The following is a 112264-nucleotide window of genomic DNA, read 5'->3' as shown; positions in this document are numbered from 1 at the left end:
ACCGCAATCCCATAGTCCGCGCCAAGGTTATTGCCGTTGCAATTCATGCTGGTGTTCGAAAAAACGCTGCACCCGGCCATGTTGGCAAAGGGCACGCCATTCGCCTGGATCGCTGGCGTCGTGCCGCTTGATGCCAGCGCAGTCAGGCACAGCGATGCCGGCCCTCCCGAGCCGCTCAACCGCGCGATTGCGACCGCGGAAAGCCCCTGCTTTCCGTTGGCATTGCCAACAAACCGAACGACGCTTGAGAAAATCAGGCCGGCCTGATTGCCTATCGTGACCTTGGTGCAAATGCCGGTTACGCCGGTCGGGCACAAGGTATTGCCATTGCGCTCCGGGGTCACCGTCACGTCACCCGCGCCATCGGTGTAGCCAAGCCTCGCCGTGGTGCCCTTGGCAACGCCGGCATAGTTCGTATCGTCGGAAAAGGCCGCCGCCAGCGCCGCGGAGTCCGCCGCGCTCTGCATCGAACGCTGGGTCTTGTACCAATAGCCCACGTCCACGGCGAGGGCCATGGTCCCGAGGATCGGCAGCAGCAAGATCGCCGTCAGCGGCGCAATGGCGCCAGCTTCATTCCTCGCCAGCCGGGCAAAGAACGAAAGTCTGCGAATGAGGCTTGTAAATAGGGCGAACATGTCACGAGTCCCCGCAGGCGGAAATTCACAGTAAATGGCGCGACACGAAGTGCTTTCTATTTACCGCATTTCACCCCACGGGTCGATGGAAAACTGCCCTGCCGTACCTATCCGGGACGGCTCAGAACTGCGCCTCCTCCAGCGCCATCATCGATGCCTTGCCCGCCTTGATCGCCAGGAAGCAGGCGGTCGCCTGCGGCAGGACCCGGTCGAAGAAGAACCGCGCGGTCTTGAGCTTGGCATCGTAGAATGACGCCTCCTCGCTTCCCGCCGCCAGTTGGGCCACGGAAATCCGCGCCGCCTTGGCAAAGCAGTAGCCCATGGCGACCAACCCCATCAGCCGGAGGTAATCGGTCGAGGCGGCGCCCGCCTCCTCCGGGTCCTTCAGCCCGCGCTCGGCCACGGTCGCCGTCGCCAGTTGCAGTGCGCCGAATGCCTTTTCCAGCCCCTGGACCATCGGCTGCAGCGGACCTTCCCCGCCGTTCTCCTCGATGAATGCCGCGACCGGATGAAACAGGCTCCGCAGCGAACGCCCGTTGTGCGCGGGCAACTTGCGCCCGACGAGGTCCAGCGCCTGAACCCCGTTCGTCCCTTCATAGATCATCGCGATCCGGGCATCGCGGGCAAACTGCTCCACCCCGCTCTCGCGGATATAGCCATGCCCGCCATAGACCTGCATCGCCAGTTGCGCAGTCTCGTGGCCAAGGTCGGTGAACAGCGCCTTCACCACCGGCGTCATCAGCGCCACGAAATCGCCCGCCCGCTGCTTCACTTCGGCCTCGGTCGCATGATGCTCGGCATCCAGCGCCCGCGCCACCCAGGCGGCCAACGCCCGGCAGCCTTCGTTATAGGCCCGCATGGTCATGAGCATGCGCCGCACGTCGGGATGAACGATGATCGGGTCCGCCGCCTTCGCCGGCTGCTGGGCTCCCGAGAGCGCCCGGCCCTGGATGCGGTCCTTGGCATACCACACGGCCGACTGGTAAGCCGCCTCGCCCACCCCCAGCCCCTGCATGCCGACCGAGACCCGCTCGGTATTCATCATCGCGAACATGGCCTCGAGCCCCCGGTTCGCCTCCCCGACCAGCCAGCCCACGGATTCGTCGAATTCAAGCTGGCAAGTGGGCGAACCGTGAATGCCCATCTTGTGTTCCAGCGCCCGGCAATGCACCCCGTTCGATGGCCCCGGATTGCCGGCCGCATCGGGCAGCAGCTTGGGCACGAGGAACAGGCTGATCCCCTTCACCCCCTCCGGCGCGTCGGGCAGCCGCGCCAGCACGAGGTGAATGATGTTCGGCGTCATGTCGTGCTCGCCGAACGTAATGAAGATCTTGGAACCCGAAATCTTGAACGAACCGTCGCCCTGCGGCACGGCCTTGCTGCGCAGCATGCCAAGGTCCGTCCCGCAATGGGCCTCGGTCAGGCACATGGTCCCGGCCCATTCACCGCTGATCATCTTGGGCAGATAGGCCTGCTTCAGCTCGTCGGTGGCATAGGTGACCATCGCTTTTGCCCCGCCATGCGTTAGGCCCGGGCAAAGGCTGAAGGCCACGTTGGTCGCACAGATCATTTCCTCGACCAGCTTGGCCACGCTCTCCGGCAGGCCTTGCCCGCCCCACTCCACCGGCTCGGCCAGCGAGGCCCAGCCGCCCTCGGTGAACTGGCGATAGGCCTCGATGAACCCCGGCGGGGTGCGGACCACCCCGTTCTCCAGAACGCAGCCGACCTCGTCCCCGACCCGGTTGAGCGGCAACAGCACGTCGCGGCAAACCTTTGCCGCCTCCTCCAGCACGGCGCTCACCAAGTCGGGCGTGAACTCCTCGAGCGCGGCGATCCCGCCGAACCCATCGTCAGCATGGAGCTCCTCGTGAACGAAGCGCATGTCGCGCAGCGGGGCTTCATACACCTGCATCGTCGGTTCCTCGCCTCAGTTGCGGAGCGGCTTGCCCGTCTCCAGCATATGTTCCACCCGCGCCAGACTGCGCGGATCGCGCACCAGTGCCATGAAGGCCCGGTGCTCCAGCCCCAGCATGTCTTCCTCGCTCACCACGTCGACGGGATCGGCCTCGCCGCCGGTCAACACGTCGGCGAGCCGCGCAGCCACGACCTCGTCATAGGGCGTCGCCAGCCCCCGGGCCCGAAACCCTTCGACCGCCATCATCAGCGCCGCCTTGCCGGATGGGCCCGGCAAACGAAATTGCGGCGGCTCGGGCGGCACGTAACCCTCGGCAAGCTGAAGCGCCCTCGCCTTGGCATCGGCCAGCAGCCGGTCGCGGTTCATCGTCACCCCGTCCGTCGGCCTGAGAAAGCCAAGCTCCTTCGCCTCGGCCGCCGATTTCGCCACTGTCGCGGTCGAGATCGTCTCGAACACCTTGGATACTGCCGGCATCGGCCCCTTGGGCATGGCCGGGTTCTTGCGCCAGCGGTCTATCATCTCGCCGCAGCCGCCCCAGCCGGGCACGAGGCCCACCCCGCATTCGACCAGCCCGATATAGCTTTCCGCATGGGCCTGGATGGCATCGGAATGCAGCAGGATCTCGCACCCCCCGCCCAGCGCCAGGCCGGATGGCGCGCTGACCACCGGAAACGGCGCATATTTCAGCGCCTTGTAGGCCTGCTGACCAGCCACGACCAGCTTCTCGACCTCACCCCAGGCCGCGATGTTGAGCGCGAACAGGGCAAGGCCGAGATTGGCCCCGGCCGAGAAATTGCTGCCCTCGTTATAGACCACCAGCGCCTTGTGCCGCGCCGCCACCAGCGGGATCGCCTTGCCGATCAGCGCCATGACCTCGCCGTCGAGTGCGTTCATCTTGCCGGTGAATTCCAGCACCAGAACCCCGTCGCCGGCGTCCCACAGCACAGCCGAACCGCTCTTCATCACCGGCGCCCCCGCCAGTTTGATATCGTCCAGCAGCAGGACGCCCTCGGGGCGGACCAGATCGTGATAGTCGCCATCAAGGCCAAGGAACTGCCGCTTCCAGCCCTCGACCCGCCAAAAGGTTCGTCCGCCGGCCAGTCGCAGCAGGTCGGGCACCGCCTTGCCCTCACCCTCAAGCCGCGCCGCCAGCCGGTCCGCGCCGATCCGGTCGATCAGCTCGAACGGGCCCCACTTCCAGTTGTAGCCAAGCTTCATCGCCGCATCGACCGCGGCAATATCATCGGCAATCGCGGGAACCAGGCTCGCCGCATAGGCCAGTGTCGGCCCGAGCACGGCCCAGGCATAGGCCCCGGCCTTGCCCGGCAGGGCGAGCAAGGCGGCAAGATCGCCCGATCCTGCCTTGCCCGGCAGCGAGGGCGCCTTGGCCGCCGCGCGATATTCACCGCTGGCAAGGTCGAGCACTTCCTTGCGGCGCTGACCGTCAGCGCTCAGCCGGTAGAACCCGCCCTTGCCCTTCCGCCCGGTGAAGCCATCGGCGATCATCCTGCCGATCAGCCCCTCGTCCCGCGCGATCGCGCGATAGGGATCGTCCTCCGGCAGTGTCGCCAGGAGGCTCGCCTTGAGATGCGGCAGAAGGTCGATGCCGACCAGATCGGCAAGGCCGAACACACCGGTCTTGGGCACGCCCATCGGCCGCCCCGCGATGGCGTCGGCCTCTTCCACGCTCACGCCAAGATCAAAGGCCGCATTCATCGCCGCCTGTATCCAGAAAGTCCCGATGCGGTTGGCGATGAAGCCGGGCGTATCCTTGGCCCGGACCACGCTCTTGCCCAGCGCACGATCGGCAAAGTCCGCGATCCGCGCCACCTGCGCCGGATCGCTGCCTGTCCCGCTAACCAGTTCGATCAGCCGCATGTAGCGCGGCGGATTGAAGAAATGGGTGATCAGGAAATTGCGCCGGAAACCCTCCGAGCGCCCCTCGACCAACCGGTCCAGCGGGATCGACGAGGTATTGGAGCTGACGATCGCGCCCTCATGCCGATGGTCCTCGATCTTCGCGTAAAGCGCCTGCTTGAGATCGAGCCGTTCGACGATCGCCTCGATGATCCAGTCGCAGTCCGCTACCTTGGCGAGATCGTCCTCGATATTACCGGTCTCAACCAGCCGTGCCGCCGCCTTGCTCATGAACGGAGCGGGATCGGTCTTGAGCATCCGCTCCACCGCCCCGCGCGCCACGGCGCTCCGGTCGGCCGGATCGCGCACCACGTCGAGCAGCAGCACCGGCACCCCGGCATTGGCGACCTGGGCGGCAATCCCCGCGCCCATGACGCCCGCGCCGATCACGCAAACACGGGAAATGGTCGCCGCGCCGCTCACCGCACTGCCTCCAGCACCGTGGCAATGCCCTGCCCGCCGCCGATGCACTGGGTGGCCAGCGCATATTTCCCGCCGTCGCGCTGCAGGATCTGCGCCGCCTTGCCCACGATCCGTGCGCCGGTCGCACCCAACGGATGCCCGATCGCGATCGCCCCGCCATCGATATTCACCGTCGCGGGATTGAGCCCGAGCTGTTCGATGCAGGCGATGGCCTGGCTGGCGAAGGCCTCGTTCAGTTCCACAACGTCCAGCTGGTCGGGCTCGATCCCCGCGCGGGCCATGGCTTTGCGGCTGGCCTCGACCGGACCGATCCCCATGATCTCCGGTGCGCAGCCCGAAATCGCCACGCCCACGACCCGCGCCATGATCGGCAGGCCATGCGACCGGGCAAAATCCTCGCTCGTCACCAGCACGCAGGATGCGCCATCCGTCAGCGGCGAAGACGTCCCCGCCGTAACTGAGCCCTCCGCGCTGAACGCGGGCTTGAGCGAGGCCAGCGCCTCGGCCGTCGTGTCGGGCCGCAGCGTCCCGTCTGCCTCGATCAGTCCGCCCTTGGTCGGGATCGGCACGATCTCGTCCTTCAACTTGCCCGCCGCCTGCGCCGCCCCCGCCTTTTGCTGGCTCGCCACGGCAAAGGCCTCCTGCGCCGCCCGGTCGATCCCGAATTTGCCCGCGACGTTCTCCGCCGTGTCCCCCATCGCGATATAGGCCGGGCTCCGCGCAGCGAGCGCGGGATTGGGCATCGGGTTGAAGCCGGTCATCGGCACCCGGCTCATCGATTCCACGCCCGCGCACAGGAATGCCTCGCCCGCCCCCAGCTGGATCTGGCCCGCCGCATAGTGCACCCCGCTCATCGACGAGCCGCAAAACCGGTTCACCGTCATCCCGCCCACCGAAAGCGGCAGCCCGGCAATGAGGCCGATCAGCCGCGCCACGTTGAAGCCCTGCTCGGCTTCGGGAAAGGCGCAGCCCACTATCAGGTCCTCGATCAGGGCCGGTTCAAGCCCGCTGCGCTCAACCAGCGCGCGCACCACTTCCGCGGCAAGATCGTCGGGCCGAACCCGCGCCAGGGCGCCCTTGTGAGCCAGATGAAACGGAGACCGGGCATAGCCGGCGATCACGACGCTCTTCATCAAGGCCTCTCCACCTTCTTTTCGCGCCGGCGGGCAAGGAATCACCTGCCAGCACCACTTTCCCCATAGGTGGTTTGATTTCCCTATACGTCAAGTGAATTTTGCGGCATGACCATGCAGGTTCAACCGGTTCGGACAAGGAACGGGCAATGCAAAACCCCGGGGAAGAATCGACCAGCCTCAAGGGCATCCAGGATGTAGCCGCCGAACTCGGCGTCACGCACCGAACCTTGCGCTTTTACGAGGATCAGGGCCTGATCCAGCCGCGCCGGGTCGGCCAGACCCGGATCTATTCGCGCCGCGAAGTGGGCCGGATGCAACTGATCCTGCGCGGCAAGCGCCTCGGCTTCTCGATCAGAGACATCAGGGAATTCCTAGATCTCTACGATACCGAACCGGGCCATGAAGGGCAGACCGCCCACCTGCTCGCACGGGTCCGTGAACGCCTCGAAGATCTCGCGCAACAACGCCGCGCGCTTGACGAAACCATCGCCGAACTGCGCCAGATCGAACAGGAAGCCGCAACCCACCTCGCACGGGGTTGATCCGCCAAACCGATCGGCACTTCCGGCAATTCGATGGAATGCGGCGCCCACGTCAGGCTAGATCGCGGCAAACATCAGATCTGGGGGACAGGCATGAACCGGCAAGCCATCAGCATTTTCGCATTGGGCGCAATCAGCAGCCTCGCCGCCTCCTGCGCGGTGATCCCTCCGGCATCGCCGCCCGCCCCCGTCCGCTATATCGATGCCCATTCGCACATCCTCGCCCAGATGACCCCGGCCGAGGAAGTGTCCCTGCTGCGCGCCTCGGGCATTTCCGCCGCCGTGATCATGCACCCCGACATCGCTGCGATAGACGCCATGCGCGCGGGCAATGCCGGTTTCATCGTTCCCGCAATCAGTCTCGCCCGCCTGCCGCAAATGCCGGGCCTGCACCTCGGTCCGGATGCCGCGCCCGCGATGGCGCGCCTTGCCGATGCCGGCGAGGCTTGCGGCTTCGGCGAGATCCCCACCCGCATCGTTCCCCGCACCGAGCCGACGGACGACCTCTCGCTTCTTGGCCCTGACCGCGTCGCAATCTACGCCGCAGCCGATGCCCGCGGCCTCGTCGTCTCAATGCATGTCGATATCGCCGACCCCAAGGTCGAAGCCTCGATCGCCCGCATCGCGCGTGACTATCCCCGTGCGAAAGTGGTCCTCGCCCATTCCGGGTGGAGCGCGGCGCCCGAAGTCATCGCCCGGCTGATGGATGCCTACCCCAATGTCCACGGCGACCTCTCGGTCCGGCTCGACCCGGCCGGCGGCCTGCCCATGAGCGTCCAGCCCGCCAACAGCCTGCCGCCCGGCGCCACCAACGTGATCTCGATCCTCCAGCCCGATGGCACGATCCAGCCGGCCTGGCGCGACCTCCTGCTCCGCCATGCCGACCGTTTCCTGTTCGCGATGGACATCACCGACGAGCAGCGCCCGAAATTCGCGCAGCTCCTCGTTGCCACCGCGCGCAAGGCGCTCGGTACGCTTGGCCCGGCAGCCGAAAACGCCATCGCCCACGGCAACGCTGAGCGACTCTACGCAGGTTGCGCGCGCGGGTTCGCCGCGCGCGACTGATCACCCTCAGGGCAGCGTCAAGCGGCTCGCCCGCCGCACCCCGTCCGGGCTCGCCCGGGTCACCCCGGTCACGGCCACGCCCTGTCCTGCCGCACTGCGCGGCAGCAGGTCGGAAATGGTAACCGCCATCCCGTCCGGCACGAGGATCGTCCGCTTGCCGTCAGGATAGGCCACGGTCAGCTCGGTTCCACCGGCCGCCTTGGCGATCCCGAAAACGAACCCGTGCGTCATCGAGGTTTCCGGTTGCCCCATGGCATGGGTGCCATATTCGGGCCGATAGCCGGGTTCCATCACCCGCACCTCGTTAGCCACGCCCCTGCCCGCCCCGGCATCCTTGCTGGCCGAGGCAACGAAATCGCCGATGTGTACATCGCCGATCCCGCCCTTGCGCGGGCGGCTCACCGTCCAGCCCGGGGTCATCGCCACGGTCTGCTCGGTCCCATCCTTCTGCCGCAGCACCACTGCGGCATCACCCGCCGAAACAACCGTCCCGCCAATTCCGCGGGGCGGTTCCTGCGCCACCCGCGCCGGCGCGGCCGGCTGGGCCATCGCGGGCGCGGCGGCGCTCACCAAGAGCGCTGCAATCAGATAACGCATCGAACTCTCCCTCAGAACTTGAGCCGCGCACCGGCCGAGAAATAGCGCCCGACCGGATCATCGCCGATCGGGAACCCGCCGAACAGCCCCGGGCTTCCCTGGGTCCCGCCGAAGTTGGCCCCCGGCGCCAGATTATCGAACAGGTTCTGCACGTTGACGTAGAACTCGAACTCCTTCCCGCCGCTCGGCACCTTCCACGCCACGGTCAGGTTGGTCGTCGCATAGGATGGCACGTTTGGCCCTGCGGCGAACTGCGTCGGATCGGCGGTCAAGCCGAGGCCGCTGCGCCAACGCTCCAGCACGGTCACCGCCAGATGCTCTGTCGGCGCAAAGTTGACGATCCCCGTCACGCGCCACTGCGGGCTCGCCTGAAGCCCGTTCTGGCCATAGGCAACACCGCCCATCTCGAAGGTCGGCAGGCCCGGCTGGACATAACGGATATGCGGCTGCCACGTCACCAACCCGCGCAGCGAGATGGGCATGGCGCCCAGCCTTGCGGCATAGTTGGTTTCGAAATCGAAGCCCCAGGTCTTGATGTCGGCAACATTCACCGTCTGCGTGCGCCACAGCGTCGCCGCATTGGCCGCGGTATTGTTGACATAGCCCAGCGGCCGGTCCTGCAGCGCGCAATAGGGCGAAGCCCCCTGGCTCTGGTAGCAGACCTGCTGGAACGTCTGGTTGGTCCCGTTGATGGTCAGGATCGCGTTCTTCACCCGGATGCCGAAATAGTCGAGCGACATCGACAGGCCGGGCGCGAATACCGGCTTCCACACCATGCCCACGGTCGTCGTCTCGCCCACTTCGGCGGTCAGCGAAGGATTGCCCTGGCTCACGGTCGCCGCGGTCGAGGTGATGTTGGGAACGACCAGCAGGTCGGTCGTCCCACCCGCGGGAGTGGTCACCGCCGGGGCGAACAGGTCTTCCAGCGTGGGCGCGCGAATATCGCGCGACCGGGTGGCGCGGAAGCGCAGGGCATCGGTCAGGTGCCAGTCGAGCCCGAGCTTCCAGGTCCAGTACTTCCCGCTGGTATTGTAATGGGTGTAGCGCGCCGCACCATTGAGGCTGAGCGAGTCCGCGAACGGCGAATCCTTGAGCAGCGGCACTTCCACTTCCACCGCCCCTTCTTCCACCGTCTGCGATACCCGCGAACGGTTGGCGAAGGTCTGGAACCACTGCACCGTGTTGGCATTGCAGTTGAACCTGAGGCCGGTGCAATTGCCGGTATCCGAGGGCAGCGCGTCGCTCACCGCCTTGTAAGCCTGGCGCCGCCATTCGCCCGAAAGCGCGACCTTGACCGGCCCGGCGCCGGTCTCGAACAGATTGCCAGAAACACTTCCGGAAACGTCGGTCTGGTCGGTCCAGGCGGTGAAATGGGTATCGCCCAGGATATAGGCGATCGCCGCCGCGCTTTCCGAGCCCTGCCCGAACGGATTGAGCGCCACGCACCCCGGATAGAGGCCGGGATTGGTCAGCGTCACGTTGCAAACGGTGTTGCCGCTGCCGTCCTTGACCGCGTCGAGCGCGGCCAGCAGCCGCCGGGTGTTGAGATTGGCCCCCTCGGTATTGGACAGCTTGGCATTGCTGTAAACGAAGCCCAGCCCCCAGTTCCAGTTCTGCCCCAGCTTGCCGTCCAGCCCGGCGTTGACGAAGATCTGCCGCTCGTCGATCGCCGAGGTCAGGCGCGGCGCCTGGCCGATGAATTTGCTCATGCTGAACTGGGTGTCCGCGCCCATCGCGGTTTTCACCGCATCGGAAAGGAACGCATTCCCCTTGCTGATGGTCAGGTTGGTGATCTGCTGCCACGACGAATAATAGACGTTGCGCTTGAAGTTCGCCGCGCCCTCCACGTAGAAATGGACCGCATCGCTCACCTCGTAGTCGAGGCGCGCGAAGATCTGGTGCGAGCGCAGCGGGGCTTTCAGCGAACCGTCATAGGCCGCCCCGTCACCACCCAGCTGCAGCGCGGGCGCGCTGGTCGTCGTCCCCGGCACGAAGGGTATCAGCACGCCGCCGGCGGTGAACTGCTTTCCAACCAGCGAATTGTTGGCCGTGCCGGTGAACGGCCTGATCACGCCGCCAAAGGTGTAATCGGCCCGCACCCCGTTCGATGCCACGAAGAACGGCGCCCCCGCGCTGCCATTGCCGGCCAGCACGGTCTGCCAGGTCTTCGGCCGCGACGAACGGTAGAGAATCCCCTCGTCGTCGCGATATTCGTAGCTCGCGATCAAATGTGCCCGGTCGCCCAGATCCCCGCCCCAGGCCAGGCCCGCCTCGACCTGCCGCCCGTCGCCCCGGCTGGAAATCCCAGCCTGGACATTGGCCCGAACACCCGAAAAATCCTTGTCGGTGACGAAGTTGACGACACCCGAAACCGCGTCGGAGCCATAGACCGCCGAGACACCGCCGGTCACCACGTCAACCCGCTTCAGGATGAACTGCGGCACGGTATCGACATCGACGATCCCGTTCGAGGTGGTCGGCGCCACCCGCTTGCCGTCAAGCAGGATCAAGGTGCGCTGGGCGCCAAGGTTGCGCAGGTTCAGCTGGTTGGCCACGGCATTGCCGCCGCCGCCCGCACCAATCCCGGCATTCGGATTGGAAACCTGCGTGCGCGGGCCGGAAAAGACCGGCAAGGTATTGAGCGCATCGGAGATGGTAGTCGGCTGGGTCGCCAGAACGTCCTGCGCGCTCACCACGGTCAGGGGCGTCGGGCTGTTGTTGCCGTTGCTGATCACGCGTGAGCCGGTCACGACGATGTCCTCGCCACCGTTGCCGCCCGTCGGTGCCGATGTCTGCGCCAGTGCCGGCACTGCCATTACCAGCGCCGATGCGCCGACGAGCCAGGCCGCGGCCCGCGATTGCCCCCTGTTCATCCCCATACCCCCCATTTGCGTGACGGACTTTTTGTCCTGCGCAGCCGAAAGGTTCTTCCAATTCGGTTCCAGTGCAGCAATAAATTTGCAACACTGCCCCATTCAATTGATTAATTGTTCCGCAAATCATCTATTTACCGGCTCATCGCCCAACCGAGCATAGGTATGCGCTGAAAGCGCCGAGCAACACGCTCCAGCCTGGCGCCCGCGCGGCACGCCAAAGACGCCGGGATTTGACGCCGGGCCAGCCGCCTGCGATCACCGCGACCATGACCGAACAGCGCATCGAATTCTCCGCCACCGGCTGCCCCGAAGTCCTCCGCCTGGTCCCGATCGACCTGCCGCCGCCCGCCGCGGGCGAGGTCCGCCTGCGCATCCGCGCGATCGGGGTCAACTATATCGACACCTATCACCGCGGCGGGCTCTATCCCCTGCCCCTGCCAAGCGGGCTCGGGGTCGAGGCTGCCGGAGTGGTCGAAGCCGTTGGGGCGGGCGTCACCGCGCTCGTCCCCGGCCAGCGCGTCGGCCTCTCCGGCGGCGGCCCCGGCTCCTATGCCACGGCCCGCAACGTCCCGGCCGACCTGCTCGTCCCCCTGCCGGACGATATCGCCGACGAGACCGCCGCCGCCCTGATGCTCAAGGGCAGCACGGTCGAGGCGCTCGTCGAACGCTGCGCGAAAGTTCAGCCCGGCTCGACAGTGCTGGTCCATGCCGCCGCAGGCGGGGTCGGCCTGCTCATGGTCCAGTGGCTGAAGGCGCTGGGCTGCACCGTGATCGGCACTGCTGGCGGCGAGGCCAAGCTGGCGCTCGCCCGCCAGGCCGGGGCAGACCACCTGATCGACTACAACCATGAGGACATCGCCGCCCGCGTGCGCGAGATCACCGGCGGTGAAGGCGTCCCGGTCGTGTTCGACGGCGTCGGCAAGGACACGTGGGAAGCCTCGCTGGCCGCCACGGCCGTGCGCGGCTTGATCGTCAGCTTCGGCAATGCCAGCGGCCCGGTCACCGGCGTCGGCCTCGGCGCCCTCGCCGCCGCCGGGTCGCTGTTTGTCACCCGGCCGACCGTGTTCCATTACCAGCGCGACGCCGCCGAACGGGCCGCCGCTTTCGCCCGCGTCTTTGCCATGGTCCAGTCCGGCGCGCTCGACGTGCGCATCGGCCAGCGCTTCGCCCTCGCCGATGCGGCCGAGGCACACCGGGCGCTGGAAAGCCGCGCCACCACCGGCTCGACGATCCTCATGCCCTGAACGTGGAAGGGGCCCGCCTTGCAGCGAGCCCCTTCTCCTCCCCCTGTTATTCCTTGAGCTGCGATTCAGCGCAGCGAAACAACATTATCCGAACTGCGCGGATCGCGCCGGTCGCCGCGATACTGCGTCGCCATCGGCTCGTCGGTCACCTCGACCACCGCGCCCGTGCCAAACCCGTTGAACCGGGTCCGCATCGCCGCGCCATAGGCCCCGAGCATACCGATCTCGATATAGTCGCCGGCCTTGATGTCGGCGGGCAGCATGAAGGGCCCCTTCATGAAGTCCGCGTCATCGCAGGTTGGGCCGTAAAACGCGAATTCTTCGCTGGGGCCCTCGCGATCGGCCGAAACGCACCGCACCGGGAAACGCCAGTCGATATGCGCCGCGTCGAACAGAGCGCCATAGGCGCCGTCGTTGATGAACAGCTCGTCGCCCCGGCGCTTTTCGACCTTGACGATCATCGAGTTGTACTCGGCCGACAGGGCCCGGCCAGGCTCGCACCACAGCTCCGACGAATAGGATACGGGCAGCGATTCTGCGGCGCGGTGGATCGAGGCGAAATAGTCCTCCAGCGGCGGCGGCTCCATGCCCGGGTAGATCGACGGAAACCCGCCGCCCACGTCGACGATGTCCACCGTTACCGAGGCATCGACGATGGCCACGCGCACGCGCTCAAGCGCCTGGACATAGGCGAACGGGCTCATCGCCTGGCTGCCCACGTGGAAACAGATGCCAAGGCTGTCCGCCACTTGGCGGGTCGCCTGCAGCAGCGGCGCCGCATCGGCAAGATCGATGCCAAACTTGGAAGCCAGGCTCAGCTCGGAATATTCCGAAGACACGCGCAGGCGCACGCAGAGCGAGAGGTCCTCGGCCTCATCCGTCGCCGCAACGATCTTTTCCAGCTCGTCCTGGGTGTCGAGGCTGAAGGTGCGCACGCCGTGAGCCTTGTAGGCCTCGGCGATCGCGCTGGCGGTCTTGACCGGGTGCATGAAGCACAGGACCGCTTCGGGCAGCAGCGAACGCACCAGACGAACCTCGGCGATCGAGGCGACGTCGAAGTGAGTCACGCCCGCTTCCCACAGCGCCACGATCAGATCGGGCGAAGGATTGGCCTTGACCGCATAGAGCGACTTGCCCGGAAACTTCTCGACGAAGAAACGAGCAGCGCGCGCAGCGGCAGCCTTGCGGTTCAGAATAACGGGTTCGTCGGGCGAAAGGTCGCGGACTACAGCCGATGCGTCGGGATAGCTGTGCAACTCAAGGGACCCCCAATAGGCCTTGCGGCCAGATTACAACACAAAGCTGCCTTGCGGTTTGGAAGTCCCCATGGGGCAGCGAGAGGGGGCGATATACGGCCTGTCGCCTTAATCGCAAATGAAAAATGCCCCCCTGCGCCCTACCCGCGAAACACCCCCGGATTTTGCATCATAACATGCTGTTTTCAGAGCGAAATTTGAGAGAAGTTCGAGGGCGGGAATTTGGCGCATTGCAGCGCGGCCATCGCTCGCCGCGCATCGACTCGATTGCCCGGGGGATTCGGCCGAAATCAGCTCAGCCGGTCGCGGAAATCTTCCCAGCCAAACCGCTTCACGCATTCAAGCGCATCGGTTTCGCTATCCCACAACCAGATCGAAGGCAGCGGCACGCCGTTGAACGTCGTGGTCTTGACCATCGAATAGTGCGCCTGATCAAGGAAAGCGAACCGCGTGCCCGGCTCCGGCAAGACCGGCAGGACATAGTCCCCGATCACGTCCCCCGCGAGGCACGAAGGCCCGCCCAGCCGCACCGCCTCATCACCGTCCGGCTCTGCCTCGCGCTCGCCCAGCATGGCCGGGCGATAGGGCGCCTCGATCACGTCGGGCATATGGCAGGTCGCCGAAATGTCGGTGATCGCGATCGGCATCCCGTTCCACTGCGTATCGAGCACCGTGCCCACAAGAATGCCGGCATCCAGCGCCACGGCCTCGCCCGGCTCGAGGTACAGTTCGCAGCCCGTCTCTGCCTTCACTTCGCGCAGGAACTCCACCAGTTCGTCGCGCTGGTAATCGGCCCGCGTAACATGATGCCCTCCGCCAAAATTCAGCCACTTGAGCTGGCCGAAATAAGGCGCGATCCGGGGCTTCAAGGCCTCCCAGGTCCGCTTGAGCGGCTCGAAGTCCTGCTCGCACAGGGTATGGAAATGCAGCCCCGAAACACCGTCCAGATGCTCCGCCCGCAACTGGTCGACCGGGAACCCAAGCCGCGAATGCGGCGCGCAAGGATCATAGCGCGGCACCTCGCCCTCGGCATGGAGCGGATTGATCCGCAGGCCCACATCAAAGTCCCGCTCGAGCTTCGCCAAAACCGGCGTGAACCGCGCGATCTGGCCCGGCGAATTGAAGATCACATGGTCGGAAATCCGGCAGATCTCCGGCAGGTCCTCGGCCTTGTAGGCGGCGCAATAGGTCGCGATCTCGCCGCGATAGTTTTCCGCCGCCAGCAGCGCTTCCCACAGCCCCGAAGTGCAGACCCCGTCGAGGTACTCCGAGACGACCGGCGCCACCTTCCACATCGAAAAGGCCTTGAGCGCGGCCAGCACCTTCACCCCGGCGCGGTCGCGGATATCCGCCAGCACGGCAAGGTTCGCCCGCAGCTTCGCCGCATCGACGACAAACGCCGGGCTATCCACCCGCGACAGGTCGAAATGGGCAAAGGCGCCCGGATCACCGGCTCTGGTTTCCATTTTACTTGCGCCCTCTGGCTACCGGGCACCGCGGCAACCCGCGGCTTGTGGGGGAAGGATCCGTGAAAATCATTTGCCCGTCGCGGGACAGGCGCAAGTATGTGACGGGCGCAATGTCTGCGTCGGCTATACTCCTTACCTTCAGGCGCAACACGTTGCTGCGCTCCCGCGCTTCAACGACATCATAGTGATTGTCGTAGTAGCCTAAAGCGTGAGCGCCCACCCAAAGGCTACTATCTTCATCCCAGCCGTCGGCGCCACAATATTTCTGCCGCAGGGTCCATTGGCCCTGATATCTCGCAGGTATGGCCGTCAGCTTTCTGGCCGTCGGGGAAACTGACGCTGCATCAACAGAACTATGACTGCCGACCATTACCAAGGCAGCCATTGCGCTGACGATACCCGAACCACGCATCAGAACTGCAGCGGCCCCGCCAGTTCCTTCACCTGCCACGGCAGCCCTTGCGTGTTCAGCATGGCCATGAACGGGTCGGGATCGAGCTGCTCGATGTTGAACACGCCCTCGCCCGCCCAGGCGCCGGTCAGCATCATCGCCGCGCCGATCATCGCCGGAACGCCGGTGGTATAGCTGATCGCCTGGTTGCCGGTCTCGTGGAAGGCTTCCTCGTGATCGCAGATGTTGTAAATGTAGAACGTCCGCTCGCCCGAGCCGTCCAGCGCCTCGCCGGTGGCGATGTCGCCGATGTTGGTCTTGCCCTTGGTCGTCGCGCCCAGCGTTTCCGGCTTGGGCAGCACGGCGGCGAGGAACTGCAGCGGGATGATTTCCTGCCCGTTGTAGACCACCGGGTCGATCCGGGTCATGCCCACGTTCTGCAGCACGGTGAGGTGATTGATGTATGCATCACCGAAGGTCATCCAGAACCGTCCGCGCTCCAGCTCGGGCACGAACCGGGCGAGGCTTTCCAGCTCCTCGTGGTACATCAGGTACATGTTCTTGGGCCCCACGCCCTCGAAATCGAAGTTCTCGCGGATGGTCATTGCCGGGGTCTCGACCCACTGGCCGTCCCGCCAGTGCCGCGCCGGGGCGGTCACTTCGCGGATGTTGATCTCAGGGTTGAAATTGGTGGCGAAGTGCTGGCCATGATCGCCGCCGTTGCAATCAAGAATGTCGAGCAGGCGGATGGTCTTCAGCTTGTGCTTCTTCAACCACATCGCGAAAACGCTGGTCACGCCCGGATCGAAGCCTGACCCCAACAGGGCCATCAGCCCCTTCTCGGCAAAGCGCTCCTGATAGGCCCACTGCCACTTGTACTCGAACTTGGCCTCGTCCTTCGGCTCGTAGTTCGCCGTATCAAGGTAGTTCACCCCCGCCTCAAGGCAGGCGTCCATGATCGGCAGGTCCTGATAGGGCAGCGCGAGGTTGACCACCAGCTTCGGGGCGATCTGCCGGATCAGCGCAGTCAGCGCGGGCACATCTTCGGCATCGATCGCATAGGTGGCAATGTCCACCCCGGTCCGCTGCTTGACCGAGTCGGCGATCGCATCACACTTGGAAAGGGTCCGGCTGGCGAGGTGGATCTCGCCGAAGATGCCCGCGTTCATCGCCATCTTGTGCACGCAGACCGAGCTGACCCCGCCCGCGCCGATCACCAGAACCTTGCTCACGTCTCGTCTCCTTTGCCGCGCCGCCAAGCGGGCCGAAGGGCGCCATATAGGGCCCCTGCGTTACATCTCAACTCTCAGGCGCGCCTGACGAACAGGCTGACCAGCTCGACATGGGTCGACCAACGAAACTGGCCGACCGGGCGCAGCTCCTGCAGCACCCAGCCCGCCTCGATCAGCCGCGCCGCATCGCGCGCCCAGCTCGAAGGATTGCAGCTGACATAGACGATCCGCCCCACCGTGCTGTCGGCCAGCCGCTCCACCTGCTCGCGCGCACCGGCCCGAGGCGGATCGAGCACGACGGCGGCAAAGCGGTTGAGTTCGTCCGACAGCAGCGGATTGCGGAACAGGTCGCGGTGCAGCGCATGAACCGGCCGCAGCGAGCGCGCCGCAGCCGCCTTACAGGCCAGATGCGCATCGCGCGCCGCTTCCACGGCCAGAACCTTGGTTCCCGGCCCCGCCAGCCCGAAGGCAAACGTGCCCAACCCCGCGAACAGGTCGGCCACCGTCGCGCAGCCCTCCAGCCACTCCCGTGCCGCACCAACCAGCGCCGCCTCGCCGTCCACCGTCGCCTGCAGAAACGCGCCCGGCGGGAGCGAGACCGGCACGCCCGACAGCGTGATCGTCACCGGCTCCGGCTCCCAAACCGTCTCCGGCCCATACCCCTGATCCAGCGTCAGCCGCGCCAGCCCATGGTCCCGCGCGAAATCGAGCATCCGCTCGGTAATCGCCAGCCCCTCGGCCGTCAGCCCCTTGATGCCAAGGTCGATCCCCTGATCGGCCAGCGTCAATTCCACGTCGGCCGCCATCTTGCCCGGCCCGCTAGGCTTCTTGCCCTTCTTGCCCCCGGCAGCTGCCGCCTGCCCGATCTGGATCAGCAGCTTGCGCAGGTCCGGCAAGAGGGCCACGAATTCCGGCACCAGCACCGGGCACTCGGCCAGTTCCACCAAGCGGTGAGAGCCCGCCTCGCGGTAGCCGATCACCACCCTTCCGCCCGTGCTTTCCGCGCGCAGCGAGGCCCGGCGGCGCGAGCCCGGCGGCGAAACATGCGGCGGCGCGACCCGCTGCGCGCCCAGCTCCTGCGAGGCCGAGGCATTGGTCACCCGCTTCTCGACGAAGTCGCGCAGGCTCCCCTCGTCCAGCTGCTGCAACTGGCAGCCACCGCACCGGCCGAAATGGCGGCAAGCGGGCTGCGCATGGTGCGGCCCCCATTCCAGCGTTCCGTCAGCCAGCAGGGTGTCGCCCGGCGCCGCGCCCCAGGCATAGCGGCCCGATGCGGTTACACCGTCGCCCTTGGCGGCGATGCGCAGGATCTCTTCAGGGCCGATTTCAGGTTCGATGTCGCTCACAATGCGGCCGCGTAAGCCGCGCCGACCTTTCCGGCAAGGGCAGCGGCGGAAAAAGCGGGTCCGGCCAGCCGCGCCGCCTCGCCATGCAGCCAGACACCCTGGCAAGCCGCCGCGAACGGCTCCACGCCCGTCGCCAGCCTGCTCGCCGCGATCCCGGCAAGCACGTCACCCGTCCCCGCTGTCGACAACCATGCCGAGGCGCGGTGTGCGAAAGCGGCCCGCCCATCGGGCGCGGCCACCACGTTGTCCGGCCCCTTGGCGATCACCACGGCCCCGCTCGCCCGCGCCAGCGCCAGCGCGCGGTCAAGTTTCGAGCCCTCGCCCGAAATAGCAAAGGTCCGCTCCAGCACGGCCAGTTCGCCCTCATGCGGCGTCAGCACCGCCTTGCCGCCAACCTCGCCGCGCTTCAGAAGCACCAGCGCATCGGCATCCAGCACCAGCGGATGGCCAGAAGCCAGCGCCGCCTCCAGCCGAACGCGGGCATGATCGCTCCGCCCCAGCCCCGGCCCGACCAGCACGGCGCCGATCCGCTCGTCACCCAGCGCCTCGGCCGGGCGGCGATGGTCGGCCACCAGATCGGGCGCCGCCCCGCCAGCCTCGGCCAGCAGGCGGACATAGCCCGCCCCGGCGCCCTGCGCCGCCACGCAGGCCAATTGTGCCGCCCCCGGCATGGCCCCGCCAATCACGGCGAGCAGTCCGCGGCGATACTTGTGCGCATCAGCCGCCGGGGCGGTCAGGGCGGGCCGCCCGATCACCCCCGGCGCGCCGTCCATTGCGGCGCAGCCGATCCCGACCAGTCTGAGTTCGCCCATGTCGGCGCTCGCGGGCATCAGGAAATGCGCCTGCTTCCACGCCCCCAGCGCAACGGTCAGGAGATTTCGCGGCAGGCCCCGGTTCAGCGCCGTGCCGCCGTCGCTCTCGATCCCGCTCGGCAGGTCCACCGCTATGATCCGGTGATGCGCGGCCGCCAGCCGCTGTAACAAGGCCAGATGATCCGCAGAAAGTGGCCGCACCAGCCCGGAGCCGAACAGGCAATCGACCAGCACATCGCCATGTGCCTCGGCCTCCGGCCCGAAGATCTTGCCGCCGAACAGCGCCCGCGCATTCTTCGCCGCATCGGTCTTCGGCTCGCAGGCGGCGATCACCTTCACCCGCCCGCCACGCTCGCGCAGGGCCTCGGCGATAACATAGCCGTCACCGCCGTTGTTGCCGGGGCCGCACAGCACGGTAACCAGATGGTGCCCGGCAATCCGCCAGACCCATTCCGCAGCCCCGCGCCCGGCCACCTGCATGAGTTGGTCGACCGAAGTCCCGCTCGCGATCAGGGCCTCCTCGGCACTGCGCATCCGCGCCACGGTCAGGACCTGCTCAACGGGCCCCATCGGACTTCACCGCAAAGGGGATTCGATAGCGGTCATGTTCCACGCTGACGTCGAGCAGGCCGCCCACTGCCGCAACCTTGGCTACGCCCGCTCCATCAGCAAGCGCCAGCCCATCCGGCTCGACGATGAAGCGCCGGAAGCCGCCATCGGGATGGCGCACCACCAGCACCGCCTTGCCGTCCTGCACCGTGCGCTCGACCGCGCAGGCCTCGGCAAATTGCGCGCCATCGCCGATCGCGCAGGCCACGTGCTCGCCGCCATCCGCCACTTCCGGCGCCCCGCCGCCGCGCGAACAGGCCGCGAGCGCGAGCAGGGCTCCAAGAGCGAGCGGGCGGCGGCGCATCAGCCCCGCTTCAGCTGGGAAATATCGCGCACCGCGCCGCGCGCCGCGCTGGTCGTCATCGCGGCATAGGCCTCAAGCGCCACCGACACCTTGCGCGGGCGGTCCTTGGCCGGACGCCAGCCCGCCTCGTCCATCATCATCCGGCGGTGCGAAAGCACCTCGTCGGTCACGGCAAGGTGGATCGTGCGGTTGGGGATGTCGATTTCGATCATGTCCCCGTTCTCGACCAGCCCGATCTCGCCGCCCTCGGCCGCTTCCGGCGAACAATGCCCGATCGACAGGCCCGAAGTGCCCCCCGAAAAGCGCCCATCGGTCAGCAGGGCACAGGCCGCGCCCAGCCCCTTCGACTTGAGGTAGCTCGTGGGATAGAGCATTTCCTGCATGCCCGGCCCGCCGCGCGGCCCTTCATAGCGGATCACCACAACGTCGCCCGCCTTGACCTGCCCGGTCAGGATGCCGGTCACGGCCGCTTCCTGGCTCTCGAACACCACGGCGGTCCCGGTGAACTTGAGGATGCTCTCGTCCACGCCCGCGGTTTTCACGATGCAGCCGTCACGCGCGATATTGCCGTAAAGCACGGCCAGCCCGCCATCCTTGGAAAATGCATGCTCTGGCGAGCGGATCACCCCGCCCTCGCGGTCGAGATCGAGCTCTGCCCAGCGCCGGTCCTGGCTGAAGGCGGTCTGGGTCGGCACGCCGCCCGGGGCGGCCTTGAAGAACTTCTGCACTTCGGGATCGTTGGTCCGCGAGATGTCCCACTGGTTGAGCGCATGGCCCAGCGTCGGGCTGTGCACGGTCGGCTGCTCGGTGTTGAGCAGGTTCGCCCGCTCCAGCTGGCCGAGGATCGCCATGATCCCGCCCGCGCGGTGAACGTCCTCCATGTGGACGTCCTGCTTGGCCGGCGCCACCTTGGACAGGCACGGCACCCGGCGAGAAAGCCGGTCAATGTCGGCCATGGTGAAGTTCACGCCCGCCTCGTGCGCGGCGGCCAGCAGGTGCAGCACGGTGTTGGTCGAACCGCCCATCGCGATATCAAGACTCATCGCGTTTTCGAAAGCCTCGAAGCTGGCGATCGAACGCGGCAGGACGCTCTCGTCTTCCTGCTCGTAGTAGCGGCGGCACAGTTCCACCACCAGTTCGCCCGCGCGCAGGAACAGCGCCTTGCGGTCGGCATGGGTCGCCAGCGTCGAACCGTTGCCCGGCAGCGAAAGGCCCAGAGCCTCGGTCAGGCAGTTCATCGAGTTGGCGGTAAACATGCCGGAGCACGATCCGCAGGTCGGGCACGCCGAACGCTCGATCGCGGTGACTTCCTCGTCGGTATATTTCTCGTCGGCGGCGGCAACCATGGCATCTACCAGGTCGAGCGCAACTTCCTTGCCCTTGAGGACCACCTTGCCCGCTTCCATCGGCCCGCCCGAGACGAAGACCACCGGGATGTTGATCCGCAGCGCCGCCATCAGCATGCCCGGCGTGATCTTGTCGCAGTTGGAGATGCAGACCATGGCATCGGCGCAATGCGCGTTGACCATGTATTCCACGCTGTCGGCGATCAGGTCGCGGCTTGGCAGCGAATAGAGCATGCCGTCGTGGCCCATGGCGATCCCGTCATCGACCGCGATGGTGTTGAACTCCTTGGCCACGCCGCCGGCCGCCTCGATTTCCCGCGCCACCATCTGGCCGAGGTCCTTGAGGTGGACGTGGCCCGGCACGAACTGGGTGAAGGAATTGACCACCGCGATGATCGGCTTGCCGAAATCGTCGTCCTTCATCCCCGTCGCGCGCCACAGTCCGCGCGCGCCTGCCATGTTGCGGCCATGAGTGCTGGTGCGGGAACGATAGGCGGGCATGACGGGACTCCGGAAAAAAGACTGCCTCGGGGATATGGGTATGCCCCCTAGAACAGGCCAGAGGCGATCAAAACCTAAAAATCACCCCAACTCCAGTGCAACCCGGTTGCAGAGCCGATGCAAAATCCCTGCCCAGCGCTCCTGCCCGGCCGCATCGGCGATCTGGTCCTGCCGGATCTCGATGCCGAGATAGGGCCGCCCCTCGGCCTCGGCATGGCGGTTCATCGTGTAGTTGAGCAGCCGTCCCGAATAGGGTTGCTGGTCGCCCACCACCAGTCCCTCGCCCTCCAGCAGCGGAATGGCGATCCGCGCCGCGCGCTCGTCCTCTTTGTAGAGCACGCCAACCTGCCACGGCCGCTCCTCCGTGCTGGTGGCAAGGCGCGGCGTGAACGAATGCAGCGAGAGGATCAGCGCCTGGGGCACCCGGTCCAGCAGATCCGCCAGCGCCGCATGATAAGGCGCATGAAACCGCGCGATCCGCGCCGCGCGGGCCTCGTCGTCCAGCATGTTGCCCGGCACGGCATGGCCATCGCTCGCCGCCGGAACCGCTCCGGGTGCATCGGCCTCGCGGTTGACGTCGCAGACAAGCCGGCTGAAGGCGCACTGGAAGGCGGCAAACCCCGCCCGTGCGGCTAGCAGGGCGCCAACCGACCCCACCCCGATGTCGATCCCCATGTGCTCGTCCAGCAGATGTTCGGCGATGCCAAGGTGAATGCCATCCGGCACAGCATTGCTGGCATGGTCCGACACCACGAGGATTCCGCCAAACCTTGGCTCACCGAGCAATTGGTAAACCACACTCATCGCAGCGCCCCCGCCATGGTCCACCAACTTGCCCGCATGGCCTCGCGCGCCGCGTCCCGAGCGCCCGCGCTGTCATAGAGCGCAAAACAGGTCGCGCCCGAGCCCGACATGCGCACCAGCCAGGCGCCGGTTTCGCGCAAGGCCGCCAGCACCTCGCCGATCGCCGGACACAGCGATAGCGCCGGAGCCTCCAGGTCATTGCGCCCGGCCAGCGCGATGTCGCGCACCGAGCCATCCGGCAAGGCCCCGCGATCCACCCCGTCCCAAGCCTTGAACACCGGCCCCGTCGCCAGCGGCACACGCGGATTGACCAGCAGGACGGGGCAGCCGGCAAGATCGCTTGCAACCGGCTCAAGCTCGGTCCCGGTCCCGCGCCCGATGCATGTCTCGCTGCGCACGCAGGCCGGAACGTCCGCACCCAATGCCGCCGCCCGCGCCGCCCAGTCCTCCGGCAAGCCGGCAAGCCGCTCGACCATCCGGAACACAGCCCCAGCATCGGCCGACCCGCCCCCCAGCCCGGCGGCCACCGGCAGGTTCTTTTCCAAAATCAGTGCCAGCCCCTGCGCGCGCGGCAGGCCAGCCAGCGCCTTGGCCGCAATATTGCCGAAAGGTTCGCCAAGCGCTCCGCCGAACTCGCCCATTACCCGCAATTCATCTCGCGCCGCCGGGGAGCCACTCAGCTCGTCCCCGGCATCGACGAAGGCAAACAGCGTCTCCAGTTCGTGATAGCCGTCCTCGCGCCGCCGCCGCACATGCAGCGCCAGATTGAGCTTGGCATAGGCAGTTTCGCGCATCGTCACTCCACTTCGCTCCACCAACCCGTGGCGGGAAGCAACCGCTCCGTCGAATTCGCGCTTGATTGCCCGCGCCGCCTCGGTCAAGCCCATCCGCGATGGAGGGACCCACACCCCAGCTGACCCCGCAGGACGTCGCCGCCGCTTTCGGCTGGTGGCGCGATGCCGGCGTGGACCTTGATTTCTCTGACGAAGTCCTGCCCTGGCTCACCGCCGACAAGGACGACGACGCGCCCGCCCCGCTCCCCGCCGCTTTCACCGCGCCGCGCGCCCAGATCGAAGCACAGGCCCCATCCGAACAGAAAATCGGCGGAGACCGCGCCGCCTGGCCAACCGCGCTCGAGCACTTTGCCGACTGGTGGCTGACCGAACCCTCGCTCGATGCCGGGCAGGTCCGCGGCCGCGTGCCGCCGCGCGGCCCGGCACGGGCGCCATTGATGGTGCTCGTCGCCCAGCCCGAGCCGACCGACGGGGAAAGCCTGCTCTCCGGCCCCGAGGGCGTATTCCTGACCGCCATGCTCGCTGCGATGGGCCACGCGCCCGAACAGGTCTACCTCGCCGCCGCCCTTCCCCGCCACACGCCGCTGCCGGACTGGGACCGCCTCGGCGCCCAAGGCCTCGGCGGCGTGCTCTGCCACCACGTCCGCCTTGCTGCACCGCAACGGCTTCTGGTGCTCGGATCCGGCATTCTACCGCTGCTGGGCCACGATCCGGCGCAAAACGCTCAAATTTCACCCCTATTTAATCATGAAGGTTGGACAATACCGATGATGCCGGCTTTCGAGCTGCCTGCCATCGCCGCAAGACCCGCGCGCAAGGCAGGTTTCTGGAACCGGTGGCTGGAATTTTCGGGGTCTGGACTGAACGGGGACCTTTAACGCGTGACGAATTCCAGGGCTGCACTGATGGCGGGCTTCGCCACGGCCGCGCTCGCGCTCGCGCCTTCACCGGCCAGCGCGAACAGCGCCGCGGTTGACTATTTCCGCAACCGGGCTGACCGCACCGCCGTCCCCGCCCTGCTCTCGCAGGAGGAGCGCGCGTACTACAAGGACCTCTTCGCCGCGATCGAGCATCAGGACTGGGCCAAGGTCCAGGCCCTGTTCCAGCAGAAGGCCGACGGCCCGCTCCACCAGGTCGCCCGCGCCGAATATTTCCTCGATGCGAAAAGCCCGAAGATCGAGCTTGCCGCCCTCAGCCAGTGGCTGTCGCAGGATACCAACCTGCCCGAGGCCGAACAGGTCGCCGCCCTTGCGATGAAACGCGGGGCCACGGCTCTTCCCCCCCTGCCCACGGCCCAGCCGCTCGTCTCGCTGCCCAGCAGCCCCAAGCGCATCCGCCCGCGCGACACGGCCGACGGCACGATGCCCGCGCTGATCGCCAGCGCCATCCAGGACAAGATCAAGGCCGACGATCCGGCCGCAGCCAAGCTCCTGCTCGACGGGATCGACTCCGGCCTCAGCCTGCCCAGCCGCGCCGAATGGCGCGCCAAGATCGCCTGGTCGTTCTATATCGAGAATGACGACGCCTCGGCCTATGCCCTCGCCCAGACCGCGGCCGACGGCTACGGCCCGTGGGTCGCCGAAGGCTGGTGGACCGCCGGCCTCGCCGCCTGGCGGCTCGACGATTGCCAGGGCGCGGCCGAAAGTTTCACCCGCGCCGCCGCCGCGGCTGACAATGCCGAACTGAAAAGCGCCGCCTACTACTGGCAGAGCCGCGCTCTCGTGCGCTGCCGCCAGCCGGAAAAGTCCACCGCCCCGCTACGCCTTGCCGCCGCGCGCGACGAGACGTTCTACGGGATGCTCGCCGCCGAGCAGCTCGGCCTGCGCCTGCCCGAAACCCACGCCGGAGCCGATTTCACCCAGACCGACTGGCAGCAACTGCGTGACAATCAGCCGGTCCGCACCGCCGTCGAACTGGCCGAGATTGGCGAAGACGGCCTTGCCGACGAAGTCCTGCGCTATCAGGCCCGCGTCGGCAGTCCTTCGCTGTACCAGCCGCTTTCCCGCCTCGCCCGCGATCTCGGCCTGCCCTCGACCCAGCTGTGGATGGCCTACAACGCGCCGATCGGCGCCGCGCCCATGCCCGCCGCCCGCTTCCCCACGCCGAAGTGGACCCCGTCCACCGGGTGGAAGGTCGATCCGGCGCTGGTCTACGCTCACACCCTGCAGGAATCGGTGTTCCGCACGGCCGTCACCAGCCCGGCCGGCGCACGCGGCCTGATGCAGATCATGCCCGCCACGGCGCGCGACCGCGCCGCCGAACTCGGCGTTTCGGCGGGTGACGTGACCCGGCCCGAAGTCAATCTCGCCTTCGGCCAGCAACACCTCCAGCTGCTGCGCGACAGCGCGGGAACCCAGGGCCTGCTGCCCAAGGTAATCGCGGCCTACAATGCCGGGCTCCTGCCGATCACCCGCTGGAACACCGAGATCAAGGACAAGGGCGATCCGCTGCTGTGGATCGAATCCGTGCCCTATTGGGAAACCCGCGGCTACGTGAACATCGTGCTCAAGAACTACTGGATGTACGAGCGTCAAGCCGGCGGCCCCTCGGAAAGCCGCATCGCCTTGGCCCAGGCCATGTGGCCGACTTTCCCCGATCTTGCCGGCAGCAAGGCCGTGCGCATGGCGGCCGGCGGAGCGATCCTGCGTGGCCATTGATCCTGAGCGGACCTTCAAGCCCATCGGGATTGCCGTCCTCACCGTTTCCGACACCCGCACCGCGGCGAATGACACTTCGGGCGACCTGCTGTGTGAGCGGATCAAGAGCGCCGGCCACCGCCTGATCGGCCGCGCCATCGTGCGCGACGAGGTTCACACCATCGCGAGCCGTCTGCGCAACTGGCTCGACGACCGTGAGGTCGATGCGATCATCACCACCGGCGGCACCGGCCTTACTGGGCGCGACATCACCCCCGAAGCGCTCGACACGATCAAGGACCGCGACATTCCGGGCTTTGGCGAACTGTTCCGCATGGTCTCGTTCAAGACCATCGGCACCTCCACGCTGCAATCGCGCGCCTGCGCGGTGATCGCGCGGGGCAAATATATCTTCGCCCTCCCCGGCTCCAACGGCGCGGTGAAGGACGGCTGGGATCTCATCCTCGCCGAGCAGCTCGACAGCCGCAACCGCCCCTGCAACTTCGTCGAACTGATGCCGAGGTTACGGGAAATCTGACCGTCCGGCGCAAGCCGTGCCCACCTGTGGACAAGTCTGTTCAAACCCTGCGCATAGCCGGTGGAGATTAACCACTGCCACCCGCTCGGGAACCAGCGCGCCGCCATTCAGTTGCATTGTCGAACCTGCTTTCCAAGGAGACCTGCAATGGGTGAAATGATCGACAAGCTGAAGGGCGCCGCCAACACCGCCACCGGCAAGGCCCGGAAGGCCATCGGCGAGAATACCGGCGATGCCAGCCTCGCTGCCGGCGGCCAGGCGCAGGAGGCAAAGGGCCGGGCTCAGAACCTCTCGGGCACCATCAAGGGCGCCTTCGGCAACAAGATCTGACCACGATCCGCGCGTCCGGCAACCTTGCCGGGCGTGCGGTCCATCGCTCGTAACCGGGCGGCGACCGCCCCCATTCATCGCTTGGGCGCCGGGTGCGCCTCGAAAAAGACCCGCGCCTGCCCCAGCATGGTCTGCCACCAGTCCACCACGTCGCCGAAATTGACCTCGGTGAGGCCTCCCACCGTGGTCACGTCGTAAGTGATCGACAGGCTCTTGTCCTGCCCATCGAACGACATGGCGGAAAAGCGCTTGGCCTTGTTCCACTCGTTGGCAAGCTCGGCGGAATTGGTCCCGTCATCGTCGAACGTGATCGAAAAGCCCAGCGAGTTGCAGTCCTCGCCCTTGGTGCAGCCGTAAAAGAAGATCGAGTAGTTATAGCCGGAAGCGGACGTGGATATCTTCGGATTGCCGGAATTCTCCGCCTTGCCCAGGACGGCCTTATATCCCTGCACCTGCAGGCTGTGCACGATCGCCTCGGGCTGGGCCGCGCAAAGCAGGCCCGAAGGACAGGTTGCCGCGAGAGCCGGGGACCCGAAACCCCATCCCGCCGCACCAACGAGGCCGACCACCAAACCCTGCCGCATCGAATGCCTCCCCCACGCCCCTGCGATTCGCTCGCTTCAAGGTTGGCTGCGTTGCCGCTCTTGTCAATTTGTTCCCTTTATGTTCATATCGGGAATGGCCCAATCCCCCCGCCAGCTACCGACCGTCCACGGGCGCGGCGCCCAATCCTCCGCCGCGCCCCAGCGCTTCGGCCTCGCTGCTCGCGAGGTCGACGGAGACTGGCTCGACCAGCTGGAAGAACTCGACGGCAAACAGCCGCTGCGCACCACGGTCACCGACGAACACCCCCGCTCGATCCTAACCTTCAACCAGTCGCCCGACATTCCCTTCGACCGTTCGGTCAACGCTTATCGCGGCTGCGAGCACGGCTGCATCTACTGCTTCGCCCGCCCCACCCACGCTTACCACGACCTCTCACCCGGCCTCGATTTCGAGACCAGGCTTTTCGCCAAGCCCGATGCCGCCCGCCTGCTGCGCGAAACCTTCGCCAAGCCGTCCTACCGCTGCGCGCCGCTCGCCATGGGTACCAACACCGATCCCTACCAGCCGATCGAAGGGCGCTACCGCATCACCCGCGAGCTTCTCGAAGTCTGCCTCGAAACGCGTCACCCGGTCACGATCACCACCAAGAGCGACCGCGTGATCCGGGATCTCGACCTGCTGGCCAAGCTCGCCCGACTCGATCTCGTCGCGGTCGGCGTCTCGGTCACCAGCCTCGATCCGCGCCTGTCGGGCCTGCTCGAACCCCGCGCCGCTGCGCCCGCCAAGCGCCTTGCCGCACTGGGCAAGCTGGTCGAAGCCGGCATTCCCGCGCACGTTTCCATCGCCCCGGTCATCCCGGCGATCACCGACGAATTCATGGAACGCATCCTCGTCGAGGCTGCCGCGCGCGGCGTCCGCTCGGCCAGCTGGATCATGCTGCGCCTGCCCCACGAAGTCGCCCCGCTGTTCCGCGAATGGCTCACCGCTCACTATCCCGACCGGGCCGACAAGGTGATGCACATCGTCCAGTCTGTGCGGAACGGACGGGATAACGACCCGTCGTTCTTCAGCCGGATGAAGCCCTCCGGCACCTGGGCAGATCTCTTCCGCGCCCGCTTCCGCCTTGCCTGCAAGCGCCACGGCTTCAACCCACCCGACCGCGACCTCAAGCTCGACAGCACCCGATTCATCCGCCCCGAAAGCCACGGACAGATGCGCCTGTTCTGACCTTGCGCGCGCGGGGATTATGACAGTTTTATCAACGGAACATGACACGCTTCACCGCGTTGCCATTGTTCGAGGTGCTCCGCCTGCAACGACGGAAGGGGCGCGCAACGGCACCCTTCCCCTTGGGCGAAGCTCTAGACGGGAAAGGACCAAGCCATGCGTATCACCGTCATTGCCGCCTCCATCGCCGCCCTCGCGCTGGCCGCACCGTCAGACACGGCCTTGGCCGAAATCACCGCCGTAGCCCCGCGCGTCTCGGCGCACGCCGTGACCGGCCCCGATGCTCTCGGCCGCTACACCCTGCGCGTCTCCATCGCCGACCTCGATCCGGCGAGCGATGCGGGCTGGCTTACGATGGACCGGCGTGTCACCATGGGCACCGCCCTACTGTGCGACGCGGCCCAGAGCGGCCCGCGCTATCCCGGTTTCCACGACTCGGTGCAGCGAAACTGCCTGGCGGAAACCCGCGCCGCAGCCCAGGCCGAAATGACCCGGGCCCGCGCTCTGGCACGGTCGGGCCAGCCAATGGCCTGGCTCGACCTGCCCTTGCGCTGAGCTTCAGGCGACCAGCCTGAGCTGGCCCACGCCGCGCTTGGCCGAGAGCGACACGGCGCTGATCCCCTCGATCTGCGCCACGCGCTCGGCCAGTTCGCCATCGAGATGAAAGTCCCGGCCCAACCGCACCAGCGGCTCCTTACCCATGCCGCCGCGCAGGCGCACGAACACCTCGCCCTTGCCCGGAGAGCCGGGGCCCAGCAGCAGGGCGAGTTCGCCAATCGCCTCGGCGCTGGCCACGTCCATCCTGAGTTCCATCCGCGCCGCCTCGCGCACTTCGGCCAGTGGCCGCCCACCGCGCACGGTCACCCGCGGCGGCTCCTCCGGGCTCGGACTGTCCAGCTCGACGTTGAGCAGGATGCAGGTCCCGTCCCTGGCCCACTGCACGAAGTTGTCGACCAGCGATTCCTCGAAGCAAGAGGCTGAAAACTGCCCCGAGCTGTCCGAGAAGTCGGCCATGACGAAGTCCTTGCCGCGCTTGGTCTTGCGCTTCTGCACGCCCTCGACCATCGCCGCCATCACCGCCATTTGCCGCCCGCCGCCCGAACCGCCGCCCGCCATCAGGCTGCCGTAGGTCCGCGCGCCGTTGGCGCTGGCGATCGCCCGCCACTGCTCCACCGGGTGCGCCGCGAAATAGAACCCGAAGTTCTCGCGCTCCTTGGCCATCTGCTCGGGCCGCGACCAGGCCGGGGTGTCGCTCAGCCGCAGGACGTGGTGGTCATGATCATCACCGCCGAACAGGCCATGCTGCCCGCTGGTGCGCGTCCGCTCGGCCTCGTCGGCCACGGCCAGCAGCATGTCGGCATTGGCCAGCACCTTGGCCCGGTTCGGCTCAAGGCTGTCCAGCGCGCCCGCCGCCGCCAGCCCTTCCAGCTGACGCCGGTTCATCGAACCCTGCGGCACCCGTTGGAACAGGTCCTCCAGCGTGGTAAACTTGCCATTGGCCTCGCGCTCGGCGACGATCTGCTCCATCGCCTTTTCGCCCACGTTGCGGATACCGGCGAGCGCATAGCGCACGGCATAGCCGCTCTCGGTCTGCTCGACCGTGAACTCGGCTTCGGAATGGTTCATGCAAGGCCCGGCAACCTCGATCCCGTTCCTGCGCATGTCGTCGACGAACACCGCCAGCTTTTCAGACTGGTGCATGTCGAAGCACATCGAGGCGGCGTAGAATTCCTGCGGGTAATGCGCCTTGAACCAGGCCGTCTGATAGGCAAGCAGCGCATAGGCGGCGGCGTGCGACTTGTTGAAGCCGTAGCCGGCGAACTTGTCGATCAAGTCGAACAGCTCGTTGGCCTTCTTGGGATCGATGTCCGAAAGCTGGCCGCAGCCTTCCACGAAGCGCAGCCGCTGCGCGTCCATTTCGGCCTGGACCTTCTTGCCCATGGCGCGGCGCAAGAGGTCGGCGTCGCCAAGCGAATAGCCCGCAAGGATCTGCGCGGCCTGCATCACCTGTTCCTGGTAAACGAAGATCCCGTAGGTCTCCGAGAGAATCCCCTCCAGCTTTTGGTGCGGATACTCGATCGATTCGAGCCCGTTCTTGCGCCGCCCGAACAGCGGGATATTGTCCATCGGCCCCGGCCGGTAGAGCGAGACGAGCGCGATGATGTCGCCGAAATTGGTCGGCTTCACCGCCGCCAGCGTGCGCCGCATTCCTTCCGATTCCAGCTGGAACACGCCCACCGTGTCGCCGCTCTGGAGCAGGCGGTAAACGTCGGCATCGTCCCAGGCCAGGCCACCCAGATCGATCTCGATCCCGCGCTTGCCCAGCAGGTCCACCGCCTTGCGCAGCACCGAGAGCGTCTTCAGCCCCAGGAAGTCGAACTTGATGAGCCCCGTATCCTCGACATATTTCATGTCGAACTGGGTCACCGGCATGTCCGAGCGCGGATCGCGGTAAAGCGGGATCAGCTTTTCCAGCGGCCGGTCGCCGATCACCACGCCGGCGGCGTGTGTGGAGGAATTGCGCGGCAAGCCCTCCAGCTGGCAGGCGAGGTCGATCAGCCGGTGGACCTCGTCGTCATTGTCGTATTCCCGCTTGAATTCCGCCACGCCGTTAAGCGCGCGCGGCAGGGTCCACGGGTCGGTCGGATGGTTGGGCACCATCTTGCACAGGCGGTCGACCTGGCCATAGCTCATCTGCAGGATGCGCCCCGTATCGCGCAGCACGGCGCGGGCTTTCAGCTTACCGAAGGTAATGATCTGCGCCACGTGATCGGCGCCGTACTTCTTCTGGACGTAACGGATCACCTCGCCGCGCCGGGTTTCGCAGAAGTCGATATCGAAGTCCGGCATGGAAACGCGCTCCGGGTTGAGGAAGCGTTCGAACAGCAGGCCCAGCCTGATCGGGTCTAGGTCGGTAATGGTCAAGGCCCAGGCCACGAGCGAGCCCGCGCCAGAACCGCGCCCCGGCCCCACCGGAATGTCGTTGTCCTTGGCCCACTTGATGAAGTCGGCCACGATCAGGAAGTAGCCGCAGAACCCCATCCGGGTGATGATGCCGACCTCGAAATCGAGCCGTTCCCCATATTCAAGGAACTCCGGCCCAACGCCAAGCGGCGTCAGCGTCGCCACGGCCGCCGCCCGGTCCTCGGCCGCCAGCGCCCTGTCGAGCTGCTCGAAGCTCGCTTCCGGGTAATATGGCTCGAGCCGCCGGGCGAGGCCCATCCGCGCGTCGACCGCCATCATCCGCGCTTCGCCTTCCTTGTCGCCGGCAAGGCTGGGCAGCAGCGGCTTGCGCTTGGGCGGGGCATAGGCACAGCGCTGGGCGATCACGAGGGAATTGGCCGTCGCTTCCGGCAGGTCCGCAAACAGCTGCTCCATCTGCTCGACCGGCTTGACCCAGGCCTCGACCGAGGAGCGCGGCCGCTCCGGCGCATCGACGTGGGTGGAATTGGCGATGCACAGCATGGCATCGTGGGCGCCGAAGAAATTGCTCTCGGCGAACATCGCCGGATTGGTGGCGACCAGCGGAAGGTCGCGGGCATAGGCAAGGTCGATCAGCGCATCTTCGGCCGCCTCTTCCTCGGCCCGGTTGCGCCGCGCCACCTCGACATAGCAGCGCCCCGGAAACAGCCCCTCCAGCCGCGCGGCATAGTCGTTCGCCGCCTCGCGCTTGCCCTCGGCCAGCAGCCGCACCAGCGCGCCCTCGCCCGCACCGGTCAGCGCGATCAGGCCGTCGGTATGACCCGCGAGGTCCGCGAACGGCACGTGCGGCTCCAGCTCCAGCGGCCGATCGAGGTGCGCCCGGCTGACCAGGCGGCACAGGTTGAGCCACCCCGCCTCGTTCTGGGCGAACAGGGCCAGCCAGTCGATCGCCTCGCGGCTGTCCGGCCGGGCCACGGCAAGCAGGGTGCCGATGATCGGCTGCACGCCCACGTCCTTGCAGGCCGAGGAAAAGGCCGGCGCGGCATAGAGACCGTTGCGGTCACACAAGGCAATCGCGGGAAATCCGCGCTCCTTGGCCAGCTTGGCAATGGCCTTGGGGTCTATCGCCCCTTCCAGCATCGAGTAGCTGGAAAACACGCGCAGCGGGACGAAAGGAGCAAAACCGGCCATGGCGCCAAGGTAGCGATTGCCACCCGCGCCACCAAGGTTACATGCCGCATCGCTTGGGGAAAAACCGGCTTACAACTGCGCCTCGATATCCGCCGCCAGGCTCTCCGGCTTGTCGGTCGGAGCATAGCGCCGCACCACCTTGCCGTCGCGCCCGATCAGGAACTTGGTGAAGTTCCACTTGATCGCCTCGGTGCCCAGAACGCCCGGCGCCTCAGCCTTGAGCCAGCGCCACAGCGGCGGGGCGCCGGCGCCGTTGACCTCGATCTTGTCCATTACCGGAAAGGTCAGGCCGTAATTGACCTGGCAGAAGCTGGCGATCTCCTCGGCCGTTCCCGGCTCCTGCGCGCCGAACTGGTTGCAGGGGAAGGCGAGGATTTCGAAGCCCTGCGCGCCATACCTGCGCCACAGCGCCTCCAGCCCTTCGTACTGGGGCGTAAAGCCGCACTTGCTCGCCGTGTTGACGATCAGCACCACCTTGCCCAGCCGATCGGCGAGGGCGATCTCCTCGCCGCCGGGCTGCCTTGCGGTGAAATCGGCTATCGTCGCGCCAGTCATACCCCGCTGGCTAGCGGGAAGTCCGAGCGCCTGACAAGCGCCATGATCTCGTGCGCGTGATACTGCCGGTCCCCGGCCTTTTCGATCATGTAGTCCGGGCGCTCCTCCGGCGGGATCTGGGCAAAGGCGCGCACCAGCTGCGCCAGCGTGCCCTTGCGGATGGCCTTGAACCCGTGCAGCAATCCGCCGCCGCCCTGCCGGCGATGCAACGTGGCACAATCGTCCCAGCCTACGCCGTGATCGTCAGGGTTTTCTCCCGCAAAAGTCGTGGGATGTTGGCTCACTTCGGAATCTCCTTGGCTCCCGTGCCCCATACCCCTCAAAACTATCAGGCCATCCTGTAGGTTCCCTGAACCGGGTTCACGACAAGTGCCCGTCGTGCAATCTTACCACCCGGTCCATGGCCAGCGCCAGCCTCTCGTTGTGAGTAGCGATCAGCGCCGCGCTGCCCTCGCCCCTAACCAGTTGGAGGAACTGCTCGAGCACCTTGTCGGCCGTCGCCTCGTCAAGGTTGCCGGTCGGCTCGTCGGCCAGCACCAGCGCCGGCCGATTGGCCAGCGCCCGCGCCACCGCCACGCGCTGCTGCTCGCCGCCCGAAAGCTGACTCGGCCGGTGATCGAGCCGCTTGGCCAGTCCCAGCGCGCCCAGCAGTTCGCCGGCCCGGCCCTCGGCCGCCTCACGCGGCGTTCCCGCGATCAATTGCGGCAGCACCACGTTTTCCAGCGCGTTGAAGTCCGGCAGCAAGTGATGGAACTGGTAGACGAAGCCGATATGCTCGCGCCGCAGCGCCGTGCGCCCGCTCGATGGCTGGTCCGCCGCCTCGACCCCGGCGATCCGGATCGACCCGCCGAAACCACCCTCGAGCAGACCGATCGCCTGCAGCATGGTCGACTTGCCCGAGCCCGAAGGCCCCAGCAGGGCCACGATCTCGCCCGGCATGACTGTGAGGTCGATGCCCCTCAGCACGTCGATCCGCACCCCGCCCTGTTCGAAGCTGCGGGTCACGCCGGCAAGGCTCACCACTGGCTCGTTCATGTCGATGTCATTCATAGCGCAGCACCTGCACGGGGTCCGTGCTCGCAGCCTTCCACGCCGGATAGAGCGTGGCGACGAACGAGAGCACCAGCGACATCACCGTGATCGCGATGATCTCCAGCGGGTCGGACCGGCTCGGCAATTCGGAAAGGAAACGGATCGAAGGGTCCCACAGGTTCTGCCCGGTCACATATTGCACCGCGTTGACCACGTTCTGGCGGAAAAAGAGGAACACGAAGCCAAGCAGGAGGCCCATGCCGGTCCCCAGCGCCCCGATCAGGAAGCCGGCGGTCACGAAGATCCGCAGCAGGCTTTTCCGGGTCGCCCCCATGGTCCGCAGGATCGCGATGTCGCGGGTCTTGGCGCGCACCAGCATGATCAGCGAGGAGAGGATGTTGAACACGGCCACCAGCACGATGATCGAGAGCACGGTGAACATCGCCACCCGCTCGACCGAGAGCGCCTCGAACAGCGCCGCATTGATCGTCTTCCAGTCCGTGATTACGGCCTGCCCGGCCAGCTTGCGGGTCAGCGGGGCGAGGATCTCGCCCACCTTGTCGGGATCGGTAGTCTTGACCTCGATCATCCCGATCTGGTCCCCTGTCAGCAGGAGGGTCTGGGCATCGGCGATCGGCATGACCACGAAGGAATTGTCATAGTCATAGACCCCGATCTCGAAAATCGCGCCAACCGTGTAACCCACCTGCCGGGGCACTGTGCCGAACGGAGTCGGCCGCCCCTGCGGATTGATGATCGTGATCGTGTCGCCCACCCGCGCGCCAAGGTTCTCCGCCAGCCGCGCCCCGATCGCCACCACGCTCGCGCCGGGGCGCAGGGCGGCAAGGTCGCCGTCCTTCACCTGCGGCTTGATCCGGGCGATGTCCTCGGCCGTATTGCCGCGGGCGAGAATGCCCTCGACCCGGCCGTTGAACGTCGCCAGCAAGGGCTGCTCGATCAGCGGCGAGGCCCGCGTCACACCCGGCGTCGCCTTCACCTCGGCCAGCACCTGCTGCCAGTTGTCGAGCCGCCCGCCATAGGCCTGGATGATCGCATGGCCGTTCAGCCCCACGATCTTGTCGAACAGCTCGGCGCGAAAGCCGTTCATCACGCTCATCACGATGACCAGCGCCGCCACGCCGAGGCTGACCGCGACCAGGCTGATCCCCGCGACAAGGGCGATGAACGCCTCGCCGCGCCCGGGAAGCATGTAACGCTTGGCGATGGTCCATTCGAAGGGGGAAAGGATCAAGTTGGCTCTTTTCGTTCTGCCGCGGGCGGCGGATTGCCGGGCGGGTTTAGGCAGCCGAACGCCGCGGCGCAATGGCTGTTCCCCGCCCTGCGCCGCGGCCGGATAGACGCACTTGCAGCATGAGAAATATCGGTTGGCGCGCTTCCCCTTGCCTTTCCGCCCGCTTGGAGCCAAATGCGCCCGCAACAAGGCCCTGAAGCGGCCGCCGGCTGGACGCGATTCATGAACCACAGCGAACCCCTTTTCGATGCCGCCCCGTGGGACGTCGATGCCGACAAGCTGCGCGAGGAATGCGGCATTTTCGGCGTGATCGGCCCGCGCGATGCCGCGGCGATTACCGCGCTCGGCCTCCACGCCCTGCAGCACCGCGGCCAGGAAGCCGTCGGCATTACCAGCTTCGATGGGCATGAGTTCTATTCCCGGCGCGGCATCGGCCACGTCGCCCAGAACTTCTCGAGCGCCGAGGCTCTCGCCGAACTGCCCGGGATCATGGCCGCGGGCCACGTGCGCTATTCCACTACCGGCGGTTCGGGGCTGCGCAACGTCCAGCCGCTCTTCGCCGACCTTGCCACCGGCGGCTTCGCCATCGCGCACAACGGCAACATTTCCAACGCCATGCACCTCAAGCGCGATCTCGTGCAGAAGGGCGCGATCTTCCAGTCGACGTCCGACACCGAGGTGATCATCCACCTCGTCGCCACCAGCCGCTATCCCACCCTGCTCGATCGCTTCATCGATGCGCTGCGGCTGGTCGAAGGCGCCTATTCGCTGATCTGCATGACCCCCGAGGGCATGATCGCCTGCCGCGATCCGCTCGGCATCCGCCCGCTGGTCATGGGCCGCATCGGCGATACCTATGTCTTCGCCAGCGAGACCGTGGCGCTCGACGTGATCGGCGCCGAATTCGTGCGCGAAGTCGAACCGGGTGAACTGATCGAGGTCAGCCTCGACGGCAAGCTGAGCACGACCCGCCCGTTCGGCAATCCGGCGGCCCGCCCCTGCATTTTCGAGCACGTCTATTTCAGCCGTCCCGACTCGGTGATGGGCGGCGAATCCGTTTACGAGGTTCGCAAGGCCATCGGCCGCGAACTCGCGCGCGAGGCCTTGGCCGAAGCCGACATCGTGATCCCCGTGCCTGACAGCGGCGTCCCCGCCGCCCTCGGCTATGCGCAGGAATCGGGCATCCCCTTCGAGCTAGGAATCATCCGCTCGCACTACGTTGGCCGTACCTTCATCCAGCCGTCCGACGGCGCCCGCAATGCCGACGTGAAGCGCAAGCACAATGCCAACCGCGCTATCGTCCAGGGCAAGCGGATCGTGCTGATCGACGATTCGATCGTGCGCGGCACCACCAGCCTCAAGATCGTGCAGATGATGCGCGATGCCGGCGCGGCCGAAGTGCACATGCGCATCGCCTCCCCGCCGACCGAGCATTCCTGCTTCTACGGCGTCGACACGCCCGAGCGGTCCAAGCTCCTCGCCGCGCGGATGGACGTTCAGGCCATGGCCGAATTCATTCAGGCCGACAGTCTCGCCTTCGTCTCGATCGACGGGCTCTACCGCGCGGTCGGCCTCCAAGGCCGCGAAGCCAAGTGCCCCAAGTTCTGCGACGCCTGCTTCACCGGCGAATACCCGACCCGCCTCACCGACCTTGGCGAGCGCGACCAGCCGCAGCTCTCCCTGCCGGTCGAAAAGGTCGCCTGAAGCGATGACCGAGGCGGTTGAGCGGCCCTACGAGGGCCAACTGGCGCTGGTCACCGGCGCCAGCCGCGGGATCGGCGCCGCCACGGCCGAGGCCTTGGCCGCGGCCGGTGCCCACGTGATCCTCACCGCCCGCGACGCCAAGGCGCTCGAGACGGTCGAAGAACGCATCTTCGCCGCCGGCGGCCACGCCACGATCGCCCCGGTCGACCTGTCCGAGCCCGACGGCATCGCCCGCCTCGCCACCGCGATCCGCAGCCGCTGGGAAGCGCTCGACATGATGGTGATCAACGCCGCCCTGCTGCCGCAGCTGTCCGGCGTCGCCGACATCGACCAGCCGAGCTGGAACCGCGCCCTCACGGTCAACCTTCTGGCGACTCAGTCGCTCATCGCCCACTTCGATCCGATGCTCAAGAAGAGCGCCGATGCCCGCGTGGTCGGCCTCACCTCCACCGTCGCCGGCGCCCCGCGCGCCTATTGGGGCGCCTATGCGTCAACCAAGGCGGCCTTCGAGGTGCTGCTTGATTGCTACGCGCAGGAAGTGCGCGCGATCTCCAAGATTCGCGTGGCAATTCTGAACCCTGGCGCCACCCGCACGGCCATGCGCGCCCGCGCCTATCCGGGCGAGGACCCGGCATCTGTAAAGCCGCCGGAAACGGTTGCCGAGCGGATCGTTACGCTGGTTGGTGAACAGTTCGCCAGCCCGCACCGCGAATCCGTTAACCATCCTTCGTAGAACCACCGAAACCAGCACAGGCCATATTTTAACCCGTGTTTACCGGGCAAGGCAGCGCACGCGCCGCCGGGTCCGAGCGGGAAGGAAATAGGTCGATGGTCGAACAGCAGTTCAAGCGATACGAAGTCGCCAGCCAGGAGGACCGCTGCGCCCCGCGCACGCGGATCACCATTCCGGCCACCTTCCGCGCTTCGGGCGGCCGCGCCTTCCAGACCATGGTCCATGATCTGTCGCTCGGCGGTTTTTGCTGTTCGGCGGTCAACCGCCTGCAGCCGGGCACGATCTGCTGGGTCACGCTCCCGGGCCTCGAATCGCTTCAGTCCGAAGTGATCTGGTGGAACAACAGCCTCGTCGGCTGCGCCTTCCAGAACCTGCTCAGCCCGATCGTGCACGACAACATCCTCGTGCGCTGGCAGCCCGAAACGGTCTACCGCTCGACCCTCTGAGCGCTTCCCTACTGGCGGAGCCTCCATTTGCCTCCATTTGGCTCCCCCACGAAGGGGCGCGGATAGCCGGAACGAACCCCGCGGTTCCGGCTTCCCGCGCCCCGCCTCGTTTCAGGCCATCCCGTTACCGGGCCGCGGCATAGGCCGCCAGCGCCCGCTCCCGTGCCGCCCGATGCTCGACGATCGGGCGCGGATAACCCTTTACCGGATGAGGCGGATCGTGGATCTCGCTGTCAGGCAGATCGGCCAGTTCGGGCACCCAGCGCCTGATGTAGCCCGCCGCGTCAAACTTGGCCGACTGGCTGAGCGGCGCCATGATCCGGCTGAACAGGTTGGCGTCCACCCCGGTCCCCGCGCTCCACTGCCAGTTGACCGCGTTCTGCCCATAGTCGGCATCGACCAGCGTATCCCAGAACCACTGCTCGCCCTTGCGCCAGTCGATCAGCAGGTGCTTGATCAGGAACGAGGCCGCGAGCATCCGCACCCGGTTGTGCATCCAGCCCGTGGCCCACAGTTCGCGCATCCCGGCATCGACGATCGGATAACCCGTCCGTCCCTGCCGCCACGCCGCGAAGTCCGCGTCGGCATCCGGCCCGCCGCGCCAGCGCAGGCCGTCATAGCCATCGCGCCCGTTGCGGCTGCCATATTCGGGAAACTGCAGGATCACGTTCTGGGCATAGTCGCGCCAACCCAGCTCGCCGAGGAAGGTCCCGGCCGAGCCGCCCGCTCCTGCCACCCGGTGCCAGCAGGCCGCCGGCGAAATCTCGCCGAAATGGAGATGCGGCGAAAGCCGCGAGGTGCCCTCCATCGAGGGCAGGTTACGTTCCTGCTCGTAGCGCGCCGCATGGTCGGCAAAATCCTCCAGCCGCTCCTGCGCGCCCGCCTCGCCGGGCGTCCACTCCGCCCGCATTCCGCCCGCCCAGTCAGGCTTGGTCGGGAGCAGGCCCCAGTCCACCAGCGGATCGCCGTCCGGCCAGTGCTCCGGAGCCGCGATCCGCTCGGGGGCAGGCGCGGGCCGGTGCGGCGGCATCCGCTCGCTCAGCGCCCGCCAGAACGGCGTGTAGATCCTGTAAAGCCCGCCGCTCCCGGTCGTCACCGATGCCGGCGGCGCGAGGTAATTGCCCTCGTGCAGCGTCAGGTCCAGCCGCCTTGCCACCGCCTTCTCGGCATTGCGCCACCACGGCTCGTAATGCGCCAGCGCATGAACCTCATCCGCTCCGGACTGTTCGGCAAGGTCCGCCAGCACCCGGTCGCACCGCCCCCGCCGCAGGATCAGACGCGAGCCCTTGGCTCGCAGGCTCCCGTCCAGCGCCTTGAGGCTGTGATGCAACCACCAGCGCGAAGCCGCGCCCATCCGCCGATGCGCCGCCGTCTCGTCGTCGAGCACATAGACCGGGATCACCGCCCCCCGCTCCGCCGCCGCGCTCAGTGCGGGTTGATCCGCCAGCCGCAGGTCGCGCCGGAACCATACAATCGTAGCCGTTTTCATCCTTTCGAAGGTTGTGCCCCTTGAACCACGATGCAAACCCCTTTGCCGAAATGATCGAGCATCCTTCCCCAAAGGGCAGGTCGGCGCAGCTGCCCTCCTGGCCGCTCGCACCCACCCATGCCGGCCTCGCCGCCCTCGCCTGCTGGGCCGGCTTCGCGCTGGTCAGCGCCATGGTCCTCGGCGGCTGGTCGGGTTCGATCGACGAAGCCGGGCTCCTGTTCTGGCGCGGCGGCGCCCTGCTCCTGCCGCGCGGCCCCGTCTGGCTGCTCGAAGCGGTGCGAGACGTCACGGCACTGGGCGGCGTAGTCCTGCGCAGCGCCTTCGCCCTCGCCGGAGTGCTCGCCCTCTGGCGCCTTGCCCGCGCTGCAGAAGCCCGCGCCCTCGCGCTCTCAATCATCACCGGCTGGGCGGTCGAGTTTGCCCTCAAGCTCCTCGTTGGGCGTGACCGTCCGGTCATCGTCCCGCACCTTACCGAAGCGGGCGGCGCCTCATTCCCCAGCGGCCACAGCTTCAACGCCGCGCTGGTCTATCTCTCGCTTGCCTTAGCCTTCGCCGCGCTGAGCCCCAGCCGTGCCGCCCGCGCCGCGCTGATCGCGGCCGCACTCGCCCTGTCCTTCGCCATTGCCCTCAGCCGCGTCTGGCTCGGCGTCCATTTCCCGACCGACGCCCTCGCCGGCTGGCTCGGCGGCAGCGCCTGGGCCTTCACCGCCGCAGCCATCGCCCATCGCCGGGCCATGCCCTGAAACGAAAGCGGCGCGGCAACCGCAAGGTCGCCGCGCCGCATTGTCGCGCTACCAAAACGATCGATCAGATCGGATCGGCCGCCGTGCCGCTCACGGTCCAGGTCTGGCCCTTGGCGAGCAGCTTGCCGAGATCGGCCACCTTGCCCTCGCGCGCCTTGGCATCCTGGCCCAGGACCGCGTCCTCGTAGGTCGGGCGGGCATCGTCGAACAGCACGCCCAGCGCCATCGGGAACGGCCCGAAGGGCATTTCCACCAGCATGTGGGCAATCGCCTTGTTCTTGACGTTATGCGTGATCACGCCCGCCGCCTGCCAGTCACCATCGACCACGTCGACCACTTTGAGCGTCAGGGCCTCGCGGTCCAGCGTGATGCCCTTGGTGCCCTTGGCGAACAGCATCGGCTCACCGTCCTTCAGCCAGAGCTGGTGGCTGTCGGCCACGGCCTTCTCGGTGAAGTCGGCGAAACGGTCCTTGTTGTAGACGATGCAGTTCTGGAAGATTTCCACGAACGCCGCGCCGCGGTGATAGTAAGCCGCCTTGAGCACGTCGGGCAATTGCTTGCCGGTGTCATAGGCCCGCGCGATGAACCGCGCGCCCGAACCCAGCGCGAACGCGCAAGGCAGGGCCGGCCGGTCAACCGAGCCGAGCGGCGTGGTCGGGCTCGAAGTGCCCTCGCGGCTGGTCGGCGAGTACTGGCCCTTGGTCAGGCCATAGATCTCGTTGTTGAACAGCATCACCTGGCAGTTCAGGTTGCGCCGCAGCAGGTGCATCGTGTGGTTGCCGCCGATCGACATGCCGTCGCCGTCACCGGTCACCAGCCAGATGTCGAGCTCGGGGTTGGCCAGCTTCACGCCCGTCGCCACCGCCGGCGCGCGGCCGTGGATCGTGTGGAAGCCATAGCTCTCCACGTAATAGGGAAAGCGGCTCGAGCAGCCGATGCCCGAAACGAACACGGTGTTCGCCGGGTCTGCGCCCAGTTCCGGCAGGGTGCGCTGCACCGCCTTGAGGATCGCATAGTCGCCGCAGCCCGGGCACCAGCGAACTTCCTGGTCGCTTTCCCAGTCCTTCAGCGTGGTCTTCACCGCGATAGGGGTCATGTCGTTCATTGTTCTTACCCTTATGCGAGCGCAGCTTCGATCGCGGCTTCGAGTTCCGCGATGGTGAACGGCTGGCCGCTGGTCTTGTTGAGCGGCTTGGCGTCGACGAGATACTGGTCGCGCAGCACGGTCTTGAACTGGCCGGTGTTCATCTCCGGCACGAGCACGCGCTCATAGCCCTTGAGAAGTTCGCCAAGGTTCGCCGGCAGCGGCCAGATGTGGCGCACGTGAACGTGGCTGACGTCCAGCCCCTTGGCCCGCGCCCGGCGCACCGCCTGGATGATCGGGCCATAGGTCGAACCCCAGCCGACCACGACCAGCTTGCCCGTCTCGGTCCCGCAGGTCACTTCCTGGTCCGGAATGCCCTTGGCCACGCCGTCGATCTTGGCCTTGCGCGCATCGGTCTGCGCCTGGTGGACGACCGGGCTGTAATCGAGGTCGCCGGTGTCGATCGCCTTCTCGATCCCGCCGATGCGGTGCATCAGGCCCGGCGTACCCGGCTTGATCCACGGGCGCACGCCGTTTGCATCGCGCTTGTAGGGCAGCACCTTGCCGCCCTCGGCATTGTTGTTCTCGGCCAGGAACTTGGCCGGGAACGGCGCATAGGCCGACGGATCAGGCACGGCCCACGGCTCGGCGGCATTGCCGATATAGCCGTCGGTCAGCAGGATCACCGGGGTCATGTACTGCACCGCGATCCGGCAGGCCTCGATCGCGCATTCAAACGCGTCGGCGGGCGAGCGCGCGGCAATCACCGGCAGCGGCGCGTCGCCGTTGCGGCCATAGACCGCCTGGTAAAGGTCGCTCTGTTCGGTCTTGGTCGGCAGGCCGGTCGAAGGCCCGCCGCGCTGCGAATTGACGATGACCAGCGGCAGCTCGGTCATGATCGCCAGGCCCATCGCCTCGCCCTTGAGCGCAATGCCCGGGCCAGAGGATGAGGTGACGCCCAGCTGCCCGGCATAGCTCGCGCCGATCGCCGAACAGATCGCGGCGATCTCGTCTTCCGCCTGGAAGGTGGTGACCCCGAACTCCTTGAGCTTGGCAAGGTTGTGCAGGATCGCCGAAGCCGGGGTGATCGGATAGCCGCCGAAGAACATCGGCAGCTCGGCCAGCTGCGCGCCCGCGACCAGCCCGAGGCTGACCGCCTCCGCGCCCGTCACCGTGCGGTAAACGCCCGGCGCGGTCGGCACCGGATCAAGGTGCAGCTTCTTGAGCGGCCCGGCCAGCTCGGCCGTCTCGCCATAGGCGTGCCCGGCATTGAGCGCGGCGATATTGGCCTCGGCCAGCACCGGATTCTTGCGGAACTTGTCGTTGAGCCACTGGACGATCGGCGCGCGGTCGCGGTCGAACATCCACAGCGCCAGACCCAGCGTCCACATGTTCTTGCAGCGCAGGGCCTCCTTGTTGCCAAGGCCGAAGGGCTTGACCGATTCGAGCGTCAGCGCCGAAATGTCGAAGGCCAGCACGTCCCACTTGGCGAGGCTGCCGTCGTCGATCGGCGAAACGTCGTACTTCGCCTTCTCAAGGTTGCGCTTGGTGAACTCGCCGGTGTCGGCAATGACCAGACCGCCCGGCTTGAGCGCCGAGAGGTTGGTCTTGAGCGCCGCCGGGTTCATCGCGATCAGCACGTCGGGCGCATCGCCCGCGGTCTCGATCGAGGTCGAGCCGAAGTTGATCTGGAACGCCGAAACGCCAAACAGCGTGCCCTGCGGCGCGCGGATTTCCGCCGGAAAGTCGGGGAAGGTGGCAAGGTCGTTGCCCGCCAGCGCGGTCGACAGGGTGAACTGCCCGCCGGTCAGCTGCATCCCGTCGCCGGAATCGCCGGCAAAGCGGACCACGACTGCTTCGGGAACGGGGGTGCCGCCCGGGACGGCAGTGCTATCGGTATCGGCCAGAACAGTCGCCATTTTCATCCTCTAAGGGAGAGCCCGCGCGCGGGATTTTTGTCCACGCCGCCCAAACCACTCCATCAAGCGCCCGGCAATTCAGAAAAACTGTCAGGCGACAAACATCTGCGGGCAGCCAAACGCCCGTCGGCGCAGCTAGTCAAGCGCCCGCTGCCAGCCTAAGTGAGGATTCGACGGCGAATCCACAAGCGCGAGCGATCGGAAATCATCCGGTCCGCGCGTGATCAGGCTAGTTCCGGGGACACAATGAACGATTTTTCCGCCCTGCCCTACCGGCCCTGCGTCGGGGTCATGCTGGTGAACGGCGATGGCAAGGTCTTCGTCGGCCGCCGGATCGACGCGCGCGAATCCCAGGGCCGCGAAGGCGATGCCTGGCAAATGCCGCAAGGCGGGATCGACGATGGCGAAGACCTCAAGGCCGCTGCCCTGCGCGAACTCTGGGAAGAGACCGGGGTGGCCGAACAGCACGTTGCCCTGATCGCGCAGACCCGCGAGGAGCTGCTCTACGACCTGCCCGACGAGCTGCTCGGCAAGCTCTGGGGCGGCCGCTACCGCGGCCAGCGCCAGTTCTGGCTGCTCGCCCGCTTCCTCGGGCAAGACAGCGACATCAATCTCGAGGCGCACGATCCGCCCGAATTCTACGAATGGAAATGGGTTCAGCCCGCCGAGCTGCCCGACCTCATCGTGCCCTTCAAGAAGCGCGTCTACCGCGCCGTCGTGGAAGAATTCCGCGCCCTGATCTGAGGCGCTGCCCCACCCCTGCGCAGCCGGCGGTGAACCTCAAGCCCTCGTCATTGCGAGGGGCGAAACAACGCCCGCCTTGCCGCGCGACTTACGGCCGCGCGCAGCGATGATGCAGGTTTAACAGATTGCCTTCTGGCACCGCTCCAACGATGCCGCCAAGCAAGCGGAATTGTCCGCTCAGTTCGTCACCACCGGTGCAGGCTTGACCGCCTCGGCCGTCACCACCCGCTCGACCGGCCCGCGTGCCAGCGCCGCGGCCAGTTCCTTGGTTTCCGGGCAGTTCGCCCCGCAGGTCAGCTGCAGCCGCGCGAGGGTACGCTTGGCCTTCTCGACCGCACCCTTCTCGAGCAGGGCTTGCCCTTCGCCGGAAATCGCGGCGAAATTGCGCGGATCACGCTCAATCGCCTCGCGGTAATAGTGCAGCGCCTTGCCCTGCATTCCTTCGCGGCGGGTCGCCTCGGCCAGGGCCAGGCTGATCTGGGCCGCGCCGGGCTGGACCGCGAGGGCAGCCTCGAATGCATCGATCGCACTGTCCGCGTTTCCAGCGGCAAGGGCCGCGCGCCCTTCGCCCATCAACTGCGCCGCGCGCGGGTCGAGCGGCTGCGGCGGTGCGCCCTGCCCGGCACTGGCCGTAAGGACAAATGCCAGCGACAAGGCAAGCGCGGCCGGGGTGAAACGCATCAGCAACTCCCGCAAGATCATCGACTCTCCGCCATCCCTTTCGGATCGCGCCTGATTAATGACACAGAGCTAACACAAGCGTTCCAGCCTTGCGACGAAAAACCCGTCAGTTCCATCGCGATGCGGGGTAAGCCGCAGGCCCGAGCCGCGCGCGGTTCCAGCGCCCAGCACCAGCGGAACGGCCCGCCAGTCGGCATGGCGCGCAAGGAAGGCGGAAACCTGATCGGCCCCTTCGACGTCGAGCAGCGAGCAGACCACGTGGACCAGTCGCCCGCCCGGCTTGACCAGGGCTGCCGCAACATCCAGCAGGCGCGACTGGAGCGCCGTCAGCCGCGCCAGTTCGGCCGGGGTCAGCCGCCAGCGCGCCTCGGGATTGCGCCGCCACGTCCCGGTGCCGGAACAGGGTGCATCGACCAGTACCGCATCGGCCCGCCCTGCCCAGTCGCCCAGCGCCTCCGCTTCCTTGCCCGGATCGAGCAGGCGCGTCTCGGCAATGTGCACCCCCGCGCGCTCAGCCCGCGGCATCAACCGCGAAAGCCGCGCCCGGTCGGCATCGCAGGCGAGCAGGACGCCCCGGTCCTCCATCGCCGCTGCCAGCGCCAGCGTCTTGCCCCCGGCCCCGGCGCAGAGATCAACCACCGCCTCACCCGGCTGCGCGCCCGCCGCCTCGCAGACCAGCTGCGAGCCCGCGTCCTGCACCTCGATCGCGCCGAACCGGTAAGCGTCCCACTGCTCGACCGGGGTGGACGGCGGATAGCGCCGGCCTGTCGCAGCCACGGTCGGCGCGCCGACTTCGGGTAGTTCGGCAAGTTCCGCCTTCAAAGCATTGATTCGAATATCGAGCGGCGCCCGATCCAGCAGGGCTGCCTGCTCCGCGCTATCAAGCCCCAAGGCCGCCAGCGCCCGCTCCAGCCATTCCGGCGCCACCCCGCCCTGCGCCGTAATCTCGCCCGGCGCAATCGCCTCCGGACCATGACGCGAACCATCGAACAGGGCTGCCACAGCCGCATCCTGCCGCGCCAGCAGCACCATGGCCGCGCGCCCGCTAGCCGGCACCTCGCCGCAGCTGCGGATCGCCGCATAGACCAGCTCGCGCACCGCGCGCCGGTCTCCGCTGCCGGCAAAGCGCCGGGTGCGAAACCATTCTGAAATCAGCCGATCGGCCGGCGCACCTTTGGCGCGGGCCGCGGCAATCACCGCGTCAAGAATGTCGATCGCGGCCTGGACGCGGGCCTGCGGAGTCACCCGAAGGTCACCCGACCTTGTAGTTCGGCGCCTCGCGGGTGATCGTCACGTCGTGGACGTGGCTTTCCTTGAGCCCGGCGCCGGTGATCTGGACGAACTTGGCCTTGCGCCGCAGTTCCTCGATAGTGCCGCAGCCGGTATAGCCCATCGCAGCCTTGATCCCGCCGACCAACTGGTGGATCACGTCCTTGGCCGGGCCCTTGTACGGCACCTGGCCCTCGATCCCCTCGGGAACCAGCTTCAACTGATCCTTGATGTCACCCTGGAAATAGCGATCGGCCGAACCGCTGCCCATGGCGCCCACCGACCCCATGCCGCGATAGGCCTTGTAGGCCCGGCCCTGGTACAGGAACGTCTCGCCCGGCGCTTCCTCGGTACCCGCCAGCATCGAGCCGACCATCACCGACGAAGCGCCCGCCGCCAGAGCCTTGGCCGCATCGCCCGAAGTGCGCAGGCCGCCGTCGCCGATCACCGGAACGCCCAGCTTGTCAGCCGCTTCGGCCGCATCCATGATCGCCGTGAGCTGCGGCACGCCGACGCCCGCCACGATCCGGGTGGTGCAGATCGAACCCGGCCCGATCCCCACCTTGACCGCGTCGGCCCCGGCATCGACCAGCGCCCTGGCCGCCTCGGCCGTGGCGACATTGCCCGCCACGACCTGCGCCGCGTTGGAAAGCTTCTTCACCCGCTCCACCGCGCGGGCCACGTCCTTGTTGTGGCCATGCGCGGTATCGATGATCACTACGTCGCACTCGGCCGCCAGCAGCGCCTCGGTCCGGGCAAAGCCCTTGTCGCCCACGGTGGTTGCCGCCGCCACGCGCAGCCGCCCGGCCGCGTCCTTGGTGGCACTCGGATAGTTCACGGCCTTCTCGATGTCCTTCACCGTGATCAGGCCGACGCAATGATAGGCATCGTCAACCACCAGCAGCTTCTCGATCCGGCGCTGGTGCAGCAGCTTGCGCGCCTCTTCCTGGCTCACCCCGGTCTTCACCGTGGCAAGGTTCTGGTGAGTCATCAGCTCGCGCACCGGCTGGGTGGCCTTGTCGGCAAAGCGCACGTCGCGGTTGGTCAGAATGCCGACCAGCTTGCCGCTCGCTTCCACCACGGGAATGCCGCTGATCCGGTTGGCCTGCATCAAGGCGCGCGCCTCGCCCAGGCTGGCCTCGGGCGAAATCGTGATCGGGTTGACCACCATGCCGCTCTCGAAGCGCTTGACCGCGCGGACAGCCGCACACTGTTCCTCGATCGTCAGGTTGCGATGCAGCACCCCGATCCCGCCCAGCTGGGCCATGACGATCGCCATGTCGGCCTCGGTCACTGTGTCCATCGCCGAGGAGACCACCGGGATGTTGAGCGAGATCTCGCGGGTCAGCTTGGTGCGGGTATCGGCCATCGAAGGGACGATGTCGGACTCGGCCGGACGCAGCAGTACGTCGTCGAAGGTGAGGCCAAGGATGATGTCGTTCAGTGCCACTGTGCCGCCTGCAAGCTGGGGAACCCGCGCGAAGGTCCCGGGGGAATCGTGGCGGCCCATGTAACCGCACACCGGGAACTTAACAACCCGCGCATTTCACCCCTGTTTCAACGCACCGCAGGCACCCGCTTGACGTCCGCGAACCAGCGTCCGAGCTGCACCAAAAACGAGACGTCCTCCGCCGCCCCGCCCAGTTCCAGCCCGGGCTTCACCACGTCGCTCGGCCGGTGATAGTCGCTGTCGAAGAAGGCCTCGAGCCGCCCCAGGTCGCCATAGGCCGTGGTCACCATCACCGCCGGCACATCGTGCTGGAGCAGGGCCCAGCCGTCCTGCCGCCTGACGTAGGCATTGGCCTCGTCGCCCTGCACGACCACCCGGCGGTTGGCCCGCGCCGCCGCCGCGATCTGCCCGTCCAGCGCCGTCATCCCCTTGCCCACGACGGCAAAGGGCGTACCCGCCGGCGCGATCGCCACGGAATCTATGTTGAACGCCGCCACCACCTGCTTGAGCGGCAGCGGCGGGTTCTCGGCAAAGGCCTCCGCGCCAAGGAGGCCCAGCTCCTCGGCCGTGGTCGCCACGAAATAGATGTCGCGGTCCATCTGCGGCAGGCGCGACAGGCGCCGTGCCACTTCGGTCAGGGCCGCCACGCCGCTGGCATTGTCGATGGCGCCGTTGCAGATCAGGTGCTCGGCCGGCGCCTCGGCGCAGCGCCCGAAATGGTCCCAGTGCGCCATGAACAGGATCGCCCCGGCCTCGGGCCGCTTGCCCTCCAGCTTGCCGATCAGGTTGTGCGTCCGGATCGTGGTCTCGCGCGTCGTCGCCTCGAGCGTGGCGGCAAGGTCGATCACTTTCGGCACGAAGCCCGGCGCCCGGGCCCCGGCGCGCAGCGCGGCCAGCCCCGTCCCGCTGGTCGAGACCAACCGGTCAAAAGCCTCGGCGGTGATGAACCCTTCCAGGTCACCGCCCAGCACGTCGCTCGCCAGCGCATAGCCCGAACGCCTGCGCCGCGCCGCCACCTGCTCCAGCGTCCGCGTCCCGTCGAGCACGGTCAGCACGGCCGCCACCCCGCCCTTGAGCAAGGCGTTCTGCCGCTCCCCGCCGCGCTGGTCGCCGTCAAGCAGCACGGCCACCCGCCCGGCCAGTTCTGCGCGGGCAAGGCCGTCGATCTGCCGCCCCTCGCCCACGAACAGCAGCGGCGCATCCTCGACCAGCGCGCGCTTGCCCGAGGTCAGCATCAGCACCGCGTCGCGCGGGGCAAACAGCCGCTTTCCCCGGCGCGTGAACACGGCGGCAGACTGCGCGGGCTCGCGCGCCACCAGCGTCACCGGCGCGAACCAGGGATGGCCCGGATCGTTGGTCCCCGAAATCAGTCCAAGGTCGAACCACTGCTTGCCGAGATAGCGCAGCGTCTTCGCCTCGCCCTCGGTCCCCGGCTCGCGCCCCTCGAACTCGTCGCTCGCCAGCACCTTGATGTGGTCGAGCAAGGCCGCTTCCAGCGCGAGGTCACGCTTGGGCGCCGTCACCCGAGCGGCCGGCGCCTTCGGCCGAGCGGGCGCGGCGGCATGAACCGCGGGCGCAAGCACCAGCAGCGCCGCCAGCGCCGCGCAGACCGCCCGGTTCATCGTTGAAAAACCTCGCCTCATCGCCCGATATGTGAACGACAACGCCGCCGCCCACAACAATGTCCCGGGAAATTTTCACCGCTGTTGCAAGCGGGTAACGCGCCCGCGAAAACCCGCCCGAACTGCTCTATTCCGCCGTCCAGCCGCCATCGACCGACAGGTTGGCCCCGGTGATCTGCGAAGCCGCGTCCGAACAGAGGAACACGGCCAGCGCGCCCAGCTGGTCCGGCTGGACGAACTGCTTGGTCGGCTGGGCCTTGAGCAGGACCTCGTTGATCACCTGCTCCTTGGTCATGCCCCGCGCCTTCATCGTGTCGGGGATCTGGTTCTCCACCAGCGGCGTCCAGACATAGCCCGGGCTGATGCAGTTGGAGGTCACTCCGCTCGTCGCCAGTTCCAGCGCCATGGTCTTGGACAGGCCCGCCAGGCCGTGCTTGGCCGCCACATAGGCCGCCTTGAACGGCGAGGCGACCAGCGAGTGAGCGCTGGCAAGATTGATGATCCGGCCCCAGCCCTGCTGCTTCATGTGGGGAATGGCCAGCCGCGAGGCGTCGAAGGCCGCGGTCAGGTTAAGCGAGATGATCAGGTCCCACTTGTCGACCGGGAATTCCTCGACCGGCGAGACGTGCTGGACCCCGGCATTGTTGACGAGGATGTCGACCGGCCCGGCCCCGGCCATCAGCTCCTCCACTCCGGATCGCTTGGAAAGGTCGGCCCCGATGTGAATCGCGCCCAGTTCTTCCTTCAGGGCGTCGATCGTCGCCGCCTCGCCAAAGCCCGAGAGAACGACCTCGGCCCCCTCGGCTTTCAGGGCCCGCGCCATGGCAAGGCCGATGCCCGAGGTTGAACCGGTCACCAGCGCTCGCTTGCCACTAAGAAACATTCTCGACTCCTGATAGTTGGAGGGTAACAATCCGGCCCCGATTGCATCGGGCTATCCAGTGTCATGACGCACCGCAACAGGATTTGTGCCAATGAGGCTCGACGATTTTGACCCCAACTCCATCGATGTCGAGGATCAGCGCGGCAGCGGCGGCAGCGGCGGTGGTTTTGGCCTGCCGGTTGGCCTCGCCGGCGGCCGGGTCGGCTGCGGCACCCTCGTCATCGCCCTGATCGCGGCGGCGGTTTTCGGGGTCAATCCGCTGCAACTGATCGGCAGCCTCGATCAGGGTAGCCAGCAGGTCGGCGGCCCCCTGCCCGGGCAGGAGCCTCGCGGCGGCACCACGGCCAGCGAAAGCTGCACCGTCGATCAGGCGAGCCGCGAAAGCTGCAACGCCCTGTCCTCGCTCAACAAGACCTGGGCCCCCGTCTTCCAGCAGGCCGGCATTTCCTTCCAGCGCCCCAAGCTGGTGTTCTATTCGCAGGAGGGCCGCTCCGGCTGCGGCGAGGCGCAGAGCGCGATGGGTCCGTTCTACTGTCCGTCCGACGGCGGCATCTACCTCGATACCGACTTCTACCGCCAGATGAGCGAACAGCTCGGCGCCACCGGCCAGTTCGCGCGCGACTATGTGATCGCCCATGAATATGGCCACCACATCCAGAACCTCGTGGGCATGTCCGACAAGGTTCACCAGGCCCAGGGTCAGAACCCCTCTCAGGCCAATGCCCTGTCAGTCGCGCTCGAGCTTCAGGCCGATTGCTATGCCGGGGTCTGGGCCGCCAAGAACAAGGACCGGCTGGAGCCCGGCGACATGGAAAGCGGCCTCAACGCCGCGCACCAGATCGGAGACGACACCCTGATGAAAGCAGCCGGCCGCCGCCCGATGGAGGAAGCCTTCACTCACGGCTCCAGCGCCCAGCGCATGAAGTGGCTGCGCACCGGCATGGAAACCGGCAACGAGGACGCCTGCAACACCTTCGGATGATCCGGCGCAGCTGACCGGGTCGGCGGGTCCGCGAGCAGTTTCAGGAACCACCTGCGGATCGGCCCGTAACCCCTTCATGCACAAGGTTCTCTGCGCCATCGCCCTCGCGGCCACGCCCGCCCTTGCCGATCCCCAGCCGGACAAGCCGATCACCCGGCGCGAGCCGAACGCGGTCGACGTGATCGCCACGCCGGCCACCGATCTCAATCTCAAGAAGGACGAGATCCCGCCCGTCCTGCTCGCGGCCGAGGCGGCGCCCTATGCCCTTGCCGGGCTGCGCCGCTGCCCGGAAATCGCCGCCGAGGTGCGCCGAATAGACGCAGTGCTGGGTGATGATTTCGATCTCGGCCAGTCCACGGCCGCCAAGGTCAGCGCCGGCAAGGTCGCGCAATCGGTGGTCGGCTCGTTCATCCCGTTTCGCGGCGTGATCCGCGAACTCAGCGGCGCCAATGCGCAGGAACGCCGCGTCCAGCTCGCCATCTACGCCGGCAGCGCTCGCCGCGCATTCCTCAAGGGCGTGGGCCTGCAGCGCGGCTGTCCATGGCCGGCGCGCCCCGCACCCCCGGGCGTGGTTGAGCGGATCGCCCGTGAAAACAGCGCGAAGGCAGGGCCATCCGCGCCGGATCAACCCGCGCCGCGCAGGTAACGCCCGCTTCAATACTTCTGTGCAGGCCCCCAAACGACCAGCTTGACCTTCCGGCCCGGCGCCAGCCGCGTCGTCCCGGCGGGCAGGCCATTGAGCACGAGGAAGCGCTCGGCCTGGAGGTTGGTGAAGGCCATCCGGGCCGCCATGGTCTGCACCGTGTCGGTCCGGCCCACGGTCACCACGTCGATCACCCTCGGGCGAATGGCTGCCGCTTCGGCGTCGCTCATCCGGCGAAACGAATTGACCAGCCCGGCAAGGTCCCCCAACCCCGCGCCGCGCGGTTGCAGCACGACGAAGCTGTAGGCCGTGGTGGGCGAAGCCGCGATCGCCACCACGGTCGCATCCAGGTTTTGCCCGCCCGAACTGGCGCTTACCGTGGCCGTGCGCGCATCCATGCCGTTCACGCTGGCCCGCGTCGGGGTCACGTTGACCGCGCTTCCCTCCTGCGTCAGCCGGGCAAAGGTCCGGCTCACCACGGCATCGAGGTTGCCGTCGGACCTGCCGCCCGAAAACTGCGCCCGCCCCGCCACGCGCCCGTCGGCGGCGGCCGAAATCGTCACCGCGTCCGATCCGTTCGACATGCCGTAGCCAGCCGGCGCCGTGAACCGGAACCGCCCGGCGGGATAGCGGAATTCCTGCCCCTCGATCACCCCCTGCGCCGGATCATCGCCGTAGATCATGCCCTTCAGCGCCAGCAGAAAGGCATCACCGCCCCGCGTCCCGCCGCGCGCACCCAGTTCCTGCGCCCGCTGGCGGGTGCGGGTCACCCGTATCGCGGGATCGGGGTGCGACATGGCCCAGCTCGGCGTCGTCCGGCTATTGCCGGTGATCTTCGCGTCCAGCGTGGTCTGCGCGGCAAGGCTGCCAAGGATATCGCTGCTGGTCGCCGCGTCGTAACCGGCCTTCATCATGTAGACCACGCCAAGGTCGTCGGCCTGGAACTCGTCCTGCCGCGAATGGCTCATCACGTTGCCGACCACCAGCCGCTGGATGCCGGCCTGCCCGATCTGCCCGCCAATCTGGCCGATCGTCCCATTACCCAGCACCGCCCCCAGCACCGCCTGCCCCAGCGTGCCGAGCAGGACGTTGCGCTGGGTCACCTTCTGGCGGGCATCCGAATGGCGGGCGGCGATGTGCCCCGTCTCATGGCCGAGAACAAAGGCCAGTTCCGCCTCGTTGTTCATGAGCGAGAGCAATCCCCGCGTCGTGTAGACAAAGCCGCCGGGGATGGCGAAAGCGTTGGGCACGCCCGAATTGAGCAGCTTGAACGAGAAGTCGCTGTCAACGGCGGCAATTCCCGATTGCCGGGCCACTTTCAGCCCGACCTGCCGCACCAGCCCCGATTGCGAACCGTCATAGGCGCCGCCGAAGTCCGCGCTCATCTGCGGATCGGCCTTGGCCCCGGTCTGCTTGTCGGTCGCCGAAATCGCCTGCGGACCGGGCAGAGCGACCTGCGCCGAGGCAGGCAAGGACGTCGCCGCCAGCGCCGCTGACGCGATCATGGTGCGCACCAACATCGAGAACTCTCCCCTCCGCGCGGAGCCAGCCCTGCCCCGCCCGCCCAAGAATATCGCGCTTCACCCGCTTGTCGACCGGAGAACGCCCCATGCCGACTGATCCTGATCAAAGACAGCCCGGCCCGGTGCCTCCAAACCAGCCATGCCGATGACCCAGACCACCGCCCTCCTCGCCATGCTCGCCCTGCTGCTCACCCCGGGGCCGACCAACACGCTGCTCGGCCTCGCCGCCGCGCAAGACGGCCCGATGCGCGCCGCCCGCCTGCTGGCGGTCGAAGTCTCGGCCTACATGGTCGCCATTCTCTGCCTTTCGGCGCTCGGCGCAGGCCTTTTCGCGGCCTTCCCCGAAGCGGGCGGCGCGCTCAAGCTGGCCGCCGCGCTATGGCTGCTCCTGCTGGCGACAAGGTTGTGGTCCGGCGCGGGCACCCCCGCCTCGGCACGGCCGATCACCCCCCGGCAACTGGCGCTGACGACCTTGCTCAATCCCAAGGCGCTGGTCATTTCCTTCGCCCTGCTGCCCCGGCCCGGCGAGCCCGGCTTTCCCGCAGCCCTCGCCGGCGCAGCGCTGTGCATCGGCGCGGCCGGAAGCGCATGGATCATCTGCGGCGCGATGGCTGGGCTCGGCGGGCCAGGCAAACACGGCATCCTGCGCCGCCTCGCCTCCGGCTGGCTGGCCCTCGTCGCCACCGGCCTGCTCGCCAGTCTGGCCCCGGCTGCCGCCGCAGTCACCTGACAGCTAGGACGCCCGGCGCACCAGCGCCGCAACTGCCCCGCCCGCGAAGCCAAGCACGAACCCCAGCGGGCCGGTAATAAACAGACCCAGCATCGGCCCCTGGTTGGCGTCAGGCGCAAAGATCACCGGCCCGACAAACCCGCCAAGAAAGCCGATCAGTCCGAGGTTGCGCCCCCACCGCAGGCCCTGCCGCCACACGCCTCAGATCTTGAGCGCGGCCAGCCAGGCGCGGTCGGCGGGCAGCTTCGGGTCGCGCTTGATGTTGACCACGGCGCAATGGTGATAGGAAAATTCGCCGTCCGGATTGAAGCCGTGCTCGCCCATCCACTGCACCACCTGGATCACGCAGTTCGCGCAATCGACATTGGGAATGCGCAGGTCGATTTCCCAGGTCTGCGGCGCGGCCGGCTTGATCATGTGCATGAACAGCCCGTCCGCCAGCAGCGGCGGCAGCACCTGCGGCGCGATCATGGTCGAAGTCGAGATCGGCCCCCGCGTCCCGGGGCGGGTGGTCGTCGTCGGATCGGCCGGCAGCTTCTCGGGCGCCCGGGCCAGCGAAACGCGGTAGTGCCCCGGATGGAACACGGTCTCGGTCAGCTTGAAATGGAGCGGCTGCCCGCCCTTGATGTCAGTCACCGCCCCCGAAGGCTTGCCCGGATTCGCCGTCGTGCCGCCACATGGCGCCTTCTTCTGCGGATCGCCCTTCTCGTCCTGGATTAGTGTCGGGACCGGCGAAATCAGCCGGAAATGCGCCGCCGCCGGCCCCGCCGCCAGTCCGGCCGCCAAAACCAGCCCGCTCATCAACGCCTTGCGCCCCATGCCGTTCATCGCTCTTGTCCCCCGGGGCAAATTGCCCATGCCCGCCCAGAAATGCGGGACTGCCCGCCACCAATCAAGTCGCCAATTGTCGCGCAGTGCGATCAAGTCGGCGCCTGCATCAAAGCCCGCGAACATAGCCCCCGTCGACCCGGATCATCGTCCCGGTCATGTATCCGGCCTGCTCGCCCGCAAGGTAGGCCACCATCGCCCCGAATTCCTCGGCCCGGCCATAGCGTCCCACCGGGATCTGCGCGCGCGACCGCGCCTGCACCTCGGCCACGGCGAGCCCGTCCCGCGCTGCCGCCGCCTCGTCCCCGCCGCGCACCCGGTCGGTGTCGATCCGTCCCGGCAGCACCATGTTGACCGTCACCCCATGCCGGCCAACCTCGCCCGCCAGCGTCTTCGACCACCCCGCCACGGCCCCGCGCACGGCGTTGGATTGGGCAAGATGCGGAATCGGCTGGACGATCCCGCTCGAACCGATCGTTATGATCCGCCCCCAGCCCCGCTCGATCATTCCCGGCAGGACCGCATCGGCGATCCGGAACAAGGACACCGCCAGCCCCTCGAAGGCCGCGCGCCACTGCCCGCTGTCCACGCCCTGCGCCGTTGAACGCGGCGGCCCGCCCGTATTGCCGACGAGGATGTCGACCCGGCCCAGCCGCGCAACCAACTCCAGTACCGCCTCCACGCCCGCGGCCGTGGAAAGGTCCGCGGCCAACCCGGTCAGCCGCGCATCGCTCACCGCGCCGCTGCGCGACACGGCATGAACCAGCGCCCCCTCGTCGGCCAGCGCGGCCGCCGAGGCCGCCCCCAGCCCCTTGCTCGCCCCCAGCACCAGCGCCACCTTGCCTGCGATCTTGAGGTCCATGCCAAAGTCTCCTGTCTCGCCCCGCCATGCCGGGCGCCGGCCCCTTGGTCCAGCCCTCCGCCGATCCGGCAAAACAAATTGCCGCCACGCCCCCAAGCGCGTAGATTGCCGGGCAAGAGGCGCATTTCTGCAGGTTCCTTCTCAGGAGGCATACCTATGGCCCTCACCACCATCGAACAGGCCTCCGGCCAGTGGACGGTCGTGAACACCGACCAGATCACCTACATCCGCGAGGATACCTACGGCACGGCGATCCATTTCTCGTCCGGCGAACACATCATCTGCTCGCTCGAGCTGAATGACCTACTCAGCCGCCTTGCCCCGGCATCGCCCGAAATGATGCTGACCCGGCCAAGTTGAGAGCGCCGATGCAGCCAATAGCGCGCCCGTAATATTGCCACTTCGTCCGGAGCCGGACCTGCGCTATATTACGCCGCGATCTGACTGTGATCGAGGGGCTTGTCCATGGCAACGCAAACCATGCTTCCGCGCAAGACGCGGGAGCTTCACAATCATCATTTCGATTCAACGATCTGGAACGATTTCCAGTTTCGCGGGGACGACATCATCATCGCCACTTACGGCAAGTCCGGTACGACCTGGACCCAGCAGATCGTCGGCCAGATGCTGCTCGGCCCGGACCCCGATCTCGCCGTCGCCGAAATGTCGCCGTGGCTCGACCTGCGGGTGCCCCCGAAAGCGGTGAAGCTGCCGGCCGTGGAAGCGCAGACGCACCGCCGCTTCCTCAAGACCCACCTGCCGGTCGACGCCCTGCGCTTCTCCGACCAGGCCAAGTACATCTACATCGGCCGCGACGGGCGAGACGCCGTCTGGTCGATGCACAACCACCACGCCAACGCCAATGCGCTGTGGTACCAGATGCTCAACGAAACCCCCGGCCTGGTCGGTCCGCCGATCGCGCCGCCTCCGGCCGATCCCGCCGAATACTTCGCCCTGTGGCTGGAGGGGGACGGCTACCCCTTCTGGTCGTTCTGGGACAACATCCGCAGCTGGTGGCAGATCCGTCACCTGCCCAACGTCCACTTCCTCCACTTCGCCGATCTCAAGCGCGACATGCCCGGCCAGATGCGCGCGCTCGCCGATTTCCTCGGGATCGAGGTCAAGGCCGAGGACTGGCCGATGATCGAACTGTTCTGCTCGTTCGACTGGATGAAGGCCAACGCCTCCAAGTCCACCCCGCTCGGCGGCGCCTTCTGGGACGCCGGGGCCCAGACCTTCATCAACAAGGGAACCAACGGCCGCTGGATGGACAGCCTGCCCGCCGCCGTCTCCGAAGCCTACGAGGAACGCGCCCGCGCCGAACTCGGCGAGGAATGCGCCGCCTGGCTCGCCCAGCGCTAGAGCCCGCTCCAGAGGAATTGCCGGGCCGCAGGCGAGGTCAGTCGCAGCGGGGCGGGCTCGGCAACGCCGGACCTGCGGTTCACGAGCCCGAACCCAACGCCTCCAAAGCAAAAGGCCGGGGCATCGCTGCCCCGGCCTCCTGTCTGTCCGGCTGATCCGCCGCCTCAGTACACCCGCTTCTTCGGCTTGATGTACGAAACGTCGTCGGTCAGCGTGAATTCGTGGACCGGGCGATAGTCGATCTTGATCTCGCCGCCCTTGCCGCCCCAGCCTTCGAACCAGGCGGCGGTGTGCTTCATCCACTCGCCGTCGTTGCGATCGGGGAAATCCTCGTGCGCATGGGCGCCGCGGCTTTCCTTGCGGTTGTGCGCGCCGTGGAGCGTGACCGAGGCCTGCGAAATCAGGTTGTCCAGCTCCAGCGTCTCGATCAGGTCCGAGTTCCAGATCAGCGAACGGTCGGTCACGCCAACGTCCTGCATCCGCTCGTATGTCTTGGCGAGCTTGTCCTTGCCCTCGGCCATCAGCTCGTCGGTGCGGAACACGGCGGCGTGAAGGCTCATCGTGCGCTGCATCTCGGTGCGGATTTCCGCCGTCGGCGAAGAGCCCTTCGCATTGCGGAAGTGGTCGAGGCGGGTCAGCGCGAGATCCGCCGAATCCTTCGGCAGCTCGTTGTGAGCCGATCCCGGCTTGACGATTTCCTTGAGGCGATGCCCGGCCGCGCGGCCGAAGACCACGAGGTCGATCAGCGAGTTCGAGCCAAGGCGGTTTGCGCCGTGGACCGAAACACAGGCCGCCTCGCCCACCGCGAACAGGCCGGGGACAACCGTTTCCGGGTTCCCGTCAGCGCCGATCGTGACGACTTCGCCGTGATAGTTGGTCGGAATGCCGCCCATGTTGTAGTGCACGGTCGGCACGACCGGCAGCGGCTGGCGGGTCAGGTCGACACCGGCAAAGATCTTGCCGCTCTCGGTGATCCCCGGGAGGCGCTCGCCCAGCACCTTGGGATCGATGTGATCGAGGTGCAGGTAGATGTGGTCCTTGTGCGGACCCACGCCCCGGCCTTCGCGGATTTCCATGGCCATCGAACGCGAAACGACGTCGCGGCTGGCAAGGTCCTTCGCGGAAGGCGCATAGCGCTCCATGAAGCGCTCACCCTCGGAGTTGGTCAGGTAGCCGCCTTCGCCGCGCGCGCCCTCGGTGATGAGCACGCCCGCGCCGTAGATCCCGGTCGGGTGGAACTGGACGAATTCCATGTCCTGCAGCGGCAGGCCCGCGCGCAGCACCATGCCGCCGCCGTCGCCGGTGCAGGTATGGGCCGAGGTCGCGGTGTAGTAGCAGCGGCCATAGCCGCCGGTCGCCAGAACCACGGCATGGCTCTTGAAGCGGTGGATCGAACCGTCATCGAGGCAGATCGCGATCACGCCGCGGCAAACGCCGTTCTCCATGATCAGGTCGATCGCGAAATATTCGATGAAGAAGTCCGCGTCGTACTTCAGGCTCTGCTGGTAGAGCGCGTGAAGCATGGCGTGGCCGGTACGGTCGGCCGCGGCGCAGGTGCGCTGCACCGGCGGGCCTTCGCCCATGTTCTGCATGTGGCCGCCGAAGGGGCGCTGGTAGATCGTGCCGTCGGCATTGCGGCTGAAGGGCACGCCCGCGTGCTCCAGCTCGTAAACCGCCTGGGGCGCCTCGCGCACCATGTACTCGATCGCGTCCTGGTCGCCCAGCCAGTCCGAACCCTTGACGGTATCGAACATGTGCCAGGTCCAGTGGTCCGGCGTGTTGTTGCACAGCGAAGCGGCAATGCCGCCCTGGGCCGCCACGGTGTGCGAGCGGGTCGGGAAGACCTTGGTGATGCAGGCCGTCTTGAGGCCCGCTTCGGCCGAACCCATGGTCGCGCGCAGGCCCGAGCCGCCGGCGCCGACGACCACGGTATCATAGGTGTGGTCGATGATCTTGTAGGCAGGACCGGTCATGTCAGGCTCCGAGCGCAAGGCGAACCGTGGTCAGGATGCCGAAGGCAGCGCCGCCAAAGGCGACGAAGTTCAGCGCGGCGCGGGCGGCGAATGCGCTGCCCGCCTCGTGGACGTAGTCCTCGATCACCACCAGCAGGCCCGAGCGGGCATGCCAGAAGTTGACGATGACGAAGAGCACCATGGCCGTGGCCGGCAGCGGGTGGACCAGCCAGGCCCGCACGGTCAGGTAATTGATGCTCGGCATCATCAGCAGCGAGAACAGGAGATAGAGCGAGACGACAAGGCTCGCGATGCCGGTGAGGCGTTCCTGCAGCCAGTTCGAGGCGCCGCTGTGCGCCGAACCGAGGCCGCGCACCCGGCCGATCGAGGTTCCGTTACCCATGGGTCTAATCCCTTAGCGAGCGAGGATGCAGGCCCAGACGCCTGCGGTGAGCACGACCGAGATCACGATCGTCAGCACCGACCAGCGGGCGTTCGATTCGAGTTCGTAACCGGCGCCCATGTCGAGCACGAAGTGGCGCAGGCCGGTGCAAAGGTGCTGGAAGAAGGCCCAGGTCAGACCGACCAGCACGACCTTGCCGTACCAGGCGCCCATCACGGCGCTGAACGTCGCATAGGCCGCCGGGCCCGAGGCGAGCGCGCCGAGCCACCACAGCAGAACGGCAAGGCCGACCACCGAAAGCCCGCCGCCGGTCACCCGGTGCAGGATCGAAACCAGCATCGCCGGGCCCCAGCGCCAGATCTGCAGGTGCGGCGAAAGCGGACGGTTGCGGGCGCCAACCTTGTTAGCACTGGCCATCTTCGCGAAAATCCCCATGAAATTGCCCGGCCCAAGCGCCGGAACACGGCGAGCGAAGCCCTCCGCGCGTCTCCCCTTAGTCAAAACGCGCTGTCGTGCAAGCGCGAGCGACGCCGGAATTGATCACATCGCAGGCCATTTCGCCTTTTGCGGTATTGACGCGCCGCCGGACATGACGGCCCGCGGGTCGTCGGCTAGCCTGTTCCCATGATATTGCGCCGCCTTGCCCTGCTCGCCGCCGCCGCGGCCCTCGCCTCGCCCGCGCCGGCCCAGCCATCCTTCGCCGGATTCGGCCCCGGCGGCCCCGACAAGGCCGGATTCCAGCGGATCGCCGCCCAGTGCAAAGGCAAGGAGTCCTTCTCCGACCCTTCCCGGCCCGCGCGGATCTTCGGCAATGTCTGGTATGTCGGCACCTGCACCGTCACCGTCCTGCTCGTCACCTCGCCGCGCGGCCATGTTCTGATAGACGCCGCGACTCACGAGGCCGCCCCCGCGATCCTCGCCAATATCCGCGCCCTCGGCTTCAACCCGCGCGAGGTCCGCTGGATTCTCACCAGTCACGAACACTTCGATCATGTCGGCGGCCTTGCCGACATGGTCCGCGCCACCGGCGCCCGCGTCATCGCCCGCGCCGCCGCCGTCCCGGTCCTGACCAGCGGCAAGGTCGATCCGGCCGACCCGCAGGCCCAGCGGATCGAAGGTTTCGCCCCGGTCCGTGTCGACCGCATCGTGGCCGACGCAGAAACCGTCGCCCTGCCTGGCCTCACCTTCACCGCTTCGGCCACGACCGGACACACGGCGGGCTCGACCAGCTGGACCTGGCGTTCCTGCGCGGGCCCTGTCTGCCGCCGCTTCGACTATGTCGATTCGATCTCCGCGCTGGCGCTGGGCACGTACCGGATGAGCGACCACCCCGCGCTGATCGCCCGTTTCCGCCAGACCTTCGCGCAAGTCGCCGCCCGCCCCTGCGGCGTGCTCCTCACCCCGCATCCCGCCGCCAGCGACATGTTCGCCCGTCTCTCCGGCCTCAAACCGCTGGCCGAACCCGGCGCCTGCCGCGCTTACGCCGCCGCGGCCGAAAAGCGCCTGAACGACCTCCTTGAGAGCGAAACCCGCGCCGGGAAGTAACCCTTCCCCAAAGCCCCGCCCGCGCGTAAGGCCCGGGCCATGTCAGCCAGCTGGAAGATCACCCTCCTCGCCCCGCGCCCCGTGATCGAGGCCGCTCTCATCGCCCATGAGGACGCCTTCGACTGGGACCCGGAGATCGTCATCTCCGGCAGCGAACTGGCCGAACACCGGCCCGACGACTGGCGCCTCGAAGCCTGGTTCCCGCGCAAACCGAGCAAGGCCGACAAGGCTGCCCTCGCCGCGCTCTTCGCCGATGGCGCGCCCGCGATGGAAATTGAGGAGCTGCCCGAAACCGACTGGCTCACCCTCAGCCAGTACAACGTCGCCCCGATCCGCGCCGGCATGTTCCACGTCCACACGCCCGAATATCCGGCGCTCGCCGAACCGGGCCTGCGCGATTTCGTCATTCCCGCCAGCCAAGCCTTCGGCACCGGCCAGCACGCCACCACCGCCGGCTGCCTCGCCATGCTCACCCACATGAAGCGGCAGGGCATCGTCATCCGCAACTACGCCGATATCGGCACCGGCACCGGCCTGCTCGCCTTCGCCGCGCGCGCCCTGTGGCCCCGCGCCCTCGGCACGGCGTCCGATATCGACCGCGTCTGCGCCGGCGTGGTCGAAGATAATGCCGCCCTCAACGCCGTGCCCATCGGCGCGGGCGCGGGCGAGCTGACCATGCTGATCGCGGCGGGCATGGAGCATCCCCTGCTCGAAGCGCGCGGGCCCTACGATCTCGTCATCGCCAACATCCTCGCCGGCCCGCTGATCGACCTTGCCCCCGATTTCGGCGGCTCGCTCGTCCCCGGCGGGCACCTCCTGCTCGCCGGCCTGCTCGAAACCCAGGAAGCTGGCGTGCGCGCCGCCTGTCGCCGCGCCGGGCTGCGCCTCGCCGCGCGCCTCGTGAACGGAGACTGGTCGATCCTCTGGCTGCGCAAGCGATCATCTTTCCGCTCTATGTGATCGGTCCCACTATCAGCCGATTGACACCCCGCCGCCCCTGATCCAGCCCGAGGCAAAGACCACGGGAGAGTTTCAGGATCATGTTCTCGCTGCCCACGCGCATCGCCCTCGCCTCCCTGGCCATGGCGCCGCTGGCCCTCGCGCTCCCGGCCCGGGCCGCCGAATCCGCCCCCCAAAAGGCCGACCTTTCGGCCTTCCTCGGCCGCTGGACGATCGACCCCGCCCGCACAAAGATGGGCCGAAACGGCCCCAATGGCGACAATATCCTGCGCGCCACCACCTTCACCTTTGAATTCCTGCAGGGGCGCAAGGCGATCACGATGAACGTCTATGCCGCCTGGCCGCAAACCGCGCCCACCCGCACCATGCCGCTCATCGCCGATGGGAAGGCCTACCCGTGCCCCGGCCCCAATCCCTGCCTCACCGCGGGCGGCACCGTGGCCGACCAGACCTATTCCTGGCACCAGGTGGACAATCACGCCCTCGCCCGCCTGTTCTACGTCAAGGGCAAGCTGTTCGACATCTCCACCCTCTCCGTCGCCGCCGACGGCCAGACCATGACCCTGATCTCGTGGGACCCGGCCACGCCCGAATACCAGAACATCCAGGTCTTTGGAAAACAGCCGTGATCCGCGCCCTGATCCTCGGCACGGCGCTCACAATCGCCACCCCGGCCCTTGCCGCCCCTGATCTCGGCGCGCTCTACGGCCGCTGGCAGATCGACCTCGCGCGCACCGAGATGAACCGCTTCGGCCCCGGCAAGCCGCAGATCGTCCGCTCGCCCACCTTCACATTCGTCTTCGCCCGCGAAGGCGACCACGCGGTCAACCACGTCTATGCCCAGTGGCCCCAGCCCGCGCCCTCGCGCTCGATGACGATGAAGGCCGACGGCAAGCGCCAGCCCTGCCAGGTTCCCACCGGCTGCCAGACCTGGGGCGGCAACGCGGCCGAGCAGGGGTACGAATACCACGCCCTCGCCCCGCGCCTGCTGATGCGCGTGTTCTACGACAAGGGCGAGCCCGCCGAATACACCACCTATGCCGTCTCGGAAGACGGCCAGACCTTCACCATGATCGCCTGGTCCGCGGCCACGCCATACTGGCAGAACCGCCAGGTCTTCACCCGCCAGAAGTAGCCAGAAGTAGAAAGCCGCCCTTCCCTCTTCCCCGCCCGCAGCGGGAGGGGAGAAGAGGGGTGGCCTTCTTGGCGAAACCTACTTCGGCTTGCGGAACTTGAGCACGAACTGATCCGAATTGTCGTGGATGTCGCGCGGGTTCTTGGTGTGGTCGTCGTCCGTCCGGCGCAGCGCGAGGCTCTCGTCGTCCAGCACGAAGCCGGCCTTCTGCACTTCCACGATCACCGCCGCCTCGTCGATCCGGTGCAGCCGCTCCACGTCGGCCAGCCAGGTGCCCGACGCGGCCCGGTGATCCTCGACAATATAGATCCCGCCGGGCTTCAGCGCGGCGAAGATCTCGGCATTGAGCTTGGCCGGCGAGCCGCCCCGCCCGTGCAGGTCGTGATAGTTCTGGCTGGTCCAGACAAGGTCGAGCGGCGCCGGCGCGGTTAAGGTGTCATACTTCACCATCTCGACATTCTTGTAGGCCGCCAACAGCGGCGCCATCCGCTCGGTCGCCCGCGCTGGGGCCGCTGCCGGCAGATAGGCATAGACCTTGCCCTTCGCCCCCACCGCCTTGGCGAAGATCCGGGTGAAATAGCCCGCTCCGGGCAGCAACTCGCCCACCTTCATCCCCGGGCGGAAGCCGGCGAATTCCAGCATGTCGAGCGGCTTGCGCGCCTCGTCGCGGGCCTTGTCCTCGGCCGGACGGCCGGCATCGGCCACGGCCGCAGTCATGAACGGCGCCGGCTTGGCCAGGGCTGGCGAAACCAGCGCAAGTGAAACGGCGGCGGCGGAAAAATATCGGAACATGCGCATCTCTGGTCTCCCCGGGTGACAGCTGCGGCTGGTCTCGCGCCAAGCTACACACAAGCGCGCCGCGCTGGCGAGGGGCTATTTGGTAATCAATTGTCCGCTGCCCCGGCCAGTCCCGCGAAACGCGCGGCCATCTTGTGCGTTGGCTGTCCAACACCGTCCGTCTCGCGCAAGGAATTCCCGATGATCAAGCTCGTCGCCGCCCTCTCGCTCGCCGCCCTCGTGGCCGGCTGCAGCGGGGTCGATCCCAATTCCCCGGCCGGCAAGCGCCACGCCGCCTATGAAAAGGTCGGCGCCGCCAACAAGGCGCTGGGCAAGGTCTTCGAGGCCCCCACCCCGGATCTCGCCGCCGCCGCCGAACCGATCGCCACGCTCAAGGCCCAGGCCGCCGTCCTGCCCAGCCTGTTCCCGGCCGGCTCCGGCCCCGAATCCGGGCAAAAGACCGAGGCCCTCCCCGCGATCTGGTCCGATCCCGCCGGCTTCTCCACCGCCATGAACAACTTCACCGGCGCCGTAGCGAAGCTCGATGCCGCTCACGCCGCCGGAGACCTCGCCGCCACCAAGGCCGCCGCCGCAGACCTCGGCAAGACCTGCAAGGCCTGCCACACCAAGTACCGCAAGAAAGACTGATCCCGCCTTCCCGGCGCCTCACGTCCCCCTAACTCCCCTCCCGCAGGCGGGAGGGGCCGGGGGTGGGCAAATCAACCCCTAGTTCAATGCGCCACGGTCGGCACCGGCAGGTCGGTCGGAATCTTGTTCGGCGCCATCGGCGGCGGCCCCTTGTCGTTGGGATTGTAACCCTGCGAGGTCTGCCAGAACAGCAACTGCCAGCGCCCGTCCCGCTTGACGTAGGCGGCAAGGTAAGTCCCCGTCATCCGGCGGTCGCCGGTCAGGGTATAGATCGTCGCATGGGTAAAACCGGTATTGCCCGAGACATAGACCGTCCGGCTCTCTGGCTCGATCGAGCGCCACGGCGTATTCCCGGTCGCCAGCTCCTTCATGTAGTCGGCTTTGGTCTGCACTCGTCCCGTCGCATGGGTATAGATCAGCTCGTCCGCCATATAGCTGCCCGCCGTCCTGGCGTCGTGCGCGATCTGCGCCACGAACCGCGCATCCTCGGCGGCCAGCAGCTCGGCCTCCGGCGATCCCGGCAAGACCTTGGTAAGGTTGCGCGGCTCCGCCTCGGCGGCGTGCACCGCCACCGGCGCCGCTGCGAATGTTACGGCCATCACCGCGCTCAAAACGCCCATCAGCTTCATCGAAAATCTCTCCAGCTTGTCTTGGCCAGAGTTCAGCCGCGCGAGGACGTTCACCCCCGCGCCGACAGGCCCGGCAGCATCGACCATGCCGCCGTGACCGGTCACAGGTAAAATGAATTGAAGGAACCCCGCGATAAGGCCCGCTTATCGCCCCGTGCCTTCAACTGCCCACCCAACACCCGCCCTCGGGGTTTTCCCAGGCAAAACGGCCATTCCACACACGCTGAAATAGTCGCCGAATGCCACCAACCCCGCTCAGCCTGAGCCTGTCGAATGCCACGCGCCAAGTTCAGCATGACGATCAATTAACGGTCGGCAGTTCCCCCAACATACCCGCCATCGCGTCTCCGGTTCAGCGATCCGACAGTTGCCGATGGTCCATGTCTGAAACGAAGGGCAGTTTTGTGAAATTTTCCGCAAAAAGCGGACTATCGGCACACGATAACATTACGAACGTCGCTGGGTCCAAAGACGTTGCGGGCACTTCTAATTTTCGCTCTAACTTATGGAATGGAGGCTTTGGAATCACTTTTGCGAAAGTTCGCTCGCCAAACGCGTGCTCGCTGGTGGATCGGCAAGCGGCCGAATGTCCGTGATAGCCAGCTTACAAATGCAATTGCGGGCCAAGTTGGGTTGCCCACTGTGCACCAAGAGTCGTTTTTCAGTGGCAGCCTAATTCAATTGAGCCGAGCCGAGGCGGCGCATGTGCTAGCGGTGGCGGGTACAACGAGTTTAGCCTATGGGCGAGCATCCCCAAGAGGCTCACTTGTCAGTACTGCGCAGGCCGCTCTCGCTGAATTGCGCGAGAATGCGACGTTTCTTGGCAATGGACGATGGAAGGACGCGCCGGCGCTCAGTTGGACGCCCCTTACCTCCGCTACGTTCGAATGTGGCGTCATCGGTTTCGACGACGAAACAGCATTCATTTTCTGGGTCGAAGAAGAAGATTGAGAGCAAGATCGACGGTCCGGTTTCGATGAATGTTTGCCCCAACACCCCCGCCATCCGACGCGCCGCAACAGCTCACCAACAACAGCCCATCGTGCGATCCCCACACACGCGCCCTACCCCGCCGCCTTGACGATCTCCGCCCAGGCCGCCTCGTCGATCACCTCGATCCCGAGCGCCGCCGCCTGCTTGAGCTTCGACCCCGCCCCCGGCCCCGCCACGACCAGATCGGTCTTCGCCGAAACCGAGCCCGCCGCCCGCGCGCCCAGTGCCTCGGCCTGGGCCTTGGCCTCGTCGCGGCTCATCGTCTCCAGCTTGCCGGTAAAGACCACGGTCTTACCCGAAACCGGGCTGTCCCGCGTCTCCACCACATAGGCCGGCGGCGAGACTTCCGAGAGCAGGTCATCCCACACCGCCACATTGTGCGGCTCATGGAAAAAGTCGCCCAGCGCCTCGACCACAACCGGGCCCACGCCCTCGATCCCCAGCAATTCGGCCCGCGCATCCGCCACTTCGGGCAAGTCAGCGGGCGCGGTCAGCAAGTCCGGCGCATTGACCCGGATCGCATTGGCCTTTTCCGCCACCTCGCGCAGCGCAGGAAGGGTCTGGAACCGCTTGAGCAGGTCCCGCGCCGTCACCGCGCCGACGTGGCGCACACCAAGCCCAAACAGCAGCCGCGCCGCATCGGGGCTGCGCTTGGCCTCGATCGCTGCCAACAGGTTATCCACAGACTTGTCCTTCCACCCCTCGCGCCCCACGATCTCGGCGCGGCGCCGGCGCAGGCGGTAGATGTCGGCCGGGCTTTCCAGCCAGCCAAGCCCGAAGAATTCGGCGATGGTCTTCTCCCCCAGCCCTTCGATGTCGAGCGCCGCGCGCGACACGAAGTGCCGCAGCCGTTCGGTCCGCTGCGCCGGGCAGATCAGCCCGCCCGTGCAGCGCACGTCGACCTCGCCCTCCTCGGCCACGGCCTCCGAACCGCACTCCGGGCAATGGTCGGGAAAATGGAACGCCCCCCGCTCGGTCTCACGGCTCAGGTTCTCGACCACCTGCGGGATCACGTCCCCAGCCCGCTGCAAGACGATGCGGTCCCCGATGCGCAGGCCCAGACGGGCAATCTCGTCCCTGTTGTGGAGTGTCACGTTGGCCACGGTCACCCCGCCGACCGAAACCGGCGTCAGCCGCCCGACCGGCGTCAGCTTGCCCGTCCGCCCGACCTGGATGTCGATCGCCTCCAGCGTCGTCTCGGCCTGCTCGGCCGGGAACTTGTGAGCCAGACCCCAGCGCGGAGCCTTGGCGACGAAGCCGAGCCGGGCCTGCCAGTCGAGGCTGTCGACCTTGTAGACCACGCCGTCGATATCATAGGGGAGGTCCGCGCGGCCTGCCTCAATCGTACGATAGCGTTGCAGTGCCGTTGCAGTGTCGTTGCAAATCGCCAGCAAGGGCGAGACCGGAATGCCCCACGAGGCGATCCGGCGCATCATCGCAAACTGGCTCTTTTCCGGCACTTGCGAGGCCGCACCCCAACCATGGGCGAGGAATTTCAAGGGCCTGGCCGCCGTTACCCGCGCATCCTTCTGGCGCAGCGACCCGGCAGCGGCATTACGCGGATTGGCGAAGACCTTCTCGCCTTTCTCCACCTGCGCGGCATTGAGCGCAAGGAAGTCCGCCTTGGCCATATAGACCTCGCCGCGAACCTCGAAAACGTCTGGAAATTCGCAAGCAAGTTTTTGAGGAATATCAGAAATATGCGCGACGTTGGCGGTAACATCCTCGCCCACCTGCCCATCCCCGCGCGTAGCAGCACGCACCAGAACACCCCGCTCATAGCGCAGCGAACAGGACAGACCATCAATCTTGTCCTCCGCCGTCAGCGCCACCTCGGCGTCCTCGGACAGGTTCAAAAAGCGCCGAACTTTGGCAACGAATTCAACAACTTCCTCATCAGAGAAAGCATTGTCGAGGCTCATCATCCGAACCTCGTGCGCCACCTTGGACAGAGGCGATCCGGAAACCTCATGCCCCACGGCCCGCGAAGGACTGTCCTCGCGCACCAGATGCGGAAACTCAGCCTCCAGCGCGGCATTGCGCCTGACCAGCGCGTCGTACTCAGCATCGGAAATTTCCGGTGCATCTTCAGCATGATAGCGCCGATTGTGATAGGCAATAAGCTTGGCCAGCCGCATCAACTCGTTGGCGGCATCAGCCTCCGACAGGGCATCCATCACACCCTCTCCAGCAGCCGGTCAGCCTGGGCCCGCGCCTCGGGCGTGATCTCCGCACCCGACAGCATCCGGGCAATCTCTTCCTGCCGTCCAGCTGCGTCAAGCAGGTGAACAGAGGTTCGCGTCACCGTACCTTCGCTAGACTTTTCAATCATGTAATGCCCATTCCCGCGCGCGGCGACCTGCGGGCTGTGTGTCACGGCAAGCAATTGCCCACCCGTGGCAAGCCGCGCCAGACGCTCACCAATCGCGCTTGCCACAGCCCCGCCGACGCCCCTGTCGATCTCGTCGAAAATGACCGTTGCCGCCCCGCCCTCTTCGGCAAGAGCGACCTTCAAGGCGAGGATAAACCGCGACAATTCACCGCCCGACGCAATCTTGCCCAAAGGCGCAAAGTCGGCTCCCGGATTGGTCGCGATCAGGAATTCGACCGCATCGATTCCGCCCGGTCCCCAACGATCGTCGGGCAAGCGCACCACCGCCGTCCGGAATCGCGCGGCATCAAGCTTGAGCGGCGCCAGTTCCGCCGCCACGGCCGCGTCAAGCCGCTGCGAAGCCTCGAACCGCTGGGCCGAAAGCCCTTCCGCCCGCGCCTGATAGTCCAGCTGAGCCTCATGCGCCGCGCGCTCCAGCCCCGCGATTTCCGCCTCGCCGCCTTCGATCGCGTCAAGCTGCGCGCGCATTGCCACCATGCGGTCCGGAAGGTCATCCACCGCGCAGCCATGCTTGCGCGCCGCTGCCCTGAGCTCGAACAGGCGCGTCTCGATCCGGTCGAGCGCCATCGGATCGTGGGCCAGCGCCTCAGCCGCGCGCGCCAGCCTGTCCTCGGCCTCGCCAGCCTCGATCACCGCCCGGTCGAGCGCCTCCAGCGCCTCAGCCAGCAGTGGATGCTCCCCGGCAATCCGGTCAAGCCGCCGCGCCGCGCCGCGCAGGATTGCCAGCGCGGAGTCCGAGCCCTGCCACAAGTGCTGGAGCGCCGAGAGATCGTCCGCCAGCTTCTCGCCCTTCTGCATCGCCGTCCGCGCGGCAGCGAGCTCTTCCTCCTCCCCCGCTTCCGGAGCCAAGGCCGCCAATTCGGAGACATGGGCCAGCAAGAGGTCCTGATCCGCCGAGGCCTGCGCCACCCGCGCCCGGGCTACGGCCAAGCGGTCCTCGGCAATGCGCCAGGCTTTCCAAGACGCCTCGACGCCGGCCACATCCGCCCGTGCGTAGCGGTCAAGCAAGGCGCGGTGGCCTCTGGGATTTACCAAGCCGCGATCGTCGTGCTGGCCGTGAAGTTCGACCAGATGGGGACCCAGTTCGCGCAGCAGCGCGGCGCCGACTGGCTGATCGTTGATAAAGGCCCTGGAACCGCCGTCAGCCTTGAGCTGGCGGCGGATCAGCAACGGCTCACCCGGCTCAATCTCGACTTCAGCCTCAGCCAGCGCCGTTGCGATCCCGAACGGAAGGGACGCGAATTCAAAGCTGCCGGTAACGCTCGCCTTGTCTTCCCCGGCCCGGACCAACCCTGAATCGGCACGATTGCCCAGAACAAGGCCGAGCGCATCGAGCAGGATCGACTTGCCCGCGCCGGTCTCTCCGGTCAGCACGCCAAGGCCGCCCGCAAAGTCGAGGTCAAGTGCCTCGATGAGCACGATGTTGCGGATCGCGAGTCTGGTCAGCATCGGCGGGCCATGATGTTCGCGGGACGTTCTAGCGACGCTTGAGGCCGAGGTCACGACCCAAGCTGCGCGCAGCTGGGGATTTCTCGCAAACGAGCGGCAGACAAAAGAAAACCCCCGCCAAAGCGGGGGCTTTCCTTGTCCGGTCAGGAGCGCGAGGCTCAGAGCCCAGAAATCGCCTGATCGACCAGGCTCTTGTCGGCGGCCGCGTCGTGCTTGCCCTTGATCAAGGCTCCAGCGGCGGCGGCGGCGGCAGCAGCAGCGCGGTTGCGCAAATCCTGCACGGCGGCGAGTTCGGCGGCGGCGATCTTGTCTCCGGCCATCTTTTCGCGGCGCGCGATCAGGTCGGTCGTATCAACCTCCGCCTTGGCCACGATCGCTTCGGCCTCGTGCTTGGCATGGGCAACCATCTCGGCTGCCTCGCGCTCGGCATTGGCGATCTTGTCGGCATATTCCTTGCGCAGGGCCTCGGCCTCGGCGCGCAGCGCCTTGGCTTCTTCCAGCTGGTGCCTGATCTCCGCGATCGAGTTGTCGAGGCCGGAGGTCACCGCACCCGGTACCTTCTTCCACAGCATGATCGCGATCAGGACAGTCATCGACAGGGCGACGAACCAGCCCGCGCCAAACCCGGCGACGGTCGGTTCGGCAGCCTCATGACCACCGGCATGCTCGGCCGCAGCGGCCAGAACGATCAGCAGGTTAGCCATGGAGCACCTCCTTTACAGCGGCGCGCGCAGTGACGTCGTCCACCGAAAGACCGGCGAGACGCGAGGCGATCTGCCCGGCGGCTTCGGCGGCGACCAGTTCGATCTCGCCCAGCGCACCGGCGCGAGCAGTCTCGATCCGGCCTTCGGCCTCGGCCAAGCGGACATCGATCGTCTTGTTGGCGACGGCAAGCCGCGCCTCGGTTGCCTTGGCCGCATCGAGCTTGGCCGCGGCTACCAGGGCATGGGCCTCGGCCCGCTGCTTGTTGGCCTGGACACGCCAGGCCTCTTCCTCCGCGTCAGCGGCCTTGCGGGCAGCTTCTGCGGCGGCGAGATCGGCCGCGATCTGCTTGTCGCGGGAATCGACGGCCGCCATGACCTTGGGCACGAAGCCCCGGCCGACGACAAGGAAGACTAGGCCAAAGAACACCAGCAGCCAGAAGACCTGGCTGGAATAGGTGGTGGCCAGCTGAGCTATCTGAGGCATTGCTGCATCCCAGGCTGGAACGGCATTAAAGAGGCCGGGACCATATCACGTCCCGGCCCGAAACAGTCAGTCGAACGTCAGGCGACGAAGATCAGGATCATCGCGACGACGAACGAGAGCAGACCGAGAAGTTCGGCGGCGGCGAAGCCGATGAACAGGCGGCCCTGCTGGCCGTCGGCAGCGCCCGGGTTACGCAGCGCGCCTTCGAGGAACTTCGCGAAGACGTTGCCCACACCGAGCGAGGCAAGGCCGGCGCCGATCGCGGCAAGGCCAGCACCGAGAAGCTTTGCGCTCTGAGCGTCCATGTCAAAAACTCCTTAGTTTTCAATTCCGAGTGGAATGGTTTTGAGAAAATTAGTGAAGATTCTCAGCGTCGTTCAGATAGACGCAGGTGAGAAGTGCGAAAACGTAGGCCTGGATGCCGGCAACCAGCAATTCCAGTGCGCAGATGCCGACCATCAGCAGGAAGCTGGGCAGCGCGGCAATGCCGAAGGTCAGAGCACCGGCATTGGTGCCTGAAATCACGAAGCCCGAAAGCACTTCGAGCAGCACGTGACCGGCCATCATGGCGACGAAGAGACGCAGGCCGAGGCTGAACGGGCGGACCATGAACGAGATCAGCTCGATCGGGAAAATGATCGGGATCATCGCCAGCGGGGTGCCGTGCGGCACGAACAGCGAGAAGAAGTGGAAGCCGTGCTTGGTAAACCCGCGGATCAGCACGATCGAGAAGCTGATGATCGCCAGCACGCCGGTCACGGTGAAGTGGCTGGTGGGCGTGAAGGGATGCAGGCCGACGAGCGCCAGCGGCAGCAGGCCGAGCATGTTCGCAAAGAGAATGAACATGAACAGCGAGAAGACATAGGGCAGGTAAGCCCGGCCCGAGGCGCCGATGTTGGCGCGCAGCAGATCGTCAACGAAACCGGTGAAGCTTTCCACCGCCATCTGCCAGCGACCGGGGACTAGAGCCTGCTTCGCACCACCGCCAACGAAGACGATCAGCACGAAGGCCGTGATCGCCATCCACAGCGCCGAATTGGTGAAAGCGATGTTGTAGCCAGCCAGAGACAGGTGATCGGTGCCGAACAACGGCTCGATCGTGAACTGGTGAACCGGATCGACCTTGCCTTCCGCCACTTTGCGTAAACCCCGTATTCGCTGTTCACCCGCACCCGCCGTTGGATGCAGGCCATGGCCGCACGCCTATTGAGGCGGACGGCTGGAAATCCTGATGATGTTCCGGAAGGCCACCACGACCCCCATGAACAACATCACGAGCAGGCCCCAGGGCTTGGTACCGGCGAACTGGTCGATGACCCAGCCGATAAACGCACCACCTACGAGCCCCCCCACCAGTTCACCCAGGATCCGGTTGCCCAAGCGATAGTTCGCATCGGCCTCGGTCTTCACTGGGCGGTTGCGTTCGCCTTCCCGCTCGCGCGCGGCCTTCAGCCGCTGCTCGAGCGCGTCGATCCGCGCATCTTCGCCGATGGGCCCCTCATCGTTGGATTCGCTGGACATGCCATTTTTCCTTGCGGCTAAGCGGCACGCTCAACGGCTCCCCTCCGAGGGCGCCGACCCCTTAGGCGGGAGGGGTATTCAAGTCAACCGCGGCGAAAGACACTATCCCTGCGACCTGTCGCATGAATGCAACGGCCCCGGCGCATTCCCATGCGCCGGGGCCGGAATATCAGACCAAAGTAGGTTGCCGGAGGCTCAGGGGCAGCGAGCGTCGCGCTGCGGCGGGCCGGCCCCGCGGGTCGCCCAAGAACCGTCCGGCGCCTGGTACTTTTCCCCCGAAACGGTCCGCGAAATGGCGAGGCAACCGGCGGTCAGGGCATATTCCTCGACCGTGGCATGCTGGGCCTGCGCCTGTTGGGCGTAGACCGCCTTGCGCTTGATGTTGAGATCCTCGACCAGGCGCTTCACGTCGGCGCTGGGCGGCACGACGAAGCCGAGATAGCCGTCCATCTTCTCGCCGATCTGGCCTGCGGAGCGCGCGGCGGCATAGGCCGGATCGCGCTGCTGGGCGACGGCCAGACTGCCGGCCGTAACCCCGCCGATCAGCAGAGCGGCGGCGAGGCGACCAAGATACCAACGCAAGGACATCAGAAAATCTCCGGGTTCTTGTCGATCGTGTTTCCGGCATCCTCGGCCAGACGGTAGATCACTTCCTGCTTGATGTTGATGTTCAGCTCGATGACGATCGGCTTGTCCGGCGCATTCACAGAAATGCACCCGCCCAGCGCCATCGACCCGCTCATCAGCACCAGCGCGGCTTGCGCCACCTTCCGGCTCCGGCCCGGCCCCACCCTGTTTCGCTCCTGCATCGGCAGGCTTGTCGCAAGGCGGAGGCGATCGGTCAATTCGGGATGATTCATGGCCTTGTCTCGCTGACTGGAGGCTGAATGTCGGCAGGCCGAACGATCGGCTTGCCGTTGGGGCCGAGCAGGCCCAGCGTCCGGGGGTCCTTCACGTAAGCCGGATCGTACATCGCCTTGAACGAGGTGATGAGCTGGTAGAACGGCGCTCGGATGTTGACGTTGAACTGCAGCGGCAGGTTTGCAAAACGCCGGGTGACGATATTGCGCTTGGCCCCGGCGCCCTGCTTGACCCCGTCGAAACGGACGCGAGTGACGATGTTGCCTTCGAGCGCCCCGTCCATTGCGATTCGCATCTGTTTGTAATCAAGCGATTTCAGGGCATCGAAGGCGAAGTTGGCGATCGGCGAGAGGTCCTTGTACGTCAGCGCGCCGACATAGGACAGGTTGCCGCCCGGCGGGCGTGAGGCGAGCAGCCCGCCCTCGATCCGTCCGCCGTTCTCGTCGAACACCAGCGGCAGGCTGCCGTCGAATGCGCCGGTGGCGCTGATGTTGGCCAATTCCATCTGGGCGACGAACTTGGCCGCATCGAGCGCCTCGATATCGAGCACGTAGCGGCGCGTCTCGGCAACGCCGATGTTGAGATCGACCGGGCGCAGGTGAAGCATCCCCCCCAGGAACGGCCATTCTCCGCCCTCGACCGCCAGGACATTGCCCTTTTTCATCTGGAACAGGATCGCCCCGTCGGTCACCTCGATTCCGGGATTGATAGAGGCGATGGCCAGACGCTGGTGCGGGGCCGTGGTGAAATTGACGAGATCGGTAAACTCGACCGTGCCTGAGGCGCTCTTTACCGGGCCAAAGGCGGCGGCAAAATCAAGTGAATCGGTGCTGAACCGGCCCGAACTGGTGACATCGCTCGCCGTCCAGTCGAATTGCCCCCTGCCCTTCACCGTCCCGCGCGCATTGGCGACGACGCCGAGCAACTGGCGGGTGAGCGTATCGGGCTGGAGCCTGTCGTCGAATACGAGGCCATCGACCACGAGATCGGCATGCCCTCGCCCGGAAGCGAGATCGTGGCGGACGGCAATCCCAGCCACTTCACGGCGCGAGGCAGGCTCACGCAGGACTGCATCGGCGGTGATCCGGTTGTCGGCCAGTACCAGCCCCGCCCCTTCCGCAGCCAACGGCTGGAAGCGGTCCACCTGGGCCCGGTCCTCAAGCCGGAAGGCGGCATTGCTGACCGTCAGCCGGCCGTCCACCAAGGTCCACTGCCCCGTCGCATCGAGCAGGTCGAGCGGGACGGAGAACAGCCTTGCGTCGGTCCCCGCGAAAGTGCCGGAGATTTCCTTGCCGACGGTGGCCTTGAGATCGGCCAGCCGCAGCCGCGTCGGACTGTCGGCCGGGCCCAGCGCAACATCGAGTTCCCTGGCAAACAGCGCCCCCGGCTGAGCGTAGCCAACCGGGCCGCTGTTGATGCGGATCGGCGTTTCGCCAAGGCGGCCCGAAAGATCGAGCGAAGGCGTGCCGAAGGCGATGCGCGTGCCGCCCGGCCCGCTCCTCACAATCGATCCCCCCGGCCCGGGGCAGAGCAGCAGCGAGCGGGAATCGAGTGCGAGGTTGGCATAGGCCAGCGCGTCGAACCGCACCGTCTCGCAGCGCGACCACAGCGAAAGGACCCCGCCCGGCGTCCGCCGCCCGTCAATCGGAATCGTGAGGTTCTCGGCCCGTCCGCCGGGCAGCGGGCCCGATGCGATCGCCGTGCCGGAAAAGCCGAGCGCGCCGTTGGTCGTCTGCGCCACGACCAGCCTCGGCAAGGCGATCCGCGCGCCCTCGGCCCGGTATTCAGCCATCGTCAGGGCGACTTGGGTGTCGCCGCGCGGCCCCTTGGTCATCCGTCCGGTAATGCGCGGCAGGCCCGGGCCGCCGGTGGTGAAATTGCCCGCCAGCCGGTCCGCCCTCGCCCCGCCCGAGGCGTACTGGACGCGTGACAGGGCGAGCAGGGTCTGGCCGCTGCCCCCGATGAGTTGACCTTGCGGAACTACGACATTCAGATTGCCATTGGCCCGGCGCAGCACCACGTCGGCGGCGAGGCGACTGGCGCGCCCTTCGCGCACCAGCGCGGCGCGGATCTGGCGCATGACCGGAGCGACGAGACTGTCCGCCCCGGCCTCTTCGATCGCGCCGAGGCTTCGGCTCATGGCCTCGCCCGGCCTCAGGCCGCCGCCGTCAAGCGCTGTGTCCACGTCGAGCCTGGCAAAGCCATCCCGCGCCCGGAGGACGCCCTTGGCCGCGAGGGTTGACGCGCTCGCCCAAGCAGTGGCGAGGCCGCGCCCGAGCAGGTCGTATTTTGCGGTCAGGGCGCCGCTGCGATAGGCAAGGTCCGCGCTGCCGTTGAGCCCGCGGGCCGAACTCGTGCCCAGCGCCAGCCCTCCCGTGGCCACGTCGAGCCGGGCCGTTCCGCTGGTGAAATCCTTGTCGGCCACGGCGTCCACGCCGATCTCCGCCTTGGCGAGGCGCGGACCCGACACCCCGCAATCGACTCTCCCGAGGCGCAGTGGCCCCAGCAGATGCGGCTTCTCGGCCGTCATGGTGAGGCTGCCGTAAAGGCTCGCATCCTTGGCCCGGCAGGAGCCCAGCACCAGTTCCGGGGCAACGGCCGCCACTTCGCCGGCGAAGCCGCTGCGCAAGTTTCCGCGCCCATCGAGCTTGATTCCCACCGGGCCCATCGCTCCGGTCAGCCGCCCTCGCCCGTCAATCACGTTGAGCGCGATATCGGGCAGGCGGAACGGTCCCTTGCCCTTGGGGCCGTAGAGCAGCTTGTCGAGACTGCCGAAGCTGGCCTTGCCATCGACCAGCCGGCCGTAAAGCCGGGGGCGGACGAGGGTAATCGTGCCGATCTCGGGATAGCCGAGCCGGGGCTCGATCTCGATCTCAGCCCGCTCGATGGTCAGGTCCGGGTGCGCCGGATCGCCGATCACGATGTTGGAAATGACCTGCCGGCGCGGCCCGATCGAATCGACCCGGTAGGTTCCGGGCAGGCCGAGCTGGCGCAGTTGGCCGGCAATCACGTTGTCGGCAATGTCGTTACGCGTCACCCAGACCGCGCCGAGCGCCAGGCCCACGACCCCGCCCGCCACGCCCAGCACGCGCAGCCAACGTCGGCGACGTTCACCGCTGCCGAGATCCGGCCCTTCCTGTTCGGGATAGATGGTGGCCGCACCCTGGGGCTCACCGTCCGATGTTTCGTTCATCGCCTTACACTTGCGCCCTCGTCCCCTGAAAGGCAATGCTTGGCGTGGTAACGGCGAGACCGGGGGAAAGTTGCGGGTGGACGGAAAAGGCTTGTTCGGCGAGGCACCGCCCCCGCTCGCCGCAGCGAGCGAACGCGATCCGGCGCACGATTCGTCCGGCCACCGCGCCCGGCTGCGCAAGCGCCTGCTCGAAGGCGGGATCGATGCCCTCGCCGATCATGAGGTCATCGAATACCTGCTGATGACCGCGATCCCGCGCAAGGACGTCAAGCCGCTGGCGCGCAGCCTGATCCAGCGGTTCGGCTCGCTCGCCGCCGTGCTCAACGCCCCGCCCGATACGCTCGCCCTCCATCCCGGCATGGGAGAGAGCAGCGCCGCGGCCATGCGCATCGTCGCTGTGGCCACCCGCCGCCTTGCCCGCCAGCAGGTGCGCGAACAGCCCGTGCTCGCCTCCTGGCAGGCCCTGATCGATTACCTGACGATCGACATGGCCCACCTCACCAAGGAGCGGGTGCGGATTCTCTACCTCAACACCCGCAACATGCTGATTCTCGACGACCATGTCGGCGATGGTTCGCTCGACGAGGCGGCAATCCACCCGCGCGAGGTGATCCGCCGTGCGCTCGACGTCGGCGCCGCGGCCCTGATTCTCGTCCACAACCACCCCTCCGGCTCGCCCGAGCCGAGCCGGGCCGACATCCAGGTCACTCACCGCATTGCCGAGGCCGGGCGCCTGCTCGGGGTGACGGTTCACGATCACGTGATCATCGGCCGCGAGGGTCACGTCTCGCTGCGCGCCCGCGGACTGATCTGAGGGCCGCGTTGCCGCGCCCGCCACATTTTCGCCTCAATCCATGGCCCCTCGCACACGGCCTGCCGCAGCGCACAAGCGGTCCGCTTGCCATCCCGGCCGGTTTGAGCCACCGCCTGCGGCGCAACAGGGATCCTTATCGCAACCGCAATGTCAGTGTTCCAGTCCGCACCGACCAGCAGGCTCGCCCCGCAGGATGAGGGTGTGCGCAGCCTTGCCGCCGATCCCTTCATCACCGCCCCGCTCTCCACCTGCCTCGACCTGATCCGCTTCTTCGCGGCGCTGGTCGTCCTGGTCTGTCACGCCGCGCAGGCCCGGCTGTACGAAGGCTGGTTTCCCGACATTCCGCTTGCCCAGCACTATGCCGTGGTGGTGTTCTTCGTGCTGTCCGGGCTGGTGATCACCGCCTCGGTCCTGCGCGGTCCAGCGTCGTTCTCGCGCTATGCGATCGCCCGCGCCTCGCGGATCCTGCCGGTCTCGCTGACCGCGCTGGCATTCTCGACCCTCGCCTATTTCGTGGTGACGTCGCTTGGCGGCTCGGCCCAGCATACCGACACCTACGGCAAGCTCAGCTGGGCCGGGACGGTACTGCCGCTGATGTTCCTCAGCGAAAGCCCATGGGGCGCGGGGCCGGTCTGGAACCCGCCCTACTGGTCGCTGTGCTACGAGGTCTGGTACTATGCCCTGTTCGGTGCGGCCGTCTTCCTGCGCGGGCCGCAGCGGATTGGAGCGCTCGCTCTATTCGCCCTGTTCGCGGGCCCGCGCATCTTGCTGATGTTCCCGGTCTGGCTGGTCGGCGTCGTCCTCGTACTGACCCCACTTGCTCGGCGCACAGGGCCGCTTGCCGGTGCCATGCTGGTCGCGGCCGGCCTCACCGCGGCCTGGCTGCACACGGAATGGGTTATGCCGGGGCTACACCTGATCCGCGATCTCGCCGGCCCTTACCGCAACGACCTCTCCTTCTCCCGCTTCGCGCTGAGCGACCTGCTTCTGGCCCTCGCCGTGGCGGCGACCTTTGCCGGCCTCAGGCCGATCGCCAATCGCTGGCCCGCGATCTGGCAGATGCTGGATGCGCCCGCGCGCAAGCTTTCCGGGTTCTCCTTCACGCTCTATCTGTTCCACTGGCCCTTGCTGCTGCTGGCCAAGACCCTCGGCCTGACCGCCGGTGACAGCCTGCCAGGCTTCCTCATCGAGGTGCTCAGCCTGCTTGCCGCCTGCTACGCGATCTCCTTCGTCACCGAACGGCAAAGCGGCCGGGTCCGCACCCTGCTGGAGCGCGGCCTTGCCGCCTTGCGCGAAAGGCGCGCGGCCCTCGCCTGAAGGCTACTGCAAGCGCGGCGCCTTCATCCGGCGGATCTGGTCGAGCACGAGCTGCGGATCATAGGGGCGGCCCAGATCCGGGCCCTCTTCGCACAGTTCACCGGCCGCTCGCGCAGCGGCGGCGACATTGCCGGCCAGCACCACCCTCACCTCGGGCCGATGGGCGCGAACCCATACCCGCAGCGCGAATCCGTTGCCGCCGGTCAGGCCAACGTCGCACAGGACGATGTCCGGCAGCACGCCGTCCTCGGGGCGTTCGAGTATGCTGATCACCTCGTCGAAATTGGTCGCCTCGACCACGCGGTAGCCACAGTGGCGCAGATATTCGGCCAAGGCGTGACGTACCAGCGTGTCGCTGTCAGCGATCAGGAGGTTCTTCGGTCCTTCATAGTCTGCCATGCGTTCCCCATCATTTCCTTCACGGCAGATAAAAGCTCGGAGAAGGCATATGGTTTCGCAAGCATGCGATCCGCCCGGGGATCTCCGGCCTCGGGCAGCCGGGCCGATGCCAGCAGGATCGGCAGGCCGGGGCGCAGATCGCGGCACAGCGCGGCCAGTTGCAGACCGTCGAGTTCGCCTGGCATGTTGATGTCGGTGATCAGCGCGTCCAGCACGGCCGCGCTCTCCAGCACCGCCAATCCCTCGGCACCGTTTCCGGCCTCGATCACGCTTATTCCCGCCTCGCGCAGCGATTCGGCATCCGCCATGCGGATCATGATCTCGTCCTCCACCAGGAGGACCACCGGCCTTCGCCGGCTCTGGTCTTGATGCCCCTGTTCGGCGAGGGTCATGCGGTCTTCCAATCGACAAGCCCCGTCCATGGAGTCGGCATCGATCATTGAACCGTAAGCCTAAATCAGGTTCGCTCCAATGCCCGACCGGCGAAAATCAGGGGATCGGGCCGGCGCCTCCGATGCGCCGCGCTCTTGCCTTCCGCGCGGGCGGCCCCTAGCGGCCCTGTCAACCACGAACAAGGAGTCGAACCATGGTCCCCCGCTATGCCCGTCCCGCGATGACCGCGATCTGGGAACCGGAAGCGCGTTACAAGATCTGGTTCGAGATCGAGGCCCATGCCACCGAGAAGCTCGGTGAGCTCGGCGTGGTCCCGCCCAGCGGCGCCAAGGCGCTGTGGGACTGGTGGGCCACCAACCCCACCATCGACGTCGCCGCGATCGACGCTATCGAGGCCGTGACCAAGCATGACGTGATCGCCTTCCTCGACTGGGTGGCCCAGCAGGTTGGCCCGGAAGCGCGCTTCATGCACCAGGGCATGACCAGCTCCGACGTGCTCGACACGACCCTTGCAGTCCAGCTCGCCCGCGCTTCCGACATCCTCCTCGCCGATCTCGATGCCCTGCTCGAGGCGATCAAGCGCCGGGCGCTGGAGCACAAGTACACGCCGACCATCGGTCGCAGCCACGGCATCCACGCCGAGCCGACCACCTTCGGCAAGAAGCTGGCCGAGGCCTATGCCGAGTTTGCCCGCTGCAAGACCCGCCTGATCGCGGCCCGCGCAGAGATCGCCACTTGCGCGATCTCGGGCGCGGTTGGCACTTTCGCCAACATCGATCCCTCGGTCGAGGAATATGTCGCCGAAAAGCTCGGCCTGGCACCCGAGCCGGTATCGACCCAGGTGATCCCGCGCGATCGCCACGCTATGTTCTTCGCCACGCTCGGCGTGATCGCCTCCTCAATCGAGCGCCTCGCAGTCGAAATCCGCCACCTCCAGCGCACCGAGGTGCTGGAAGCGGAGGAATACTTCTCGCCCGGCCAGAAGGGCTCGTCGGCCATGCCGCACAAGCGCAACCCGGTGCTGACCGAGAACCTCACCGGCCTTGCCCGCATGGTCCGCTCGGCGGTCACCCCGGCGCTCGAAAACGTGGCCCTGTGGCATGAGCGCGACATCTCCCACTCCTCGGTCGAGCGTTACATCGGCCCCGACGCCACGATCACGCTGGACTTCGCCCTCGCCCGCCTGACCGGCGTGGTCGACAAGCTGGTGATCTACCCGGCGCGGATGCAGAAGAACCTCGACAAGATGGGCGGCCTCGTCCACTCGCAGCGGGTCCTGCTCGCCCTCACCCAGGCCGGGCTGGAGCGTGACGCTTCCTACCGCCTCGTCCAGCGCAACGCGATGAAGGTGTGGGAATCGGATGGCCAGCTCAACCTGATGGAACTGCTCAAGGCCGACCCGGAAGTCGCCGCCGCGCTTACGCCTGCGCAGATCGAGGAAAAGTTCAACCTCGACTATCACTTCAAGGCGATCGACACGATCTTCGAGCGCGTCTTCGGCGAGTAAGCCAAGCCCGCAAGGCATCAAAAAAGCCCGCCGGAGCGATCCTCCGGCGGGCTTTTTCGTGTCTGCCTTCCGCTCAGAACTCGACCTTGACCGTCCCGCCGAAGGTACGCGGATCGCCAATGTTGGCCACCAGCAAGCCGACGCTGTTCGGTGCAACCTGCAACTGCTCGACGTAACCCTTGTCGAAGGCATTGCGGACCCAGCCGTAAACGTCGATCTTGCGGCCCTTGTCATCCCGGTCCGAGCGCCAACCGAAGCGGAAGTTGACCAGGGTGTAGCCGGGCAACGTCGCCGCCGGCGAAGGCGTGGCGTTCGACGAGAACGAGCTGCGGGTATTGCCGTCAGCGCCGAGGAAGATCTGCCCATCCTTGCCGAAGAACTTGACCGGCAGATTGCCTTCCCCGCCGAGCGAAAGCGAATACTTCGACACGCCGGGCAGCTGCTGGCCGGAAATGTTGCAGCTCACCGGGCTGACGTTGGCCGGCAGCGCGGTCGGGATCGTGCAATTGGTGCCCGAGAAGGTCGACCCGCCCGAGAGCTCGATCGGCGGCGGCGCATTGGTGAACTCGCGGTAGGTCGCATCGGTATAGGCGAAGTTGGCATAGGCGTTGAACCGCTCGCTCGGCCGCACCGAGAAATCTGCCTCGATCCCCTGCGAGCGCACCTTGGGCACGTTGGCGACATAGCCGCGCAGCGTAGAAAGCGAGGCCGCGTTGTTGCTCGAGAACACCGCCTGATAGTTGCTGATGTCGGTGCGGAAGGCCGCGAGATTGAGCGTGACCTTGCGGTCGAAGAACTGCGACTTGATGCCCAACTCGAAGTGATGGACGCCTTCGGGCGCAACCGTCTGGTACTGGGTCTGCGGCAGGCCCGTGGTCGCATCGGCCGGCACGCCATTGAGGTTGATGCCGCCGGTCTGGAAAGTCTTCGAATAGGTCGCATAGGTGTGGACATCGGGGGCGATGTCGTAGCTCAGCGTCAGGTCGTAGGAGAGGTTCCACGCCGAGAAGCTGGGCGCATAGCTCTCCGGCAGCAGCACGCCGATCTGCGCCTTCTGCGTCGGCGTGCCGGTCGAGACCATGCCCGGGGTCAGCAGGTTGCCGGCCGCATCGCGGACCACCGCGTTGTAGGACCCGCTCTTCTTGTCATAGTTGACCCGCGCGCCCGGCTGGATGGTCAGGCCCGGCAGCGGCCGCCAGCTTGCCTGACCGTAAACCGACCAGCTGGTGTTTGCGAGGCGGATCGTGTTCGTCGAATTGAGCCCGTTGAGAACATTCAGGTTGTACACATTGGCCGGGTCGGAGCTGGGCGAAAGCAGCCACTTGGTCGCGGCCGCGCCCTGCTCCTGGTAGCCGTTGGTGTTGACGACCTGATAATAATAGAAAGTGCCGAGCTGGAAATCGAGCGCGTCGCTGTGCTGGTTGTAGCGCAGTTCCTGCGTAAACTGCTGCTGCTTCGACGGGTTCTGGCTCTTGGTCGTGATCCGCAGCGCGGTAAAATCGCGGTCGTTCGACGGGTCCCAGTTCCAGAAGCGCCAGGCGCTGATCGAGGTCAGCGTGCCTGCGCCGAGATCGAGCTTCGCGCGCAGCGAAGCCCCGCCGATCGACTGCTTGGCGCGCAGTTCGCCGTCAACGTCGCTGATCCGGTTGGCGAAGCCCTGATTGGCCGGATTGGTCAGATAGGCGTTAGTACCCGCCGCCTTGCCCGCGGCAACGTCGTAGAGCGCCGGGTATTGGCGATTCAGAACACCGCCGACGAGCACCCCCTTCTGCGTTGGAACATAGGCATAGAACACGGTGGCGCAGCAAAGGGTGTTCTGGTGGCTCCAGTCACCTGCGAGGCTCACCTCAAGATTGCTCGCCGCCTTCCACAGCAACTGGGCGCGCAGGCCGGTGTTCGACTGGTCATTGTTCCACTTGTTGGTGGTCGAATTCCAGATCGTCCCGTTCCGCTTGGTTTCGGAAATCGCGATCCGCGCCGCCAGCGTGTCCGACAGCGGCCCCGATACGGCCGCCTTGGCCTGGACATAGCCGTAGTTGCCGAAAGACACTTCGGCCCGGCCTTCCGGATCGAAAGTCGGCTGGCGCGAGGTGATGTTGATCGCGCCGGCGGTCGTGTTCTTGCCATAGAGCGTGCCCTGCGGCCCGCGCAGGACCTCGATCTGGGCCACGTCAAGGAAGTCGAAGGTCGAGGAAGCGACGCGCGAATAGTAGACGTCGTCGACATAGATGCCGACGCCCTGGTCGATCCCGTCGTTGGTCAGGCCCAGCGGGGCGCCGAAACCGCGGACGTTGACCGAGGTGTTGCGCGGGTTGGACGAATAGAACTGCAAGGTCGGGGTCAACTGCTGCAGGCGGCCGACGTTGAAAGCCCCGGTGTTGTCGATGTGATCGCCGCCGACGACCGCGATGGCCAGCGGAACCGACTGCGAGGTTTCGTTGCGGTGGCGGGCGGTGACGACGATGTCGCCCTGGTCGGTCGCACCAGTACCGGCGGAACTGCGCTGCTCACCGTCAACAGCGGCGGAATCGGCCCCGGCTGCATCGACAGTCGCGGAAACGGTGGCGATAGGCGCGGCAGAAGCAGGAACTTCCTCGGCATGAGCCTGAAGCGGAAGCGCCGAGCCAAGAGCGGTGGCGGCCAGCAGGCCGCTGCGGACGAACGAATGCATGAATCCAATCCTCTGAAGGGAATGGATGCATCCGGCGGTCCGGTCTGCATCAGATGAGAAATGCCGGACAAAGCCCCCGGCGGCAGAAAATCTTTAGTTCGAAAGAGCCCCCTGAAGGGCACGCTCAGGAAAAGCGCTGGCGCTCGGTAACTTCGAGCTGGACCACCCGGCCGTCGTGGACGGTGAGCTCGATCGCGCCGTAGCGCAGGCGTCCGATCGCCGCCGTCACAGCCTCGATCACAGCGCTGCGATCGAACTGGGCGGCCTTGTCAGGGGCGGCGCCATCGCGGTGCCCTGCGTGATTCGTCTGTGCCATGAGTGCCTCCTTGTTGGCGGCATTCATATCTCTACTTTTTCAGTAGACAAGAGGAGAAGCGCTATCGCGCGGCGAAGCGGAACTATTTCGCGCCGTATCGCCGCTCGAGTACGGACCCTAGCCCTCCACGCCGGGGAACGGCGGCTCCAGCTTGATTGGGTCCGCCAGCGTGATCCGGTCCAGCATGTTGGCCGTCTCGTCCCGCAGCGTGAGCATCAGGCCGCGCAGGCGGCATTCGGCCTCGGGCAGGCAATTGGTGCAATGTTCGTGCGCGTTGCGCGCCGCGCAGGGCACCAGGGCCAGGCTCCCCCGCGTCAGGCGGATGATGTCTCCGTAGCGGATGTCGACCGGGGGCAGCGCCAGCTCATAGCCGCCTTCCCGCCCCCTGTGCGATGTCACGACGCCCTCGCGCACCATTTCCGACAGGATTACGGTCAGGAACTTGCGGGGGATGTTCTGCGCCTCGGCAATCGCATCCAGCCGCACTGGCCCCTGCCGCCAGTGATCGGCAAGGTGCTGGAGGGCGCGGATCGAATAGCGCGTCTTTTGCGAAAGCATGGCGCCACAAAGCGCCTGCCGCACGACAATGTCAATCGCGCGGGTAGAGCTTGCCCGGCAGAGAATGCCTCAGGAAGCGGTAACGCTCGGCGCGTGCTTGCCCATCAGACGGAACGCCCGGTCATACCACTCGTTGCCGGGATAATTTGCGCCGAGCACGGCAGCGGCCTTCTGGGCCTCTTCCGGCAGGCCGATCGAAAGATAGCTTTCGGTCAACCGGTAAAGCGCCTCGGGCGTATGGCTGGTGGCCTGGTACTTGTCGACCACGGTGCGGAAGCGGAACGTGGCGGCCAGCCACTTGCCCTGCCGCTGGTAAGCGCGGCCGATGTCCATTTCCTTGCCGGCAAGGTGATCGTTGATCAGGTCGAGCTTGATCCGGGCGTCCGCGGCGAAACGGGTGTCAGGATAGCGGCGGATCAGTTCGTTCATCGCGTCCTGGGCCTGCTTGGTGGCCTTCTGGTCGCGGGTCACGTCGCTGATCTGCTCGTACTGGCTGATCGCGATCAGGTAGTACGCGTAAGGTGCGTCCTTGTTACCCGGGTGGATCGAGAGGAAGCGCTGCGCCGACTGGATGGCCTTGGTGTAGTCCCGGTCTACGTAATAGCTGAACGCGCTCATCAACTGGGCGCGGCGGGCCCAGGGCGAATAGGGATGCTGGCGCTCGACCTCGTCGAACAGGGCCGCGGCCTCCTTGGTCCGTCCGCTGTCGAGGCGGCCCTTGGCCGCGAGATAAAGCGTGTCGACGTCGCGCGCGACATAGGCGGTATCGCGGTTCTTGCCCCCCCGTCCGGCACATCCGGCAACGAGCACGGTAGCCGCGGTGGCAGTGGCAATCAGGGCGAGCTTGAGCGGCGAACGAGACAGCATGGGTGCGGCTATAGCCAGCGTGGTGATGAACGCCAAGTGAAAGCGATGGCGATCTTCACTACCCTGATCGGTCCGCCTTCAACCGGGCGCGGCAACCAGCGGCATGGTCACCGTGGCCCGCGTTCCCAGGCCGCCCGGCGCCAGGGAAAAGGCGCCGCCGCGCCCGGCTGCCAAGCTGTTCGCCAGCCTTAGTCCAAGGCTGTTGAAGGCGGCGGGATCGAAATTGTGAGGCAACGGCTGGCCGTCGTTCTCGATGTGGACAAGGAAATGTCCATTGCCGTGTTCGATCGAAAGCCGGAGCATCCCTTTGCCGACCGGGCCAATGCCGTGCTCGATCGCGTTGGCGATGGCCTCGGCCACGATCAGCGCGAGGGGAATTGCCGAATCGGGATTGATCGCCACCCCTTCCCCGCCCTCAATCACGTATTCGATTCGCGCCTCGCCGGAAGAGGAGACGATGTCGCGCGTGATCTCTCCGAGAAACGGCCCGAGGCCGAGCCGGTTGACCGACGGATCGTAGAGCTGGCGCTGCACCTGCCCGATCAGGCGCAAGCGCCGTCCCGCCTCGTCAAGCGCCGCGCGCCCTTCCTCGTCCGTCACGTGGCGCTTCTGCAGCGACAGCAGCGCGCCGACCATCTGCAGGTTGTTGCCGATCCGGTGCTGCAACTCGCGAAACAGGACCTCGCGGTGATCGGCCAGTTGCCGGCTCGTCTCCCGCTCCAGGTCGAGCTGGCGGAAGGTACGCTGCATCAGGTGGACCAGGGTAATGTCCACCACCACCACGAAGGCATAGAGCGCCATGGCCGCCCCGGCCCCGCCGGCGAGCGAAAGCGAATGGACCGGCGGCACGAACAGGTACCACGACAGCAGTCCGCACAGGACCGCCGAGACGATCCCCGGCCACAGCCCGAAAAAGAACGCCGAGGCGATCACGGCGGGAAAGAAAGTCACGAAAGGGAAGCCGGCCGGCAGGGTCGAATCCAGCTCCCAGCGCAGCAGCAGGGCAATGAGGCTGCACAGGACCGCAAACAAAAAGCCGACCAGTGGCCGCTCCTGCGCCAGCGGCAGGCGCGACAGCCAGTGGATCAGGCGGGTCTGGTCGACCCGCGATTTGCTTTCGATCGACAATGCGCAGCGCCTCCCCTCGGGGGGCTAGCGTAGTTTTCGCTCAATAGCCCAACAATTAACCAACGATATATCCGGCTCGCCCCGCCTGCACGAAAAAGGGGCCGCCGAGGCGACCCCTTCTCCTGTTTCACAAAAGTGCGAAGACTTAGTCGTCGCCCTTGAGGAAGGCCGGCATGTGATCCGGATTGCCACCCTCTTCACGCTCGCGGCGCGGACCACGATCACCATCGCGGCGCGGACCACGGTCGCTCCGGCCGCCACGGTCGTCACGGCGCGGGCCGCGGCGGTCGCCACCGCGGTCGCCCCGATCACCACGCGGCTCGCGCGGTTCGCGCGGCGGACGGGTGTCTTCCAGCTCGCCGCCGGTTTCCTGGTCGACGACGCGCATCGACAGGCGAACCTTGCCGCGCGGATCGATCTCGAGGACCTTGACGTAGACTTCCTGGCCTTCCGACACGACGTCGGTCGGCTTTTCCACGCGCTCGTTCTTCATTTCGGAAACGTGGACGAGACCGTCCTTGCCGCCCATGAAGTTCACGAAAGCGCCGAAGTCGACGATGTTGACGACCTTGCCCTTGTAGACCTTGCCCACCTCGGCTTCCTCGACAATGCCGAGGATCCAGTTCTTGGCGGCTTCGATCTGCGACAGGTCGGACGACGAGATCTTGATGATCCCCTCGTCGTCGATGTCGACCTTGGCGCCGGTGGTGGCGACGATCTCGCGGATCACCTTGCCGCCGGTGCCGATCACGTCACGGATCTTCGACTTGTCGATCGAGATGGTCTCGATGCGCGGAGCGTGCGCCGAAAGCTCGGTGCGGGCTTCGCCCAGGGCCTTGGTCATCTCGCCCAGGATATGGGCGCGACCGGCGTTGGCCTGCTTCAGGGCAACTTCAAAGATCTCGCGCGTGATGCCCGCGACCTTGATGTCCATCTGCATGGTGGTGATGCCCTCGGAGGTGCCGGCCACCTTGAAGTCCATGTCGCCGAGGTGATCCTCGTCGCCCAGGATGTCCGAAAGGACGGCGAACTCGCTGCCTTCCAGGATCAGGCCCATGGCGATGCCCGAAACCGGGCGCTTCACCGGAACGCCGGCATCCATCATCGAAAGGCAGCCGCCGCAGACGGTGGCCATCGACGAGGAACCGTTCGACTCAGTGACGTCCGAGAGAACGCGGATCGTGTAAGGGAACTCTTCCTTGGTCGGCAGGACCGGGTGCAGCGCGCGCCAGGCCAGCTTGCCGTGGCCGACTTCGCGGCGGCCCGGGGCGCCGAAGCGGCCCACTTCACCGACCGAGTAGGGCGGGAAGTTGTAGTGGAGCATGAAGCTCTCGTAACGCAGGCCCTCGAGCCCGTCGATCATCTGCTCGGCATCCTTGGTGCCAAGGGTGGTGGTGCAGATGGTCTGGGTTTCGCCGCGGGTGAACAGCGCCGAACCGTGAGTGCGCGGCAGCAGGCCGACCATCGACTCGATCGGACGAACCTGGGTGGTCGTGCGACCGTCGATGCGCTGGCCATCCTTGAGGATCGCGGTGCGGACGATGTCGGCTTCCACCTTCTTCATCGTCTTGATCGCGACCATCTGGGTCTGCGGGTTCTCATCGGCGAAAGCGGCCTTGGCCTTGGCGCGGGCCTCGTTCAGCGCATTCGAACGCGCCGACTTGTCGGTCAGCTTGTAGGCGGCGGCAACGTCGGCGCCGACGATGTCCTTGAGCTTCTTCTTGATGTCGGCGGTGTTGTCCGACAGGTCGATGTTCCAGGGATCCTTGGCAGCCTTCTCGGCCAGCTGGATGATCGCGCCGATCACCTTGCGGATCTCGTCGTGAGCGAACAGCACGGCGCCGAGCATCTCGTCCTCGGTCAGTTCCTTGGCTTCCGATTCCACCATCATCACGGCGGTGTCGGTCGCGGCAACGACGAGGTCGAGGCGGCCGTCGGCGAGCGCGGCGTCCTGCTTCGGGTTGAGCACGTATTCGCCATCGACATAGCCGACGCGCGCGGCGGCGATCGGGCCCATGAACGGCACGCCCGAGATGGTGAGCGCGGCCGAGGCGGCGATCATCGCAACGATATCGGGCTCGGTCTCGCCGTCATAGGACAGGACCTGCGCGATGCAGTTGATCTCGTTGTAGAAGCCTTCCGGGAACAGCGGACGGACCGGACGGTCGATCAGGCGGGAAACCAGCGTTTCCTTTTCCGTGGCGCCGCGTTCACGCTTGAAGAAGCCGCCCGGGATGCGCCCGGCGGCCGAATACTTTTCCTGGTAGTGAACGGTGAGCGGGAAGAAGTCCTGCCCTTCCTTCACCGACTTGGCGGCCGTGACCGCGCAAAGCACGACAGTTTCGCCATAAGTGGCGAGGACCGCGCCGTCGGCCTGACGGGCAATGCGGCCGGTTTCCAGAGTGAGGGTCTTTCCGCCCCACTCAATCGAAACGGTTTTGACGTCGAACATGGTTATTCCTTCAGCCCGCGGGCCCTATTGCCGGCGGGATTTGCTGCCGGGGATTCCGTCCCGGTCCGGTGCGGGGCTTTTCATTTGCCCCAAAGGCCCCCGCCGAATTGCGGGGTTGCCCCAGGTGATCGCGCTTCGGGAAACCTTGCCCCGATGCGCGAAGCGGCCCGCTAGGGGCCGCTTCCACTCTTGCCTTACTTGCGCAGGCCGAGCTTCTGGATGAGAGCGTTGTACCGCTCGACGTCCTTCTTCTTGAGGTAGTCGAGCAGGCTGCGACGCTTGTTGACCATCATGAGCAGGCCGCGCCGGGAATGGTTATCCTTGTGGTGGGCCTTGAAGTGCTCGGTCAGGGTCTTGATGCGGCTGGTCAGGATCGCGACCTGGACCTCGGGCGAACCCGTGTCATTGGCCTGGCGCGCGTTGTCCTTGATGATTTCCTGCTTCAGCTCAGGGGTAACCGACATATTCATTTACTCCGCGACATCCGAAAGATTGAACCCCCTCGCCACGATCAGGCTTCCGCCTGAAAGCTCCACCAGCGCGACCGGCACAGTGCCGGCCCTCACCCAGTAGAGCCCGTCATCGAAGGGCAGCCCGGCCAGAACGCGGCCCTGACGGACCGCCCTTGCCTGTTCCGGACCGAGGTCAAGAGCCGGGATGTCGACCAGCCCTGCCTCCAGCGGCAAGAGTACGTTCTCAAGCCGCGCGCCCTTACCCACTTCGTTCAGTTTGTCCAGCGAAATCGCCCGGTCGATGCCGAACGGACCCGCCTTGATCCGGTGCAGATAGGTCACGTGGCCCAAGGTTCCCAGCGCCCTTGCGATGTCCCGTGCGAGAGACCGGATGTAGGTGCCCTTCGAGACATGGGCCACGAAAGTCGCGGCCTCGGGCGAGAATGCCAGCACCTCCAACTCGTGGATTGTCACGGCCCGGCTCTTCAGCTCGACCGCTTCGCCCTTGCGGGCCAGGTCGTAAGCCCGCTCGCCGCCCACCATCAGCGCCGAATAGGCCGGCGGCACCTGTTCGATCGGCCCGGTAAAGCGCGGCAAGACCGCGTCGAACGCGGCCCGTTCCGGCCGAGCATCGCTTTCCGCGATAACCTTGCCCTCAAGGTCGAGCGTGTCGGTCTCGGCCCCGAAAGCCACGGTGAACTGATATATCTTGCTGGCGTCGAGCATCCGCCCGGCCAGCTTGGTCGCCTCGCCCAGCGCGATCGGCAGGACCCCGCTGGCAAGCGGATCAAGTGTGCCGCCGTGGCCGACCTTGACCTTCTTGCCGTAGCCCGCCTCGCGCAGGTTGCGCTTCACCGCCGCCACGGCCTGGGTCGAGCCGAGACCGTGGGGCTTGTCGAGAATGATCCAACCGTTGGGCGAAAATCCGGGGGGCAGCGTCATGGCGCGCCCCTAGCGGCAATTGGCGCGCCTGTTTAGTGCTTCTTCGGCTTCTTCGCGAGATCGGGCGGCGGCCCCGCCATCAGGTCGAAGCTGGCGAAGCGATAGGTCTGGCCCTTGACGATCACCCCGCCGAACCGGTCGAGCGTGCCCATCGGCCGCGCGTCGATCCCCACCCCCTCGATGAAGGGCAGGTCAAAGGCCGGCATCATCAGTTCGGCCCGGTACCACTTGTGACTGCGATCCTCGAACCACACCTCCCGGTCGCTCACCGCATGCCACGAATAGACCCCGCCATGATTAGCGAAGGGAATCTCGGCATCGGCCTTGACCACGGCAACCGGCAGCGCCGACGGCGAATTGCCGGCGGCCAGCGCAGGCGCCGCGCCCAGCAGGACCGCCGCGAACGGCGCGAGAACGCTCATCTTGAAGGACATGATCGCACTCCTTGCATGCCCCTGACCCTAAAACGAAACGTTGGCGCTCAGGCTCCCGGCGACAAGGGTCTGTGACAATTTCTTACCGCGATGAACCACCGGAAACCCACCCAGCCAGCGCCATGTAATGGTCGGTCAACCAACCCACCGGCGTACGGATTACCGCGCCAAGCGGATCGAAGCCCGGGATCAGCGTCGGCAAGAGGATCAGCAAGACCAATACCAACGCAAAGCCCAGCCGCCGTACCTTGGCATAGCCCGCGCGCAGTCGCCCCGGCAGCAGGCCCTCGACGATGTGCGACCCGTCGAACGGCGGGATCGGGAGCAGGTTGAAAATGGCAAGGAAGACATTGATCGCAAGGAAATTGACGAGGTTGAGCGCCGCGAACCCGACCAGTGGTGACCCACCCGCATCTCCGGCGAACACGCGAGCCAGCAGGCCCAGCAAAACCGCTCCGATGCCGGCCAACACCAGATTGGATGCCGGCCCTGCCGCCGCCACCAGCATCATGTCGCGCCGCGGGTGATTCAGCCTTTGCGCAATCACCGGCACCGGCTTCGCCCAGCCGAAAACCGGCAGGCTCGCCAGCGCCAGCATCCCCGGCAGGATCACCGTCCCGACCGGATCGACATGGCGCAGCGGATTGAAGGTGAGCCGCCCCATCTCCTGTGCCGTCGGGTCACCCAGCCGCCGGGCCACCAGCCCGTGCGCAACCTCGTGAAAGACAATTGCGATGATCAGCGGCACGATCAGTGCAGCCGCCTGGTAAAAAGGTCCGTCCATCAATTGCCGAGCGCCTCGCTGAAATGCTTGCGGCACAGCGCAACATAGCGCTCGTTGCCGCCGATCGCGGTCTGCTCGCCGTCGGACACCGCACGCCCGCTCTCGTCGACACGCAGGTTCATCGTCGCCTTGCGGCCGCAATGACACACCGCCTTGAGCTCGACCAGGCTGTCGGCAATCCCCAGCAGCACCGCCGAGCCAGGAAACAGCTCGCCGCGAAAATCGGTGCGCAGGCCATAACACAGCACAGGAATCCCGGCTTCGTCCGCCACCCGTGCCAATTGCCAGACCTGCGCGGGAGAAAGGAACTGCGCCTCGTCGACCAGCACGCAGGCCAGCGGCTCGATCCGGTTCGCTCCCGCCACCCGGTCCCACAGATCGGTTTCGGCGTCGAAACGATGGGCATCGGCCTCGAGCCCGATCCGGCTGGCGATCGGCTTGCCCTGGCTGCGGTCGTCCAGCGCCGCGGTCCACAACATGGCCGCCATGCCCCGTTCGCGGTAGTTGAAGGCCGCCTGCAGCAGGTTGGTCGACTTGCCCGCATTCATGCTGGCATAGTAGAAATAGAGCTTGGCCATTGCCTTTTGGCCGCTCAATCCTCGCCGATGTCGCGGCGCACGCGCGGATCGTTCAGCAAGGCATCGATCCGCGTCGCCTCGTCGAAGCTTTCGTCCGGCAGGAACTTGATCTTCGCAGCGTATTTCAGCTTGAGCTTGCCCGCCACTTCCTTCTGGAAATAGGCCGTATGAGTGCGCAGCGCCTTGAGCACTGGCTCCTCGTCCGCCCCCAGCAGCGGCTTCACGAAGACCGTGGCATGGCGCAGGTCCGGGCTCATCCGCACTTCGGTCACGGAAATCGTGTGCCCGGTCAGCACGTCGTCGTGCACCAGCTGGCGGGCAAGCAGTTCGGAAATCACATGACGCACCTGCTCGCCCACCTTGAGCAGGCGAACGGAGCGGGTTTCGGGGGTCGTTTGCTGTCTGGCCAAATCACATCATCCTGAAGTGTGCGCCGATATAGGCACCCCTGCGCGTGCAAGCGAGCCCTTCCGCGCGAGGCATTTTCCGCATTGCGACAATTTTCGACATTTTATGCAGGACCCGTTCACAAAAAGTAGCGTTATGAAACCCGTGTTCGACGCAGCAATGCAAGGAAAAACCATGAATAAGTATTTGACCGCAGCCCTCGCCGCGGCTCTCGTCCTCCCGGCTGCCGCCCCGGCCTTTGCCAAGCCGGACAACCACGGCCAGCATGTCAGCGTCGTCGCCAAGGGCAATCCCTTCCGCAAGGGCCAGCGCTTCGAACCCGCGCGCGCACCGCACTACACCGTGATCAACTACCGCGGCCATCGCGGGCTGAAGGCCCCGCCGCGCGGCTATCACTGGGTTCGTTCGGGCAACGACGCCCTGCTGGTCGCGATCAGCACCGGCGTGATTGCCTCGGTCATCGCCAACAGCTTCTAATCAGTCGGCCCCGGCCGATCAAACAATGGGGCGGTCCTTCGCGGGGCCGCCCCATTTTCATGCCTGCTCGTCCATCTTGGCCAGGATCCGCGCGAGCGAGCGCAAATTGCGCGCCGTGCCCCGCCGGCCCAGCCGCCGCTCGATGAACTGGGTGGTGAGCCGGCTCCGCCCCGCTCCCTCCACGTAGTCGATGTAAAGCGCCCGGTCCCCCAGCGCGAGCCGCTCGGGCCCCCGACCCTCATGATCGGCGAGCAAGACCCGGAACTGCGCCGGATCGGCGTCGCTCTCCAGAAACATGGTGTGGACCATGTTCGGCTCGCCATCCTTGGCAAAAGGATTGTCCGCGATCGCCGCCGCCACCTCGTCGCGGCTGCGAACAGCCGCGATCGAGCGCATGTCGAACCGGTCGCGCAGCACGTATTCGAGCTTCTCCTCAAGCCCGCGCGTCGGCCGCTCGTCGTGGTCGAACAGCACGTTGCCGCTCGCCACCACGGTCTCGACGTTGACGAAGTCCTCCCGCGCCAGCGCCTCACGCAATTCGGCCATGGTCAGCCGGTTGCCGCCCACGTTGATCGATCCCAGGAAGGCAGCATAGCGCGGCATCGGCCCATATCCCCATCATCGCGGCCCGGCAGTTCTGCGCCCGGCGCCTTAAACAGGAAAGCCGGGCCCCGCGGCCCGGCTTTCCGTCATTCTCGCGTTACCGCCAGACCGGCTTTCGCCGCTCAGCCAACGGTGCGCTCGCGCTCCTCGACCTCGAAGACTTCGAGCATGTCGCCCGGCTTGATGTCGTTGGTGTCCTGCAGGACCACACCGCATTCGAGGCCCGTGCGCACTTCCGGCACGTCTTCCTTGAAGCGCCGCAGCGAGGCGATGATCGTCTTGGAAACGATGACGTCGTTGCGGGTAAGACGGGCATTGATGCCCTTCTTGATGTAGCCTTCCAGCACCAGCAGGCCCGCGGCCTTGTCCTTCTTGCCGGCCGGGAACACTTCCTTGACCTGGGCGCGGCCGACAACGTGCTCGATCCGCTCCGGACCCCACTGGCCGGCCATTTCCTTGGCCACGTCCTCGGTCAGGTGATAGATCACGTCGAAGTACTTCATCCGCACCTTCTGGCGCTCGACCATCTCGCGCGCCTTGGCGTTGGGACGGACGTTGAAGCCCACGATGGGCGCGCCCGCGGCACCAGCCAGCGCAACGTCGCTCTCGGTGATCGCGCCCACGCCGGAGGACAGGATGCGCACCTTGATCTCGTCGTTCGACAAGCGATTGAGCGCGTTGACGATGGCTTCGGCCGAACCCTGGACGTCGGCCTTGATGACGATCGGATATTCCAGCACGGTCTGCTTGGCCGCCAGGGCCGAGAACATATTCTCGATGCTGGCAGGAGCCTGCGTGGTGCGCTTGGCCGTCGCCTGTTCCTGGCGGTAAGCCGCAACCTCGCGGGCGCGGGCTTCGCTTTCCACCACGGTCAGGGTGTCGCCGGCCATCGGCACGCCGCCGAGACCCAGCACTTCGACCGGGAGCGACGGCGGAGCTTCCTTCACCTGCCGCCCCTTGTCGTCGAGCATGGCGCGGACGCGGCCCGAATGGGTCCCGACCACGAGGATGTCGCCGACCTTGAGCGTGCCGCGCGTGACCAGGACGGTCGCCAGCGGGCCCTTGCCCTTGTCGAGCTTGGCCTCGATCACGGTCGCTTCGGCGGCGCGGTCCGGATTGGCCTTGAGCTCGAGCAGTTCGGCCTGGAGCAGGATCTTCTCGATCAGCTCGTCCAGTCCCTGCCCGGTCTTGGCCGAAACCTCGACGTCCTGCACATCGCCGCTCATCTGCTCGACCACGATCTCGTGCTCCAGCAGGCGTTCGCGGATCTTCTGCGGGTTCGCCTCGTGCTTGTCGGCCTTGGTGATCGCCACGATCATCGGCACGCCGGCCGCCTTGGTGTGATTGATCGCCTCGATCGTCTGCGGCATGATCCCGTCGTCGGCCGCCACCACCAGGATGACGATGTCGGTGACATTGGCACCGCGCATGCGCATCTCGGTGAAAGCTTCGTGGCCCGGCGTATCAAGGAAGGTGACGAGGTCGCCGCCCTTGGTCTTGATCTGGTAGGCACCGATATGCTGGGTGATGCCGCCGGCTTCGCCGCGCACCACATCGGTGCCGCGCAGCGCGTCGAGCAGGCTGGTCTTGCCGTGGTCGACGTGGCCCATGATGGTCACGACCGGCGGACGGACCTTCAGCGACTCCTCGGCATCGACGTCCGTGCTGGTGTCGATATCCACGTCGCTTTCGCTGACGCGCTGGATGTTATGGCCGAATTCCTCGACCAGCAGCTCCGCCGTATCATGGTCGATCGTCTGGTTGACGGTGACCATCATGCCCAGCTTGAACAGCGCCTTCACGAGGTCGGCGCCCTTCTCGGCCATGCGGTTGGCCAGTTCCTGCACGGTGATCGCGTCAGGCACGACCACGTCGCGGACCTGCTTTTCACGCGGCTGCGACTGCCCGGCGAAGTGCGCGCGGCGCTCCTTCTCGCGGGCGCGCTTGAGCGCGGCGAGGCTGCGGGCGCGCGCGCCCTCATCCTCGTTGAGCGCGCGGCTGACGGTCAGCTTGCCGCCGCGGCGATCTTCGGCCTTGCGATCGCGGGTCGGCGCGGCAGGCTTCTTGGCCGCGGCCGGCTCGGGGCGCTTGACCACGGGTTGCGGGGTCACCGGCGTGAACCGGCGCGGGGCCGGTGCCGGAGCCGCGGTGCTGCCAGCGGCAGGCTGGGCCTCGGGAGCGGAAGCCTTGGCGACCGGCGCCGGAGTGGCCGCAGGAGCGGGGGCGGCAGGCGCCGCAGTCTCGGCTGCGGGCTCGGGCGCAGGCGCCGGTTCGGGCGCGGCGGCCGGTGCCGGCTCGCTTTCCGCCTTGCGGTTTTCCTCGGCGCGGCGGCGCTCTTCCTCAAGGGCGCGGGCGCGCTCGTCCTCTTCGCGGCGGCGCGATTCCTCGGCCATGCGAAGGCGCTGTTCCTCGGCCTCGCGCAGCAGGCGGACCTGCATTTCCTGACGGGTCTCGCGGCTGGCCGACGGCGGCGGCGGCGGCGGAGCCGGACGGACCGGAGCCGCAGCGACGGGCGCGGGCGCCGGAGCCGGCTCCGGCGCCGCCGGGGCAGCTTCGCCGCCCTCGCCCGGCTTGCGGATCAGCTTGCGGCTCTTCACCTCGACCACCACCTTGTTGGTGCGGCCGTGGCTGAAGGTCTGCTTGACCTCGCCCGCTTCGACCGAACGCTTCAGCCCAAGCGGCTTGCGGCCCAGCGTCGGTTTGTTGTCGGTCTCGCTCATAGGTTCCAAACAGTCCTTCGTATCAATGCGTCGTGCCCGAGGAGGCAGCCGCTTCAGGGGCCGCCCGCTCGTTCAGGTCTTCTGTTCCGGTCTCGCGAGGCTGATCCAGATAGTGGACCAGCCGCTCCAGCACCGCATTCAGCCGTTCGGCCGCCGCGGAATCGGTCAGCGCCAGGTGGACGACGTTGTCGCGGCCCAATGCCACAGACAGAGCCGCCCGGTCCAGTGGCAAGCGCACACCGGCCATCCCGCTTCCTTCAGCCTCTTCGCCCACCCGCCACGCCTGGTCGAGCTTGCGCGAACCGTCGTCGCTCGCATCGGCGGCATGGGCCAGCCAAGCGACATTGCCGCCCCGCGCGTTCTCGGCGATCCGGTCCGATCCGGTAAGCAGGCGGCCAGAGCGCTTTTCCAGCCCCAGCCGGTCGGCAAAGGCGCGCAGCAAGGCCGCCTCGATCCGCTCGGGCAGGTCTTCGGGAATGGTGAGTGGCGCGCCCTTGAACGCGCGCGCCAAGGCTCCCTTTAGTTTGCCCTTGGCCAGCGCATTTTCAAGGGCCGCGCGCGAAACGCCGATCCACGCGCCGCGTCCCGGCGCACGCGCCAGGACATCGGGCAGCACCTGTCCGTCCGGCGAGATCGCCAGCCGGATCAGCGCTTCACGCGGAGCCACCTCCCCGGAGAGGATGCATTTCCTCTCCGGACCGTCAGCCGAATTGTCGGAGCTTACGCGCTCATTGCGAGGAATCCGCATTGGCGGCCTCCTCAGTTTCGGGCTCGTCTTCGAACCAGTGCGCGCGGGCGGCCATGATGATCTCGTTGCCCTGCTCTTCCGACAGGCCATATTCGCCAAGGACGCCGCCCTTGTCGTCGGTCCGCTCGCGGCGGGTGCCGTCGCGGCGGCGCTGCTCGGTGCGCTTCTTGGCGATCAGCTCGTCGGTAGCGAGGTCGGCGAGGTCGTCGAGGGTCTTGATCCCGGCCTTGCCGAGGGTGACCAGCATGGCCTCGGTGAGGTGCGGCAGCTCGGCGAGATCGTCCTCCACGCCAAGGGCCCGGCGGGCCTGGCGGTTGGCTTCCTCGCGGCGCTCCAGCGCTTCGAGCGCACGGCTCTGCAGTTCCTCGGCCAGCTCCTCGTCGAAGCCTTCGATCCCGGCCAGTTCGGCCAGTTCGATATAGGCCACTTCTTCCAGCTCGCTGAAGCCTTCGGCCACCAGCAGCTGCGAGAGGGTCTCATCGACGTCGAGCTCTTCCTCGAACATCTTCGAGCGCTCGGCGAATTCCTTCTGACGCTTCTCCGAAGCCTCGGCATCGGTCATGATGTCGATCTGGCGGCCGGTCAGCTGGCTGGCGAGGCGCACGTTCTGGCCCCGTCGGCCGATGGCGAGCGACAGCTGGTCATCGGGCACGACCACCTCGATGCGGCCTTCTTCCTCGTCGATCACCACGCGGCTGACCGTGGCCGGCTGCAGCGCATTGACCACGAAGGTCGCGGTGTCCTCGCTCCAGGGGATGATGTCGATCTTTTCGCCCTGCAGTTCCTGCACGACGGCCTGAACGCGGCTGCCCTTCATGCCGACGCAGGCGCCGACCGGGTCGATGCTCGAATCGCGGCTGATCACGCCGATCTTGGCGCGGCTGCCCGGATCGCGGGCGGCGGCCTTGATCTCGATGATGCTGTCGTAGATTTCCGGCACTTCCTGCGCGAAGAGCTTCTTCATGAAGTCCGGGTGCGCGCGGGAAAGGAAGATCTGCGGCCCGCGGTTCTGGCGCTCGACCTTCATGATCAGGGCGCGCACGCGCTCGCCGACGCGGGCGGCCTCGCGCGGGATCTGCTGGTCGCGGCGGATCACGCCCTCGGCGCGGCCGAGGTTGACGATCACGTGACCGAACTCGACCGACTTGATCACGCCGGTGATCACTTCGCCGGCACGGTCCTTGAACTCGGCATACTGGCGGTCACGCTCGGCATCGCGGACCTTCTGGAAGATCACCTGCTTGGCCGACTGGGCGTCGATGCGGCCAAGGTCGACCGGCGGCAGCGGGTCGACGATGAAGTCGCCCAGCTTGGCATCCTTCTGCAGCTTCTCGGCCTGCTTGAGGTCGACCTGCTTGAAGTAGTCCTCGACCACTTCGACCACTTCCACGACGCGCCACAGGCGCAGGTCGCCGGTGCGCGGATCGAGCTTGGCGCGAATGTCGTTTTCCGCACCGTAACGGTTGCGGGCGCTCTTCTGGATCGCCTCTTCCATCGCCTCGATGACGATCGACTTGTCGATCATCTTCTCGGTGGCGACCGAATTGGCGATCGCCAGCAGCTCGGCGCGGTTCGCGGAAATCGCACTGGCCATAGTCAGTCTTCCTGTTCTTCGAGCCCGTCAGCGGACTCGTCTTCAAAATCGTCGGCGCCGCTCACATCCAGCGGCCGGGCGGCGGCGAGCAGCCTGTCGGTCAGGACCAGCTTCGCCGAATGAATGTCTGCCATCGGGAAGGAAACCTTGCCCGATTTCTTGTCGTCGAGCGTGACGACATCACCCTCGATCCCGACCAGGTCGCCCTGCAGGCTCTTGCGATTGCCCTCGACCGGCACCTTGAGCGCAACCCGCGTCTCGTGCCCGGCCCACTGGACATAGTCCTTGGCCCGGGTCAGCGGACGGTCGATCCCCGGCGAGGAAACCTCGAGCCGGTAGGCCTCCTCGATCAGGATTTCGCCGGCTTCTTCCAGCTCATCGATCCGGTCGGAAATGCGGTGCGACAGGGCCGCGCAGTCATTCAGCACCAGCTGCCCGGTCTCGGGCCGCTCGGCCATGATCTGAAGCGTGTGCTCCTCGTCACCCACCTCCGACTTGCCGAAAAGGATCACGCGCACGAGCTCGAAGCCCAGGGCCTTCACCTCGGGCTCCACGATCTCGGTAATACGCGCGATATCCGCCAATGCAGTCTCCATGCAGCCGGCTTGCAATGCGGTTTGGTGCCGGCCCCTTCCGGCGCCAGCCCCTACGTTGCATCACAATGTCGGGATGGAGGGCGAAATAGGCGCCTATCCCCGAAAAGGCAAGCGCTCAGTTGCCGTTGGCTTGCTTGGCCGCATCGCCGGTTTTTTGCCAGTTATCGACCGTATCCTGGCGCAGCTTGTCGGGCGCGACCCCGCCGATATCGATCCCGGCGTACTGCTTCGCGGCCCCGGCCACCACACCAAAGGCCTTGCCGGTCATCGAGTCGCCCGACGACGACGCCTGCGCAGTCTGGGCGGCATGGTCGCCCCACGGATTGACCGGCTTGTCATCGCTCGCATTGCGGCCGAAAACCATGAAGCCGATGGCCACCGCGCCGATCAACACGAGCTTGTTGCGCACCAGAAATTGGGCGACTTTGAACATCTTGGTTCCCCTGAGCAATCTTGTCCCGCAAACTAGGTAATCATCCTTGGTTGAAGCTTGCTTAACCTTGCCCGCCCGCTTCGAGCCGGTTAGGGCAGCGGCCATGCGCAGCCTTGAAGACATCCGCGACGAGTACGAATTCCTCGATGGCGACGAACGTTACCGCCTGCTGATCGAGCTTGGCCGCGAGCTCGATCCCATGCCCGACGCGCTCAAGACCGAAGCAACCAAGGTGCGCGGCTGCTCGGCCAGCGTCTGGGTCTATCCGACCCAGACCGCTGATCATCGCCTCCATTTCCTTGCCGACAGCAATGCCGCCATCACCAAAGGGATCGTCGCCCTCGTGCTCTCGGCCGTGCAGGACAAGCCGGCCGCAGTAGTGGCCGCGACCGACGTTGCGGCTGCGCTCGCTCCCTTTGACCTGAAGAACCAGCTCTCCTCCAATCGGACGCAGGGCGTGCCCAACATGATCGCGCTGATCCGCGAAACGGCCACCCGGCTGGCCGAGGGAGCGGCCGGGGCTTGAAGAAGCTCACCCGCCCGTTCTGGCTGGCGGCGGGGCTCCTCGCGCTCGGCACCGGCATCGTCGGCATCGTCCTGCCGCTGCTGCCGACCGTGCCGTTCCTTCTCCTCGCGGCCTTCTGCTTCGCCCGCTCGCACCCGGTGTGGGAACAGCGCCTGCTCGATCATCCCACCTATGGCCCGCCGCTGCGGCAGTGGCGCGAGCGCCGCGCGATTCCGCGCCGGGCCAAGCTTGCCGCGCTGACCGCCATGGCCGCCAGCGTGGCACTCAGCGCCGCGCTGGTCGGCCTGCCCTGGGTTCTGGCACCCCTGCTGATCTGCTCGGCCAGCGGCTGGTGGATCTGGACCCGGGCCGAATAGGACTCAATCCGCAACGGCCTCGCGCACGACGGCGATGCCGCGCGCCGACTGGGCCTTGAGCTCCTGCTTGAGCACCGCCGGGTCGCGCGCAAAGACGAAGCCGAAGCTGACCCCGCCTTCCTTGCCGATCGTGGCATGGTGCAACCGGTGCGCCTGGACCAGCCGCTTGGCATAACCCCGGCGCGGGACCCAGCGGAACCAGCGCTGGTGAACCAGCCCGTCGTGGATCAGCGAATAAACCACGCCGTAACACAGGATGCCGAGCCCGATCCACGTTCCGGGCGCCCAGGCATCGGCGCCCAGCACCAATGGGCTGCCCAACGCGAACATGGAAATGCTCATGGCCGCGCCGACGAGGGCAAAGAGGTCGTTCTTCTCCAGCAACCGGTCATGCGGCTCGTGATGATCGCGGTGCCACGCCCAGCCGAAGCCATGCATCACGTACTTGTGACTGGACCAGGCGACGCCTTCCATGACGAGGAAGGTGGCGATCACGATAAGGCAGGCGGCTAGCGTCGACATGGTCCTCCCTTAGCGCGAACCGCGACGAACCGCGACATTTTACGACATCGACAGAGCGCTTTGGTTCTTCTGGCGTTCATATTCAAAGGCATAAACATGAACGCATCGGACGAAACGACACGTCCCCAGAAAGTCGAAGAGCCCAAGAAGGAGCAAACAATGCGCACCCTGACCAAGATCATCGCCCCGGCCCTCGTTGCCATCACCGCGCTGGGCAGCGCCGGCGTGGCTTCGGCCCAGCCTTACCAGGGCCGCGATTTCCGCCAGGAGACCCCGGCCCGCACCGAGGCGATCCGCAGCCAGCTCAACCAGATCGAGCAGCGCGTCAATCGCAACGACAACCGCGACCGCATCTCCGAGCGCGAAGCCGCCGGCCTGCGCCGCGAAGTCCGCGAAATCCGCGACCAGTTCCGCGCTTTCAACCGCAACGGCCTGGACAACCGCGAATTCCGCACGCTGCAGGTCCGGATCGACCGCGTGAAGGCCCGCCTTCAGGTCGAACGCCACGACCGTGACGGCCGCCGCTGGTAACCCTTAACCCCGGGCGGGGAATCGGAAGGGGCGCCCCGAAAGGGGCGCCCCTTTTCCCGTGCGAAAGCCATTTATGGACCCGCCCGCGTCTTGCCCCTTTCCGCCTGCGGGATCGAACTGGCGCACAAGTCCAAGGCAGGGTGACACGAGTGTAACCCTGCGCCTGACATCGCCTGTCGTAATTTCAACGACTTGCGCCAGAATGCATGGGTGACACTTGTCCAACCGCGATCACCATTCCGACGATTTCAAGGAACCGCCCGGCCCAATGGCGGGCGGCAGAGCAAAACATGCCAGCCCGCTGCGATGTAGGAAAGCGGCGACACGGCGCATCGGCGCGATTCTGGCCTGATCGCATCTTGTTTTTCCGCCCCCTCGCGCTTAGTTCGCGCTCATCATGACCAGCACCACAACCAGCACTGGGCGCACGCTCTACGAGAAGATCTGGGACGCCCACGTGGTCGATACCCAGGACGACGGCACCAGCCTGATCTATATCGACCGCCACCTCGTTCACGAGGTGACGAGCCCGCAGGCCTTCGAGGCGCTCCGCGTCTCGGGCCGCAAGGTGCGCCGCCCCGACCTGACGCTGGCCGTGCCGGACCACAACCTGCCGACCACCCCGCGCAAGGACGCCGAGGGGCACAAGCTGCCGATCGCCGACCCGGAGAGCGCGCAGCAGCTTGCCGCGCTGGAAGCGAACGCGCCGGCCTTCGGCATCCGCTATATCGGCTCGACCGACCGCGAGCAGGGCATCGTCCACGTCGTCGGCCCGGAACAGGGCTTTTCCCTGCCCGGCGCGACGATCGTCTGCGGTGACAGCCATACCTCGTGCCACGGCGGCCTCGGCGCCCTGGCCTTCGGCATCGGCACCAGCGAGGTCGAGCACGTGCTCGCCACCCAAACCCTGCTGCTCAAGAAGTCGAAGACGATGGAAGTGCGGGTCGAGGGCGAACTGTCCCCCGGCATCACGCCCAAGGACCTGATCCTGCACATCATCGGCGTGATCGGCACGGCCGGCGGCACCGGCCACGTGATCGAGTATCGCGGCAAGGTGTTCGAGGACATGTCGATCGAGGGCCGCCTGACCGTCTGCAACATGTCGATCGAGGGCGGCGCGCGTGCCGGCCTCGTCGCGCCCGACGACAAGACCATCGCTTACCTCAAGGGTCGGCCGCTGGCGCCGACCGGTGAGGACTGGGACAAGGCCGTGGCCTGGTGGAAGAGCCTGGCCACCGATCCGGGTGCGAAGTTCGACAAGTCGGTCGTGATCAATGCCGCCGACGTGCAGCCGACCGTGACCTGGGGCACCAGCCCCGAGGACGTCGTGCCGATTGGCGGCGTGGTTCCGGCGCCGGAAAGCTTTGCCGATCCGTCCAAGCAGCGCGCCGCGCAGGGCAGCCTCGATTACATGGGCCTGACCCCCGGCACGAAGATGACCGACGTCGAGATCCAGAACGTCTTCATCGGCTCCTGCACCAACAGCCGGATCGAGGACCTGCGCGCCGCCGCCGCCGTGGTGAAGGGCCGCCACAAGGCTGCCGGCGTAAAATGGGCGATCGTCGTCCCCGGCTCGGGCCTCGTCAAGGAAATGGCCGAGGCCGAAGGGCTGGACAAGATATTCACCGACGCAGGCCTCGAATGGCGCGAACCGGGCTGCTCGGCCTGCCTCGCCATGAACCCCGACAAGGTGCCGCCGGGCGAGCGCTGCGCCTCGACCTCGAACCGCAACTTCGTCGGCCGCCAGGGCCCCGGCGCCCGCACGCACCTCGTCTCCCCGGCGATGGCGGCGGCGGCGGCCGTGACCGGGCACCTGACCGACGTGCGCGAACTGGTCGACTGACCGGGTGAGCGGCGGGCGCAAGCATTCCTTCGCGCCCGTCGCCGACGAACGGACCCGCCTGCTGATCCTCGGCAGCCTGCCGGGCGAGGTTTCGCTCGCCGCGCGGCAGTATTACGCCCATCCCCGCAACCAGTTCTGGCGGCTTGTCGGCGCGGTGATCGGGTGCGATCTGGCCGCCCTGCCCTATGAGACGCGGCTGGGCGAATTGCTCGCGCACCGTGTGGGCCTGTGGGATGTCGTCCGCTCGGGCGAGCGCTCGGGCAGCCTTGATGCGGCGATCACCGCGCACGAGGCGAATCCCTTGGCCGAGGCCTGCGAACGACTGCCGGCCCTGCGCGCGCTGGCCTTCAATGGCGGCACCGCGGCGCGGATCGGAGCGCGGCAACTGCGCGGTTGCGACAGGTGGAAACTGGTCACCCTGCCTTCGAGCAGCCCGGCCTATTGCGCGGTCTCGTTCGAGGACAAGCGGGCGCGCTGGGAGGATATGGCCCGCTTCCTCGCCTGATCGCTTTACACGTTCGCTTTACACTGGCCCCCACCTTGCATCATGTTCGGTCCGAGAGGGGGACTGCAGCCATGATGAAGGGGGTACGCGTACCGGAGCGGGCCTATACGATCGTTCTCTGGGCGATCTCGGTGGTCTTTGCCGGGTTCATCGTCGGGCTGGGCAACCTGATCATCGGCGATCTGCCGCAGGTCGAGTCCTCGCTTTCCCCGGACCAGTTCGTGCCCGCCGCGCAGACCGTGGGGATCGAGCGCGAAATCAACGTGATCGTGCGCCGCGAACGCGAGATCGACGACAAGCTCGAAATCGCGCGGCTCCAGCAGAGCCAGGCCCAGCGCGCCTCGCAGACCGCGACCGAGACCTTCCAGGCCTGGATCCAGACCCGCACGGCCACGACCGATCCGGGGCAGGACCCCGAAGTGATCGCCCGCACCCGCCAGCTCGAACAGCTCAAGGCCAATGAACGGGCGACGCAGGACGCCATCGCCGCGCTGGAGAACGAGCGCACGCCGCTGGCCCAGCGCGAATCGGCGCTGCGCGAACAGCGCGCGGCGATCGACCGGCTGGCCCAGCCCGCCTATGAGCGCGCCCTGTTCTGGCAGGAATTGCGGATCTTCCTGCTGCGCCTTGCGATCACCCTGCCGATGCTGCTGGTGGCGGCATGGCTGGTGGTGAAGAAGCGCAAGGGCGAATACTGGCCGCTGTCACGCGGGTTCGTGCTGGCGGCGGTCTTCGTGTTCTTCGTGGAACTGGTGCCGTATCTGCCGAGCTATGGCGGCTATGTCCGCTACGGCGTGGGCATCGCCCTGACCGTGGCTGCCGGGCATTTCCTGATCAAGAACATGCGCCATTACCTCGAGCGGCGGCGCGAAGTCGAAGCCCAGGCCGAGGAGGAGCGCCGCAAGCTCGTTACCCACGACGAGGCGTTCAAGAAGATGGCCGCCCGGGTCTGTCCCGGCTGCGACCGGCCGATCGCGGCGATGGACGGCAGCGAGACCAATTTCTGTGTCCACTGCGGGATGACCCTGTTCGACCACTGTTCGCGCTGCGACGCCCGCAAGATGGCGTTCTTCCGCTTCTGCATGGCCTGCGGCACGCCTGCCGACGCAAAGGGAGCAGTGGCCGAAACGAAAGGCCGCGGCGAAAACGACGATAAATCGCCTGCCCCGGCTTGAAACCGGCGGCGCGGGTGGACATAGGAAGGCCATGAGCAAGAACTCCGAAAAGACCAACTGGACCGGCAAGGCCGCCATTGCCGGGGCCGCGATCGGCTCGGCAGCGCTGGCCGCGGCCGTGCTTTACGTCACCCGCCGCAAGGACAGCGAGAAGCCAACCGCAGCGCCCGTCCGTCCCGAAGACGCGCCGGAGACTGACTGATGGATCCGGTCCAGGTGATTGACGGCAAGGCCTACCCGTTCGGGCGCAAGAACGTCGACACCGACGTGATCATCCCGGCCCACTTCCTCAAGACCATCACCCGCGAAGGGCTGGGCAAGGGCGCGTTCGAGACCGTGCGCAAGGAACCGGGCAACGTGTTCGAGAACCCGGCCTATGCCGGCGCTCCGATTATCATCGCCGGAGACAACTTCGGCTGCGGATCGAGCCGCGAACATGCTGCCTGGGCCCTGCTCGACATGGGCGTGAAAGCGGTGATCGCGCCGTCCTATTCGGACATTTTCTCGGGCAATGCCTTCAAGAACGGCATCCTCGCCGTCGTCCTGCCGCAGGCGGCGATCGACCGGCTGATGGAAGTGGCCGAGACCGATCCGATCCACATCGACCTCGAGGCGCAGACCGTTACCACCCCGTTCCAGGACCGCTTCTCGTTCGAGATCGATCCGTTCCGCAAGCACTGCCTGCTGGGCGGGCTCGACGAGGTCGGGCTGACCTTGGCGCGGCAGGACGAGATCGCCGGCTATGAGGCGAAGGCGAAGGAGCAATTGCCGTTCCTCGCCAAGGGAATCGCCCGGGCCGCCTGAACCACTGGTCGCAGGGCCTGATTGATCGCACGAAGGACGAGACAAACATGACGAGTTTCAAGGACCGCGAACGCGCCGAGGAAGCCAAGTTCGCTCGTGACGAGGAAATGCTGTTCCGCATCACCGCCCGCCGCAACCGGTTGCTGGGCAACTGGGCGGCCCAGCGCATGGGCCTCTCGGACGTGGAAGCGGAAGGCTATGCCAAGGGCGTGGTCCAGGCCGACTTCGAGGAATCGGGCGACGAGGACGTGGTTCGCAAGATCCTCGGCGACCTGATCGCCGCCGGGGTCGATGCCAACGAGAGCGAGGTTCGCGCCGCGCTCGAGGGCAAGGCCGTCGAGGCCCGCCGCGCGCTACTCGGCGAAGCCTGAGGACAGCACCATGCCGATGGCCGCCGCAGATATCGAAGCGCTGATCCGCGCCGCCCTTCCCGATGCCGAGATCACGATGGACGACCTTGCCGGCGACAACGACCACTGGAAGGCCCACGTCGTCTCCGCGGCCTTTGCCGGCAAGAGCCGCGTGGCCCAGCACCAGATGGTCTACAAGGCGCTCGGCGGCCGGATGGGAGGCGAACTTCACGCCTTGCAACTGACCACCGCTGTTCCCACCTGATCACCCAGATACTACCCATTCCCGTACAAAGGTCGTCCGAAGCCATGTCCGATTCAAATGCCCGCATCGCCGAGATCGTCGAAGGCAACGAAGTCGTCCTGTTCATGAAGGGCACGCCGCTGTTTCCGCAGTGCGGCTTCTCGAGCCGCGCCATTGCGATCCTGGAGCACCTCGGCGTGGACTATGCCAGCGTCGACGTGCTGCAGGACATGGAAATCCGCCAGGGCATCAAGGCCTATTCCGACTGGCCGACCATTCCCCAGCTCTATGTGAAGGGCGAATTCGTCGGCGGCAGCGACATCATGATGGAAATGTTCGAGGCGGGCGAGCTGCAGCAGCTCGTGGCCGACGTCAAGCCGGCCGCCTGATCGCAGGCCACGCCCGGCGCGGTGCAAAGCACCCGCCCGAACAAACCGGCCCAAATAAACAAGCCCCGCGTACCGACCAGAGTTCGCGGGGCTTAGTTTTTTGTGTTTTTCCCGGGTGGGACCGGGAGATTGGGAAAACTCGGGGAGGCGGGGCCGCGGAGACCAGGATGCAGCCCCACCTCTATTCGAGACTGCTTGGGGTACACACCACGTAGCACAACCCGTGCCAAATTCAATAAACGCCCATTTTTCCGGGATTTTCCGCTTTCACCCATTGCCCCCGGCCGCGACGGTGTAAAGCGGCCCGACATCCTACCATTCGATAGGACGGTAAATCATGGGCCTTGCCAGTCCCCGCCGCAGCGGCAAGGTTCGGTCGATGAGCGAAGCCCCCCAATCCGATCCCCACCCCCAGCGCATTCCGGCTGCCACGGCGATAGTCTTTCGCCGCTCAGCCAGCGGCGGTCCGGCAGAGCTGCTTTTGGCCGAGCGGGCCGCATCGCAAAGGTTTGCGCCGGGTGCGACGGTCTTTCCCGGCGGCAAGGTCGATCCCGCCGATCATGATCTTGCCGCCCAGCTCGGCAGCTCCGAAGCCGATCCCGAGGACCTCGCTGCCCGGGTCGCCGCCGTGCGCGAGACGCTTGAAGAAACAGGACTTTTGCTCGGTGTAAAGCAGACCGTCACCGCGCAGGAGGTCGCCGCCGCCCGCGACCTCCTCCACCGCGAGAGCGCGCTGGGCAAAGTGCTGGCGCACTACGGCTGGACGCTCGACCTCAATGCGCTGGTTCCCTTCGCCCGCTGGCAACGACCGGAGGGACGGGCTTTCGACACGCGGTTCTACCTGGCCGACCTTGGCACCGGCGCGGTCGAGCTGACGATAGACGGAACGGAGCACAGCCGCCTCTGCTGGCTCAGCGCGCAAGAGGCCCTGATGCAGGCCGGGCGCGGCGAACTGTCCTTGATATTCCCAACCCTGTGCAACCTCATGCGGCTCGCCCCGCACGCGGACTTCGCGGCGGCGGCGAGCGATGCCCGCATGTTTCCCCCGACCCCGATCAGCGGACGGCAGGAGAGCGCCGAGGGGCGCGAATGGCTGACAATCCCCGAAGGGCTGGGCTATCCGGTCACGCGCTTTCCCCTGGACGACGTACGCCGCGCCTGAACCGGATGGCTCGGCCGACACGGCCCGAAGCGGCCGCCCCGCCGGATCGGCCCGGCCAGCGCAAGACTGGCACAATCATGAACCCGCTAACGCTCCTTATTGGGCCCCGGCGCAGGACTGGGCTAGGCATGTGACCGTGAACACCGAATCTCCCCACCATGGGGGGACGCGAGGCGCTCGCGCCTGACCTGACCACGGAGCCCGACCCGATGATGCCTGTCCGCACCGCCTTGATTGCAACCCTCCTTGCCCCGCTGGCCGGGGCCGCGCTGAGCGCAGCGCCCGCGCAGGCGCTCACCCCGCGCGAAGCGGTCGCCAAGGCTGAAACGGAGCGCCTGCGCGCGGAAGTGGCGCACGACATGGACCGGCTCACCGCGCTCACCGCGTCCGACCTGTGGTATGCCCATGCCAGCGGCCTGACCCAGACCCAGGGCGAATATCTCGCCGCCATCGCCAAGGCGACCAGCCCGGTGCGCGATGCGATCATCCGCGAGCAGGTCGTCTCGGTCGACGGCCGCATGGCCTTCACGCACGGCACGGTCGACTACATGCTCACGATGGACGACCGCCCGCGCACCGCGCGCTACTCGGCGGTCTACCGGCTGGCCAAGGGGCGCTGGCAGCTCGTATCCTGGCAGAATTCGCCCGTGGCACAGCCCAAGCCCTGACCCTCGCGGTGAAGTGACAGGCCAGAGCGCGCCGGCCAGGCGCGACGGCAGGAGAGGAACCCGGATCTTGCGGAACATCCTATCGGCATTGCGCCCCCTCGCGCTCCTCGGAGCGGTGCTGGCAATCGGCGCGCCACCGCCGGCCGCCGCTGCCAAGGCGCCACCACCGCAGGTGATCTATTTCAATGGCAAGGTCCTGACCGTGGACCGCGTCTTCAGCACGGCCGGCGCCTTTGCCGTTCGGGGCGATCGCTTCGTTGCCGTCGGCAGCGATGCGCAGGTGCGCCGCCTCGCGGCCCGCTCGACCCGGCTGGTCGACCTCAAGGGGGCCACCGTCGTACCCGGATTTGCCGACAGCCACGATCACCTGTGGAATTCGGCCCGGTTCGAATTCCACGGGGTCAACCTCATCGGCGTCCGGTCAGTGGCCGTGATGCAGGACCGCCTGAGAGCGGCGCTGGCCAAGGAACCGCCGGGCCGTGCGCTGTTCACCTCGCTCGGCTGGTCGATCAGCCCGGCTCCGACCCGGCAGGACCTTGATGCGGTATCGGCCACTACTCCGATCATCCTGCTCTCCAGCCGCCATGCCTCGGGCGTGGTCAACACGGCGGCGCTGCGGCAGCTCGGGATCACCCGGAGCAATCCTTCTTACAAGGGCGGAAAGGTCCCGGTGGACGGCACGGGGGAGCCGACCGGCGTCCTCCCCGGCTATCCGCTCAGCCTGACCATGGTCCACGACCTGCTGCCCCCGCCAACCCCGGCCGAGCAGGACGATTTCCTTGGCAAGGGCATGGCCCAGCGCAACGCGCTTGGCATTACCAGCACGCACGAACTGGCGCTCTGGCCCGACGGCAGGGCCGGGCTCGAGCGGATGCGGCGCGAGGGCAAGCTGACCCTGCGCATGGCCCTGGGCCTCGAATTCCCGGATGAGGACCGGACGGACGAGGCCGTTGCCGCCCTGCCCCGGCCCGACCGTCGCGATCCGTGGCTGTTCATCGATTCGATCGGCGAGGAGCCGTGGGTGCCGGGCATGGCGACCCTGCCCGACTATACCGCCCTGCTCCGCAAGGAGCGCCAGCTTGGCTGGCGCCCGGCCCCGCACGTCAGCGCAGACAAGGCGCGCGGCGCGACTTACGACGAGGCGCTGGACCAGACCCTGGCCGCCTTCGAGGCGGTCGACCGCACGGCCCCGCTGCGCGCCCAGCGCTGGTATGTCGAACACGCCCCCTTCGCCACGCCGGCCGAAATCGCCCGGCTCTCCCGGCTCGGGGCGATCGTCTCGGTGCAGGATTCGGGATACGAGCCGATGGCCCCTCCGCCGCTGCCGCCAGAGCGGATGGCCCGCCAGAACCCGCTGCGCTCGCTGCTGGATCAGGGCATCGTGGTGATCGGCGGAAGCGACTACCGCACGGCGACCGCCGAGGAGCCGGCCCCGAACAACCCGATGAACCTGATCTATTTCTACACCACCCGCCGCAACAAGGCTGGCGGCCTGACCGCCCCCGCCGAGCGGATCAGTCGGGCCGAGGCGCTTCGCATCCTCACCGCCAATCCCGCCTATGCAACCTTCGAGGAAGGCCGCAAGGGCCGGATCGCGCCGGGCCTGCTGGCTGATTTCGTGATCCTCGACCATGACCTGATGACCGTGCCGGACGAGGCCCTGCTCAAGATCCGTCCGCTCGCCACCTTCGTCGGCGGCCGCAGGGTCTATGCCGCGCCCGGCGGGCGTTTCTGACAGGAGCGATGGTCCGGCGACTGGTGGCGCGCCCAGCAGGAGTCGAACCTGCGGCCTCAAGATTAGAAGTCTCGCGCTCTATCCAGCTGAGCTATGGGCGCGCGCCGGGCACGCTCATAAGCACGCTTTGCGCAATGCGCAAACGTCGATAGGCTCACGCGCATGGACGCACAGCCTCAATCCGATCTCGCCCGCATCGATGGTTCCGCCGGGGGCCGCCGCCACTTCCGCTATTTCGACTACATGATCGCCGCCTTCGTCGCGATTCTGTTGCTTTCCAACCTGATCGGCGCGGCCAAGCAGGCGGCGGTGACCCTGCCCGTGGTCGGCTCGATCACCTTCGGGGCGGGCGTGCTGTTCTTTCCGGTTTCCTATATTCTGGGCGACGTGCTGACCGAGGTCTATGGCTATGCCAACGCCCGGCGCTGCATCTGGGCCGGGTTCTTCGCCCTGCTGTTCATGGTGTTCATGGCTGTGGTCGTCGTGGCGATCCCGCCCAGCGCGGAATGGGCGCTTGCCTCCAACACCTATGAAATCATGGGACAAAAGGTGACTGCGCCGAACCAGGCGGCTTACGAATCGGTGTTCGGCCAGACCCCGCGGATCGTGTTCGCCTCGGTCGTCGCCTTCTGGGCGGGGGAGTTCGTCAATTCCTTCGTGCTGGCGCGGATGAAGGTGCTCACGCAGGGCAAGGCGCTGTGGAGCCGCACGATCGGGTCGACCATTTTCGGCGAAGGGGTCGACAGCGCGCTGTTCTATCCCCTCGCCTTTCTGGGCGCGGCGGGGTGGTCGACCCATGCCGTGGTGACGCTGGCGATTACCCAGTGGATCATCAAGACCGGCTGGGAAGTCCTGCTGACCCCGGTGACCTATCTGGTGGTTGGCTTCCTCAAGAAGCGCGAAGGGGTCGACGTCTTCGATACGGACACCGACTTCTCGCCGTTTGCAAAGGCGAGCGCTCCGGCGCAATAGCGCCTCGACATGGCGCTCGACCGCATTCTCCTTTCCCGCTTCCGCAACCACGCGGGGACCGCGCTTGACGGAACGGCGCGGTTCAACCTGCTGGTGGGCGAGAACGGGGCGGGCAAGACCAACGTGCTGGAGGCGCTATCCCTGTTCGCGCCGGGGCGCGGGCTGAGGCGAGCGCAACTCGCTGATATTGCAGCGAACGATGCGCCTGGCGGGTTCGCGGTGAGCGCCGAACTGGCGACGCGCGCGGGGCCGGTTCTGCTCGGCACCGGCACTTCGGCCGAGCGGCCGGGGCGGCGGATCGTGCAGGTCAACCGGGCCGAGGCACCGGCGGTGCGGCTGGGCGAATGGCTGGCGATCGGCTGGCTGACCCCGGCGATGGACCGCCTGTTCATGGAAGGGGCCGGCGCGCGGCGGCGGTTTCTGGACCGGCTGGTGCTGGCGCTGGAGCCCGAACATGCCCGCAATGCCGCGCGGCTGGAGGCTGCGCTGCGGGAGCGCAACCGGC

At 66.7% G+C, this 112264-nt stretch carries 114 protein-coding genes and 1 tRNA gene (2 of these 115 only partly in view); 44 read left to right on the top strand and 71 right to left on the bottom strand.

All coding sequences use genetic code 11. The features are described from left to right. The 4 genes from H7F51_RS12215 to H7F51_RS12200 form a co-directional block, all read right to left on the bottom strand. Window positions 1–635, bottom strand: partial view of a pilus assembly protein TadG-related protein gene (locus tag H7F51_RS12215; RefSeq protein ID WP_185664575.1) — the 5' end (the start) only. 721 nt of this gene lie to the left of the window's left edge; only the first 635 of its 1356 coding nucleotides appear in the window; the start codon lies at window positions 633–635; its stop codon lies beyond the left edge, outside the window. 121 nt (window positions 636–756) lie between these two features. Beyond that, the gene (locus H7F51_RS12210; protein WP_185664574.1) at window positions 757–2547 is read right to left on the bottom strand and encodes an acyl-CoA dehydrogenase C-terminal domain-containing protein; all 1791 of its coding nucleotides are present in this window, start codon (window positions 2545–2547) and stop codon (window positions 757–759) included. A gap of 15 nt (window positions 2548–2562) precedes the next feature. Continuing rightward, window positions 2563–4890, bottom strand: coding sequence for a 3-hydroxyacyl-CoA dehydrogenase NAD-binding domain-containing protein (locus H7F51_RS12205; RefSeq protein ID WP_185664573.1), 2328 nt, complete (start codon window positions 4888–4890; stop codon window positions 2563–2565). Beyond that, window positions 4887–6023, bottom strand: a complete 1137-nt coding sequence (locus H7F51_RS12200; RefSeq protein WP_185664572.1) for a thiolase family protein — start codon at window positions 6021–6023, stop codon at window positions 4887–4889. The genes H7F51_RS12205 and H7F51_RS12200 overlap by 4 nt, the downstream gene beginning before the upstream one ends. A 149-nt stretch (window positions 6024–6172) precedes the next feature. Here H7F51_RS12200 and H7F51_RS12195 point away from each other — a divergent pair, with 149 nt between their 5' ends. Both H7F51_RS12195 and H7F51_RS12190 read left to right on the top strand, forming a co-directional pair. Then, complete coding sequence (locus H7F51_RS12195; protein WP_185664571.1) at window positions 6173–6568, top strand: MerR family transcriptional regulator; 396 nt, start codon at window positions 6173–6175, stop codon at window positions 6566–6568. A 93-nt stretch (window positions 6569–6661) separates the two neighbouring features. Further along, window positions 6662–7633, top strand: coding sequence for an amidohydrolase family protein (locus tag H7F51_RS12190; protein WP_185664570.1), 972 nt, complete (start codon window positions 6662–6664; stop codon window positions 7631–7633). Window positions 7634–7639: 6 nt separating this feature from the next. On the opposite strand, the gene H7F51_RS12185 is transcribed toward H7F51_RS12190, so the two are convergent. Both H7F51_RS12185 and H7F51_RS12180 read right to left on the bottom strand, forming a co-directional pair. Further along, window positions 7640–8230, bottom strand: coding sequence for a hypothetical protein (locus H7F51_RS12185; protein ID WP_185664569.1), 591 nt, complete (start codon window positions 8228–8230; stop codon window positions 7640–7642). A gap of 11 nt (window positions 8231–8241) precedes the next feature. After that, window positions 8242–11103: a TonB-dependent receptor plug domain-containing protein gene (locus tag H7F51_RS12180; RefSeq protein WP_185664568.1), complete on the bottom strand. Its 2862-nt coding sequence runs from the start codon at window positions 11101–11103 to the stop codon at window positions 8242–8244. A 269-nt stretch (window positions 11104–11372) separates the two neighbouring features. Here H7F51_RS12180 and H7F51_RS12175 point away from each other — a divergent pair, with 269 nt between their 5' ends. Further along, window positions 11373–12350, top strand: coding sequence for a quinone oxidoreductase family protein (locus tag H7F51_RS12175; protein ID WP_185664567.1), 978 nt, complete (start codon window positions 11373–11375; stop codon window positions 12348–12350). A gap of 65 nt (window positions 12351–12415) precedes the next feature. Here H7F51_RS12175 and H7F51_RS12170 read toward each other — a convergent pair whose 3' ends face one another. From H7F51_RS12170 to H7F51_RS12130, 9 genes are all read right to left on the bottom strand, one after another. Then, window positions 12416–13606 carry a type III PLP-dependent enzyme gene (locus H7F51_RS12170; protein WP_185664566.1) on the bottom strand — a complete coding sequence of 397 codons (1191 nt, stop codon included), beginning with the start codon at window positions 13604–13606 and terminating at the stop codon, window positions 12416–12418. Window positions 13607–13896: 290 nt separating this feature from the next. Next, window positions 13897–15072, bottom strand: coding sequence for a carboxynorspermidine decarboxylase (locus tag H7F51_RS12165; protein WP_185664565.1), 1176 nt, complete (start codon window positions 15070–15072; stop codon window positions 13897–13899). Between the two features lie 414 nt (window positions 15073–15486). After that, window positions 15487–16698, bottom strand: coding sequence for a saccharopine dehydrogenase C-terminal domain-containing protein (locus H7F51_RS12160; protein WP_185664564.1), 1212 nt, complete (start codon window positions 16696–16698; stop codon window positions 15487–15489). A gap of 74 nt (window positions 16699–16772) precedes the next feature. Beyond that, the gene (locus H7F51_RS12155) at window positions 16773–18044 is read right to left on the bottom strand and encodes a class I SAM-dependent RNA methyltransferase (RefSeq protein ID WP_343061280.1); all 1272 of its coding nucleotides are present in this window, start codon (window positions 18042–18044) and stop codon (window positions 16773–16775) included. Next, a complete protein-coding gene (locus tag H7F51_RS12150; RefSeq protein WP_185664563.1) occupies window positions 18041–19426 on the bottom strand; it encodes an NAD(P)H-hydrate epimerase in 1386 nt (461 codons plus the stop codon). The genes H7F51_RS12155 and H7F51_RS12150 overlap by 4 nt, the downstream gene beginning before the upstream one ends. After that, a complete protein-coding gene (locus H7F51_RS12145; RefSeq protein WP_185664562.1) occupies window positions 19413–19769 on the bottom strand; it encodes a hypothetical protein in 357 nt (118 codons plus the stop codon). The genes H7F51_RS12150 and H7F51_RS12145 overlap by 14 nt, the downstream gene beginning before the upstream one ends. Further along, a complete protein-coding gene (gene ilvD / locus H7F51_RS12140; RefSeq protein ID WP_185664561.1) occupies window positions 19769–21616 on the bottom strand; it encodes a dihydroxy-acid dehydratase in 1848 nt (615 codons plus the stop codon). Before ilvD ends, H7F51_RS12145 begins: the two co-directional genes overlap by 1 nt. 81 nt (window positions 21617–21697) lie before the next feature. Then, complete coding sequence (locus H7F51_RS12135) at window positions 21698–22420, bottom strand: N-formylglutamate amidohydrolase (protein ID WP_185664560.1); 723 nt, start codon at window positions 22418–22420, stop codon at window positions 21698–21700. Beyond that, window positions 22417–23214, bottom strand: a complete 798-nt coding sequence (locus tag H7F51_RS12130; RefSeq protein ID WP_185664559.1) for a 4-(cytidine 5'-diphospho)-2-C-methyl-D-erythritol kinase — start codon at window positions 23212–23214, stop codon at window positions 22417–22419. Before H7F51_RS12130 ends, H7F51_RS12135 begins: the two co-directional genes overlap by 4 nt. 98 nt (window positions 23215–23312) lie before the next feature. On the opposite strand from H7F51_RS12130, the gene H7F51_RS12125 reads away from it, so the two are divergent. The 4 genes from H7F51_RS12125 to H7F51_RS12110 all read left to right on the top strand — a co-directional run bounded on the left by H7F51_RS12125 (window position 23313) and on the right by H7F51_RS12110 (window position 26718). Continuing rightward, window positions 23313–24092 carry a uracil-DNA glycosylase family protein gene (locus H7F51_RS12125; protein ID WP_185664558.1) on the top strand — a complete coding sequence of 260 codons (780 nt, stop codon included), beginning with the start codon at window positions 23313–23315 and terminating at the stop codon, window positions 24090–24092. A gap of 27 nt (window positions 24093–24119) precedes the next feature. After that, on the top strand, window positions 24120–25871 hold the full coding sequence (locus H7F51_RS12120; protein ID WP_185664607.1) for a lytic transglycosylase domain-containing protein: 1752 nt from the start codon (window positions 24120–24122) through the stop codon (window positions 25869–25871). Further along, on the top strand, window positions 25861–26388 hold the full coding sequence (gene moaB / locus H7F51_RS12115) for a molybdenum cofactor biosynthesis protein B (protein ID WP_185664557.1): 528 nt from the start codon (window positions 25861–25863) through the stop codon (window positions 26386–26388). Before H7F51_RS12120 ends, moaB begins: the two co-directional genes overlap by 11 nt. A gap of 147 nt (window positions 26389–26535) precedes the next feature. Further along, entirely contained in the window at window positions 26536–26718 is a 183-nt protein-coding gene (locus H7F51_RS12110; RefSeq protein ID WP_185664556.1) for a CsbD family protein, read from the top strand. A gap of 74 nt (window positions 26719–26792) precedes the next feature. Here H7F51_RS12110 and H7F51_RS12105 read toward each other — a convergent pair whose 3' ends face one another. Further along, a complete protein-coding gene (locus tag H7F51_RS12105) occupies window positions 26793–27302 on the bottom strand; it encodes a YbjN domain-containing protein (RefSeq protein ID WP_185664555.1) in 510 nt (169 codons plus the stop codon). A 94-nt stretch (window positions 27303–27396) separates the two neighbouring features. Between H7F51_RS12105 and H7F51_RS12100 the strand changes: the two genes are divergently transcribed. Then, entirely contained in the window at window positions 27397–28491 is a 1095-nt protein-coding gene (locus H7F51_RS12100) for a PA0069 family radical SAM protein (RefSeq protein WP_185664554.1), read from the top strand. 156 nt (window positions 28492–28647) lie between these two features. After that, window positions 28648–29046, top strand: a complete 399-nt coding sequence (locus H7F51_RS12095) for a hypothetical protein (RefSeq protein WP_185664553.1) — start codon at window positions 28648–28650, stop codon at window positions 29044–29046. A gap of 3 nt (window positions 29047–29049) precedes the next feature. Here the strand turns inward: H7F51_RS12095 and dnaE are convergent, their stop codons facing one another. From dnaE to H7F51_RS12070, 5 genes are all read right to left on the bottom strand, one after another. Next, window positions 29050–32604 carry a DNA polymerase III subunit alpha gene (gene dnaE / locus H7F51_RS12090; protein ID WP_185664552.1) on the bottom strand — a complete coding sequence of 1185 codons (3555 nt, stop codon included), beginning with the start codon at window positions 32602–32604 and terminating at the stop codon, window positions 29050–29052. A 69-nt stretch (window positions 32605–32673) separates the two neighbouring features. After that, window positions 32674–33159: a glutathione peroxidase gene (locus H7F51_RS12085; RefSeq protein ID WP_185664551.1), complete on the bottom strand. Its 486-nt coding sequence runs from the start codon at window positions 33157–33159 to the stop codon at window positions 32674–32676. Beyond that, the gene (locus tag H7F51_RS12080) at window positions 33156–33443 is read right to left on the bottom strand and encodes a hypothetical protein (protein WP_185664550.1); all 288 of its coding nucleotides are present in this window, start codon (window positions 33441–33443) and stop codon (window positions 33156–33158) included. Before H7F51_RS12080 ends, H7F51_RS12085 begins: the two co-directional genes overlap by 4 nt. A 76-nt stretch (window positions 33444–33519) precedes the next feature. Next, window positions 33520–34209, bottom strand: a complete 690-nt coding sequence (locus H7F51_RS12075; protein ID WP_246448271.1) for an ABC transporter ATP-binding protein — start codon at window positions 34207–34209, stop codon at window positions 33520–33522. Continuing rightward, window positions 34202–35443 (bottom strand): lipoprotein-releasing ABC transporter permease subunit, encoded by a 1242-nt coding sequence (locus H7F51_RS12070; protein ID WP_185664549.1) that lies wholly within the window; start codon window positions 35441–35443, stop codon window positions 34202–34204. Before H7F51_RS12070 ends, H7F51_RS12075 begins: the two co-directional genes overlap by 8 nt. Before the next feature lie 222 nt (window positions 35444–35665). On the opposite strand from H7F51_RS12070, the gene purF reads away from it, so the two are divergent. The 3 genes from purF (at window position 35666) to H7F51_RS12055 (ending at window position 38326) form a co-directional block, all read left to right on the top strand. Continuing rightward, complete coding sequence (purF, locus tag H7F51_RS12065) at window positions 35666–37147, top strand: amidophosphoribosyltransferase (RefSeq protein WP_185664548.1); 1482 nt, start codon at window positions 35666–35668, stop codon at window positions 37145–37147. 4 nt (window positions 37148–37151) lie between these two features. Continuing rightward, window positions 37152–37880, top strand: coding sequence for an SDR family NAD(P)-dependent oxidoreductase (locus H7F51_RS12060; RefSeq protein WP_185664547.1), 729 nt, complete (start codon window positions 37152–37154; stop codon window positions 37878–37880). Between the two features lie 95 nt (window positions 37881–37975). After that, complete coding sequence (locus H7F51_RS12055; protein ID WP_185664546.1) at window positions 37976–38326, top strand: PilZ domain-containing protein; 351 nt, start codon at window positions 37976–37978, stop codon at window positions 38324–38326. 124 nt (window positions 38327–38450) lie between these two features. Here the strand turns inward: H7F51_RS12055 and H7F51_RS12050 are convergent, their stop codons facing one another. Then, window positions 38451–39815, bottom strand: a complete 1365-nt coding sequence (locus H7F51_RS12050) for a cryptochrome/photolyase family protein (RefSeq protein WP_185664545.1) — start codon at window positions 39813–39815, stop codon at window positions 38451–38453. A 20-nt stretch (window positions 39816–39835) separates the two neighbouring features. On the opposite strand from H7F51_RS12050, the gene H7F51_RS12045 reads away from it, so the two are divergent. Further along, window positions 39836–40558: a phosphatase PAP2 family protein gene (locus H7F51_RS12045; protein ID WP_246448269.1), complete on the top strand. Its 723-nt coding sequence runs from the start codon at window positions 39836–39838 to the stop codon at window positions 40556–40558. A gap of 64 nt (window positions 40559–40622) precedes the next feature. On the opposite strand, the gene H7F51_RS12040 is transcribed toward H7F51_RS12045, so the two are convergent. Further along, window positions 40623–41663, bottom strand: coding sequence for a 2-oxoacid:ferredoxin oxidoreductase subunit beta (locus H7F51_RS12040; RefSeq protein ID WP_185664544.1), 1041 nt, complete (start codon window positions 41661–41663; stop codon window positions 40623–40625). Between the two features lie 11 nt (window positions 41664–41674). After that, entirely contained in the window at window positions 41675–43561 is a 1887-nt protein-coding gene (locus H7F51_RS12035) for a 2-oxoacid:acceptor oxidoreductase subunit alpha (RefSeq protein ID WP_185664543.1), read from the bottom strand. A gap of 246 nt (window positions 43562–43807) precedes the next feature. Here H7F51_RS12035 and H7F51_RS12030 point away from each other — a divergent pair, with 246 nt between their 5' ends. Further along, window positions 43808–44305 carry an RNA pyrophosphohydrolase gene (locus H7F51_RS12030; RefSeq protein ID WP_185664542.1) on the top strand — a complete coding sequence of 166 codons (498 nt, stop codon included), beginning with the start codon at window positions 43808–43810 and terminating at the stop codon, window positions 44303–44305. Window positions 44306–44482: 177 nt separating this feature from the next. On the opposite strand, the gene H7F51_RS12025 is transcribed toward H7F51_RS12030, so the two are convergent. The 5 genes from H7F51_RS12025 to H7F51_RS12005 all read right to left on the bottom strand — a co-directional run bounded on the left by H7F51_RS12025 (window position 44483) and on the right by H7F51_RS12005 (window position 50210). Then, window positions 44483–44986 carry a tetratricopeptide repeat protein gene (locus H7F51_RS12025; RefSeq protein ID WP_185664541.1) on the bottom strand — a complete coding sequence of 168 codons (504 nt, stop codon included), beginning with the start codon at window positions 44984–44986 and terminating at the stop codon, window positions 44483–44485. A 69-nt stretch (window positions 44987–45055) separates the two neighbouring features. Then, on the bottom strand, window positions 45056–46231 hold the full coding sequence (locus tag H7F51_RS12020) for an RsmB/NOP family class I SAM-dependent RNA methyltransferase (protein ID WP_185664540.1): 1176 nt from the start codon (window positions 46229–46231) through the stop codon (window positions 45056–45058). Window positions 46232–46238: 7 nt separating this feature from the next. Further along, window positions 46239–47765, bottom strand: coding sequence for an IMP dehydrogenase (guaB, locus tag H7F51_RS12015; protein WP_185664539.1), 1527 nt, complete (start codon window positions 47763–47765; stop codon window positions 46239–46241). A 47-nt stretch (window positions 47766–47812) separates the two neighbouring features. Then, a complete protein-coding gene (locus H7F51_RS12010) occupies window positions 47813–49327 on the bottom strand; it encodes a M28 family peptidase (RefSeq protein ID WP_185664538.1) in 1515 nt (504 codons plus the stop codon). A 127-nt stretch (window positions 49328–49454) separates the two neighbouring features. Then, window positions 49455–50210, bottom strand: coding sequence for a 3-hydroxybutyrate dehydrogenase (locus tag H7F51_RS12005; protein ID WP_185664537.1), 756 nt, complete (start codon window positions 50208–50210; stop codon window positions 49455–49457). A gap of 91 nt (window positions 50211–50301) precedes the next feature. Between H7F51_RS12005 and ypfJ the strand changes: the two genes are divergently transcribed. Both ypfJ and H7F51_RS11995 read left to right on the top strand, forming a co-directional pair. Continuing rightward, window positions 50302–51192 carry a KPN_02809 family neutral zinc metallopeptidase gene (gene ypfJ, locus H7F51_RS12000; RefSeq protein ID WP_185664536.1) on the top strand — a complete coding sequence of 297 codons (891 nt, stop codon included), beginning with the start codon at window positions 50302–50304 and terminating at the stop codon, window positions 51190–51192. A gap of 76 nt (window positions 51193–51268) precedes the next feature. Then, window positions 51269–51838 (top strand): hypothetical protein, encoded by a 570-nt coding sequence (locus H7F51_RS11995; RefSeq protein WP_185664535.1) that lies wholly within the window; start codon window positions 51269–51271, stop codon window positions 51836–51838. A gap of 8 nt (window positions 51839–51846) precedes the next feature. Here H7F51_RS11995 and H7F51_RS11990 read toward each other — a convergent pair whose 3' ends face one another. Beyond that, window positions 51847–53355, bottom strand: coding sequence for a M48 family metalloprotease (locus H7F51_RS11990; protein ID WP_185664534.1), 1509 nt, complete (start codon window positions 53353–53355; stop codon window positions 51847–51849). A gap of 148 nt (window positions 53356–53503) precedes the next feature. On the opposite strand from H7F51_RS11990, the gene H7F51_RS11985 reads away from it, so the two are divergent. After that, the gene (locus H7F51_RS11985) at window positions 53504–54088 is read left to right on the top strand and encodes a hypothetical protein (RefSeq protein WP_185664533.1); all 585 of its coding nucleotides are present in this window, start codon (window positions 53504–53506) and stop codon (window positions 54086–54088) included. A 3-nt stretch (window positions 54089–54091) separates the two neighbouring features. Here H7F51_RS11985 and H7F51_RS11980 read toward each other — a convergent pair whose 3' ends face one another. The 3 genes from H7F51_RS11980 to H7F51_RS11970 form a co-directional block, all read right to left on the bottom strand. After that, the gene (locus tag H7F51_RS11980; RefSeq protein WP_185664532.1) at window positions 54092–54286 is read right to left on the bottom strand and encodes a hypothetical protein; all 195 of its coding nucleotides are present in this window, start codon (window positions 54284–54286) and stop codon (window positions 54092–54094) included. Between the two features lie 3 nt (window positions 54287–54289). Further along, a complete protein-coding gene (locus tag H7F51_RS11975; RefSeq protein WP_185664531.1) occupies window positions 54290–54916 on the bottom strand; it encodes an SCE4755 family polysaccharide monooxygenase-like protein in 627 nt (208 codons plus the stop codon). A gap of 109 nt (window positions 54917–55025) precedes the next feature. Next, window positions 55026–55778: an SDR family oxidoreductase gene (locus H7F51_RS11970; protein ID WP_185664530.1), complete on the bottom strand. Its 753-nt coding sequence runs from the start codon at window positions 55776–55778 to the stop codon at window positions 55026–55028. Between the two features lie 156 nt (window positions 55779–55934). Between H7F51_RS11970 and H7F51_RS11965 the strand changes: the two genes are divergently transcribed. Beyond that, window positions 55935–56138 carry a hypothetical protein gene (locus H7F51_RS11965; RefSeq protein WP_185664529.1) on the top strand — a complete coding sequence of 68 codons (204 nt, stop codon included), beginning with the start codon at window positions 55935–55937 and terminating at the stop codon, window positions 56136–56138. Window positions 56139–56243: 105 nt separating this feature from the next. Next, complete coding sequence (locus H7F51_RS11960; protein ID WP_185664528.1) at window positions 56244–57140, top strand: sulfotransferase domain-containing protein; 897 nt, start codon at window positions 56244–56246, stop codon at window positions 57138–57140. 164 nt (window positions 57141–57304) lie between these two features. On the opposite strand, the gene sdhA is transcribed toward H7F51_RS11960, so the two are convergent. From sdhA to sdhC, 3 genes are read right to left on the bottom strand one after another with little or no spacing between them, the layout of a single operon-like run. Continuing rightward, on the bottom strand, window positions 57305–59113 hold the full coding sequence (gene sdhA, locus H7F51_RS11955) for a succinate dehydrogenase flavoprotein subunit (protein ID WP_185664527.1): 1809 nt from the start codon (window positions 59111–59113) through the stop codon (window positions 57305–57307). A gap of 1 nt (window position 59114) precedes the next feature. After that, window positions 59115–59495 carry a succinate dehydrogenase, hydrophobic membrane anchor protein gene (gene sdhD, locus H7F51_RS11950; protein WP_185664526.1) on the bottom strand — a complete coding sequence of 127 codons (381 nt, stop codon included), beginning with the start codon at window positions 59493–59495 and terminating at the stop codon, window positions 59115–59117. Window positions 59496–59507: 12 nt separating this feature from the next. Next, on the bottom strand, window positions 59508–59912 hold the full coding sequence (gene sdhC, locus H7F51_RS11945) for a succinate dehydrogenase, cytochrome b556 subunit (RefSeq protein WP_185664525.1): 405 nt from the start codon (window positions 59910–59912) through the stop codon (window positions 59508–59510). 207 nt (window positions 59913–60119) lie between these two features. On the opposite strand from sdhC, the gene bla reads away from it, so the two are divergent. The 4 genes from bla to H7F51_RS11925 all read left to right on the top strand — a co-directional run bounded on the left by bla (window position 60120) and on the right by H7F51_RS11925 (window position 63135). Further along, complete coding sequence (bla, locus tag H7F51_RS11940) at window positions 60120–61040, top strand: subclass B3 metallo-beta-lactamase (protein WP_185664524.1); 921 nt, start codon at window positions 60120–60122, stop codon at window positions 61038–61040. Window positions 61041–61079: 39 nt separating this feature from the next. Continuing rightward, window positions 61080–62000, top strand: a complete 921-nt coding sequence (locus H7F51_RS11935) for a 50S ribosomal protein L11 methyltransferase (RefSeq protein WP_185664523.1) — start codon at window positions 61080–61082, stop codon at window positions 61998–62000. 80 nt (window positions 62001–62080) lie between these two features. Continuing rightward, window positions 62081–62629 carry a hypothetical protein gene (locus tag H7F51_RS11930; RefSeq protein WP_185664522.1) on the top strand — a complete coding sequence of 183 codons (549 nt, stop codon included), beginning with the start codon at window positions 62081–62083 and terminating at the stop codon, window positions 62627–62629. Next, entirely contained in the window at window positions 62626–63135 is a 510-nt protein-coding gene (locus tag H7F51_RS11925; RefSeq protein WP_185664521.1) for a hypothetical protein, read from the top strand. Before H7F51_RS11930 ends, H7F51_RS11925 begins: the two co-directional genes overlap by 4 nt. Before the next feature lie 78 nt (window positions 63136–63213). On the opposite strand, the gene H7F51_RS11920 is transcribed toward H7F51_RS11925, so the two are convergent. Beyond that, window positions 63214–63933, bottom strand: coding sequence for a class I SAM-dependent methyltransferase (locus H7F51_RS11920; protein ID WP_185664520.1), 720 nt, complete (start codon window positions 63931–63933; stop codon window positions 63214–63216). A gap of 180 nt (window positions 63934–64113) precedes the next feature. Here H7F51_RS11920 and H7F51_RS11915 point away from each other — a divergent pair, with 180 nt between their 5' ends. Then, the gene (locus tag H7F51_RS11915; RefSeq protein ID WP_185664519.1) at window positions 64114–64560 is read left to right on the top strand and encodes a c-type cytochrome; all 447 of its coding nucleotides are present in this window, start codon (window positions 64114–64116) and stop codon (window positions 64558–64560) included. 83 nt (window positions 64561–64643) lie between these two features. Here H7F51_RS11915 and H7F51_RS11910 read toward each other — a convergent pair whose 3' ends face one another. The 12 genes from H7F51_RS11910 to H7F51_RS11855 all read right to left on the bottom strand — a co-directional run bounded on the left by H7F51_RS11910 (window position 64644) and on the right by H7F51_RS11855 (window position 76786). Beyond that, window positions 64644–65294 carry a DUF4440 domain-containing protein gene (locus tag H7F51_RS11910; RefSeq protein WP_185664518.1) on the bottom strand — a complete coding sequence of 217 codons (651 nt, stop codon included), beginning with the start codon at window positions 65292–65294 and terminating at the stop codon, window positions 64644–64646. 657 nt (window positions 65295–65951) lie between these two features. After that, window positions 65952–66194, bottom strand: coding sequence for a hypothetical protein (locus H7F51_RS11905; RefSeq protein WP_185664517.1), 243 nt, complete (start codon window positions 66192–66194; stop codon window positions 65952–65954). Window positions 66195–66253: 59 nt separating this feature from the next. Continuing rightward, window positions 66254–68359, bottom strand: a complete 2106-nt coding sequence (gene ligA, locus H7F51_RS11900) for an NAD-dependent DNA ligase LigA (RefSeq protein WP_185664516.1) — start codon at window positions 68357–68359, stop codon at window positions 66254–66256. After that, on the bottom strand, window positions 68359–70023 hold the full coding sequence (gene recN / locus H7F51_RS11895) for a DNA repair protein RecN (protein ID WP_185664515.1): 1665 nt from the start codon (window positions 70021–70023) through the stop codon (window positions 68359–68361). The genes ligA and recN overlap by 1 nt, the downstream gene beginning before the upstream one ends. Window positions 70024–70181: 158 nt before the next feature. Next, the gene (locus H7F51_RS11890; RefSeq protein WP_185664514.1) at window positions 70182–70727 is read right to left on the bottom strand and encodes a F0F1 ATP synthase subunit B family protein; all 546 of its coding nucleotides are present in this window, start codon (window positions 70725–70727) and stop codon (window positions 70182–70184) included. Further along, a complete protein-coding gene (locus tag H7F51_RS11885; protein WP_185664513.1) occupies window positions 70720–71211 on the bottom strand; it encodes a F0F1 ATP synthase subunit B family protein in 492 nt (163 codons plus the stop codon). Before H7F51_RS11885 ends, H7F51_RS11890 begins: the two co-directional genes overlap by 8 nt. A 77-nt stretch (window positions 71212–71288) precedes the next feature. Then, window positions 71289–71516 carry a F0F1 ATP synthase subunit C gene (locus H7F51_RS11880; protein WP_022677864.1) on the bottom strand — a complete coding sequence of 76 codons (228 nt, stop codon included), beginning with the start codon at window positions 71514–71516 and terminating at the stop codon, window positions 71289–71291. Between the two features lie 49 nt (window positions 71517–71565). After that, window positions 71566–72348 carry a F0F1 ATP synthase subunit A gene (locus tag H7F51_RS11875; protein ID WP_185664512.1) on the bottom strand — a complete coding sequence of 261 codons (783 nt, stop codon included), beginning with the start codon at window positions 72346–72348 and terminating at the stop codon, window positions 71566–71568. 66 nt (window positions 72349–72414) lie between these two features. Next, on the bottom strand, window positions 72415–72732 hold the full coding sequence (locus H7F51_RS11870) for an AtpZ/AtpI family protein (RefSeq protein WP_185664511.1): 318 nt from the start codon (window positions 72730–72732) through the stop codon (window positions 72415–72417). A 195-nt stretch (window positions 72733–72927) separates the two neighbouring features. Continuing rightward, a complete protein-coding gene (locus H7F51_RS11865; protein WP_185664510.1) occupies window positions 72928–73320 on the bottom strand; it encodes a YdbL family probable chaperone protein in 393 nt (130 codons plus the stop codon). Then, window positions 73320–73475, bottom strand: a complete 156-nt coding sequence (locus H7F51_RS11860; protein ID WP_185664604.1) for a YnbE family lipoprotein — start codon at window positions 73473–73475, stop codon at window positions 73320–73322. Before H7F51_RS11860 ends, H7F51_RS11865 begins: the two co-directional genes overlap by 1 nt. Window positions 73476–73588: 113 nt before the next feature. After that, complete coding sequence (locus H7F51_RS11855; RefSeq protein ID WP_185664509.1) at window positions 73589–76786, bottom strand: intermembrane phospholipid transport YdbH family protein; 3198 nt, start codon at window positions 76784–76786, stop codon at window positions 73589–73591. Between the two features lie 76 nt (window positions 76787–76862). On the opposite strand from H7F51_RS11855, the gene radC reads away from it, so the two are divergent. Beyond that, entirely contained in the window at window positions 76863–77600 is a 738-nt protein-coding gene (gene radC / locus H7F51_RS11850; protein WP_185664508.1) for a RadC family protein, read from the top strand. 147 nt (window positions 77601–77747) lie between these two features. Continuing rightward, window positions 77748–78917, top strand: coding sequence for an acyltransferase family protein (locus H7F51_RS11845; RefSeq protein ID WP_185664507.1), 1170 nt, complete (start codon window positions 77748–77750; stop codon window positions 78915–78917). 3 nt (window positions 78918–78920) lie between these two features. Here H7F51_RS11845 and H7F51_RS11840 read toward each other — a convergent pair whose 3' ends face one another. Beyond that, complete coding sequence (locus H7F51_RS11840) at window positions 78921–79316, bottom strand: response regulator (protein WP_185664506.1); 396 nt, start codon at window positions 79314–79316, stop codon at window positions 78921–78923. Further along, window positions 79283–79756 carry a response regulator gene (locus H7F51_RS11835; RefSeq protein WP_185664505.1) on the bottom strand — a complete coding sequence of 158 codons (474 nt, stop codon included), beginning with the start codon at window positions 79754–79756 and terminating at the stop codon, window positions 79283–79285. Before H7F51_RS11835 ends, H7F51_RS11840 begins: the two co-directional genes overlap by 34 nt. Before the next feature lie 146 nt (window positions 79757–79902). Here H7F51_RS11835 and purB point away from each other — a divergent pair, with 146 nt between their 5' ends. Further along, complete coding sequence (purB, locus tag H7F51_RS11830) at window positions 79903–81216, top strand: adenylosuccinate lyase (RefSeq protein ID WP_185664504.1); 1314 nt, start codon at window positions 79903–79905, stop codon at window positions 81214–81216. A 73-nt stretch (window positions 81217–81289) separates the two neighbouring features. Here purB and H7F51_RS11825 read toward each other — a convergent pair whose 3' ends face one another. The 12 genes from H7F51_RS11825 to rbfA form a co-directional block, all read right to left on the bottom strand. Continuing rightward, window positions 81290–83887, bottom strand: a complete 2598-nt coding sequence (locus H7F51_RS11825) for a TonB-dependent receptor (protein ID WP_185664503.1) — start codon at window positions 83885–83887, stop codon at window positions 81290–81292. A 124-nt stretch (window positions 83888–84011) separates the two neighbouring features. Next, window positions 84012–84203: a YezD family protein gene (locus H7F51_RS11820; protein WP_185664502.1), complete on the bottom strand. Its 192-nt coding sequence runs from the start codon at window positions 84201–84203 to the stop codon at window positions 84012–84014. A gap of 117 nt (window positions 84204–84320) precedes the next feature. Beyond that, complete coding sequence (locus H7F51_RS11815) at window positions 84321–84761, bottom strand: RrF2 family transcriptional regulator (RefSeq protein WP_185664501.1); 441 nt, start codon at window positions 84759–84761, stop codon at window positions 84321–84323. 69 nt (window positions 84762–84830) lie between these two features. Further along, complete coding sequence (locus H7F51_RS11810) at window positions 84831–85628, bottom strand: outer membrane protein assembly factor BamD (RefSeq protein ID WP_185664500.1); 798 nt, start codon at window positions 85626–85628, stop codon at window positions 84831–84833. Between the two features lie 78 nt (window positions 85629–85706). Next, a complete protein-coding gene (locus H7F51_RS11805) occupies window positions 85707–86756 on the bottom strand; it encodes a sensor histidine kinase (RefSeq protein ID WP_185664499.1) in 1050 nt (349 codons plus the stop codon). A 145-nt stretch (window positions 86757–86901) separates the two neighbouring features. Next, a complete protein-coding gene (gene pnp / locus H7F51_RS11800) occupies window positions 86902–89208 on the bottom strand; it encodes a polyribonucleotide nucleotidyltransferase (protein WP_185664498.1) in 2307 nt (768 codons plus the stop codon). Between the two features lie 194 nt (window positions 89209–89402). After that, complete coding sequence (rpsO, locus tag H7F51_RS11795; RefSeq protein WP_185664497.1) at window positions 89403–89672, bottom strand: 30S ribosomal protein S15; 270 nt, start codon at window positions 89670–89672, stop codon at window positions 89403–89405. A 6-nt stretch (window positions 89673–89678) separates the two neighbouring features. Next, window positions 89679–90602 (bottom strand): tRNA pseudouridine(55) synthase TruB, encoded by a 924-nt coding sequence (gene truB / locus H7F51_RS11790; protein ID WP_185664496.1) that lies wholly within the window; start codon window positions 90600–90602, stop codon window positions 89679–89681. A gap of 32 nt (window positions 90603–90634) precedes the next feature. Beyond that, a complete protein-coding gene (locus H7F51_RS11785) occupies window positions 90635–91036 on the bottom strand; it encodes a DUF6491 family protein (protein ID WP_185664495.1) in 402 nt (133 codons plus the stop codon). Between the two features lie 82 nt (window positions 91037–91118). Then, on the bottom strand, window positions 91119–91820 hold the full coding sequence (locus H7F51_RS11780; protein WP_185664494.1) for a site-2 protease family protein: 702 nt from the start codon (window positions 91818–91820) through the stop codon (window positions 91119–91121). Next, window positions 91820–92398, bottom strand: a complete 579-nt coding sequence (locus H7F51_RS11775) for a thymidine kinase (protein ID WP_185664493.1) — start codon at window positions 92396–92398, stop codon at window positions 91820–91822. Before H7F51_RS11775 ends, H7F51_RS11780 begins: the two co-directional genes overlap by 1 nt. Window positions 92399–92412: 14 nt before the next feature. Further along, window positions 92413–92808 carry a 30S ribosome-binding factor RbfA gene (gene rbfA, locus H7F51_RS11770; protein WP_185664492.1) on the bottom strand — a complete coding sequence of 132 codons (396 nt, stop codon included), beginning with the start codon at window positions 92806–92808 and terminating at the stop codon, window positions 92413–92415. Window positions 92809–92980: 172 nt separating this feature from the next. Here rbfA and H7F51_RS11765 point away from each other — a divergent pair, with 172 nt between their 5' ends. Next, a complete protein-coding gene (locus tag H7F51_RS11765; RefSeq protein WP_185664491.1) occupies window positions 92981–93283 on the top strand; it encodes an RcnB family protein in 303 nt (100 codons plus the stop codon). Between the two features lie 57 nt (window positions 93284–93340). Here H7F51_RS11765 and H7F51_RS11760 read toward each other — a convergent pair whose 3' ends face one another. The 6 genes from H7F51_RS11760 to H7F51_RS11735 all read right to left on the bottom strand — a co-directional run bounded on the left by H7F51_RS11760 (window position 93341) and on the right by H7F51_RS11735 (window position 99977). Next, window positions 93341–93886 carry a DUF1697 domain-containing protein gene (locus H7F51_RS11760; protein ID WP_185664490.1) on the bottom strand — a complete coding sequence of 182 codons (546 nt, stop codon included), beginning with the start codon at window positions 93884–93886 and terminating at the stop codon, window positions 93341–93343. A 122-nt stretch (window positions 93887–94008) separates the two neighbouring features. Continuing rightward, on the bottom strand, window positions 94009–96606 hold the full coding sequence (gene infB, locus H7F51_RS11755) for a translation initiation factor IF-2 (RefSeq protein WP_185664489.1): 2598 nt from the start codon (window positions 96604–96606) through the stop codon (window positions 94009–94011). 22 nt (window positions 96607–96628) lie between these two features. Beyond that, window positions 96629–97354, bottom strand: coding sequence for a DUF448 domain-containing protein (locus H7F51_RS11750; protein ID WP_185664488.1), 726 nt, complete (start codon window positions 97352–97354; stop codon window positions 96629–96631). Next, entirely contained in the window at window positions 97335–98948 is a 1614-nt protein-coding gene (nusA, locus tag H7F51_RS11745; protein WP_185664487.1) for a transcription termination factor NusA, read from the bottom strand. The genes H7F51_RS11750 and nusA overlap by 20 nt, the downstream gene beginning before the upstream one ends. Before the next feature lie 2 nt (window positions 98949–98950). Then, window positions 98951–99532: a ribosome maturation protein RimP gene (gene rimP, locus H7F51_RS11740; protein ID WP_185664486.1), complete on the bottom strand. Its 582-nt coding sequence runs from the start codon at window positions 99530–99532 to the stop codon at window positions 98951–98953. A 127-nt stretch (window positions 99533–99659) separates the two neighbouring features. Further along, a complete protein-coding gene (locus H7F51_RS11735) occupies window positions 99660–99977 on the bottom strand; it encodes a hypothetical protein (RefSeq protein ID WP_185664485.1) in 318 nt (105 codons plus the stop codon). A gap of 103 nt (window positions 99978–100080) precedes the next feature. On the opposite strand from H7F51_RS11735, the gene H7F51_RS11730 reads away from it, so the two are divergent. Together H7F51_RS11730 and H7F51_RS11725 are read left to right on the top strand one after the other, a co-directional pair. Further along, on the top strand, window positions 100081–100503 hold the full coding sequence (locus tag H7F51_RS11730) for a SufE family protein (RefSeq protein WP_185664484.1): 423 nt from the start codon (window positions 100081–100083) through the stop codon (window positions 100501–100503). Next, window positions 100500–100859 carry a YbaN family protein gene (locus H7F51_RS11725; RefSeq protein WP_185664483.1) on the top strand — a complete coding sequence of 120 codons (360 nt, stop codon included), beginning with the start codon at window positions 100500–100502 and terminating at the stop codon, window positions 100857–100859. Before H7F51_RS11730 ends, H7F51_RS11725 begins: the two co-directional genes overlap by 4 nt. A gap of 3 nt (window positions 100860–100862) precedes the next feature. Here the strand turns inward: H7F51_RS11725 and H7F51_RS11720 are convergent, their stop codons facing one another. Continuing rightward, on the bottom strand, window positions 100863–101381 hold the full coding sequence (locus H7F51_RS11720; RefSeq protein WP_185664482.1) for a sterol desaturase family protein: 519 nt from the start codon (window positions 101379–101381) through the stop codon (window positions 100863–100865). Between the two features lie 159 nt (window positions 101382–101540). Between H7F51_RS11720 and H7F51_RS11715 the strand changes: the two genes are divergently transcribed. From H7F51_RS11715 to H7F51_RS11660, 12 genes are all read left to right on the top strand, one after another. Further along, window positions 101541–101912, top strand: a complete 372-nt coding sequence (locus H7F51_RS11715; protein WP_185664481.1) for a hypothetical protein — start codon at window positions 101541–101543, stop codon at window positions 101910–101912. A 397-nt stretch (window positions 101913–102309) separates the two neighbouring features. After that, a complete protein-coding gene (gene leuC, locus H7F51_RS11710) occupies window positions 102310–103755 on the top strand; it encodes a 3-isopropylmalate dehydratase large subunit (protein ID WP_185664480.1) in 1446 nt (481 codons plus the stop codon). Window positions 103756–103759: 4 nt separating this feature from the next. Then, a complete protein-coding gene (locus tag H7F51_RS11705; RefSeq protein ID WP_185664479.1) occupies window positions 103760–104260 on the top strand; it encodes a DNA-deoxyinosine glycosylase in 501 nt (166 codons plus the stop codon). A 71-nt stretch (window positions 104261–104331) separates the two neighbouring features. After that, window positions 104332–105435, top strand: a complete 1104-nt coding sequence (locus tag H7F51_RS11700) for a zinc ribbon domain-containing protein (RefSeq protein ID WP_185664478.1) — start codon at window positions 104332–104334, stop codon at window positions 105433–105435. A gap of 31 nt (window positions 105436–105466) precedes the next feature. Further along, window positions 105467–105637, top strand: a complete 171-nt coding sequence (locus H7F51_RS11695) for a hypothetical protein (protein WP_185664477.1) — start codon at window positions 105467–105469, stop codon at window positions 105635–105637. After that, on the top strand, window positions 105637–106239 hold the full coding sequence (gene leuD / locus H7F51_RS11690; protein ID WP_185664476.1) for a 3-isopropylmalate dehydratase small subunit: 603 nt from the start codon (window positions 105637–105639) through the stop codon (window positions 106237–106239). The genes H7F51_RS11695 and leuD overlap by 1 nt, the downstream gene beginning before the upstream one ends. A 47-nt stretch (window positions 106240–106286) precedes the next feature. Further along, window positions 106287–106610, top strand: a complete 324-nt coding sequence (locus H7F51_RS11685) for a DUF1476 domain-containing protein (RefSeq protein WP_185664475.1) — start codon at window positions 106287–106289, stop codon at window positions 106608–106610. 10 nt (window positions 106611–106620) lie between these two features. Beyond that, entirely contained in the window at window positions 106621–106854 is a 234-nt protein-coding gene (locus H7F51_RS11680; RefSeq protein WP_185664474.1) for a BolA family protein, read from the top strand. A 44-nt stretch (window positions 106855–106898) separates the two neighbouring features. After that, window positions 106899–107222 carry a Grx4 family monothiol glutaredoxin gene (gene grxD, locus H7F51_RS11675; RefSeq protein ID WP_185664473.1) on the top strand — a complete coding sequence of 108 codons (324 nt, stop codon included), beginning with the start codon at window positions 106899–106901 and terminating at the stop codon, window positions 107220–107222. A 379-nt stretch (window positions 107223–107601) separates the two neighbouring features. Then, window positions 107602–108384: an NUDIX hydrolase gene (locus H7F51_RS11670; RefSeq protein ID WP_185664472.1), complete on the top strand. Its 783-nt coding sequence runs from the start codon at window positions 107602–107604 to the stop codon at window positions 108382–108384. Window positions 108385–108542: 158 nt separating this feature from the next. Next, window positions 108543–109052, top strand: coding sequence for a nuclear transport factor 2 family protein (locus H7F51_RS11665; RefSeq protein WP_185664471.1), 510 nt, complete (start codon window positions 108543–108545; stop codon window positions 109050–109052). Window positions 109053–109224: 172 nt separating this feature from the next. Continuing rightward, a complete protein-coding gene (locus tag H7F51_RS11660) occupies window positions 109225–110787 on the top strand; it encodes an amidohydrolase family protein (protein ID WP_185664470.1) in 1563 nt (520 codons plus the stop codon). Window positions 110788–110811: 24 nt separating this feature from the next. Here H7F51_RS11660 and H7F51_RS11655 read toward each other — a convergent pair. Then, window positions 110812–110888: transfer RNA gene (locus H7F51_RS11655), tRNA-Arg, on the bottom strand. 61 nt (window positions 110889–110949) lie between these two features. Here H7F51_RS11655 and H7F51_RS11650 point away from each other — a divergent pair. Together H7F51_RS11650 and recF are read left to right on the top strand one after the other, a co-directional pair. Then, window positions 110950–111759, top strand: a complete 810-nt coding sequence (locus H7F51_RS11650; protein WP_185664469.1) for a queuosine precursor transporter — start codon at window positions 110950–110952, stop codon at window positions 111757–111759. Between the two features lie 9 nt (window positions 111760–111768). Continuing rightward, window positions 111769–112264, top strand: the 5' end (the start) of a protein-coding gene (recF, locus tag H7F51_RS11645) for a DNA replication/repair protein RecF (protein WP_185664468.1). The gene runs 590 nt beyond the window's last position; the window shows 496 of its 1086 coding nt (coding positions 1–496); it begins with the start codon at window positions 111769–111771; the stop codon falls past the right edge of the window.

The organism is Novosphingobium flavum (assembly GCF_014230315.1).
GTDB classification, from domain to species: Bacteria; Pseudomonadota; Alphaproteobacteria; order Sphingomonadales; family Sphingomonadaceae; genus Novosphingobium; species Novosphingobium flavum.
Note: the sequence above shows the minus strand (reverse complement) of the source record. Positions and strands in the feature narration are given on the sequence as shown.

Coding starts and splice junctions, on each gene's coding strand:
- H7F51_RS11840 (WP_185664506.1), bottom strand. CDS start 79,316: ATGGCAGACTATGAAGGACCGAAGAACCTCCTGATCGCTGACAGCGAC.
- truB (WP_185664496.1), bottom strand. CDS start 90,602: ATGACGCTGCCCCCCGGATTTTCGCCCAACGGTTGGATCATTCTCGAC.
- H7F51_RS11650 (WP_185664469.1), top strand. CDS start 110,950: ATGGACGCACAGCCTCAATCCGATCTCGCCCGCATCGATGGTTCCGCC.
- H7F51_RS11715 (WP_185664481.1), top strand. CDS start 101,541: ATGCGCACCCTGACCAAGATCATCGCCCCGGCCCTCGTTGCCATCACC.
- H7F51_RS11965 (WP_185664529.1), top strand. CDS start 55,935: ATGGCCCTCACCACCATCGAACAGGCCTCCGGCCAGTGGACGGTCGTG.
- H7F51_RS12055 (WP_185664546.1), top strand. CDS start 37,976: ATGGTCGAACAGCAGTTCAAGCGATACGAAGTCGCCAGCCAGGAGGAC.
- H7F51_RS11735 (WP_185664485.1), bottom strand. CDS start 99,977: ATGTTCAAAGTCGCCCAATTTCTGGTGCGCAACAAGCTCGTGTTGATC.
- ilvD (WP_185664561.1), bottom strand. CDS start 21,616: ATGCCCGCCTATCGTTCCCGCACCAGCACTCATGGCCGCAACATGGCA.
- H7F51_RS11915 (WP_185664519.1), top strand. CDS start 64,114: ATGATCAAGCTCGTCGCCGCCCTCTCGCTCGCCGCCCTCGTGGCCGGC.
- H7F51_RS11865 (WP_185664510.1), bottom strand. CDS start 73,320: ATGTCCTTGCGTTGGTATCTTGGTCGCCTCGCCGCCGCTCTGCTGATC.
- H7F51_RS11785 (WP_185664495.1), bottom strand. CDS start 91,036: ATGTCCTTCAAGATGAGCGTTCTCGCGCCGTTCGCGGCGGTCCTGCTG.
- H7F51_RS11670 (WP_185664472.1), top strand. CDS start 107,602: ATGAGCGAAGCCCCCCAATCCGATCCCCACCCCCAGCGCATTCCGGCT.
- dnaE (WP_185664552.1), bottom strand. CDS start 32,604: ATGGCCGGTTTTGCTCCTTTCGTCCCGCTGCGCGTGTTTTCCAGCTAC.
- guaB (WP_185664539.1), bottom strand. CDS start 47,765: ATGGGCCGCCACGATTCCCCCGGGACCTTCGCGCGGGTTCCCCAGCTT.
- H7F51_RS11680 (WP_185664474.1), top strand. CDS start 106,621: ATGCCGATGGCCGCCGCAGATATCGAAGCGCTGATCCGCGCCGCCCTT.
- grxD (WP_185664473.1), top strand. CDS start 106,899: ATGTCCGATTCAAATGCCCGCATCGCCGAGATCGTCGAAGGCAACGAA.
- H7F51_RS11880 (WP_022677864.1), bottom strand. CDS start 71,516: ATGGACGCTCAGAGCGCAAAGCTTCTCGGTGCTGGCCTTGCCGCGATC.
- H7F51_RS11820 (WP_185664502.1), bottom strand. CDS start 84,203: ATGGCACAGACGAATCACGCAGGGCACCGCGATGGCGCCGCCCCTGAC.
- H7F51_RS11765 (WP_185664491.1), top strand. CDS start 92,981: ATGAATAAGTATTTGACCGCAGCCCTCGCCGCGGCTCTCGTCCTCCCG.
- H7F51_RS12030 (WP_185664542.1), top strand. CDS start 43,808: ATGAACGATTTTTCCGCCCTGCCCTACCGGCCCTGCGTCGGGGTCATG.
- H7F51_RS11960 (WP_185664528.1), top strand. CDS start 56,244: ATGGCAACGCAAACCATGCTTCCGCGCAAGACGCGGGAGCTTCACAAT.
- H7F51_RS12005 (WP_185664537.1), bottom strand. CDS start 50,210: ATGTTTCTTAGTGGCAAGCGAGCGCTGGTGACCGGTTCAACCTCGGGC.
- H7F51_RS11970 (WP_185664530.1), bottom strand. CDS start 55,778: ATGGACCTCAAGATCGCAGGCAAGGTGGCGCTGGTGCTGGGGGCGAGC.
- H7F51_RS12095 (WP_185664553.1), top strand. CDS start 28,648: ATGCGTATCACCGTCATTGCCGCCTCCATCGCCGCCCTCGCGCTGGCC.
- ypfJ (WP_185664536.1), top strand. CDS start 50,302: ATGAGGCTCGACGATTTTGACCCCAACTCCATCGATGTCGAGGATCAG.
- ligA (WP_185664516.1), bottom strand. CDS start 68,359: ATGGATGCCCTGTCGGAGGCTGATGCCGCCAACGAGTTGATGCGGCTG.
- H7F51_RS11870 (WP_185664511.1), bottom strand. CDS start 72,732: ATGTCCAGCGAATCCAACGATGAGGGGCCCATCGGCGAAGATGCGCGG.
- H7F51_RS11855 (WP_185664509.1), bottom strand. CDS start 76,786: ATGAACGAAACATCGGACGGTGAGCCCCAGGGTGCGGCCACCATCTAT.
- pnp (WP_185664498.1), bottom strand. CDS start 89,208: ATGTTCGACGTCAAAACCGTTTCGATTGAGTGGGGCGGAAAGACCCTC.
- H7F51_RS11920 (WP_185664520.1), bottom strand. CDS start 63,933: ATGCGCATGTTCCGATATTTTTCCGCCGCCGCCGTTTCACTTGCGCTG.
- recN (WP_185664515.1), bottom strand. CDS start 70,023: ATGCTGACCAGACTCGCGATCCGCAACATCGTGCTCATCGAGGCACTT.
- H7F51_RS11810 (WP_185664500.1), bottom strand. CDS start 85,628: ATGCTGTCTCGTTCGCCGCTCAAGCTCGCCCTGATTGCCACTGCCACC.
- H7F51_RS11845 (WP_185664507.1), top strand. CDS start 77,748: ATGTCAGTGTTCCAGTCCGCACCGACCAGCAGGCTCGCCCCGCAGGAT.
- H7F51_RS11930 (WP_185664522.1), top strand. CDS start 62,081: ATGTTCTCGCTGCCCACGCGCATCGCCCTCGCCTCCCTGGCCATGGCG.
- H7F51_RS11695 (WP_185664477.1), top strand. CDS start 105,467: ATGAGCAAGAACTCCGAAAAGACCAACTGGACCGGCAAGGCCGCCATT.
- H7F51_RS11760 (WP_185664490.1), bottom strand. CDS start 93,886: ATGCCGCGCTATGCTGCCTTCCTGGGATCGATCAACGTGGGCGGCAAC.
- sdhD (WP_185664526.1), bottom strand. CDS start 59,495: ATGGGTAACGGAACCTCGATCGGCCGGGTGCGCGGCCTCGGTTCGGCG.
- H7F51_RS11860 (WP_185664604.1), bottom strand. CDS start 73,475: ATGAGCGGGTCGATGGCGCTGGGCGGGTGCATTTCTGTGAATGCGCCG.
- H7F51_RS12190 (WP_185664570.1), top strand. CDS start 6,662: ATGAACCGGCAAGCCATCAGCATTTTCGCATTGGGCGCAATCAGCAGC.
- H7F51_RS12035 (WP_185664543.1), bottom strand. CDS start 43,561: ATGGCGACTGTTCTGGCCGATACCGATAGCACTGCCGTCCCGGGCGGC.
- H7F51_RS12185 (WP_185664569.1), bottom strand. CDS start 8,230: ATGCGTTATCTGATTGCAGCGCTCTTGGTGAGCGCCGCCGCGCCCGCG.
- H7F51_RS12010 (WP_185664538.1), bottom strand. CDS start 49,327: ATGAACCGGGCGGTCTGCGCGGCGCTGGCGGCGCTGCTGGTGCTTGCG.
- H7F51_RS12025 (WP_185664541.1), bottom strand. CDS start 44,986: ATGCGTTTCACCCCGGCCGCGCTTGCCTTGTCGCTGGCATTTGTCCTT.
- nusA (WP_185664487.1), bottom strand. CDS start 98,948: ATGGCCAGTGCGATTTCCGCGAACCGCGCCGAGCTGCTGGCGATCGCC.
- H7F51_RS11720 (WP_185664482.1), bottom strand. CDS start 101,381: ATGTCGACGCTAGCCGCCTGCCTTATCGTGATCGCCACCTTCCTCGTC.
- H7F51_RS11685 (WP_185664475.1), top strand. CDS start 106,287: ATGACGAGTTTCAAGGACCGCGAACGCGCCGAGGAAGCCAAGTTCGCT.
- H7F51_RS12180 (WP_185664568.1), bottom strand. CDS start 11,103: ATGAACAGGGGGCAATCGCGGGCCGCGGCCTGGCTCGTCGGCGCATCG.
- H7F51_RS12130 (WP_185664559.1), bottom strand. CDS start 23,214: ATGCGCGAAACTGCCTATGCCAAGCTCAATCTGGCGCTGCATGTGCGG.
- H7F51_RS11825 (WP_185664503.1), bottom strand. CDS start 83,887: ATGCATTCGTTCGTCCGCAGCGGCCTGCTGGCCGCCACCGCTCTTGGC.
- H7F51_RS12175 (WP_185664567.1), top strand. CDS start 11,373: ATGACCGAACAGCGCATCGAATTCTCCGCCACCGGCTGCCCCGAAGTC.
- purF (WP_185664548.1), top strand. CDS start 35,666: ATGAACCACAGCGAACCCCTTTTCGATGCCGCCCCGTGGGACGTCGAT.
- leuC (WP_185664480.1), top strand. CDS start 102,310: ATGACCAGCACCACAACCAGCACTGGGCGCACGCTCTACGAGAAGATC.
- H7F51_RS12165 (WP_185664565.1), bottom strand. CDS start 15,072: ATGGAAACCAGAGCCGGTGATCCGGGCGCCTTTGCCCATTTCGACCTG.
- H7F51_RS12145 (WP_185664562.1), bottom strand. CDS start 19,769: ATGCGCCGCCGCCCGCTCGCTCTTGGAGCCCTGCTCGCGCTCGCGGCC.
- sdhA (WP_185664527.1), bottom strand. CDS start 59,113: ATGACCGGTCCTGCCTACAAGATCATCGACCACACCTATGATACCGTG.
- H7F51_RS12150 (WP_185664563.1), bottom strand. CDS start 19,426: ATGGGGCCCGTTGAGCAGGTCCTGACCGTGGCGCGGATGCGCAGTGCC.
- H7F51_RS12210 (WP_185664574.1), bottom strand. CDS start 2,547: ATGCAGGTGTATGAAGCCCCGCTGCGCGACATGCGCTTCGTTCACGAG.
- H7F51_RS11975 (WP_185664531.1), bottom strand. CDS start 54,916: ATGAACGGCATGGGGCGCAAGGCGTTGATGAGCGGGCTGGTTTTGGCG.
- H7F51_RS11995 (WP_185664535.1), top strand. CDS start 51,269: ATGCACAAGGTTCTCTGCGCCATCGCCCTCGCGGCCACGCCCGCCCTT.
- H7F51_RS11815 (WP_185664501.1), bottom strand. CDS start 84,761: ATGCTTTCGCAAAAGACGCGCTATTCGATCCGCGCCCTCCAGCACCTT.
- H7F51_RS12050 (WP_185664545.1), bottom strand. CDS start 39,815: ATGAAAACGGCTACGATTGTATGGTTCCGGCGCGACCTGCGGCTGGCG.
- H7F51_RS11990 (WP_185664534.1), bottom strand. CDS start 53,355: ATGTTGGTGCGCACCATGATCGCGTCAGCGGCGCTGGCGGCGACGTCC.
- H7F51_RS11665 (WP_185664471.1), top strand. CDS start 108,543: ATGGGGGGACGCGAGGCGCTCGCGCCTGACCTGACCACGGAGCCCGAC.
- H7F51_RS11890 (WP_185664514.1), bottom strand. CDS start 70,727: ATGGCTAACCTGCTGATCGTTCTGGCCGCTGCGGCCGAGCATGCCGGT.
- bla (WP_185664524.1), top strand. CDS start 60,120: ATGATATTGCGCCGCCTTGCCCTGCTCGCCGCCGCCGCGGCCCTCGCC.
- H7F51_RS11780 (WP_185664494.1), bottom strand. CDS start 91,820: ATGGACGGACCTTTTTACCAGGCGGCTGCACTGATCGTGCCGCTGATC.
- H7F51_RS11905 (WP_185664517.1), bottom strand. CDS start 66,194: ATGGCGGGGGTGTTGGGGCAAACATTCATCGAAACCGGACCGTCGATC.
- infB (WP_185664489.1), bottom strand. CDS start 96,606: ATGAGCGAGACCGACAACAAACCGACGCTGGGCCGCAAGCCGCTTGGG.
- H7F51_RS11730 (WP_185664484.1), top strand. CDS start 100,081: ATGCGCAGCCTTGAAGACATCCGCGACGAGTACGAATTCCTCGATGGC.
- H7F51_RS11835 (WP_185664505.1), bottom strand. CDS start 79,756: ATGATCGATGCCGACTCCATGGACGGGGCTTGTCGATTGGAAGACCGC.
- H7F51_RS11935 (WP_185664523.1), top strand. CDS start 61,080: ATGTCAGCCAGCTGGAAGATCACCCTCCTCGCCCCGCGCCCCGTGATC.
- H7F51_RS12110 (WP_185664556.1), top strand. CDS start 26,536: ATGGGTGAAATGATCGACAAGCTGAAGGGCGCCGCCAACACCGCCACC.
- H7F51_RS12060 (WP_185664547.1), top strand. CDS start 37,152: ATGACCGAGGCGGTTGAGCGGCCCTACGAGGGCCAACTGGCGCTGGTC.
- leuD (WP_185664476.1), top strand. CDS start 105,637: ATGGATCCGGTCCAGGTGATTGACGGCAAGGCCTACCCGTTCGGGCGC.
- H7F51_RS12200 (WP_185664572.1), bottom strand. CDS start 6,023: ATGAAGAGCGTCGTGATCGCCGGCTATGCCCGGTCTCCGTTTCATCTG.
- H7F51_RS12085 (WP_185664551.1), bottom strand. CDS start 33,159: ATGACTGGCGCGACGATAGCCGATTTCACCGCAAGGCAGCCCGGCGGC.
- H7F51_RS12120 (WP_185664607.1), top strand. CDS start 24,120: ATGGCGGGCTTCGCCACGGCCGCGCTCGCGCTCGCGCCTTCACCGGCC.
- H7F51_RS11985 (WP_185664533.1), top strand. CDS start 53,504: ATGACCCAGACCACCGCCCTCCTCGCCATGCTCGCCCTGCTGCTCACC.
- H7F51_RS12105 (WP_185664555.1), bottom strand. CDS start 27,302: ATGCGGCAGGGTTTGGTGGTCGGCCTCGTTGGTGCGGCGGGATGGGGT.
- H7F51_RS11885 (WP_185664513.1), bottom strand. CDS start 71,211: ATGCCTCAGATAGCTCAGCTGGCCACCACCTATTCCAGCCAGGTCTTC.
- rpsO (WP_185664497.1), bottom strand. CDS start 89,672: ATGTCGGTTACCCCTGAGCTGAAGCAGGAAATCATCAAGGACAACGCG.
- H7F51_RS12195 (WP_185664571.1), top strand. CDS start 6,173: ATGCAAAACCCCGGGGAAGAATCGACCAGCCTCAAGGGCATCCAGGAT.
- H7F51_RS12135 (WP_185664560.1), bottom strand. CDS start 22,420: ATGAGTGTGGTTTACCAATTGCTCGGTGAGCCAAGGTTTGGCGGAATC.
- H7F51_RS12125 (WP_185664558.1), top strand. CDS start 23,313: ATGGAGGGACCCACACCCCAGCTGACCCCGCAGGACGTCGCCGCCGCT.
- H7F51_RS12040 (WP_185664544.1), bottom strand. CDS start 41,663: ATGAACGACATGACCCCTATCGCGGTGAAGACCACGCTGAAGGACTGG.
- sdhC (WP_185664525.1), bottom strand. CDS start 59,912: ATGGCCAGTGCTAACAAGGTTGGCGCCCGCAACCGTCCGCTTTCGCCG.
- H7F51_RS11750 (WP_185664488.1), bottom strand. CDS start 97,354: ATGCGGATTCCTCGCAATGAGCGCGTAAGCTCCGACAATTCGGCTGAC.
- H7F51_RS11775 (WP_185664493.1), bottom strand. CDS start 92,398: ATGGCCAAGCTCTATTTCTACTATGCCAGCATGAATGCGGGCAAGTCG.
- purB (WP_185664504.1), top strand. CDS start 79,903: ATGGTCCCCCGCTATGCCCGTCCCGCGATGACCGCGATCTGGGAACCG.
- H7F51_RS12100 (WP_185664554.1), top strand. CDS start 27,397: ATGGCCCAATCCCCCCGCCAGCTACCGACCGTCCACGGGCGCGGCGCC.
- H7F51_RS12075 (WP_246448271.1), bottom strand. CDS start 34,209: ATGAATGACATCGACATGAACGAGCCAGTGGTGAGCCTTGCCGGCGTG.
- H7F51_RS11700 (WP_185664478.1), top strand. CDS start 104,332: ATGATGAAGGGGGTACGCGTACCGGAGCGGGCCTATACGATCGTTCTC.